Source organism: Nocardia sp. NPDC049737, assembly GCF_040674755.1.
GTDB lineage: Bacteria > Actinomycetota > Actinomycetes > Mycobacteriales > Mycobacteriaceae > Nocardia.
Window position 1 is genome coordinate 93,591 of record NZ_JBFANH010000013.1, and the last position, 115,343, is coordinate 208,933.

The 115,343-nt window shown below is 65.7% G+C and carries 101 protein-coding genes, 1 tRNA gene and 2 pseudogenes (2 of these 104 cut by a window edge); 65 read left to right on the top strand and 39 right to left on the bottom strand.

The annotated features are described in order from the left end of the window. Positions 1-822, bottom strand: the 5' portion of a protein-coding gene (locus tag AB0J47_RS19090) for a citrate synthase 2 (protein WP_364347139.1). The gene continues 327 nt to the left of window position 1, outside the view; 822 of the gene's 1,149 nt are visible here — the first part of the coding sequence; the start codon lies at positions 820-822; its stop codon lies off the left edge, out of view. A gap of 190 nt (positions 823-1,012) precedes the next feature. Between AB0J47_RS19090 and pdxH the strand changes: the two genes are divergently transcribed. The 4 genes from pdxH to AB0J47_RS19110 all read left to right on the top strand — a co-directional run bounded on the left by pdxH (position 1,013) and on the right by AB0J47_RS19110 (position 5,018). Further along, positions 1,013-1,753, top strand: coding sequence for a pyridoxamine 5'-phosphate oxidase (pdxH, locus tag AB0J47_RS19095; protein WP_364347141.1), 741 nt, complete (start codon positions 1,013-1,015; stop codon positions 1,751-1,753). 115 nt (positions 1,754-1,868) lie between these two features. Continuing rightward, complete coding sequence (locus tag AB0J47_RS19100) at positions 1,869-3,152, top strand: MFS transporter (RefSeq protein WP_364347143.1); 1,284 nt, start codon at positions 1,869-1,871, stop codon at positions 3,150-3,152. A gap of 156 nt (positions 3,153-3,308) precedes the next feature. Beyond that, positions 3,309-4,613 (top strand): citrate synthase, encoded by a 1,305-nt coding sequence (locus tag AB0J47_RS19105; RefSeq protein ID WP_364347145.1) that lies wholly within the window; start codon positions 3,309-3,311, stop codon positions 4,611-4,613. 42 nt (positions 4,614-4,655) lie between these two features. Further along, complete coding sequence (locus AB0J47_RS19110; protein ID WP_364347147.1) at positions 4,656-5,018, top strand: FKBP-type peptidyl-prolyl cis-trans isomerase; 363 nt, start codon at positions 4,656-4,658, stop codon at positions 5,016-5,018. Positions 5,019-5,309: 291 nt separating this feature from the next. Here the strand turns inward: AB0J47_RS19110 and AB0J47_RS19115 are convergent, their stop codons facing one another. Further along, a complete protein-coding gene (locus tag AB0J47_RS19115; RefSeq protein WP_364347149.1) occupies positions 5,310-6,140 on the bottom strand; it encodes an LppX_LprAFG lipoprotein in 831 nt (276 codons plus the stop codon). Positions 6,141-6,571: 431 nt separating this feature from the next. Between AB0J47_RS19115 and AB0J47_RS19120 the strand changes: the two genes are divergently transcribed. From AB0J47_RS19120 to AB0J47_RS19145, 6 genes are all read left to right on the top strand, one after another. Further along, complete coding sequence (locus tag AB0J47_RS19120) at positions 6,572-8,044, top strand: cytochrome b5 domain-containing protein (protein WP_364347151.1); 1,473 nt, start codon at positions 6,572-6,574, stop codon at positions 8,042-8,044. Positions 8,045-8,132: 88 nt separating this feature from the next. Next, a complete protein-coding gene (locus AB0J47_RS19125) occupies positions 8,133-9,362 on the top strand; it encodes a 3-oxoacyl-[acyl-carrier-protein] synthase III C-terminal domain-containing protein (RefSeq protein WP_364347370.1) in 1,230 nt (409 codons plus the stop codon). Positions 9,363-9,443: 81 nt separating this feature from the next. After that, positions 9,444-11,279, top strand: a complete 1,836-nt coding sequence (locus AB0J47_RS19130; RefSeq protein ID WP_364347153.1) for an ATP-binding cassette domain-containing protein — start codon at positions 9,444-9,446, stop codon at positions 11,277-11,279. 272 nt (positions 11,280-11,551) lie between these two features. Next, positions 11,552-12,604 carry a hypothetical protein gene (locus AB0J47_RS19135; RefSeq protein WP_364347155.1) on the top strand — a complete coding sequence of 351 codons (1,053 nt, stop codon included), beginning with the start codon at positions 11,552-11,554 and terminating at the stop codon, positions 12,602-12,604. Positions 12,605-12,675: 71 nt separating this feature from the next. Beyond that, positions 12,676-12,954 (top strand): hypothetical protein, encoded by a 279-nt coding sequence (locus tag AB0J47_RS19140; protein ID WP_364347157.1) that lies wholly within the window; start codon positions 12,676-12,678, stop codon positions 12,952-12,954. A 145-nt stretch (positions 12,955-13,099) separates the two neighbouring features. Further along, a complete protein-coding gene (locus AB0J47_RS19145; protein WP_364347159.1) occupies positions 13,100-13,378 on the top strand; it encodes a type II toxin-antitoxin system VapC family toxin in 279 nt (92 codons plus the stop codon). 83 nt (positions 13,379-13,461) lie between these two features. On the opposite strand, the gene AB0J47_RS19150 is transcribed toward AB0J47_RS19145, so the two are convergent. The 4 genes from AB0J47_RS19150 to AB0J47_RS19165 form a co-directional block, all read right to left on the bottom strand. Then, positions 13,462-14,832, bottom strand: coding sequence for a HAMP domain-containing sensor histidine kinase (locus tag AB0J47_RS19150; RefSeq protein WP_364347161.1), 1,371 nt, complete (start codon positions 14,830-14,832; stop codon positions 13,462-13,464). A gap of 7 nt (positions 14,833-14,839) precedes the next feature. Next, positions 14,840-15,556, bottom strand: a complete 717-nt coding sequence (locus tag AB0J47_RS19155; RefSeq protein WP_364347163.1) for a response regulator transcription factor — start codon at positions 15,554-15,556, stop codon at positions 14,840-14,842. Between the two features lie 47 nt (positions 15,557-15,603). Next, a complete protein-coding gene (locus AB0J47_RS19160; RefSeq protein WP_364347165.1) occupies positions 15,604-15,990 on the bottom strand; it encodes a hemophore-related protein in 387 nt (128 codons plus the stop codon). Positions 15,991-16,136: 146 nt separating this feature from the next. Next, positions 16,137-18,224, bottom strand: a complete 2,088-nt coding sequence (locus AB0J47_RS19165; RefSeq protein WP_364347167.1) for an AMP-binding protein — start codon at positions 18,222-18,224, stop codon at positions 16,137-16,139. Positions 18,225-18,543: 319 nt separating this feature from the next. Between AB0J47_RS19165 and AB0J47_RS19170 the strand changes: the two genes are divergently transcribed. The 6 genes from AB0J47_RS19170 to AB0J47_RS19195 all read left to right on the top strand — a co-directional run bounded on the left by AB0J47_RS19170 (position 18,544) and on the right by AB0J47_RS19195 (position 26,602). Beyond that, entirely contained in the window at positions 18,544-22,716 is a 4,173-nt protein-coding gene (locus AB0J47_RS19170; protein ID WP_364347169.1) for an ATP-binding protein, read from the top strand. Beyond that, positions 22,713-23,126, top strand: a complete 414-nt coding sequence (locus tag AB0J47_RS19175) for a roadblock/LC7 domain-containing protein (RefSeq protein WP_011207200.1) — start codon at positions 22,713-22,715, stop codon at positions 23,124-23,126. Before AB0J47_RS19170 ends, AB0J47_RS19175 begins: the two co-directional genes overlap by 4 nt. Positions 23,127-23,133: 7 nt before the next feature. Beyond that, on the top strand, positions 23,134-23,508 hold the full coding sequence (locus AB0J47_RS19180) for a DUF742 domain-containing protein (protein ID WP_040686485.1): 375 nt from the start codon (positions 23,134-23,136) through the stop codon (positions 23,506-23,508). Then, the gene (locus AB0J47_RS19185) at positions 23,489-24,091 is read left to right on the top strand and encodes an ATP/GTP-binding protein (RefSeq protein WP_174414979.1); all 603 of its coding nucleotides are present in this window, start codon (positions 23,489-23,491) and stop codon (positions 24,089-24,091) included. The genes AB0J47_RS19180 and AB0J47_RS19185 overlap by 20 nt, the downstream gene beginning before the upstream one ends. A 50-nt stretch (positions 24,092-24,141) precedes the next feature. After that, entirely contained in the window at positions 24,142-25,656 is a 1,515-nt protein-coding gene (locus AB0J47_RS19190; protein ID WP_364347172.1) for a carboxyl transferase domain-containing protein, read from the top strand. A 91-nt stretch (positions 25,657-25,747) separates the two neighbouring features. Beyond that, positions 25,748-26,602 (top strand): aldo/keto reductase, encoded by an 855-nt coding sequence (locus AB0J47_RS19195; protein ID WP_364347174.1) that lies wholly within the window; start codon positions 25,748-25,750, stop codon positions 26,600-26,602. On the opposite strand, the gene AB0J47_RS19200 is transcribed toward AB0J47_RS19195, so the two are convergent. Then, complete coding sequence (locus AB0J47_RS19200; RefSeq protein ID WP_364347176.1) at positions 26,599-27,726, bottom strand: NAD(P)-binding domain-containing protein; 1,128 nt, start codon at positions 27,724-27,726, stop codon at positions 26,599-26,601. The genes AB0J47_RS19195 and AB0J47_RS19200 overlap by 4 nt on opposite strands. 90 nt (positions 27,727-27,816) lie before the next feature. Between AB0J47_RS19200 and AB0J47_RS19205 the strand changes: the two genes are divergently transcribed. From AB0J47_RS19205 to AB0J47_RS19225, 5 genes are all read left to right on the top strand, one after another. Further along, positions 27,817-28,542 carry an enoyl-CoA hydratase gene (locus AB0J47_RS19205; protein WP_364347178.1) on the top strand — a complete coding sequence of 242 codons (726 nt, stop codon included), beginning with the start codon at positions 27,817-27,819 and terminating at the stop codon, positions 28,540-28,542. After that, on the top strand, positions 28,543-29,685 hold the full coding sequence (locus AB0J47_RS19210) for an MBL fold metallo-hydrolase (protein WP_364347180.1): 1,143 nt from the start codon (positions 28,543-28,545) through the stop codon (positions 29,683-29,685). A 34-nt stretch (positions 29,686-29,719) separates the two neighbouring features. Continuing rightward, positions 29,720-30,019, top strand: a complete 300-nt coding sequence (locus AB0J47_RS19215; RefSeq protein ID WP_364347182.1) for an antitoxin — start codon at positions 29,720-29,722, stop codon at positions 30,017-30,019. A gap of 55 nt (positions 30,020-30,074) precedes the next feature. Next, a complete protein-coding gene (locus AB0J47_RS19220) occupies positions 30,075-32,384 on the top strand; it encodes an ATP-dependent DNA ligase (protein WP_364347184.1) in 2,310 nt (769 codons plus the stop codon). A 91-nt stretch (positions 32,385-32,475) separates the two neighbouring features. After that, entirely contained in the window at positions 32,476-32,655 is a 180-nt protein-coding gene (locus tag AB0J47_RS19225; protein WP_364347186.1) for an antitoxin, read from the top strand. A gap of 80 nt (positions 32,656-32,735) precedes the next feature. On the opposite strand, the gene AB0J47_RS19230 is transcribed toward AB0J47_RS19225, so the two are convergent. After that, positions 32,736-33,383 carry an isochorismatase family cysteine hydrolase gene (locus AB0J47_RS19230; protein WP_364347188.1) on the bottom strand — a complete coding sequence of 216 codons (648 nt, stop codon included), beginning with the start codon at positions 33,381-33,383 and terminating at the stop codon, positions 32,736-32,738. Between the two features lie 278 nt (positions 33,384-33,661). Between AB0J47_RS19230 and AB0J47_RS19235 the strand changes: the two genes are divergently transcribed. After that, positions 33,662-34,903, top strand: a complete 1,242-nt coding sequence (locus AB0J47_RS19235; protein ID WP_364347190.1) for a lipase family protein — start codon at positions 33,662-33,664, stop codon at positions 34,901-34,903. 63 nt (positions 34,904-34,966) lie between these two features. Here AB0J47_RS19235 and AB0J47_RS19240 read toward each other — a convergent pair whose 3' ends face one another. The 5 genes from AB0J47_RS19240 to AB0J47_RS19260 form a co-directional block, all read right to left on the bottom strand. Beyond that, positions 34,967-35,611, bottom strand: a complete 645-nt coding sequence (locus tag AB0J47_RS19240; protein WP_364347192.1) for an ammonium transporter — start codon at positions 35,609-35,611, stop codon at positions 34,967-34,969. A gap of 210 nt (positions 35,612-35,821) precedes the next feature. Continuing rightward, entirely contained in the window at positions 35,822-36,508 is a 687-nt protein-coding gene (locus AB0J47_RS19245; protein WP_364347194.1) for a hypothetical protein, read from the bottom strand. An 18-nt stretch (positions 36,509-36,526) separates the two neighbouring features. Continuing rightward, positions 36,527-37,264: an energy-coupling factor transporter transmembrane protein EcfT gene (locus tag AB0J47_RS19250; protein WP_364347196.1), complete on the bottom strand. Its 738-nt coding sequence runs from the start codon at positions 37,262-37,264 to the stop codon at positions 36,527-36,529. Positions 37,265-37,334: 70 nt separating this feature from the next. Further along, positions 37,335-39,449 carry an ATP-binding cassette domain-containing protein gene (locus AB0J47_RS19255; RefSeq protein WP_364347198.1) on the bottom strand — a complete coding sequence of 705 codons (2,115 nt, stop codon included), beginning with the start codon at positions 39,447-39,449 and terminating at the stop codon, positions 37,335-37,337. A gap of 62 nt (positions 39,450-39,511) precedes the next feature. Then, positions 39,512-40,978, bottom strand: a complete 1,467-nt coding sequence (locus AB0J47_RS19260; RefSeq protein ID WP_364347200.1) for an NAD(P)/FAD-dependent oxidoreductase — start codon at positions 40,976-40,978, stop codon at positions 39,512-39,514. Positions 40,979-41,064: 86 nt separating this feature from the next. Here AB0J47_RS19260 and AB0J47_RS19265 point away from each other — a divergent pair, with 86 nt between their 5' ends. Further along, entirely contained in the window at positions 41,065-42,132 is a 1,068-nt protein-coding gene (locus tag AB0J47_RS19265; RefSeq protein ID WP_364347202.1) for an AraC family transcriptional regulator, read from the top strand. Here AB0J47_RS19265 and AB0J47_RS19270 read toward each other — a convergent pair. Together AB0J47_RS19270 and AB0J47_RS19275 are read right to left on the bottom strand one after the other, a co-directional pair. Beyond that, the gene (locus AB0J47_RS19270; RefSeq protein WP_364347204.1) at positions 42,129-42,908 is read right to left on the bottom strand and encodes a metallophosphoesterase; all 780 of its coding nucleotides are present in this window, start codon (positions 42,906-42,908) and stop codon (positions 42,129-42,131) included. The two genes, AB0J47_RS19265 and AB0J47_RS19270, sit on opposite strands and share 4 nt — an antisense overlap. Positions 42,909-43,069: 161 nt before the next feature. Continuing rightward, positions 43,070-43,504, bottom strand: a complete 435-nt coding sequence (locus tag AB0J47_RS19275; protein WP_364347206.1) for a MarR family transcriptional regulator — start codon at positions 43,502-43,504, stop codon at positions 43,070-43,072. A gap of 84 nt (positions 43,505-43,588) precedes the next feature. Here AB0J47_RS19275 and AB0J47_RS19280 point away from each other — a divergent pair, with 84 nt between their 5' ends. Further along, positions 43,589-44,233, top strand: coding sequence for a TIGR03086 family metal-binding protein (locus AB0J47_RS19280; protein WP_364347208.1), 645 nt, complete (start codon positions 43,589-43,591; stop codon positions 44,231-44,233). A 186-nt stretch (positions 44,234-44,419) separates the two neighbouring features. On the opposite strand, the gene AB0J47_RS19285 is transcribed toward AB0J47_RS19280, so the two are convergent. The 4 genes from AB0J47_RS19285 to AB0J47_RS19300 all read right to left on the bottom strand — a co-directional run bounded on the left by AB0J47_RS19285 (position 44,420) and on the right by AB0J47_RS19300 (position 47,305). Further along, positions 44,420-45,193 (bottom strand): RNA pseudouridine synthase, encoded by a 774-nt coding sequence (locus AB0J47_RS19285; RefSeq protein ID WP_364347210.1) that lies wholly within the window; start codon positions 45,191-45,193, stop codon positions 44,420-44,422. An 86-nt stretch (positions 45,194-45,279) separates the two neighbouring features. After that, the gene (locus AB0J47_RS19290) at positions 45,280-46,287 is read right to left on the bottom strand and encodes an adenylate/guanylate cyclase domain-containing protein (RefSeq protein ID WP_364347212.1); all 1,008 of its coding nucleotides are present in this window, start codon (positions 46,285-46,287) and stop codon (positions 45,280-45,282) included. Positions 46,288-46,293: 6 nt separating this feature from the next. Beyond that, positions 46,294-46,641 carry a galactose oxidase early set domain-containing protein gene (locus AB0J47_RS19295; protein WP_364347214.1) on the bottom strand — a complete coding sequence of 116 codons (348 nt, stop codon included), beginning with the start codon at positions 46,639-46,641 and terminating at the stop codon, positions 46,294-46,296. A gap of 58 nt (positions 46,642-46,699) precedes the next feature. Beyond that, entirely contained in the window at positions 46,700-47,305 is a 606-nt protein-coding gene (locus tag AB0J47_RS19300; RefSeq protein ID WP_364347216.1) for a PadR family transcriptional regulator, read from the bottom strand. Between the two features lie 114 nt (positions 47,306-47,419). Between AB0J47_RS19300 and AB0J47_RS19305 the strand changes: the two genes are divergently transcribed. Then, a complete protein-coding gene (locus AB0J47_RS19305; RefSeq protein ID WP_364347218.1) occupies positions 47,420-47,881 on the top strand; it encodes a hypothetical protein in 462 nt (153 codons plus the stop codon). A 54-nt stretch (positions 47,882-47,935) separates the two neighbouring features. On the opposite strand, the gene AB0J47_RS19310 is transcribed toward AB0J47_RS19305, so the two are convergent. Continuing rightward, positions 47,936-48,424, bottom strand: coding sequence for a hypothetical protein (locus AB0J47_RS19310; RefSeq protein WP_364347220.1), 489 nt, complete (start codon positions 48,422-48,424; stop codon positions 47,936-47,938). 171 nt (positions 48,425-48,595) lie between these two features. On the opposite strand from AB0J47_RS19310, the gene AB0J47_RS19315 reads away from it, so the two are divergent. From AB0J47_RS19315 to AB0J47_RS19345, 7 genes are all read left to right on the top strand, one after another. Next, positions 48,596-48,733, top strand: coding sequence for a hypothetical protein (locus tag AB0J47_RS19315; protein WP_364347222.1), 138 nt, complete (start codon positions 48,596-48,598; stop codon positions 48,731-48,733). Then, on the top strand, positions 48,717-48,944 hold the full coding sequence (locus AB0J47_RS19320; RefSeq protein WP_364347224.1) for a DUF6480 family protein: 228 nt from the start codon (positions 48,717-48,719) through the stop codon (positions 48,942-48,944). Before AB0J47_RS19315 ends, AB0J47_RS19320 begins: the two co-directional genes overlap by 17 nt. A gap of 86 nt (positions 48,945-49,030) precedes the next feature. After that, on the top strand, positions 49,031-50,251 hold the full coding sequence (locus AB0J47_RS19325; RefSeq protein WP_364347226.1) for a cytochrome P450: 1,221 nt from the start codon (positions 49,031-49,033) through the stop codon (positions 50,249-50,251). Then, positions 50,248-50,832 (top strand): helix-turn-helix domain-containing protein, encoded by a 585-nt coding sequence (locus AB0J47_RS19330; protein ID WP_364347228.1) that lies wholly within the window; start codon positions 50,248-50,250, stop codon positions 50,830-50,832. The genes AB0J47_RS19325 and AB0J47_RS19330 overlap by 4 nt, the downstream gene beginning before the upstream one ends. Before the next feature lie 157 nt (positions 50,833-50,989). Beyond that, positions 50,990-51,973: an aldo/keto reductase gene (locus AB0J47_RS19335; protein WP_364347231.1), complete on the top strand. Its 984-nt coding sequence runs from the start codon at positions 50,990-50,992 to the stop codon at positions 51,971-51,973. A 310-nt stretch (positions 51,974-52,283) separates the two neighbouring features. Continuing rightward, a complete protein-coding gene (locus AB0J47_RS19340; RefSeq protein WP_364347233.1) occupies positions 52,284-52,616 on the top strand; it encodes a hypothetical protein in 333 nt (110 codons plus the stop codon). A gap of 92 nt (positions 52,617-52,708) precedes the next feature. Next, on the top strand, positions 52,709-53,227 hold the full coding sequence (locus tag AB0J47_RS19345; protein WP_364347235.1) for a hypothetical protein: 519 nt from the start codon (positions 52,709-52,711) through the stop codon (positions 53,225-53,227). 84 nt (positions 53,228-53,311) lie between these two features. Here the strand turns inward: AB0J47_RS19345 and AB0J47_RS19350 are convergent, their stop codons facing one another. Next, positions 53,312-53,530, bottom strand: a complete 219-nt coding sequence (locus AB0J47_RS19350; protein WP_364347237.1) for a hypothetical protein — start codon at positions 53,528-53,530, stop codon at positions 53,312-53,314. 86 nt (positions 53,531-53,616) lie between these two features. Between AB0J47_RS19350 and AB0J47_RS19355 the strand changes: the two genes are divergently transcribed. The 4 genes from AB0J47_RS19355 to AB0J47_RS19370 all read left to right on the top strand — a co-directional run bounded on the left by AB0J47_RS19355 (position 53,617) and on the right by AB0J47_RS19370 (position 59,885). Further along, the gene (locus tag AB0J47_RS19355; RefSeq protein ID WP_364347239.1) at positions 53,617-53,967 is read left to right on the top strand and encodes a helix-turn-helix domain-containing protein; all 351 of its coding nucleotides are present in this window, start codon (positions 53,617-53,619) and stop codon (positions 53,965-53,967) included. Positions 53,968-54,078: 111 nt separating this feature from the next. After that, complete coding sequence (locus tag AB0J47_RS19360) at positions 54,079-57,171, top strand: BTAD domain-containing putative transcriptional regulator (protein ID WP_364347241.1); 3,093 nt, start codon at positions 54,079-54,081, stop codon at positions 57,169-57,171. Positions 57,172-57,216: 45 nt separating this feature from the next. Then, positions 57,217-58,431 carry an FAD-dependent monooxygenase gene (locus AB0J47_RS19365; RefSeq protein WP_364347243.1) on the top strand — a complete coding sequence of 405 codons (1,215 nt, stop codon included), beginning with the start codon at positions 57,217-57,219 and terminating at the stop codon, positions 58,429-58,431. A 173-nt stretch (positions 58,432-58,604) separates the two neighbouring features. Next, complete coding sequence (locus AB0J47_RS19370; protein WP_364347245.1) at positions 58,605-59,885, top strand: FAD-dependent monooxygenase; 1,281 nt, start codon at positions 58,605-58,607, stop codon at positions 59,883-59,885. A gap of 107 nt (positions 59,886-59,992) precedes the next feature. Here AB0J47_RS19370 and AB0J47_RS19375 read toward each other — a convergent pair whose 3' ends face one another. The 3 genes from AB0J47_RS19375 to AB0J47_RS19385 are packed head-to-tail and all read right to left on the bottom strand — an operon-like array spanning position 59,993 to position 65,066. Beyond that, a complete protein-coding gene (locus AB0J47_RS19375; protein ID WP_364347247.1) occupies positions 59,993-61,597 on the bottom strand; it encodes an MFS transporter in 1,605 nt (534 codons plus the stop codon). A 51-nt stretch (positions 61,598-61,648) separates the two neighbouring features. After that, positions 61,649-64,033, bottom strand: coding sequence for a glycoside hydrolase family 3 C-terminal domain-containing protein (locus tag AB0J47_RS19380; protein WP_364347249.1), 2,385 nt, complete (start codon positions 64,031-64,033; stop codon positions 61,649-61,651). 19 nt (positions 64,034-64,052) lie between these two features. Continuing rightward, on the bottom strand, positions 64,053-65,066 hold the full coding sequence (locus tag AB0J47_RS19385; RefSeq protein WP_364347251.1) for a hypothetical protein: 1,014 nt from the start codon (positions 65,064-65,066) through the stop codon (positions 64,053-64,055). Between the two features lie 333 nt (positions 65,067-65,399). On the opposite strand from AB0J47_RS19385, the gene AB0J47_RS19390 reads away from it, so the two are divergent. After that, on the top strand, positions 65,400-66,644 hold the full coding sequence (locus AB0J47_RS19390) for a helix-turn-helix transcriptional regulator (protein WP_364347253.1): 1,245 nt from the start codon (positions 65,400-65,402) through the stop codon (positions 66,642-66,644). Positions 66,645-66,654: 10 nt separating this feature from the next. Here the strand turns inward: AB0J47_RS19390 and AB0J47_RS19395 are convergent, their stop codons facing one another. Genes AB0J47_RS19395 through AB0J47_RS19410 form a run of 4 tightly spaced genes read right to left on the bottom strand, consistent with a single transcriptional unit; the run spans position 66,655 to position 69,555 of the window. Further along, entirely contained in the window at positions 66,655-67,272 is a 618-nt protein-coding gene (locus AB0J47_RS19395) for a DUF305 domain-containing protein (RefSeq protein WP_364347255.1), read from the bottom strand. Continuing rightward, on the bottom strand, positions 67,269-67,403 hold the full coding sequence (locus AB0J47_RS19400; RefSeq protein WP_364347257.1) for a hypothetical protein: 135 nt from the start codon (positions 67,401-67,403) through the stop codon (positions 67,269-67,271). The genes AB0J47_RS19395 and AB0J47_RS19400 overlap by 4 nt, the downstream gene beginning before the upstream one ends. Continuing rightward, positions 67,400-68,950, bottom strand: a complete 1,551-nt coding sequence (locus AB0J47_RS19405; RefSeq protein WP_364347259.1) for a hypothetical protein — start codon at positions 68,948-68,950, stop codon at positions 67,400-67,402. The genes AB0J47_RS19400 and AB0J47_RS19405 overlap by 4 nt, the downstream gene beginning before the upstream one ends. Beyond that, positions 68,947-69,555 carry a TetR/AcrR family transcriptional regulator gene (locus tag AB0J47_RS19410; protein WP_364347261.1) on the bottom strand — a complete coding sequence of 203 codons (609 nt, stop codon included), beginning with the start codon at positions 69,553-69,555 and terminating at the stop codon, positions 68,947-68,949. The genes AB0J47_RS19405 and AB0J47_RS19410 overlap by 4 nt, the downstream gene beginning before the upstream one ends. Before the next feature lie 127 nt (positions 69,556-69,682). On the opposite strand from AB0J47_RS19410, the gene AB0J47_RS19415 reads away from it, so the two are divergent. Both AB0J47_RS19415 and AB0J47_RS19420 read left to right on the top strand, forming a co-directional pair. Continuing rightward, on the top strand, positions 69,683-70,798 hold the full coding sequence (locus AB0J47_RS19415) for a hypothetical protein (protein WP_364347263.1): 1,116 nt from the start codon (positions 69,683-69,685) through the stop codon (positions 70,796-70,798). After that, the gene (locus AB0J47_RS19420) at positions 70,798-71,823 is read left to right on the top strand and encodes a phosphotransferase family protein (RefSeq protein ID WP_364347265.1); all 1,026 of its coding nucleotides are present in this window, start codon (positions 70,798-70,800) and stop codon (positions 71,821-71,823) included. The genes AB0J47_RS19415 and AB0J47_RS19420 overlap by 1 nt, the downstream gene beginning before the upstream one ends. Positions 71,824-71,838: 15 nt before the next feature. Here AB0J47_RS19420 and AB0J47_RS19425 read toward each other — a convergent pair whose 3' ends face one another. Continuing rightward, positions 71,839-72,957: an NADH:flavin oxidoreductase gene (locus AB0J47_RS19425; protein WP_364347267.1), complete on the bottom strand. Its 1,119-nt coding sequence runs from the start codon at positions 72,955-72,957 to the stop codon at positions 71,839-71,841. 88 nt (positions 72,958-73,045) lie between these two features. On the opposite strand from AB0J47_RS19425, the gene AB0J47_RS19430 reads away from it, so the two are divergent. The 9 genes from AB0J47_RS19430 to AB0J47_RS19470 all read left to right on the top strand — a co-directional run bounded on the left by AB0J47_RS19430 (position 73,046) and on the right by AB0J47_RS19470 (position 80,436). After that, positions 73,046-73,654, top strand: a complete 609-nt coding sequence (locus AB0J47_RS19430) for a TetR/AcrR family transcriptional regulator (RefSeq protein WP_364347269.1) — start codon at positions 73,046-73,048, stop codon at positions 73,652-73,654. Next, positions 73,651-74,664, top strand: a complete 1,014-nt coding sequence (locus AB0J47_RS19435; RefSeq protein ID WP_364347271.1) for a TIGR03617 family F420-dependent LLM class oxidoreductase — start codon at positions 73,651-73,653, stop codon at positions 74,662-74,664. The genes AB0J47_RS19430 and AB0J47_RS19435 overlap by 4 nt, the downstream gene beginning before the upstream one ends. A 76-nt stretch (positions 74,665-74,740) precedes the next feature. After that, entirely contained in the window at positions 74,741-75,553 is an 813-nt protein-coding gene (locus AB0J47_RS19440) for an enoyl-CoA hydratase-related protein (RefSeq protein ID WP_364347273.1), read from the top strand. Between the two features lie 227 nt (positions 75,554-75,780). Further along, positions 75,781-76,422, top strand: coding sequence for a type IV toxin-antitoxin system AbiEi family antitoxin (locus AB0J47_RS19445; protein WP_364347275.1), 642 nt, complete (start codon positions 75,781-75,783; stop codon positions 76,420-76,422). Then, positions 76,419-77,168 (top strand): nucleotidyl transferase AbiEii/AbiGii toxin family protein, encoded by a 750-nt coding sequence (locus AB0J47_RS19450; RefSeq protein ID WP_364347277.1) that lies wholly within the window; start codon positions 76,419-76,421, stop codon positions 77,166-77,168. The genes AB0J47_RS19445 and AB0J47_RS19450 overlap by 4 nt, the downstream gene beginning before the upstream one ends. 530 nt (positions 77,169-77,698) lie before the next feature. After that, positions 77,699-78,016: a DUF222 domain-containing protein gene (locus AB0J47_RS19455; protein WP_364347279.1), complete on the top strand. Its 318-nt coding sequence runs from the start codon at positions 77,699-77,701 to the stop codon at positions 78,014-78,016. A gap of 284 nt (positions 78,017-78,300) precedes the next feature. Next, positions 78,301-78,504: a hypothetical protein gene (locus AB0J47_RS19460; protein ID WP_364347281.1), complete on the top strand. Its 204-nt coding sequence runs from the start codon at positions 78,301-78,303 to the stop codon at positions 78,502-78,504. 211 nt (positions 78,505-78,715) lie between these two features. Then, entirely contained in the window at positions 78,716-79,093 is a 378-nt protein-coding gene (locus tag AB0J47_RS19465) for a DUF4870 domain-containing protein (RefSeq protein ID WP_364347283.1), read from the top strand. A 659-nt stretch (positions 79,094-79,752) separates the two neighbouring features. Continuing rightward, the gene (locus AB0J47_RS19470) at positions 79,753-80,436 is read left to right on the top strand and encodes an EF-hand domain-containing protein (protein WP_364347285.1); all 684 of its coding nucleotides are present in this window, start codon (positions 79,753-79,755) and stop codon (positions 80,434-80,436) included. Between the two features lie 480 nt (positions 80,437-80,916). Here the strand turns inward: AB0J47_RS19470 and AB0J47_RS19475 are convergent, their stop codons facing one another. After that, on the bottom strand, positions 80,917-81,303 hold the full coding sequence (locus tag AB0J47_RS19475; protein ID WP_364347287.1) for a helix-turn-helix domain-containing protein: 387 nt from the start codon (positions 81,301-81,303) through the stop codon (positions 80,917-80,919). A 101-nt stretch (positions 81,304-81,404) separates the two neighbouring features. Here AB0J47_RS19475 and AB0J47_RS19480 point away from each other — a divergent pair, with 101 nt between their 5' ends. Further along, a complete protein-coding gene (locus AB0J47_RS19480) occupies positions 81,405-82,253 on the top strand; it encodes an alpha/beta hydrolase (RefSeq protein WP_364347289.1) in 849 nt (282 codons plus the stop codon). A 773-nt stretch (positions 82,254-83,026) separates the two neighbouring features. Here the strand turns inward: AB0J47_RS19480 and AB0J47_RS19485 are convergent. After that, the gene (locus tag AB0J47_RS19485) at positions 83,027-83,812 is read right to left on the bottom strand and encodes an IS3 family transposase (RefSeq protein WP_364347291.1); all 786 of its coding nucleotides are present in this window, start codon (positions 83,810-83,812) and stop codon (positions 83,027-83,029) included. Positions 83,813-83,955: 143 nt separating this feature from the next. Here AB0J47_RS19485 and AB0J47_RS19490 point away from each other — a divergent pair, with 143 nt between their 5' ends. From AB0J47_RS19490 to AB0J47_RS19520, 7 genes are all read left to right on the top strand, one after another. Next, positions 83,956-85,368: a family 2B encapsulin nanocompartment shell protein gene (locus tag AB0J47_RS19490; RefSeq protein ID WP_327098619.1), complete on the top strand. Its 1,413-nt coding sequence runs from the start codon at positions 83,956-83,958 to the stop codon at positions 85,366-85,368. After that, positions 85,352-86,506 carry a polyprenyl synthetase family protein gene (locus tag AB0J47_RS19495; protein ID WP_327098620.1) on the top strand — a complete coding sequence of 385 codons (1,155 nt, stop codon included), beginning with the start codon at positions 85,352-85,354 and terminating at the stop codon, positions 86,504-86,506. Before AB0J47_RS19490 ends, AB0J47_RS19495 begins: the two co-directional genes overlap by 17 nt. 81 nt (positions 86,507-86,587) lie before the next feature. Further along, entirely contained in the window at positions 86,588-88,966 is a 2,379-nt protein-coding gene (locus AB0J47_RS19500) for an FAD-dependent oxidoreductase (RefSeq protein WP_364347294.1), read from the top strand. Positions 88,967-89,865: 899 nt separating this feature from the next. Then, positions 89,866-90,441 (top strand): hypothetical protein, encoded by a 576-nt coding sequence (locus tag AB0J47_RS19505; RefSeq protein ID WP_364347296.1) that lies wholly within the window; start codon positions 89,866-89,868, stop codon positions 90,439-90,441. A 55-nt stretch (positions 90,442-90,496) separates the two neighbouring features. Beyond that, on the top strand, positions 90,497-91,843 hold the full coding sequence (locus tag AB0J47_RS19510; RefSeq protein ID WP_364347298.1) for a Dyp-type peroxidase: 1,347 nt from the start codon (positions 90,497-90,499) through the stop codon (positions 91,841-91,843). 128 nt (positions 91,844-91,971) lie between these two features. Next, entirely contained in the window at positions 91,972-93,123 is a 1,152-nt protein-coding gene (locus AB0J47_RS19515; protein ID WP_364347300.1) for a DUF4331 family protein, read from the top strand. A gap of 8 nt (positions 93,124-93,131) precedes the next feature. Further along, positions 93,132-94,205: a hypothetical protein gene (locus AB0J47_RS19520; RefSeq protein WP_364347303.1), complete on the top strand. Its 1,074-nt coding sequence runs from the start codon at positions 93,132-93,134 to the stop codon at positions 94,203-94,205. A 795-nt stretch (positions 94,206-95,000) separates the two neighbouring features. Here the strand turns inward: AB0J47_RS19520 and AB0J47_RS19525 are convergent. The 3 genes and pseudogenes from AB0J47_RS19525 to AB0J47_RS19535 all read right to left on the bottom strand — a co-directional run. Next, positions 95,001-95,073: transfer RNA gene (locus AB0J47_RS19525), tRNA-Arg, on the bottom strand. Between the two features lie 414 nt (positions 95,074-95,487). Next, entirely contained in the window at positions 95,488-96,333 is an 846-nt protein-coding gene (locus AB0J47_RS19530; protein WP_364347373.1) for a DUF1542 domain-containing protein, read from the bottom strand. Between the two features lie 105 nt (positions 96,334-96,438). Further along, positions 96,439-97,218 (bottom strand): annotated as a pseudogene (locus AB0J47_RS19535) (acyl-CoA dehydrogenase family protein); the annotation flags it as partial. Between the two features lie 200 nt (positions 97,219-97,418). Between AB0J47_RS19535 and AB0J47_RS19540 the strand changes: the two are divergent. The 4 genes and pseudogenes from AB0J47_RS19540 to AB0J47_RS19555 all read left to right on the top strand — a co-directional run bounded on the left by AB0J47_RS19540 (position 97,419) and on the right by AB0J47_RS19555 (position 101,402). Continuing rightward, positions 97,419-98,144 (top strand): ParA family protein, encoded by a 726-nt coding sequence (locus AB0J47_RS19540; RefSeq protein ID WP_364347306.1) that lies wholly within the window; start codon positions 97,419-97,421, stop codon positions 98,142-98,144. Next, the gene (locus AB0J47_RS19545) at positions 98,144-98,992 is read left to right on the top strand and encodes a hypothetical protein (RefSeq protein WP_364347309.1); all 849 of its coding nucleotides are present in this window, start codon (positions 98,144-98,146) and stop codon (positions 98,990-98,992) included. Before AB0J47_RS19540 ends, AB0J47_RS19545 begins: the two co-directional genes overlap by 1 nt. Positions 98,993-100,558: 1,566 nt before the next feature. After that, positions 100,559-100,888 (top strand): annotated as a pseudogene (locus AB0J47_RS19550) (C40 family peptidase); the annotation flags it as partial. A 118-nt stretch (positions 100,889-101,006) separates the two neighbouring features. Beyond that, a complete protein-coding gene (locus tag AB0J47_RS19555) occupies positions 101,007-101,402 on the top strand; it encodes a metalloregulator ArsR/SmtB family transcription factor (protein WP_364347312.1) in 396 nt (131 codons plus the stop codon). Here the strand turns inward: AB0J47_RS19555 and AB0J47_RS19560 are convergent. Beyond that, positions 101,384-102,088 carry a hypothetical protein gene (locus AB0J47_RS19560; RefSeq protein WP_364347315.1) on the bottom strand — a complete coding sequence of 235 codons (705 nt, stop codon included), beginning with the start codon at positions 102,086-102,088 and terminating at the stop codon, positions 101,384-101,386. The two genes, AB0J47_RS19555 and AB0J47_RS19560, sit on opposite strands and share 19 nt — an antisense overlap. On the opposite strand from AB0J47_RS19560, the gene AB0J47_RS19565 reads away from it, so the two are divergent. Together AB0J47_RS19565 and AB0J47_RS19570 are read left to right on the top strand one after the other, a co-directional pair. Continuing rightward, complete coding sequence (locus tag AB0J47_RS19565) at positions 102,047-102,985, top strand: cation diffusion facilitator family transporter (RefSeq protein WP_364347318.1); 939 nt, start codon at positions 102,047-102,049, stop codon at positions 102,983-102,985. The two genes, AB0J47_RS19560 and AB0J47_RS19565, sit on opposite strands and share 42 nt — an antisense overlap. Before the next feature lie 245 nt (positions 102,986-103,230). Further along, complete coding sequence (locus AB0J47_RS19570; protein ID WP_364347321.1) at positions 103,231-104,868, top strand: long-chain fatty acid--CoA ligase; 1,638 nt, start codon at positions 103,231-103,233, stop codon at positions 104,866-104,868. Positions 104,869-104,883: 15 nt separating this feature from the next. Here the strand turns inward: AB0J47_RS19570 and AB0J47_RS19575 are convergent, their stop codons facing one another. The 4 genes from AB0J47_RS19575 to AB0J47_RS19590 all read right to left on the bottom strand — a co-directional run bounded on the left by AB0J47_RS19575 (position 104,884) and on the right by AB0J47_RS19590 (position 110,306). Then, positions 104,884-105,432 carry an HD domain-containing protein gene (locus AB0J47_RS19575; protein WP_364347324.1) on the bottom strand — a complete coding sequence of 183 codons (549 nt, stop codon included), beginning with the start codon at positions 105,430-105,432 and terminating at the stop codon, positions 104,884-104,886. 108 nt (positions 105,433-105,540) lie between these two features. Further along, a complete protein-coding gene (locus tag AB0J47_RS19580) occupies positions 105,541-108,588 on the bottom strand; it encodes a tetratricopeptide repeat protein (protein ID WP_364347327.1) in 3,048 nt (1,015 codons plus the stop codon). Positions 108,589-108,806: 218 nt separating this feature from the next. Further along, positions 108,807-109,199 carry an SCO5389 family protein gene (locus tag AB0J47_RS19585; RefSeq protein WP_364347330.1) on the bottom strand — a complete coding sequence of 131 codons (393 nt, stop codon included), beginning with the start codon at positions 109,197-109,199 and terminating at the stop codon, positions 108,807-108,809. A 60-nt stretch (positions 109,200-109,259) separates the two neighbouring features. Further along, positions 109,260-110,306, bottom strand: a complete 1,047-nt coding sequence (locus tag AB0J47_RS19590; protein ID WP_364347333.1) for a nitronate monooxygenase — start codon at positions 110,304-110,306, stop codon at positions 109,260-109,262. A gap of 233 nt (positions 110,307-110,539) precedes the next feature. Between AB0J47_RS19590 and AB0J47_RS19595 the strand changes: the two genes are divergently transcribed. The 3 genes from AB0J47_RS19595 to AB0J47_RS19605 form a co-directional block, all read left to right on the top strand. Next, positions 110,540-111,364 (top strand): M23 family metallopeptidase, encoded by an 825-nt coding sequence (locus AB0J47_RS19595; protein WP_364347336.1) that lies wholly within the window; start codon positions 110,540-110,542, stop codon positions 111,362-111,364. Between the two features lie 73 nt (positions 111,365-111,437). Continuing rightward, positions 111,438-112,421, top strand: a complete 984-nt coding sequence (locus tag AB0J47_RS19600) for a LuxR C-terminal-related transcriptional regulator (RefSeq protein WP_364347339.1) — start codon at positions 111,438-111,440, stop codon at positions 112,419-112,421. A 248-nt stretch (positions 112,422-112,669) separates the two neighbouring features. After that, positions 112,670-115,343 carry the 5' portion of an amino acid adenylation domain-containing protein gene (locus AB0J47_RS19605; protein ID WP_364347342.1) on the top strand. The gene runs 4,667 nt beyond the window's last position, so only the first 2,674 of its 7,341 coding nucleotides appear in the window; the start codon lies at positions 112,670-112,672; the stop codon falls past the right edge of the window.

The following is a 115,343-nucleotide window of genomic DNA, read 5'->3' on the forward strand; positions in this document are numbered from 1 at the left end:
GCGCAGCACACGCGCCCGCGGATCCTCGGCCCGGTAGACCCGGTGGCCGAAGCCCATCAGCTTTTCCTTGCGGTCCAGGATGCCCTTGACCAAAGCGCGTGCGTCACCGGACTTTTCGACGGCCTCGATCATCGGCAGCACGCGAGCGGGCGCACCGCCGTGCAGCGGACCCGACATCGCGCCGATCGCACCGGACAGCGCCGCGGCGACATCGGCGCCGGTCGAGGCGATAACCCGGGCGGTAAAGGTGGAGGCGTTCATGCCGTGCTCGGCCGCGGAAACCCAGTAGGCATCGATGGCCTCGGTGTGCCGCGGATCCGGATCGCCCTTCCAGCGGGTCATGAACCGTTCGGTCACCGTGGTGCATTCGTCGATCTTCTGCTGCGGCACGGCGGGCTGGTATATGCCGCGCGCGGACTGCGCGACATAGGACAGCGCCATCACCGAGGCGCGCGCCAGATTCTCCCGCGCGGTCTCGTCGTCGATATCCAGCAGCGGCTGGTAGCCCCAGATCGGGGCGAGCATGGCGAGTCCGGCCTGCACGTCGACGCGCACGTCACCGGTGTGCACCGGCAGCGGGAATGGTTCCGCGGGCGGCAGGCCGCGACCGAATTCACCGTCTACCAGCAGTGCCCACACATCGCCGAAGGTCACCCGCGAGCCGACCAGGTCCTGGATATCGACGCCGCGATAACGCAGCGCGCCGCCGTCCTTATCGGGTTCGGCGATATCGGTGGTGAATGCCACCACGCCTTCCAGGCCGCTGACGAAATCAGGGGGTACGGCGGTTTGCCCGCTGGGCACCGCATGGCTGGTAGTCATTCTGTGACTCTCCTTGCACTTCGGTTCGTTATCCGTAGCGACTGCCTGCAGGTCGCTCGAAAGGACCAGCAGCGACTGGCTCGCAGGTCGCTGGAAAAGGCCTGTTCTCGTCGAGGAGGGTGTGGCTCGCCGAGCACATGCCGATCAACAAAACCTTAGCTCCCTGCTACCGCGGAGTAACGTCTGGCCCATGCGTGACCTGGACAATTCATCTCTCGGTCAGGAAATGGCCGCAAACGATCGGGTGCTTTTCCCGGCGAGCGATTTGGCCGCCATGCGAGTCGACTACGGCGGCATGCCATTCGGCAGCGGTGAGGACACCGATCTGGACGAAACCTGGCTGGCAGGCGGCTGGGAGCCGCTGCTTCGGCACTGGATCGAACAGGCCACCGCGGTCGGCATCGCCGAGCCGAATGCCATGGTGGTCGCGACTGTGGCACTCACCGATATCGGGCCGCGTCCGGTCGCCAGGACGGTGCTGTGTAAAGGCCTCTCGCCGGAAGGTGTGACTTTTTACACGAATTACGACTCGGCCAAGGGCAACCAGCTGGCTGGTGTCCCATTCGCCGCCGCGACCTTCGTCTGGCCCGCACTGGGTCGACAGGTGCACGTGCGCGGGCCGGTCGAGCAGGTTTCCGCCGAGACAACCGCCATTTACTGGCGTTCCCGGCCACGCGATTCGCAGTTGGGCGCCTGGGCCTCGCGCCAGTCCCGGCCGATCGCCTCGCGCGCCGAACTCGATCGCACGCTGGCCGAGACCACGGCCCGCTTCGCCGAGGTGGACGAGATCCCGGTGCCGCCGCACTGGGGCGGCTATCTGATCCGCCCCGACGAGGTGGAGTTCTGGCAGGGCCGCCGGGGTCGGCTGCACAACCGGATCCGGGTACGGGTCAGCGGCGACGTCATGACGGTCGACCGACTACAACCCTAGAAAGCCCACCCGTCACCCGGCCACCACCCGTCATCGAATCGCTCCGCGATGCTGTATCTGTATCGTCAGACCCCAACATTGTTGGGCTGCTGACCGACTCATTACGCTGCGATCGGTGAAACTGCTCGCCGACACCACCCCCCTGCGCTATCCCGAGTTCCGACGGCTGTGGACCAGCAACATCGTCACCGTCGTCGGTTCGCAGTTGGCCGTGGTGGCCGTGCCGCAGCAGATATTCGAGATCACCGGCAGCTCCGGCTATGTCGGTCTGGCCGGACTGTTCGGCCTGGTCCCGCTGATCGTGTTCGGTCTGTGGGGCGGTGCGCTGGCCGATGTGATGGACCGGCGCAAACTCATGCTCATCACCAACTGCGGCACCGGCGTGACCGCAGTCGCCTTCTGGGTGCAGGCCGCGGCCGGACTCGAGAGCGTCTGGATTGTGCTCGGCCTTTTCGCCGTACAGCAGGCGCTGTTCGCGGTGAATCAGCCGACGCGCAGCGCCGCAATTCCGCGGCTGCTGCCCACCGAACATCTGGCCGCCGCCAGTGCGCTAAGCATGACCGTGCAGCAGACCGGCGCCATTGCCGGACCCGTGCTCGCGGGTGTGCTGATCCCCGTTGTCGGCCTGTCGACCCTGTATCTGATCGACGCTATCGCGCTGCTCGCCACCATCTGGGCGGTGTGGCGGCTGCCTGCCATCCCACCGACCGGAACCGCGCGAAAGGCCGGATTCCGCACCGTCCTGGACGGTTTCGCCTATCTGGCGACACAGCGCATCCTGCTGGCCTCCTTCGTGGTCGATGTGATCGCCATGGTCTTCGGCATGCCGCGGGCGCTCTACCCGCAGATCGCGCATGAGACTTTCGGCGATCCGGCAAGCGGCGGCGTCGCGCTCGGTCTGCTGTTCGCCTCGATGTCGGTCGGGGCGGTGCTGGGTGGGGTGTTCTCCGGTTGGATCTCGCATGTGCGCCGCCAGGGGCTTGCGGTGGTGGTTTGCATCGGGCTGTGGGGGCTGGCGATGGTCGGCTTCGGTGTGGCCGTCGGCTGGACCGGGCACGGCCTCGGCGTCGGGCCGGGACTGTGGATCGCATTGGCCTGCTCGGCCTTCGGCGGCGCGGTCGATATGGTTTCGGCCGCGCTGCGCATCGCCATGTTGCAGACGGTCACCACCGACGAGATGCGCGGTCGTCTGCAAGGGGTCTTCATCGTGATCGTCGCGGGCGGTCCGCGCATCGGTGATGTTGCCCACGGTTTTGCCGCAGCGAGCTTGGGTACGGCGGTGGCCGCGGCGGGCGGCGGTGTGCTGGTCGTTATCGGGGTGGTGCTGGCTGCGCTCGTGTTCCCGGCCTTTGTGCGCTATCGCGTGGCCAGATCGCAGTCGGTGACCGTGCCGGGATGAGTCATAAACCTCACCTGAGCAGAAGTTGTTTGTGAGGTCGGCCGGTGGGCACCCTCGTTCTCGGGCCGCGCGAGTAGCGACTAGCGTCTACGTGAGAGCACCGCCGTGCCGACCGCACCCCGATGCCGACGGTCCTAGCCTGAGAGGGATCCTTCCGTGCCCGAAAAAGACCACATCAACGACGCCAAGCCGGTTTTGAGCTACCCCGGCGGCGAATATGCCATGACGATCGCCGAAGCCAAAGAAGGCAATGACGGCGTCGATCTCGGCAAAATGCTGGCCAGCACCGGGTACGTGACCTACGACCCCGGATTCATGAACACCGCGCCGACCAAGTCGGCGATCACCTACATCGACGGCGAAGCGGGCATCCTGCGCTACCGCGGCTACCCGATCGACCAGCTCGCCGAGTCCTCGACCTTCATCGAGGTCAGCTACCTGCTGATCTACGGCGAGCTGCCGACCCAGGCGCAGCTGGACGAGTTCACCGACCGGATCCGCCGCCACACCCTGCTGCACGAGGACCTCAAGCGGTTCTTCGACGGCTTCCCTCGCAACGCGCACCCGATGCCGGTGCTGTCCTCGGCGGTGAACGCGCTTTCGGCGTACTACCAGGACTCGCTGGACCCGAAGGATCCCGAACAGGTCGAGCTGTCGACCATCCGACTACTGGCGAAGCTGCCCACCATCGCGGCCTACTCGTACAAGAAGTCGGTCGGCCAGCCCTTCCTCTACCCGGACAACTCGCTGAGCCTGGTGGAGAACTTCCTGCGGATGACCTTCGGCTTCCCGGCCGAACCCTACGAGGTCGACCCCGAGATCGCCGCCGCCCTCGACATGCTGCTGATCCTGCACGCCGACCACGAGCAGAACTGCTCGACCTCGACCGTGCGCCTGGTCGGCTCCTCCGACGCCAACCTGTTCACCTCCGTCTCCGGCGGCATCAACGCGCTGTGGGGCCCGCTGCACGGTGGCGCCAACCAGGCGGTGCTGGAGATGCTGGACGGCATCAAGGCCGAGGGCGGCAACGTCAAGGAATTCATCCGCAAGGTCAAGAACAAGGAAGACGGCGTGAAGCTCATGGGCTTCGGACACCGCGTCTACCGCAACTACGACCCGCGCGCCTCGATTGCCAAGAAGCATGCCGACGCGATTCTGTCCAAGCTCGGCGGCGACGACGAATTGTTCGATATCGCAAAGTCTCTCGAAGAGGCCGCGCTCACCGACGAGTACTTCATCTCGCGCCAGCTGTACCCGAACGTCGACTTCTACACCGGTGTCATCTACAAGGCCATGGGCTTCCCGACCCGCATGTTCACCGTGCTGTTCGCCATGGGCCGGCTGCCGGGCTGGATCGCGCACTGGCGGGAAATGCACAGTGAGCCTTTGAAGATCGGCCGTCCGCGCCAGATCTACACCGGTTACGGTCACCGTGATTACCACGAGATCGACGGCCGCTAATTTCAACCGAATCCACCATCACCTATCAGAGGGGATAGCCGAATGACCAAGCCGGAGATCGAATTCCAGGCGGGCCCAGCTCCCACCGAGCTGGTTATCAAGGACATCGTCGAGGGCGAGGGCGCCGAGGCAGTGCCCGGCGGCACCGTCGAGGTGCACTATGTCGGCGTGGAATTCGACTCCGGTGAGGAATTCGACTCCTCCTGGAACCGCGGTGAATCCATCAGCTTCCCGCTGCGCGGCCTGATCCAGGGCTGGCAGGATGGCATCCCCGGCATGAAAGTCGGCGGACGCCGGCAACTCACCATCCCGCCGCAGCTCGCCTACGGCCCCGTCGGTTCCGGCCACAAACTCTCCGGCAAGACCCTGGTCTTCGTGATCGACCTGCTCAACGTCGTCAACTGACCTGAATCCTCCACCGCGGCCCGTGCTTCCATCCCGTTGGAAGCACGGGCCGCGGTCATCTCCTAATGCCGTATTCGCGCCGCGCACGATTTAGCGCGCCACGCACGATTTCGTGGGGACAATCGGTGCGTGGCGGCGCAATTCGTGCGCGGCAGTGGGCATTCAGTGCTGGTGTCGCTTTGCGGGACGTGTGCACGGCGCGATGCCTGAGACGCGAAAACCGGTCCGGGAGTGCGGATGACGGCTGCTGCCACCGTCCTGCATCCCGGACCGGTTTGCGGTATGTGTGCCTTACTTCGGCGGTGCGGTGACCTTGACCGGCTTACCCCATGCCGACAGGGTCACCTTGATGGTGCCCGGATCCCGCTTGACGACAGCCTGAACCAGGTTCGGGCCGTTGCCGGGGGAGGCGGCGTTCGACGGCAGGGCCGAAGCCGAACCCGACGGCGGGGCGACATCCGCGATCCACAGGGTGATCGGGAACGTGCCCGCCGGGTCACCGGACTTCGGGACGATGGGATCGATGACCGTGGAGTCGATGGTTCCGGTCAACTTCACGGTGTCGGTGCCGTCGACCTTCTCCCGGCCCTCCACCTTCGGGTTCTTCACCTGGGCGATGAGGTTGGCCAGACCCTTGTCCTTGTCCAGGATTACGCCCGGGTCGTAGATCTGTTCCGCCGGACCGATTTTGGCGTAGGCGGAGGAGCCACCGGTCTGTGCGTACATTTCCTTGTCGACGACCAGGAACTTGGCCTGGATGAAGTCGGCCTCGGGCTTGGTCCGGACCTTCGCCTCGCCGATCGCCTGTCCGGCGCCCTGCGGCTGGTTGGTCACATCGGCCGAGACGCTCTCCACCGGGAGGTTGGTGAGGTTGTCCACCTTCAGATTCAGGTGCACGGCCTGCAAGGTCTGGGTGGTCCGCGCGGACTCCTGCACGATCTGCGCGGCCTCGGGCAGTTGCCCCGAAGGCGGCGCGGAAGAGGTGGTCTTCGAGTCGGAGCTGGAGTCGCAGCCTGTCACCAGTGCAGCGAACATCGACGCCGCGACCACGGCGGGCACGAGTCCCGGTCGGCGAAGTCGGATTCGGTGCGAGGTGTGTGCTCGCGCTGTCAGATCACTCAATGTTCTGCCCCCAGAAGAGTGCGAGGTCGGGTACGACCGGATGGTTTGACGGGGACAGCTGGTGCTGCCGCCCGGTGTAGTGCAGCATTTCGCCCGCCAGATTAGCCTGTCGCGCAGGCTAACTCGACCCGGTTCGCAAAGCGAAGTCCAGGCGAGCCGCGCATGCTGCGGGTGCCGACGTTACCCTTGGTTCGGTCTTCTCGCACAGATCGGGGGGAATCCGACGCGAAAGTTACCGGGTTAAGGGATTGTTTAGTGAGATGTAAGGCGCTGCAAGCACGATGCTGTCACGAAGGCTCAGACGGTGTGGTGACTTCGGGGGGGACATCCGGTTCGCCGGATGAAGCGTCCCCGCGCCTGTCCGCGATACACGCCATAACCACGGGGCCGACAACGGCCACCGAACCGCGGATCAGACACGGAGGAATGCGATGACGAACAGCCAGCCAGAAGCGGAGGAGCGGGACTTCCATAGACCGCCCGGCCCGCCTCCTGGCGGTGGCCCGCAACTGTCGAATGTGTGGGTTTACAACGGAAAAGCCTACGATCTGAGCGAATGGATCTCCAAACATCCCGGCGGCGAGTTCTTCATCGGGCGAACAAAAAATCGCGATATCACTTCCATCATCGGCTCCTATCACCGTGATCCCGAGCGAATCGGGCGAATGCTCGAACGGTATGCGTTGGGGCGCAACGCATTACCTGAGGACATTCATCCGAAGGCCAACGCACCCGACTTTCTGTTCAAAGAGGGTTTCGACAGCTGGCAGGACACTCCGAAGTACCGATTCGACAATAAAGACGATCTGCTGCACCAGGTCAAGGCTCGGCTGAAAGAGCCGGAGTTGGCCGCGCGACTGCAGCGCATGGATACGATCTTCAACCTCGTGGTCGCCGTACTGGCCGTCGCGTACTTCGCGGTGCAGGGTTTGCGCCTGTTCGAGCGCAGCTGGATGCCGCTGCCCGTCTTCGTCATCCTGATGGTGCTGCTGCGCAGCTCACTGGCCGGATTCGGCCACTACGCGATCCATCGCGCGCAAAAGGGTCTGAACAAGATCTATACGAATACCTTCGATTTCAATTACGTCGCACTGGCTTTCGTCACCGCGGACGGACACGCGCTGCTGCACCATCCGCATACCCAGAGTGAAGTCGATATCAAGAAGAACGTCTTCACCATGATGATGCGGGTGCCCCGGTTGTATCGGGTGCCGATTCACACCCTGCACAAATTCGGGCACACGGTGACCGGCATGACCATTCGGCTCCTCGATGTCTGCCGCCTCACCCGCAAAGTCGGCATCAAAGACATGTACGGCACCTGGGGTGGTGCGCTGCCGCACTTCATCGGTTCGTTCGGTGTGCGCGGGCTATTGCTCGGCGAGTTGGTGGCCTTCACCCTGGCGGGCGACTTCTGGGCCTGGGCACTGCAATTCGTGGTGACATTGTGGATCAGTACCTTCCTGGTTGTCGCTAGCCATGATTTCGAAGTCGAGGCCGAGGAACTTCCCGCCTCCGATACCGAGGACTGGGCCGTCAATCAGGTGGAGCAGGCCTACGACCTGAAGGTGATCGGAAATCGTTATATCGACTGCTTTCTCGCGGCCGGCTTGAGTTCGCACCGCGTCCATCACGTCCTGCCGTTCCAGCGTAGTGGTTTCGCGAATATCGCCACCGAGGACGTATTACGCGAGGAGTCAGCGAAATTCGGCGTCGAGTGGCTGCCGGCGAAGAGCTTCTTCACCGATCGGTTCCCGAAACTCTGCCGCACCTACCTGCTGTCGCCCTCACTCGAAGCCGAGGAACGGAATTGGGGCTTCGTCCGCGAGCATTGCTCGCCGGGGGCGCTGAAGACCTGTGCCGTCTACACAGTGCAGGGATTCACCGGAATCGGCACGGTCTGAATCGATTCCGGAGATCGACCGATCGAACCGCTGGGTTGGCGCGGCGCCGATCACTATTTTTCACAAGAACGGGGAGAATTTCGTGTCAATCACTATCGATGAGGGAACGTCGGCGGCTCGTCAGGGGGACGAGCGCGGCCACGGCCTCGTGCAGTACGGGCTGCCGCCCGCGCCGCCGACCACGGTCGGGGTGATCGAGAGCATCGCGACCGGTGCGCCGAGTCAGCTCGTCGACCAAGCCGACGCCGCCGATCGGGTGGCCGAGCTGTTCACCGATCCGCAACAGCGGGCGCGGATTTCGCGGATCTACCAGAAGACGAAGATCGACAGCCGCCGCCTGGTGGTCGATCCGCTCGATCCCGAATTCCTGCAGTTCGGCAGGGAGCGCGGCACGATCCGGGACCGGATGAATCTGTTCTACCGCCACGCGGTTCCGCTGGCCGTCGATGTCGCGGGGCGTGCCCTCGCCGGTATCGAGGACGCGGCGGCGGAGATCGGCTTGCTGGTCTTCGTGACCAGCACCGGTTTCATCGCACCGGGCGTGGACGTCGCGGTGGTCAAGCAGCTGGGGCTGTCGCCGTCGGTCGGACGGGTCGTGGTGAACTTCATGGGCTGTGCGGCCGCGATGAACGGCATTCGAACCGCCGTGGATTATGTTCGGGCGCATCCGGATAAGAAGGCGATGGTCGTTTGCATCGAGCTGAGCTCGGTTAACGCCGTCTTCGACGACAACGTCAACGATGTGATCATCCACAGCCTGTTCGGTGACGGCTGCGGTGCGGTGGTCATCGGCGCCAGTCAGGTCCAGCAGCCGCTGGCGCCGGGCAAAGTGGTGATCCGGGACAGCTTCAGCCAGCTCTTCGACGGTGCCGAGGACGGCATCGTGCTCGGTGTCAATCACAACGGCATCACCTGCGAGCTGTCGGAGAATCTGCCCCAGTACATCTACGCCGGGGTCGATCCCGTGGTCACCGAGGTCTTGGGCCGCAATGGATTGCAGAAATCCGATGTCGATCTGTGGGCCATCCACCCGGGGGGTCCGAAGATCATCGAGGAGTCCGTGCATTCGCTCGGTATCGCGCCGGAGCGGGCGGCGCTGAGCTGGGACGTGCTGGCCAGGTTCGGCAATATGCTGAGCGTGTCGTTGATTTTCGTGCTCGAAAAAGCAGTGTCGCTCGGCGACTGTTTGGGGAGTGGTCGGGCGACGGGCGGGCTGGTTCAGCAGGAGACGGCGAAGCCGATCTCGACCGGTGTGGCGTTCTCCTTCGCCCCGGGGGTCACCCTCGAAGGCATGATCTTCGACATCATTCGCCGATAGTAAGCACCGTTCTCAGCCAAAATCGCCCGTTGAGCCAAATCGCCTGTTGAGCCAAATTGCCCGTTGAGGAGCGCAGCAACCATGCAACTCATCCGATTCCTCATCTCGATCTCCTGGATGCGGATCGCGGCCGTCATCGCCGCGGGTCTCATCTGCGGTGCGGCCAACACCTATTTGGTGACCCTCATCAGGGGTGTGGTGTCGCCGGAACCGCATCCGCACATCAATATCCAGAGCTTCGCCCTCACGGGCCTGGTCATTCTGGTCAGTGGCGTGGTGTCGCAGGTGCTGCTGATTCGCCTTGCCCAAGAGGCGATCTACCGGCTGCGCGCGGATCTGAGTTCCGGGATTGTCTCGGCTCCGCTAGAGCATCTGGAACGGCTCGGCATGCACCGCCTGATGGCGACGCTGACCGAGGATGTGCGTTCGCTCTCGCAGGCGGTGACCGCCATTCCGAGCATCTGCATCGACGTGGCCACCATCGTGGGCTGCTTCGTCTTCCTGCTGGCGGTGTCGGGTCCGCTGTTCGCGGTGACCGTCGCGGGCACGCTGCTCGGAATCGCTTGTGTCGAGCTGATTCTCAGGCGGGTGCGCAATATCTACCGCGAGGCGCGGGAGAACGAGGACGCGCTGTTGCGGTCGTACCAGGCCGTGACGCTGGGCATCAAAGAGTTGAAGCTGCATCGGGGGCGCCGCCGCGATTTCATGCAGCGGCATCTGCTCGGTTCGGCCGCGACGCTGCGTGCACAGAATGTCGATGCCGGCTCCAAATTCTCAGTGGCACAGGGCTTCGGGCAGGCGCTGCAGCTCGGCACCATGGCGCTGATCCTGTTCGTGCTGGTCGCCCCCTTGGATCTGTCGCGTGATGTGATGGTCGGGTATGTCCTGGTGACGACATTCCTGGCGATGCCGATGCAGAACTTCATGCACCGCATCCCGGATCTGCTGCGCGGTGATGTGGCGCTGGCGAAGATACGCGCGATGAATCTGTCGATGGAGACCATGCACGATGAGCAGCGGTTGCCGTTCACGGACCGTCCCACCGTCGATGCGGCGCGGCTGGAGCTGACGAATGTCACCTACGGCTACCGGATGGAGCCACCACCGCCGTTCCCGCCGGGGCCGGGCGGGCCTGGGCCTCGTGGGCCGAGAGGTGGCGCGCATCCGCCCGGCCGGGGTCCACGTCCCGGCGGGCCGCTGCCGGATGTCAACGGGCATCGGTTCGTCGACCACAGCGGACACGACAATCGGCCGATGCCGCTCGGCCCGCCACCGGAGGCGAGCAATGGCGAGGCCGGGTTCCGGCTCGGTCCGCTCGATCTGGTCTTCGAACCCGGCCAGATCACCTTCATCGTCGGCGGTAACGGCAGCGGCAAATCCACGCTGGCCAAGCTGATCACGGGACTGTACGTGCCACAGACGGGCACGCTGTCGCTCAATGGTGAGCCGATCGACCACGAGAATATCGAGTGGTTCCGGCAGAACTCCTCGGCGATCTTCACCGACTTCCACCTGTTCGAGGAATACCTGGGGTTCGATCGGCCCGGACTCGATGGTGAGGTGCGCCGTTATCTCGAGGAGTTGCAGATCGCGCACAAGGTGACGGTGCAGGACGGGCGATTGTCCACCATCGATCTGTCGCAGGGCCAACGCAAACGGCTCGCGCTGTTGACCGCCCTGCTCGAGGACCGGCAGATCTATGTCTTCGACGAGTGGGCCGCCGACCAGGAGCCCAAGTTCCGTGATGTCTTCTATCAGGAAATCCTCACCGAACTCAAACAGCGCGGGAAGACCGTCATCGTGATCACCCACGACGATCGCTACTTCCACCACGCAGACCAGTTGGTCAAACTCGATTTCGGCACGGTGGTCGAGGCGAAGCGGACCGAGGAACCCACCGGCGCCGAGCTCGCCTGATCATCTGCGGTCCTTACCGAACTCTCAGACTTCGGTAAGCGACGATGCCAATTCTGAGCTCTAGGGTCGGCAGGTGTGACTAAGCGTAGCGAAGGAACCAAAGACACAGCGCTGCCGGTCACGGCGGAGCCGAGCGCTAGCGCGGCGGAGTTGTGACTGGAATACGCACCCGGTGCGCACTGCTCGCCGTTGTCGTTGTCATTGCCGGGGCGCTCGGGAGCGCCGTTACCGCTTGCTCGAGATCATCTGGCTCACCCAGCGGTCTCGCGCTGGTGAACGCCGATACCGGGCCTACTGGTGCGCGCATCGCGCAAGGGCTGCAGCAGGACGGCGGCGGTTACGAGTGGACCGTAGGCAAGCCGGGTGAGCTCGACGCGGATGACTACGCTGCGGTGATCACCCTGCCCGCCGATCTGACCCAATCCATGGGCACGCTGGCGAGTGCGCAGCCGAAGCGGGCCAAGGTCACGGTGGATACGCATAAGGGCGCGAACGCGGATGTGGTGAACGGCGCGGTGAATACGGTGACGCACCGAGTCGGCGCGGCCGGTGTCGACGCCGCTTTGGCCGCGGTCGCGCAGGCGCGCACCCAGATGACCTCGGTGCAGCTCACCACTCAACTGCTGAACGCCGGGGTGAGTGCCGCGGCCGCGGGCGCCGACCAGTTCAGCTCGGGTGCGGATCAGCTACTCGGCTTCCTGGCCTACGCCAAAGAAGGTTCGGCACAACTGACTTCGGCGATCGCATTGCTGAACTCGACCGTCTCGGGTGCTGCCGCACAGGCGAATCAACTTGCCTCGGCATTGGATTCGACCGGCGTCACGATCGGACAGGTGCAGCAGACTGCGAATACGGTAAGCGGCGGTCTGGACCAGATCCTGCCGCTGATGCGCGCGCTTCCCTTCGCAGGCGATCCCCAGGTCGCCGATATCATCGCGAAACTCGAAGGATTGCATAATGTTTCGAGCCAGGCCGGTTCGCAGCTGACCGATCTCGGCGGTCTGGTTGGTGCTGCGGTCGATCCGAACACCGATCTCGGCACGCTCCTGCGCACGGTTGTGGACCGATTGACCGGTGCCAGTGCGCAATTAGCCGAAGGTGCGAAACTCGCCGAGGGGCTACCGCAACTGGCCGACCAGGGCGGTGCTCAATTGGTCAGCGCCATAAGCCAACTGACCGGTGGCGTCACCCAACTACAACAGATCGTGACCAACCTCAGCACCCAAACCGATAAGGCCATCGCAGCGCTGCCTCAGCGCAGCAGCACCCAGCAGTCCGCACTGGCGCTTGCGTTGACCGACCCGGTCGAGGTGGTTCGCAACTGATAGAGCCCGCGCACATCCGGCCACCTGGGTGGGGCACAGCGCGGTACGGTGTGGGTACGCCTGCTCCCGAGATGCCGCCTCGGACCGAGGTCAGTGTGCGCCAGTTCGTCAATGAGTCCGGCAGTGTTACCCGTGGTCTGCGGGAGGGAAGTCGATATATGCTCACCATCAACGGCGAGCCGTTGGCCGAAGTAACGCCCATCAGGCGCCGACGCTTCGTGCCCACCAGTCAGGCCCAGGAGATGTTCGCGAAGGCTCCGATACTCGACTACGACGAACTCCGACGCGACTTGGATGCTGTGGTCGGCGACGAACTGTCCGACGATCCGCTCGAAAAAAAGGGTCTGTGAGCCGCAATGCGAGGGGCGTACTCGACACCGGCATAATCGCGGCTCTCTCCCTTTTCGACCGGCCGATTTGCCGATCGAGTCCGCAATCACGGCAGTCACGCTGGGAGAGTTGTCGCGAGGGCCGTATGCAACCGATGATCCGGTCATGCGTGCGCGTCGGATCGCGGTACTGCGACACGTGGAAGCGACATTCGGCGAGGCGTTGCCCTACGACAGCGAAACCGCCCGAACTTTCGGCTTGATCTGCGCCGCGGTCTACGCGATAGGCCGGCAACCGCGACGGCGCACGGCCGACCTGATGATCGCCGCCACAGCCGCACGCAACAGTTTGCCGCTGTATACGACGAATCCGAAGGACTTCACCGGTCTGGAGGAACTTGTAACGATCATTGCGGTTACCCGTCCCGACGGTGCGACCGGCTGACCGACGGCTCCGCGGCCGTTGAGAGGCAACTGCTGCCCCTGGCCGAAGAGCGTGGAACCGCAAGCCGCAAGCGCTCTTTCGGGTCAGGTGGTGGTTCGGCGTTCCGGAAGGTCCAGTACCAAGCGCACACCGCCGAGCGGACTGTCGTCGAAATAGGCTCGGCCGCCGTGTAATTGGGCCTGTTGGGCGACCAGGGCGAGGCCTAGTCCGGAGCCGCCTTTGCTGGCTTGGCTGCCGCGGAAGAAGCGTTCGAAGACGTCGGTGCGTTCTTCGACGGGGATTCCTCGGCCGTTGTCGTCGACGGTTATCAGTATGTGACCGTTGGGGATTCGACGGGCCGAGACGACGGCTTCGGTGGCGCGGCCGTGTTTGACGGAGTTGGTCAAAGCGTTGTCGACCGCTAGGCGCAGCCCGGCGGGCAGGCCGCGGGTGATCAATTCGGCGTCGGTATCGATGCGGACGGTGACGCCCGGAAAGTGGCGCATGGCGTCGTGGGCGGCCTGATCGCAGAGGTCGCCGACGTCGGTGTCGACGTGATCGCGCTCGTGCGTGAGGTCGCCCGAGGCGAGACGTTCCAGTGCGGCCAAGGTGGTTTCGACGCGGCCCTGGCTGCGTTGCAGGTCAGCGAGGATTTCGGCGCGTTGGGGCTCGTCCAGGTCCAGGGTGCGCAGCACCTCGAGGTCGGTGCGCATGGCGGTGAGCGGGGTGCGCAGTTCGTGGGCTGAGACGGCCGCGAAATCGCGTGCGGTCTCCAGTGCGGCGGCGGTTTCGGTCTGTGCTTGATCAACCCGTTGCAGCAGGGTGTTCACTGCTTCGGCGAGTTTTTCCGCCTCCCGGACTCCGGAACCGTCGACCGGTGGCTGTGGATTGTCCGGATCGCGGTAGCCGCTGCGTGTGCCGACCTGTCGGGTGAGATCGACGATCGGGCGCACTGCGCGGCCTGCGAGCAGCCAGCCGAGTCCGGCGGCGGTGGCGATCGCCAGTCCGGCTCCCGCGAGCACCCAGCGCTGTTGCTCGGCGGTTGTGCGTGCCGCCGCTGTGGACGGAATACCAAGGGAAACAACGCGTCCCGCAGGTTGGTTCGCGGTGGTGGTGAGTACACGGAACGGGGTGCCGTTCACGGTTACGGTATGCGATCCGATCGGCTGTTCGGGCAGGCGAATGGGTGTGCTGGCCACGATCGTGTTGTTGTCGCGGACCGTCACCGCCATGTCGTAGTTCGGACCGACCAGTCCGAGCACGCCGACGGCCAAGACCGAGTCGATGAGCACCAATCGCGACGCGATGGTCAATTGCTGGTCGGTCTGGGCCAGGTTATTGCGCTCGATGGCCCGGGATGAGATCACGCCGATGATCGTGACGATGATGATTGCGCCGACCGCGGCCGCACCTGCCACCCGGGTGCGCAGGGAGAACGTGCGCCGCCGTCGTTTCCCGGGGAGCTGCGACGTCATTGCCAACTCACTTGGGCGCTCGCAGCACGAATCCGACGCCGCGGACCGTGTGCAGCAGCCGTGGCGTGCCTTCGACCTCCAGCTTGCGCCGCAGGTATCCGACGAAGACATCGACCACATTGGTGTCGGCGGCGAAGTCATAGCCCCACACCAATTCCAGTAACCGCTCCCGGCTCAGCACCACGCCCGCATTGTGGGCCAGGGTGGACAGCAGCTCGAATTCGCGCTTGGTGAGCTCGATTTCGCGGCCGTTGAGCAATGCGCGGTATCCGGCGACGTCGACCTCGAGCGGACCGACCGCGATCGCGCCCGGTGTGGCGGGGGCCGGAACGTCCGAGCGGCGGCGCAGCAGCGCCTTGATCCGCGCCACCAGCTCGGCGAGCACGAACGGCTTGGTCAGATAGTCGTCGGCGCCGGACTCCAACCCGGAGATTCGGTCGTCGACGGAGGCGCGGGCGCTGAGCACACAGATCGGGACTTCATTGCCCAAGGCCCGAAGTGCCGTCACCACGCCCGCGCCGTCGAGCACCGGCATATTCATATCGAGTACCACTGCGTCGGGCGCCTGCTCGGTCACGCTGCGCAGTGCCTCGGCGCCGTCGCGAGCGACCCGCACCTGGAAGCCGGACAGGCGCAGCCCGCGCTCGACCGATGCGAGCACGTCCTCGTCATCGTCGACGACAAGGACGGTCGGCTTCGCGCTCCGCTCGGTCACATCACTCATTGTGCAGGCACGTATCGCTCGAGTCGGTCAGCAAGCCGGGTGTGCCATCAGTAGCTGTGGCAGGTTTCGGCCACGGTGCGGATGGTCTCGGCCAGGCTGGCGGAACGTGGGTCGTTTTCGGCGTCCTGCGCTGCGCCCGGGTTCTCGTTGATGGTGGCCTGGAGTTCCGCGCGACGCTGTTCGACCGGCTGGTCGAACTTGCGCTGCAGTTCGGCCTTCTGGGTCGGGTTCGCGTCGAGCATGGCCGCCAGCTGCGGGGCCTTGGCGTGCAGCGCCGCGTCGACCTGGGCGAAGGAGCAGTCGGAGTTCAGCAGCGGCCCGGCCAGTGTCATCGGATCCGCGGCCGCGATGGCCGGGGAGAGCAACACGGCCACACTGGCCATGCCACCCGCGGCGAGAGCGGCGACGGCCGGGCGACTGCGGTAGAGCTTCATGGTGCGTGCCTCCAGAATTTCGAGGGGTGTTGCTTCGAGGGGTGCTGTGGATACAGCGCCCTAGACGCTATTGCCCCGCACTGGCACATGTGTGAACTATCCCTGAGGATTCCCTAAGGGGTGAAACGAAATGCGATCGCAAAGTATCAGGGCACGATCGGATCGCCGTTGGGCGCAACGACTTCCGGACCGGGCCCCTGCGGTCGGCTGGCCCGGATCTGTACCTCCAGCGCGGCGAGCACCGAGGGATCTTCGATGGTGGACGGTACGTCGTAGGTATCGCCCGCGGTGATCTGCCGGATCGTCTTGCGCAGGATCTTGCCCGATCTGGTTTTGGGCAGTGCGGTGACGACGACGGCGTCGTGCAGTGTGGCGATCGCGCCGATCTGCTCGCGCACCCGGGCGATCAGTTCGTCGCGCAGGCGTTCCGGATCGATCTCGACGCCGGACTTGAGCACTACATAAGCGATCGGCCGTTGGCCCTTGAGTTCGTCGGGAAGGCCGATCACCGCGCATTCGGCCACGGCTTCGTGTCCGGCGATCGCGGCCTCGATGCTGCCCGCCGACAACCGGTGCCCGGCCATATTGATCACATCGTCGCTGCGGCCGAGCACGTAGAGGTACCCGTCGTCATCGAAATATCCGGAGTCACCCGTGAGGTAGTGGCCGGGAAACGCCGACATGTAGGAGCGTTGGAAACGATCTTCGTCGCGCCATAGCCCGGTTAGCGTGCCCGGCGGTAGTGGCAGGCCGATGACGATATTGCCCTCGGTGCCCGGTGCGACCGGATTGCCCTCGGCATCGAGGACCCGCAGCCGGTAGCCGGGCACCGGCACCGACGCCGAACCCGCCTTGATCGGAAGTTCTTGCAGGCCGAGCAGATTCGCGCAGATCGGCCAGCCGGTCTCGGTCTGCCACCAGTGGTCGACCACCGGGCAGTCGGGCCGATCGGCCAGCAGCGTTTCGCTGGCCCATTCGTAGGTGGCCGGATCCAGGCGCTCACCGGCGCAGAACAGTGCGCGCAGCGAGGACAGGTCGTAGCGGTGGGCGAGTGCGGCATCCGGATCAGCCTTGCGGATGGCGCGCAGCGCGGTCGGCGCGGTGAACAGCACACGCACGTTGTGTTCGGCGACCACGCGCCAGAACGCGCCCGCATCCGGCGTCCCGACCGGTTTGCCTTCGTAGAGCAGGGTTGTCGCGCCGACGAGCAGCGGCGCGTAGACGATGTACGAATGCCCGACGACCCAGCCGACATCCGAGGCGGCCCACATCACCTGGCCCGGCCCGACGTTGTAGATATTGCGCATGGACCAGGCCAGAGCGACCGCATGTCCGCCGTTGTCGCGAACCACGCCCTTGGGCTTTCCAGTGGTGCCGGAGGTGTAGAGGATGTAGAGCGGATCAGTCGCGGCGACCGGAACCGGATCGGCGGGTTGGGCATCGCGGACGGCGTCTTCCCAATCCAGCCATTGCACTGCGACGGTTTGTGTGGAACTCGGTAGTGATTCGGTGGCGGGCTGCGGCGTGGAGAAGTGGATAGTCGGAAATTCCGGCCGCTGCTTGACGATCACGTGACGCGGCGCGCTCGTCTCGGCGAGGTCCAGGGCCTGCAACACGATCGGCGGGTAGTCGATCGTCCGGCCCGGCTCCAAGCCGCCCGAGGCAGTGATTATCAACACAGGTTCGGCATCGTCGATGCGGGCGGCGAGTTCGGGTGCGGCGAAGCCGCCGAAGACCACCGAATGCACCGCGCCGATGCGGGCGCAGGCCAGCATCGCGATCACCGCCTCCGGGATCATCGGCAGGTAGATGACCACTCGGTCACCCGTGTCGACCCCCAAACGCACCATCGCACCGGCGAACTCGGCAACCTTCGCGAGTAGTTCGGCGTAGGTGAAAACACCTCTGGCGCCGGTCATAGCGGAGTCGTATATTAGGGCGGGCTGATCGGCTCGGCCCGCCTCCTCCGAAGTGTCGCCGTGCACATGCCGGTCGAGGGCGTTGAAGGAGGTATTGAGGCGAGCGTCCGGAAACCACCTGGCCATCGAGCGAGTCGTGGTGTCGACGATGTGGGTCGGCGGGGTCACCCAATCGATCGTCTCGGCCGCCTCGGCCCAGAACTCAGCGGGATCGACCAAGCTGGTCTGATAGACCGGCCGGTAGGCGCGGTTCTCACGCCCGCCCGTCGCCCGACCACCGCCCCCCGCGGAATCACTGCGCGATGCTGTACCCAAACTTGTGACTCCCTAGCCTCGCTTCGATGCCCGCCTCGATAGATCAGCACGATTGTGGCAGACTTCACGCGACGCCCGGGTGGGTGCCGCGACCTTTGGTTTTGCCGATTACCGGCAGGTCAAAGCCCGTAGCTACACTCAACGTCACCCAAGCTGTTATTGATCCGTTAGAATCTGATGTCACTTATTTGGGCCGTCGTAGACGCAATTTCTCGGCCAGCCGCAGTTCCTCGGCCAGCTCTGCCTGTCGAGCCAGCATGCGATTGTCTAGGTTCGCTGATGGCACGTGGTTGGGGCCAGTTTGGAAAGTGAGTGGGAGATGCGTGACGCCGCAAGGTCCGGCAGCAAACGCTGGGCGCTCGGCAACTGGGACCTGCGCTGGAAGGTTACGGCGGTCCTGGCCGTTCCGCTGGCAGTCGCGGTTGGCCTCGGCGTGTCCAGGATTACCACCGAGTTCGCCGACGCGAACCGACTGGACGCTGCCGCGAAGAACATCGAGACGATCCCTGCCGTCACCGCGCTGAGCGCGCAGACGGCGACGACCGCCGCTTCGCAGATGATTTCGATCATGCCGAACGTGTCGATCGTGTCGGACAAGAACCTGGCCGACCTCGACAAGGTCATCGCCGATGCCGAACAGTCGGGCGGCAAGCTCGACGGTGTCGCCGGTGCGCGCGCGTCGCTGGACAGCATGATCACCCAGGCCAAGGCCGTTCGTGCCCAGGGCAAGAACGTCACGACGCAGACACCGGCCGAAGTCATCGGGCTGATCGACCAGGTCCGCAACGACAGTGTGCACATCGTCGAGACGACGGTCGGCCAGGTCAGCGACCAGGCCATCGAACAGTCGAAGCTGCGGCTGGTCGACTCGCTGAACACCCGTGCCGCACTGGTCGGTGAGGTTGCCGCATTCCCCGAGGTGCTGCGCGGTTCGGCGGCGGGCGTGCAGAACGCGATCACCGCGGCCAATACCGAGCGGGCGATGCTCAACGTGCTCGCCCACCGCTTTTCCGACGGCGACACCTCGATCGCCGATCTGCGGGCCGGTATCGATAACCGGATCTCGCTGCTGACCAGCCCGGAGGCGCAGTCCGGCAAGATCCCGGTCGGTGATCTGAAGAACTCGCTCACCGGCAGCCTGGACGTCTACGAGCGCGTGGTCAACAAGTCCACCAAGGACATCGACTCGGCGATGAGCTCGCTGGTGTCCAACGCCAATACCGGGGCGTGGACCTACACCGCGGTCGTCATCGCGACCATTCTCGCCGCGCTGTTGCTCGCGGTATTCGTCGCGCGCTCGATGATCGTGCCGCTGCACCGGCTGCGTCTGGCCGCGCTGCGCGTGGCCGAGAGCGATCTGCCGCACGAGGTCGCCCAGCTGCGTAACGGCGCGTCCCCTGAGGATGTGCCGCTGGAGCCGATGCCGATCCGCAGCCACGAGGAAATCGGTCAGCTGGCCCGCGCCGTCGACGATATCCACGGCCAGGCGCTGCGTTTGGCCAGTGACCAGGCGCAGATGCGTGCTCAGGTCAACGACATGTTCGAAACCCTGGCCCGGCGCTCCAAGTCGCTCGTCGACCATCAGCTCAGTTTGATCGAGGCGATGGAGTACGACGAGAAGGATCCGCGCCTGCTGGAAAACCTGTTCCGGCTGGACCATCTCGCGGCTCGTATGCGCCGTAACGGTGACAACTTGCTGATCCTCGCCGGTACCCGGCAGCGGCGCAGCAAGTCCGCGCCGGTCGAGATCGCGGACGTGCTGCGTGCGGCGATCTCCGAGGTCGAGGACTACGAGCGCGTGAAGCTCGGTGCGACACCGCGTGGTTCGCTGGTCGAGCCCGCCGCCTCGGATATGGCGCACCTGTTCGCCGAGCTATTGGACAACGCGCTACGCGCGTCGCCGCCGGAGACCGACGTGAAGTTCACCTTCGCGCAGGGACACGACCAGGGCATGCTCATCGAGGTCGCGGACCGCGGCATCGGTATGCCGCCCAGTGAAATGGCCGATATCAACCGGCGGCTCGAGCAGACCGCCGAGCCGGGGCCGGATACCGCGCGGCACATGGGTCTTTTCGTGGTCGGCCGATTGGCCGAGCGACACGGACTCACCGTGCGTCTGCGCCCGACCTTCGACACCGCGCGGGATCCCGGCGTCACGGTCACCGTGCACGTTCCGATGAGTCTGATCGTGCTCGGCCAAGGCCAGACCACCGCGATGCCGCAGGCGACACCGCAGGTCGCCGCGGCCAGTCCGCAGCGACCGTCCGCCGCGGCGTCGATGCAGACGCGCGCGATCACCAGGACGCCGGGTGGCAATGTCGTTGTCACCGTCGATCCCGGTGTGAGCGGGCCGATTCCGATCAGCAGTCCGGCACCGGCCGCGAGCAGTGGTCCGATTCCGACGGCGGGCGGGCTGCCGCAGCGTTCGCCCGGCTCCACCATGTCCTCGGGAGCCTCGGGGCTGCGTCAGGACCAGGCACCATCGAATCCGGCCCTGCGCCCATCGGGCGGACAGGCGCCGAGCGCTCCGCAGCGTGGCAAGCTCGCCGCGGCGAATCTGCCAAGGCGCAGTGTCACGCCGGGCGGTCCGCCGCCGAACCGGCCGGGCGCCGAGCCGACGGTTTCCGGTGGTGGTCTGCCACCGCGGAATCTGAACTCCGGTGGGCTGCCGCAGCGTCAGCCGGGCACGAATGGTGTGCCGCAGCCCGAGGGCGGTCAGCCCAGTGGCGGACTGCCGCAGCGTCAGCCGGGTACTAGTGGGGCGCCGCAGCGTGCTTCGGGGCTGAATGGTCTGCCGCAGCGCGAACCGGGTGCCGGTGGTGTGCCGCAGCGCGATACCGGTTCGAGCCTGCCGCAGCGTGCTGCCTCGGGTGGGTTGCCGCAGCGTGAGGCTGGTTCGAGCGGTCTGCCGCAGCGGGATTCGGCTGCCGGCGGACTCCCGCAGCGGGATTCGGCCGCCGGCGGATTGCCGCAGCGAGAGCCGGGTGCGACCGGTCTGCCGCAGCGCCAGTCGCCCGCGAGTGGCTTGCCGCAGCGGGAAACGTCGAATGGTTTGCCGCAGCGTGAGAGCGCCAGTGGTCTGCCACAGCGTGATGCTCTGGGTGGCCTGCCGCAGCGGGAAGCCCCCGGGGGTCTGCCGCAGCGTGAGAGCACAGGCGGTTTGCCGCAGCGGGATACCACGGGTGGTCTGCCGCAGCGTGAGGGCACTGGTGGTCTGCCGAAGCGCGATCCGTTGCGTGATCCGTTGAGCAGTTTGCCGCAGCGGGATACCACGGGTGGTCTGCCGCAGCATGAGAGCTCTGGTGGTCTGCCGCAACGCGAAAGCTCTGGTGGGTTGCCGCAGCGTGAGGGCACTGGTGGTCTGCCGAAGCGCGATCCGTTGCGTGATCCGTTGAGCAGTTTGCCGCAGCGTGAGAGCTCTGGCGGTTTGCCGCAACGCGAAAGCACTGGTGGCTTGCCGCAGCGGGAGAGCGCCGGCGGTCGGCCGCAACGCGAGTCGGCATCGAATGGCCTGCCGCAGCGGGAGTCCGGTCTGACCGGTATCCCGCCGCGGGACACCGGTTCGGGTTTGCCGCAGCGGGATTCCGCTTCCGGTGGTCTGCCGCAGCGTGATGCTCTGGGTGGTTTGCCGCAGCGTGAGAGCACGGGTGGTCTGCCGCAGCGGGAGAGCACCGGTGGTTTGCCGCAGCGTGATGCTCTGGGTGGTCTACCGCAGCGTGAGTCCGGTGCCAACGGCCTGCCGCAGCGTCAGTCGCCCGGGAACGGTTTGCCGCAGCGTGAGACCCCGAACGGCCTGCCGCAGCGTCAGTCGGGTGCGCATACGGCGAGCGGGCTACCCCAGCGTGATGGTCTGCTGCCGTCCCGCGATAGTCTCCCGCAGCGGGAGACGGGTCCGACCGGTCTGCCCCAGCGCGATCCGGGAGCGACGGTACTGCCGCGCAAGGAAGTTCCGCCGGGTGTCGGTCTGCCGCGACGCGATCGCGGTGCGGCCCAGCCCGCGGCCAGCGGCGAGACCCCCGCGGTTTCCGAGGGCGGGGCGACGACCACACCGCGCGATCCGGGACGGCACAGCTTCAAGCCCGATCCGGAGAAGGCGGCATCGTTCTTCCAGACCAGGTTGCAGCCCGCGGTCGACTCCGATTCGGTCATGGGCGGGACACCGATCTTCGCCGAAATGATGTCGGCGTGGCTCTCGGATCCGAACTCGGACCGGTCCCAGGTGGCGGCCTCCTTCGAATCACCGGGCGACGAAGGCTGGCAGGCGGCTCGCCGCGCCAGCGAGGCCCAGGCCGAAACAAAGACGGCCGCCGGGTTGCCCCAACGCAATCCGGGCGGGAGGCTGGTCCCCGGCGGTGTCACCGGCAACGCCGATCGCACGCCACGTCGCGATCCAGAAACGATCAGGTCCAGCTTGAGTCGTCACCAGCAGGGCGTCCGGGATGGCCGCGCAATGAAGGCAATGAACCTAACCGGAGATAAAGGAGACCGATGAACCCCGATCTAGGTGGTACGAATCGTCAGCTGGATTGGCTGGTTTCGAACTTCGCCAACGAGGTTCCTGGCGTAGCTCATGCCGTCCTGGTCTCGGCTGACGGCCTACTCATGGCGGCGAGCGCGCAGCTGCCGGTGGACCGTGCCGAACAGCTCTCGGCTGTCACCGCCGGACTGGCCAGCCTCTCGGTAGGCGTCTCGAATCTATTCGAAGGCGGCACCGTGCTGCAGTCGGTAGTCGAGATGGAGCACGGCTACCTGCTACTCATGGCAGTCGGCGACGGCTCGTATCTCGCGGTGCTGACCAATACTTCCTGCGATATCGGCCAGGTGGGCTACGAAATGGCTCTGTTGGTCGAGCGTGTTGGCCAGACGGTGCAGGCCACGCCACGCGTCACGATGGGTTCCTGATGGTGGGATGGACATAGACGATCACCGCATGGGGAGCGCCGAGCCGAGTCTCGTTCGCCCATACTCCTTGACTGCGGGCCGTACCAGGCCCGCGGTCGAGTTGGCGTTGGAGGCACTTGTCGCATCGCATCCGGTCGCCCTGGAGCGGCAGTTCGAACTGACCAACATCGAGACGTCCATCGTGGAGTTGTGCAGAGAATCGCCGTCCGTTGCTGAAGTAGCGGCGCGTTTGGGTATCCCCATCGGGGTGGCCCGCGTGCTCGTGGCCGACCTCATCGAGGCCGGGCATGTGCGAGTTTCGGCGACTTTGAAAGACGATTCCAGCGACGATGAACGTCGCGAGCTGATCGAAAGGGTTCTCAGTGGACTCCGGCGTATTTGATTCGACGGCACAGGTCGATACCCGCACCAGTAAACCGACTTCGGCGAAGATCGTGGTCGCTGGCGGCTTCGGTGTCGGTAAGACCACGTTGGTGGGTGCCGTCTCGGAGATTGTTCCGCTGCGCACCGAGGCATTGGTGACCAATGCCAGTACCGGAATCGACAATCTGACCGGTATTCCGATGAAGTCGACCACCACGGTGGCGATGGACTTCGGCCGGATCAGCCTCGCCGACGATCTGGTGCTTTACCTGTTCGGGACGCCGGGCCAGTACCGCTTCTGGTTCATGTGGGACGACCTGATCCGCGGCGCCATCGGCGCCGTGGTGCTGGTCGACACCCGCAGGCTCGAGGACAGCTTCGCGGCCGTCGACTACTTCGAAGCGCGCAATCTACCGTTCCTGGTTGCGCTCAACGAATTCGACGACGCGCCGCGGTATCCGATCGAGGACATTCGGCAGGCCCTCGCGGTGCCTGCGGATGTGCCGATCCTGTCCATCGATGCCCGCCGTCGCGAGCCGGCCAAGCAGGCGTTGGTCTCGCTCACCGAGTACGCCCTACGCAAAGTCATGCAGGGCTACTGAGCGTTCGCGCTTGACGCGTCGGCACCGAATCGAGTGGCTAAGCTCGCTCGGTGAGGATTTCGGCGCGGGAGTTGCTCGGGCAACTGCTCGACTCGGACTCGTACATCAGCTGGGACCGGCCACCGGTGACGGTGGCCGCGTCCCCGCGATACCGTGCGGATCTGCACAAGGCCGAGCTGGCGGCCGGTACAGATGAGGCGGTGCTGACCGGCGAAGGTCTGCTGCGTGGTCGACGCGTGGCCGTAATCGCCTGCGAGTTCGGATTTCTGGCGGGTTCGATCGGGGTGGCGGCGGCCGAGCGCATCGTCTCGGCGGTCGAGCGCGCCACCGAACTCGGCCTGCCCCTGGTCGCGTCGCCGACCTCCGGCGGTACCAGAATGCAGGAGGGCACAGTCGCTTTCGTGCAGATGGTGAAGATCGCGGGTGCGGTCGCGGCGCACAAGGCGGCCGGGCATCCGTATCTGGTCTATCTGCGCAATCCCACGATGGGCGGCGTCTTCGCGTCCTGGGGTTCGCTGGGGCACATCACCTTCGCCGAACCCGGTGCACTCATCGGCTTTCTCGGCCCGCGCGTCTATAAAGCGTTGTACGGCAGGGATTTTCCGGAGGGCGTGCAGGTCGCGGAGAATCTGTACCGCAACGGTGTAATCGACGGTGTGCTGCCGGTTTCGGTGTTCCGCCGCATCGCGCATCGTGCGTTGAGTGTGCTCAGTGGCGTGCCGGATTCTGTTGCGGCGGAACCTGCTTGGGCCGTGCCCGTGCGTGGTACCGGGAAAGCGAGCCCGGATGTTCCGGCTTGGGAATCGGTCCAGATCTCGCGCCGCCCAGGTCGACCCGGCATTCGTGACCTGTTACGCCATGTGAAGCAACGGGTTCCGCTCAGCGGCACCGGTCAGGGTGAATCCGATCGCACAATAGTGCACGCACTGGCCCGCTTTCGTGGACAGCCGTGCATTGTATTCGGCCACGACCGCTCGGGTCAGGATGGCGAACAGACCATGGGCCCCGCCGCATTGCGCGAGGCCCGGCGCAGTATGGCGCTGGCCCAGGAATTGCGGCTGCCGCTGGTGCTGGTGATCGACACGGTTGGCGCGGCTCTGTCGAAGGAAGCCGAGGAGCGTGGGCTCGCCCCTGAAATCGCCCGCTGCATAGCCGATCTGGTGACCCTGGATACCCCGACCGTCTCGGTCCTGCTCGGTCAGGGCACCGGCGGCGGCGCATTGGCACTGCTGCCCGCCGACCGGGTCCTGGCCGCCACCCACGGCTGGCTCGCGCCGCTGCCGCCCGAAGGGGCGAGCGCCATCGTCTACCGCGATACCGACCATGCCCCCCAGCTGGCCGCCGCACAGGGCATCCGCGCCACCGACCTGCTCGCCGACGGTGTCGTCGACCGCATCGTCCCGGAATTTCCCGACGCCGCCGACGAACCGGTCGACTTCGCCCGCCGCATGGTCGCCGCCATCGCCGAAGAGCTCACCGCGCTGCGCGCCCGCCCGCACGAGGAAATTCGTGCCTCCCGCCGCACCCGCTATCGCCGCCTCGGCCAGCCTGACAACCTCCGGTAACCAGCGCGAACGAGTCCCGTTCGGAAAACCGGTGGTCAACACACCAGGGGTCCTCGTTGACGACGCGGCGCGGCACTTCTACGGTCGGAATGTGACCTTCAGAAGCGAGACCAGCGCCATTCCCTCGATCGTGCTGAACGACGGGCACGTGATCCCGCAGCTCGGCTTCGGGGTGTTCCAAGTACCGCCGCAGGACGTCCAGCCGGTCGTCACCGCCGCGCTGGAGGCGGGCTATCGCAGCATCGATACCGCCGCTATCTACGGCAATGAGGAGGGCACCGGCCGTGCCATCCGCGAATCCGGCCTGCCGCGTGACGAGGTCTACGTCACCACCAAGCTGTGGAATTCCGATCAGGGGTACGACGCCACGCTGCGCGCCTTCGACGCCAGTATGGCTCGGCTCGGCCTGGACTATCTCGATCTCTTTCTCATCCACTGGCCGGTGGCGCAGGCCGATCGTTTCGTCGAGACCTTCAAGGCCTTCCAGACACTGAAGGCGCAGGGCCGGGTGCGTTCGATCGGTGTGTCGAATTTCACCGTCGCCGATCTGGAGCGGATCATCGGTGAGACCGGCGAGATCCCGGCCGTCAACCAGGTCGAACTGCATCCACGGCTGGCGCAGCGCGAGCTACGCGCATTCCATGATGCGAATGCCATTGCCACCGAGGCGTGGAGTCCGCTGGGGCAGGGCACGCTGCTCGACGATCACACCATCGTCGCCATCGCCGATGAGGTCGACCGCACTCCGGCCCAGGTGATTATCCGCTGGCATCTTCAGCAGGGCATTGTCGTCATACCGAAGTCGGTCACTCCGTCGCGCATTGCCGGCAACTTCGACGTCTTCGGTTTCGAACTCACCGGCGACCAGATGAACGCCATCAACGCACTCGACAAGGGCGCCCGCATAGGCCCCGATCCGACCACTTTCACCGCAGGGCTCGCCTAACGAAGGCCGAGATAGGCCGTCAGTTCCTGGGCGGCGGCGCGCCCGGCTCGGTTCGCGCCGATGGTGCTGGCGGATGGTCCGTAGCCGATCAGGTGGATGCGCGGATCGACGGCGACCTGGGTGGCGAGCCGACCGGTCATGGTGATGCCGCCGCCTGGGCCGCGCAGGCGTAGCGGGGCCAAATGGTCCAGGGCACTGCGGAATCCGGTTGCCCAGAGGATCACGTCGGCGTGCTGGAACCAGCCGTCGGCCCAGCGCACCCCATCCGGTTCGATGCTCGCGAACATCGGATGCCGCTGCAGCGCGCCGCGAGCCTGAGCGGCGCGCAATCGATCGTCGAGCCGCAAACCGGTGACCGAAACCACAGAACCCGGCGGTAGGCCGCGGCGCACACGGTCCTCCACGATGGCGACGGCGGCCCGGCCGTCCTCGTCGGCGAATGATGTGTCTCGGAATACCGGTTCGCGTCGAGTCACCCAGGTCGTGGTGGTGACCTGGGAGATCTCATCGAGCAACTGAACCGCCGACACTCCGCCGCCGACCACCACGACATGTTTGTCCACGAACTCATCGGCTATGCGGTAGTCGTGTGTGTGCAATTGGCGTCCGGCGAAGGTCTCCGCGCCCGGATAGTGCGGAATGAAGGGACGCTCCCAGGTGCCGGTGCCATTGATCAGGCCGCGCACCCGGATCGTGCCCGCGGTATCGGTCTCGACATTCAGTATCGTGCCTCGCCCCGCCGTGAGGTCCGCCCCTGCGGCACAGGGGGTTCCGTCGGAATCGCGGTCGCAGACAACGGTCACCGAGACCGGTCTGCGCACCCGCAGATCGAATCGCTTCTCGTACAACTCGTAATAGCGCGGCACCGCGGTGGCCGCTGGCACGGCGTCGGAATCGGGTGGCAGTGTCTCGGCGAACGGCATGCCCGGGAGGTCGTGTACCCGGTTGACGGTGGTGAGGGTGAGCGATGTCCACCGGAACTGCCAGGCCCCACCGGGTCCCGGTGCGTGATCGACGATCAGGAAATCCCGTTCCGGGCGCAGGCCGAGGCGCTGCAGGTGGTAACCGGCCGACAGCCCGGCCTGACCAGCACCGATCACCAGGATGGAGAAGTCTGTCGGCACAAACCGAGATCGTATCGGCTTGGTCGGTATGTTCGACCACCTGTGGCAGAGTTGATGTAACCAGTCGAACCGGTCAGTTGGGGAGGATGCATGCTCGACGTTAGCCGCGATGGCGATGTCGTCACCATCGAACTACAGCGCGAGCAGCGGCGTAACGCGCTGAACATCGAACTTGTCACGCGGCTGCGCGAAGCGGTGTTGACCGCGGCCGAGGACGCCAGGGTGATTGTGCTCACCGGTCGGGGCACCCTCTTCAGCGCGGGCGCGGATCTGTCCGGGGTCTACGTGGAGGAATTCCTGGCGGCCCTGCCCGACATGCTGCACACCATCGAATCCGTACCGGTCCCGGTGATCGCGGCGATCAATGGCGGTGCACTCGGCGCGGGCGTGCAGATCGCGCTGGCCTCGGATCTGCGGGTCATGGAACCCGATTCCTATATCGCCATTCCGGCCGCCAAGCTCGGTATCACCGTCGACCGCTGGACCGTGCGGCGGTTGGTATCGCTGATCGGCGGCGGCCCGGCACGGACCGTGCTGCTGGGCGCGGAACCGGTATCGGCCGCCGACGCCTACTCCTTCGGCTTCGCCAACCGGCTCGGCACCCTGGCCGATGCGCAGGCGTGGGCCAAATCGATCGCCCAACTGGCACCGCTCTCGCTGCGGCATATGAAGTTGGAGTTCAACGATGACGGCACCCGGGATCCGGAGAACACGCAGCAGCGTGCGGCGCTGGAGGCGGCGTGGACCAGTCAGGACGCCCAGGAGGGGCGGCTGGCCAGGGCAGAGAAGCGCGCGGCGAAATTCGTGGGACGATAAATGAATCCGAAGAAGATAGTCGGTATTGCCGCCGGTGCTCTCGGCCTCGCCTGGGTGGCACGCGCGGTCTGGGACATCCCCTCGGCGATCGGCGCCTCCATCAACGCCATTGCGCCATACGCCACCGGCGCGGTGAGCTATCGCAATCGTCAGTTCCACAACACCGAGCCGAGCACCCAGTTCGTCTCGGGCGCCGCTCCGTCCCTGTTGTTTTCGGTGCTGACTCGGCGTAATGCCGGTCGTCCACGCACCGCGGTTCCGCTGGCGACGCCCGACGTACCGACCGATGCCGCCGATCTCGCGGTCACCTGGTACGGGCACGCATCGGCGCTCATCGAGGTGGACGGGTATCGGATTCTCACCGATCCGGTTTGGAGCGAACGGGTTTCGCCGTCGGCGCTGGTCGGGCCGGCGCGGCTGCATCCGGTGCCGACGCCGCTATCGGAGCTGCCGCAGGTGGACGCGGTGCTGATCTCGCACGATCACTACGACCATCTGGACAAGGCGACGGTGCGTCAGCTGGTGGTCGGACAGGCCGCGCCCTTCCTGGTGCCGATCGGCATCGGCGCACATCTGCGGCACTGGGGTGTGCCCGAACATCGGATCGTCGAATTGGATTGGGGCGGTTCGGTTTCCCTTGCCTCGCTGGGGCGCGAGCGCGATGGCACCGATCTGGTGCTCACCTGTACCGAGGCGCGCCACTTCTCCGGCCGCGGCCTGGTGCGCAACACCACACTGTGGGCGTCCTGGTCCATCATCGGCCCGACGCGGCGGGTCTACTTCGGCGGTGATACCGGATACACCAAGGCTTTCGCCGAAGCCGGTGCCGCGCTCGGACCGTTCGATCTGACGCTGCTGCCGATCGGGGCCTATGACGAGGCCTGGCCGGATGTGCATATGAACCCGGAGGAGGCGGTGCGGGCACATGCCGACCTCGGCGTCGGCGATCCGGGACACGGACTGCTGGTGCCCATTCACTGGGCGACCTTCAATCTGGCCTTCCACGGGTGGTCGGAGCCGGTGCGCCGGATGGTCGAGGCGGCGCGGTCGGCCGGTACCGCGGTGGCGGTGCCGATGCCCGGCCAGCGCATCGATCCCAATGACCTGCCGAGCCGGGATTCCTGGTGGGAGGATATTGGGTGAATACCTAGGTTCGTCGACAGGAAGGAATGCAGGTATGAGTGTCGTGGACACCCTGAAAGGCCTGGTCGGCAAGGGTAAGGAAACGGCGGCCAAGAACGCCGACAAAATCAACGAAGCGGTCGACAAGGCCGGCGGGTTCATCGACGAGAAAACCGGCCACAAATACTCCGACAAGATCGGCAAGGTGCAGGAGGCCGCCAAGAAGGCGGTCCCGACGGACCACTCCGCATCGGAACCGCCCGCGCCCGCACCGAAGCCGCCCGTGCCAGAGGAGCCGCCTGTGCCGCCCGCTCCCAAGCCCGCCCCCGAGCCGGGAGAGCCGGGGCAGCCGTAGGCCTGATATGTGGCGGGGACCGGTATCTGTCGGTCCCCGCCCCTAAGCTTCATTTATGGTGACCCGCCGGGAATTCGGTGGCAGCCCGGGCCGGCCGGGCATCGAGGTTGAGCTGAGCAACCTCGACAAGGTGCTGTATCCGGCAACAGGAACCACCAAGGGCGAGGTCATCGCCTACTACTCGGCCATCGCGCCCGCGATGCTGCCACACATCGCCGGGCGGCCGGTCACCCGGAAGCGTTGGCCCAACGGGGTCGACGAATCATCCTTTTTCGAAAAGAATCTCCCCGAACACGCGCCGTCGTGGCTCGAGCGCCATGCCATCGAACATTCCGATCGCAAGGTTGCCTACCCGGTCATCGATTCCGAGGCCGGACTGGCCTGGATCGGACAGCAGGCGGCGCTGGAAGTCCATGTGCCGCAATGGCGTTTCGACGGTGACAAGGTCGGCTACGCCACCCGGTTGGTATTCGATTTGGATCCCGGGCCGGGCGCGGGACTCGCGGAATGCGCGCGGGTCGCGCTCGCGGTGCGCGAGATGGTCGAGGGCATCGGGCTGCACGCCTTTCCGGTTACCAGTGGTAGCAAGGGAATTCACATCTATGTGCCGCTGGAACGGGAGTTGAGTCCGGGTGGTGCGTCCACCGTGGCCAAACAGGTGGCGACGAATCTGGAAAAGCTGCACCCGGATCTGGTGACCGCGACGATGGCGAAATCGGCGCGCGGCGGGAAGGTCTTCCTGGACTGGAGTCAGAACAATCCGGCCAAGACCACCATCGCACCGTATTCGCTGCGCGGCCGCACCGAACCGAATGCGGCCGCACCGCGCACCTGGGCCGAGTTGGAGAACCGGAAGAAGCTGCGACACTTGCGCTTCGACGAGGTGCTGGCCCGCTGGCGCGATGATGGCGATCTGCTCGCCGAGTTGGATCCGCCCAGCTCGGACAGCGATGCGCTGACGAAATACCGCTCGATGCGCGATGCTTCGGCGACCCCGGAACCGGTGCCCTCCGAAAAACCAGCGCCGGGAACGAATAATCGGTTCGTCGTCCAGGAACATCATGCGCGGCGGCTGCATTGGGACGTGCGGCTCGAACGCGACGGTGTGTTGGTGTCGTGGGCCGTGCCGAAGGGGCCGCCGACCTCATCGGATCAGAACCGGCTCGCCGTGCACACCGAGGACCATCCGTTGGAGTACTTGAACTTCCACGGTGCCATCCCGAAGGGACAGTACGGCGCGGGGGAGATGACCATCTGGGATTCCGGTACCTATGACACCGAGAAGTGGCGCGCGGACGAGGTCATCGTCACCTTCTACGGCAAGCGACTGCGCGGCCGCTACGCGATGATCCGAACCAATGGCACCCAGTGGCTGATGCATCTCATGCGCGAGCAGAATCCGGCCGAGGAGGGCACCGACCGGGTCTCCAGTGGTCCGGTCGGCCCCGAGGCCGCGTTCATCGTGCCGAGACCGGCTGGGCCCGCGCCCTTTCCGCGTGGCCTGCGGCCGATGCTGGCCACGCACGGTGAGGTCGCCGATCTCGATGATGTCGAGTGGTGCTTCGAAACCAAATGGGACGGCTTCCGGCTGATCGCCGAAATAGATTCCGGAACACTGACGTTGCGCAGCCGGGCGGGCAATGTGGTGACCGAACGCTATCCCTGCATGGCCGTGCTGGCCGAGGAGTTGGCCGGACACAATGTGGTGCTCGACGGTGAGGCCGTGGTGTTCGACGATCACGGCATCGCCAATGTCGGTCTGTTGCAGGCCGATGCGGCCCGTGCGGTCTTCGTCGCCTTCGATGTGCTGTATTTGGACGGGACTTCCCTTATCCGCAAACGGTATTCGGATCGGCGTCGGGTATTGGAAGCGATCGCGGGCAACGCACCGTCACTGCGGGTGCCGCCGCGACTGGACGGCTCCGGCGCCGAAGCGCTGCGCTACAGCCAGGAGCAGGGCCTGGAGGGTGTAGTCGCCAAGCGCAAGGATTCGGTGTATCTGCCCGGTAAGCGCGGGCATTCGTGGGTTAAGCACCGCAACTGGCGCACCCAGCGGGTGCTGATCGGCGGCTGGCGACGCAGTGACGCCCGCAACTTCAAATCGCTGCTGGTCGGCATTCCGCACGAGGGCAGGTTGTATTACGTGGGGCGGGTCGGCACCGGGTTCAGCGAGTCGGTGATGCGGGATCTGGCCGAAAAGCTGGGCAAGTTGGAGCGCAAGACCACCCCGTTCGACAACGATCTCACCGCCGAGGAGCGCGAGGACGCGGTGTGGGTCACCCCGAAACTGAGCGGAACCGTGCGCTTCATGAACTGGACCGAGACCGGCCGCCTCTGGCATCCGGCCTGGCTCGGCGAGATGTGACGGCGGTCGCTGATGGTTTGCCGGGTCATCGGGGAGTTCGCTGGGTATCGTTTGTTCGCGGTTGTGTCGGCTCGAAAACGAGGAGTGCACGGTGGATTTCAAGAACCTGGCGAATAAGGCGCTGGACCTGGCCCAGCAGAATGCGGACAAGGTGGATACCGCCATCGATAAGGTGGGCGATCTCGTCGACAAGCAGACCGACGGCAAGTTCGCCGGCCAGGTCGACGCCGCGCAGGATGCCGCCAAGAAGGCCATCCACAAGGACGGCTGAGTCGCCCGACCCTTTCGAGCGACCTGCAAGCAGTCGCTACGGCGTGGCGGACCGGGCGTACCGATCCGCCATTTCCGCGGTCAGCTCTGTTCGCGGGCGAGCAGCGCAATGATGGTCGCGCTATCGGTGACCATCGCGTGCCCCTGGAATTCGAAATCGTCGTAGGCGCGCGCCATTGCCTCCTTATCGCGGCCGCCGACGGCATCGCTGATGATCACCGGCACGAAGCCGAGATCGGTCGAATGGGTGACAGTCGGCGCGATGCCGATCTCCAGTGCGACACCTGTGATCGCGTATGCGCCGATGCCGAGATCGCGCAGCACCGCGGCCAAGGGCGTGCCCTCGAATGCCGACATGGAGGTCTTGTCGAAGATCACTTCATCGGCTGTCGGCCGCAGCTCCGGCACCAGTTCGAAGGCCGGGGTGTCACGCTGCAGAATGAATTTCACGTCATCGACATCGTCGACCTGCTGCCAGCTCATCGCCATGCGCAGCGCGAAGGCACCACTCAGGCGGCGCGGCAGGAAGAAATGCCGCAGGAAAATGACCGGATAACCGCCGCGCCGTGCCGCTTCGACCACCCGCGCCACCCGCTCGATGATCTGCGGACCGTCCGGTAATTGGGACAGCACACCGACCTGCATGTCGTAGACGATCACCGCCATGCGGTGCGGCGCACACACATCGGCGAGATCTTCGGGAATGTCCAGTCCGTTGCCATGCCGCATGGTCAGCTCACTCCTGTTCGGTACCGGTCACCTTCGGGGTACCGACGGTGATTCCGTTGCGCGATAGCCACTTTCGAAGCGTGCTTCAGGCCCGCCTCGTCCCAACTGTAACCATGTCGGAAATCGGACATGCAGGGCGTCGCCGATGTCCGCCCGTGACCGTTGCTAGGGCCTCTGAGCAGGCAGTACGGTGGTGGTATTCGAGTCCGGGCGAAGTCGGCGCCGACGCATCCCAGGCGCATTATGCGTCGCGCCGCGTCGGAACGCTGGAGGCCGCGATGAAAATTTTGTCTGCGTCATTCGTCGGCGCTGACCGGAAATCCGGTGCGATATCGATCCTTATCGTCCTAGCGGTCGTGGCGTTCGCATTCGTGCCCGTTGCCCGAGCTTTGCCGCCGCCGGATCAGGACCCGTTCTACGCGGCACCGGTCGATCTGGCTTCGCAGCCCGACGGTGCTGTCCTGCGGACTCGCTCGATCGCGTTGTACGGTCTACCGCTTCCGGTTTCGGCCTGGCAGGTGCAATACCGGACCAACGACACGAACGGCTCGCCGACCGCGGGGATGGCGACCGTGCTGGTGCCGAACTGGCCGTGGTTCGGTCCGGGGCAGCGGCCGCTGCTGTCGTATCAGATCGCTGAAGACAGCCTCGACACTCGGTGCGCGCCGTCGTACGCGCTGCGAGGCGGCTGGGATCTCGGCGGCGTGAATACCTATATCGACACACCGTTCATCGCCGAGGCGCTGCGTCGCGGCTGGGCGGTGGTGGCAAGCGATTACGAGGGGCCGGACTCGCGATTCCTGGACGGCGTCAACTCCGGCCGTGCGGTGCTCGACGGCATCCGCGCCGCTCGGGCGCTCGCACCGGATGGCGTCGGTCCGGGGAGTCCCATTGGGGCGTGGGGCTATTCGGGCGGTGCCTTCGCGACGCTGTGGGCGGCGCAGATACAACCGGAGTACGCGCCCGATATCCAATTCGCCGGAATCACCTCGGGTGGTGTGCCCACCGATTGGACGGCGATGGCCCATGGTGTCGATGGCACCGCGCAAGCGGGGCTGGCAATGCTCGTCTTGATCGCGATCGCGAAGGACGAGCCGAATTCCGGTGTGCCGGACCTGCTCAACGAACGCGGTCGGATCGCCCTTGTCGAGGATGCCTCGGCTTGTGGTCCGGATCTCCTCTTCAAGTACTTCAATGCGCATGTGGACGATTTCGCGGCGGTGTCGGACGTGTTGTCCCATCCGGTATTGCGGGCGGCGACCGACCGGCAGGAGCTCGGCGGCAGTGCACCGGTCATGCCGATGTACCTGTACCACAGCACAACTGACGATGTGATCCCGGTCGCGGGCTTTACCGATCTGGTCGGGCGATACTGCGCACAGGGTGCCGATCTCACCTCGGTGCATTCGGTGCTGCCCGGACACGATGTGGCCGCCATCGGTGAGACGGCCGGTGCGATGGGCTTCCTCGCCGATCGCTTCGCGGGTGTCCCAGTAGCGCCCGGCTGTCACGGGCGATAAACGAAAGATGCGGCGCGCTACGAGGATTCGCCGCGCGCCGCGTTCGCAGTGCTGTGCGTGGTCTTACTTGACCGGAGCGTCCTGCCATTTGGTGGTGCCGGGCGGGGCGGACAGGGTGCTGAGCAGATCGATGCCCGCGATGATCAGTGCCGGCCCACCGACCACGAGGGTACCGATAATGCCGCCGATGCCCGCGCCCGCGATGACGCTGGCGATGACGGTCGGTCCGCCGATGATGCCGGTGAGCCCGACCAGGGCGCCGATAACCGTGCCGAGGAAGCCGCCGATGGCGGCGGCAATGCTGAACTGGGACAGGAAGCTATCCTGCGCGCGCAGATTCTCTCGCGGCGACGCGACCGGCGTGGCCGCCTGCCGCGCCGTCGTGTAGTCCTTGACCGCGGTCAACTCCAGCACCCGGCCCGCGTCGCGAATCTCGTGCGGCATGGCGAACTCCAGACCGTCCTGCCGGAACACCAGTGGCAGCGTGACCACCGTATTGCCCGCGATGTCCTTGACATCCACGGTGTTCGCCGACATCTGGAAGGATCCGTTGGTCAGCGTGGTGACGATCTTGTCGCCAACCAGTTTTGCCTCGTATCCGATATCCGGTACGGGCGCGGCATCCGGCTGTGCATAGGAAGTGCCCGAGCCGACCGCGACAGCGGCGACGATCGGCACGGCTGCCGCAGTGATCTTGCGGAGAATCATTCCGGGGTCCAATCTTCATCAGGTTTTGCAAGCCGTAGCAACGCTCCGCACACGAAAAATCCTCCCCCCGACGCTGTGCAGAGTCACGATGTGATCTAGAGAACACACTCCGAGGACACCGTACCGCGTAAAAAAGGTTTAGAGGAATGCTTTTCGGGGTATCCGGTATTACTCACATGATGAGTCTTGTTATAGCTCTTCGCTATTCGGTCAGGACCCCGGCTGCTGCAAGACATTGATCGCGCGGGCGATCACCAGGATCACCAGCACCAGCGAGATCGCCGATTGCAGCATCATCGTCGCCTTCGCCCACCGCGACATCGGCATCACATCGGTCGGACTGAACGCCGTCGCATTGGTGAACGCCAGATACAGATAGTCCAGGAACTGTGGCTCCCAGTCGAGTCCGGCCAGGTCCGGGCTCTGCATCTGCACGAACAGGAAGTCCGGCAATGGCTTTCGCGCATGCGCGCGTGCCGCGGGTCCGCCGCGATCGAACTCCCAATACCAGAGGCCGAATACCACCACATTGGTCAACCACACCGCACCGCCCGAGACGAGCAGTCGCATGGGATCGGTGAGTGTCCCATCGATCAGTTGGAACACCAGTCGACCCGCCGACACCGCCGTGGCCAGACTCAGCAACCCGGTCAGCAGCAGGCCGCCGCTGCGCAACCAGCGCTCTTCCCGGTTGAGCCGGAACGGATTCGCCACCACCAGCACGCCGAGCAACAGGACCTCGAGCACGGGCAGGACCAGCCAGGCGGGCTGCTGCCGGAGCTCCTTCGGCGCCACCTGCAACACCACGATCACCAGCACGGCGAGCGTCGCGGCCAACCGCGACTCACCCTCCGTCCTGCGTTGCCAGGCAGGCACATCCTCGTCTTGGTCCGGCACAGAGGCCAGTATCGCCGATCAGGTCAGCAGATCGAGGACGACCGCGCCGAGGCAGACCGTGATAACAATGGTCAGCGCGATCACGTCATTGCGGCCAGGGGCGCTCGGGCGGGCAGTCAGCTGGCCGGTGCCGCCACGTGCGGTAATGGCCTCGCCCAGTTCGGTTGCCCGGCGGCTGGATACCGCCATGGCGGCGGTGAGGATATCGACGAGCGGATTGTCGGCGGCGCGATTGAGCAGGCCGTCCTTCGGGCGAAGTCGCCGCGCCGCCCGCAGCACCCGGATCTCGTCCATCAGCAGTGGCAGTCCGCGCAGTGTCAGCGCGATGACCACGGCCCATTCGTCCACGGGCACGTGGAATCTGCGTAGCGGGGAGCCGAGTTTGGCCAGCGCGGGTGCGATATCCCCCATCGGGGTGGTCCAGGCGATCAGGAACGAGGATGCCAGCAGGATCAGGCCGAAGACGGTGACATTGATGTAGCGCAGTAAGGATTCGCTGCCCACCGGCACATTGAGCAGGGCGCCGATACCGAGTATTGCCCAGAACCACCATGGCAGGCGAGGAAGTGTGCTCAGTGGCAGTCGGGCCACCACCCCGATCGCGATCAGGAATACGACCATCAAGCCGAGTACCGGCCAGGACGGCAGGAACATCAGCACTACACTGATCAGGAACGCGCCGATGATCTTGGTTCCGGCCCAGAGGCTGTGCACCGGACTGGAAACCGGCACTTCGCGGAACAGCACCGTGCTCATGACTGCGCCTCGCTGGCGCTCGGCTCCGTCATGACCACGTATGTGGCTGTGTCTATTGTTCGCTCGCTCATTATCGACCTCCGTCCCCGAGCCGCCAGGCTGGATCGCCCGGGCGGGTTCCCGGCATCGTCGAGTGGGTATCCGGCTGGTGCGCGGGCACATTCGCGGTATCGCGGATCGGATCGGTCTCCAGAATGCGTCCGGCCTCGAGATGTACAGTCCGATCGCAGACCGTGGCCATATCGTGCACGTCATGTGAGATGACGATCAAGGTGAGGCCGGAATCGCGCAGGCGGGCAAGCAGTTCCACGATCTCCGCGCGGCCCTGAGGGTCCAATCCGGCCAGCGGTTCGTCCAGCACGACCACCGGCGAATGGCTGGCCACAATGGCTGCGAGCACCACGCGTTTGGCTTGGCCGCCGCTGAGTTCCTCGATTGAGCGTGCGGCGAGTGCGCGATCCAAACCCACCGCATCCAGTGCGCGTCCGACCGCACCGGATCCGGCGGCCCGTCCGCCCCAGTCCGCGATTTCGTCGCCGACCGTCTGCTTCTGCAACTGCAGCCGGGAGTGCTGGAACGCCAATTCCACCCGGCCGATCTGTTTTGCGATCGGCTTATCGCTCAATTCGCAACGGCCGGAACTGGGTTCGATCAATCCCGCCATGATCCAGGCCAGCGTCGATTTGCCGGATCCATTGCCGCCCACTACGAGTAGTGCCTCGCCGCGCCGAACCGTCAGATCGACACCGTGCAAAGCCGGTGCGGCCCACGGTGTTCCGTGGTTGTAGGTGTGGCGCACCTCGCTCAGTCGCAGGATGGTTTCACCCATCGGCCGACGCCGGATCTCGCCGACCGGCTGCGGCCAGGCGGGCAGCCGCTCGACGGTCCGGCCACCTGCCAGGTGCACCACCCGATCGGCGGCGGCCGCATCGGCCTCATGGTGGGTGACCAGCACCACCGCCATCGGATGGCGTTTAGGCAGTTCGGCCAGGAGTGCGACGAGATCGTGGCGACCGTCCGGATCGATCATCGAGGTGGCCTCGTCGGCAATGAGCAGCGCGGGGCGGCGGGCCAATGCCGCGGCCACCGCGAGTCGCTGCTGCTGACCGCCGGACAGGGTCGCAGTCTCGCGATCGCCCATACCGTCCAGGCCGACCTCGCGCAGCAGGGCGGCGATATCGACCGCGGTGGCGAGTTCGGTGGACAGACCCCACACCACATCGTCGGCGACGAGCACACCGAGCGTTTGACTCTCCGGCCGCTGCAGCACCAGTGCGGTGCCACCCAGGTGACCGAGGCCCGCCGCGCCAGGGCGGTCAACGCCACCGGTGGTCGGCGGTTGTCCCGCGAGCAGCCGGGTCAGTGTCGATTTGCCGGACCCGTTGTGGCCGACAATGGCCACGAATTCGCCGATGTCGACGGTGAAATCGATCCCGGACAGTGCGTCCACCGGCGCTCCCGGATAGCGGAAACCGACCTCGCGTAGTCGCACCGGCAACGGCGCGATCGGCCGGTCGTCAGGCGGTGCGTCGAGCCGGTCGTGACTCGGCAGCCATGCCAGCCGATCGAGTACCGAGCCGAGGACGAACCAGGAGAACACCGCCGTCACGATGATGCCCGCCAGCACGCCACCACCGATCAGGACCCACCACCAGCGGATCGCGGCGTCGGCGGCGTCGGAGACCCCGCGTCCGAGCGGTTCCAGCTGGGGTTGCTGTGCTGCCGTCCGCTCCAGGCCTTCCGCGGTGCTGCGGATGGTGTCGAACAGCAGATTCCGGGAGCGGGACAACACGAGCAGCGATCCGATGGCGAAGGCTGCGAAGCCGAGACCGGCGAGTGTCGATAATCCGAGCACCGCGGGCAGGCCGCCACGTCGCCGTTTGACCGTGCCGATAATCCCCGCGATGGTGGCTGAGCTGAGAATGCCGAATGCGGGCACGAGGCCCGCCGCGACAAAGCAGACCAGCACGGCCGAGCCGGTCGCGGTGATCAGGACGCGCAGCCGATAGCGATGCGCGATCATGGCCAGCGGCACCGCGGCGACCAACTGCAGCGCCGCGGCTATCGGAATCAACGCGCCGACGGTGACCAGGGCGACGGAGGCACCCCCGAGCACCGCCCCCACCGCCAATTCGATCGGGCGCAGTGGTCCGCGCTCGGTGGGGCGGACGGGCAGATCACTCACGGGTCAAGTCTGCCAGCATCCTGTGGACAGTTCGTGTGGTCTTTCTGTGGAGAGAGTGAGCGTCAGGCGACCCGGGTCAGCTCGTAATCGGCGGCCTTCAGCTTGCGCACGCGACGGCGATAGGCGAGCTGCGGGCCCGGCCAATTATTGGTGATCCGGCCCGAAGCGGTTCGATACCAGCTGGAGCAGAAGTTCCACGGTGTGCGCGCGAGGCGCTGCTGAACCGCGGTATTGAATTGCGCCTCCGCCTCGGGACGCACCTCGAGCACATGGCCGGGACGTTCGGCGAGCAGTTGGACGGCCTGGCGGATATAGCGGGCCTGCGATTCGATCATGTAGATGATCGAGCCGACGCCGAGATTGGTATTCGGTCCGTAGACCAGGAACAGATTCGGGAAGTCGGGCACGGTAATGCCGCAGTAGGCGTGCGCGCCGTCCTGCCAGGCATCGGAGAGTTTGCGGCCCGCGCGGCCGTAAATATTCATGGGCCAGAGGAATTCGGTGCCCCTGAAGCCGGTGCCGTAGATGATCACCTCTACCTCGTGCACCGTGCCGTCGGCGGTGCGCACGCCGTTCGGCACGATTTCGGTGATGGCGGTGGTCTCGACCTGCACGTTCTGCTCGAGCAGAGCTGGGTAGTAGTTGTTGGAGAACAGTCCGCGCTTACAGCCGATCGGATAGTCGGGGGTGAGTTTGGCGCGCAGTTCCGGATCCGGGACCTGTTCTTCCAGATGTTTCGACGCGATTTTCGCGACCAATCGTACGATCCACGGGAATTCGACAAGGCCGAGCGCGATGAATTCGGCGATGGCCCACCAACCGAAGCGTTCGACGAGCAGGGCGCCGGGCAGCCGGGCGAAAAGTTTGTGCTGGACCGGGGTGTAGTTGGTATCGAATTTGGGCAGCACCCAGGCCGCTGTGCGCTGGAACAGGGTGAGGTGTTCGACCTGCGGCTGGATCTCCGGAATGTACTGGATGGCGCTGGCGCCGGTGCCGATGCAGGCGACGCGTTTACCGGCCAGGCCGACGCCGTGATCCCATTCGGCGGAGTGGAAGGCCTGACCGGTGAAGGTGCCGATGCCGGGAATGTTCGGCAGGGCGGGCCGGGACAGTTGGCCGACCGCTGAGATGAGCACGTCGGCGGTTCGGGCCGTGCCGTCCTTGGTCCGTACGGTCCAGCGGCCGGAACTGTCGTCGAATTCGGCGTCGGTCACCTCGGCGCCGAAATGGATCGCCTCCAGCAGGCGGTGCCGTTGGGCGACCTCGCGCAGGTAGTCGTGGATCGCGGCCTGTCCGGAATACCGCTGCGGCCAGTCCGGCTTGGGCTCGTAGGAGAACGAGTACAGCGGCGACGGCACATCACAAGCCGCGCCGGGGTAGGTGTTCTCCCGCCATACCCCGCCGATGTCCGTGCCGCGCTCCAGGATGGTGATATCATCGAAACCGTTGCGCCGCAATTCGATTGCCATCCCGATGCCGCCGAAACCGGCGCCGATGATGATGACCGAGGGCCGCTCACCAGCTGTCATATGTGGCACTCCTCACAGCACTGTAGATGAGTTCCACTCTAAGACTGCCTGTCGTACGGGTCGGCGGATCGAGATTTTCGGCCATAATGTCCGCTGTGGAGCGGGTACAGGATCCGGGCATCCGCGACTGGAACTTTCCGCGCGGCATCGCCAGCGTGGCACTTATGGTCGGCTATGCCGGTGAGCAGGGCGTGCCCGTCGCGCGCATGCTCGCCGGAACCGGGCTGACCGAGGCCATGCTGCACGATCCTGACGCGCAGATCGATGCGCGAATCGAACTCGCCGTCATCCGCAATCTCGTCCGCGAACTCGCCGATACGCCCGCGCTCGGTGTCGAGATCGGTCGCCGGTATCGAATCACCACCTTCGGTATTTTCGGCTTCGCGTGCGTCAGCAGTCCGACGCTCGGTGAGGCCATCTCGTTCGCGCTGCGCTATCTGGAACTGAGCTTCACCTTCTGCCTGCCCGTCGCGGAATGGGGGGAGGGCGAGTTCATCGCCTGGGTGCACGACGAATCGATTCCGGCCGATGTGCGCCAGTTCCTGGTCGAACGCGATGTGACTGCCATGCATCAGGTCATGAGCGATCTGATCGGCAAACAGCTGCCGCTCACCAGGGCCGAATTCCGTTTTCCGGAGCCGACATACGTCGATCGGATCATGGAGGTCACCCAGGTGCGACCGCGTTTCGGGCGGGCGCACAATCTTTTCACCATCGATCCGGCCATGCTGGAACAGCCACTGCCGCAGGCGAATGAGCACACCTGGGCGATGTGCCTAGCGCAATGCCGGGGCTTGGTGGACCGCCGCCGCGCCCGCACGGGTATCGCGGCCGAGGTGCGCGAACTTCTGGTGCCCGGTGGTGCGGACGGGTTCGCGGCTCCGCGCGGGATCGATTCCGTCGCACGCGATCTCAATATGAGCACCCGCACCTTGCGTCGCCACCTCGATGCCGCCGGTACCAGCTATCGCGCACTGCTGGACGAGGTGCGCCGCGCGCTCGCCGAGGAAATGCTCACCGCCACACCGCTTTCGGTGAGTGACGTGGCCATCCGGCTCGGCTATGCCGAATCCTCCACCTTCATCTACGCCTTCAAGCGCTGGACCGGAGCGACACCGGCCGCCTACCGCCGCGAACGCGCGGTGCGGCGCTAATTCGGCTGCACGCTGATCCAACCGTTCATTGCGATATTGCGGAAATGCGTTGTGATGCGGTGATTTTCGTCGATGACGTGCAGTGCGACGGCGGGATCCGGCGCATAGTCCATGACGCGGTGCGGGAGTTCGAGTTCCCACTCCCCGCCGAGTACGGAGGCGGTGCTCGGCGCGATCAGCAGCGGGCGGCCCGCGAAGGTGGTCACGGCGGCGGAATGCGCATGTCCGGTGACCACGCCGACAATGCGTTCGTCGGCGGCGACCACCTCCGCCAATTTCTCGGGCTCGGCCAGCGAGATCTCATCGATGACCGGACTGAACAGATGTGCGGGTGGATGATGCAGCGCAAGAAGTATGGGCGCGGCTGCGGGCGCGGCGACGAGTACGCCGCGCAGCCAGTCGTAGGTTTCTTCGCTGAGTCGGCCACCGGATTCGCCGGGGACGCTCGAATCCAGCAGGGCCACGGTCAGATTGCCGACTCGATGGGCGTGGTTGATCGGTGCGGTCGATGCGGGTTCGCCGAGGAGGATCGCGCGGAAGGCGGCTCGGTCGTCGTGATTGCCGGGCAGGGCGTAGACCGGGATATCGGCGTCGAGTGCGACACGCGCCTCGGCGTACTGCTCGGCTTTACCCGAATCGGTTATATCGCCGGTCACCAAGATGGCATCGGGCCTGCGTCGCAGCTCGGCGAGATAGGCCATGACCCGCTCGGCGCGTTCGGCATTGCGGGTGCCGAGATCGAAATGGGTATCGCTGACCTGAGCCACCAGGATCATCGGCGTTCGCTTTCTCTGGGGGATCGCTACATTGCGTCAGAGGGTGTCGGCATCGCGTGCTGGCACGTTTACAGGCTAGATGACCTGCGGGTTCCGCGTCGCCATGAGGCTGACCACCGGTAGAAGGCCGCGGGGTCGGAAGTGCTCGCGCGCACACCGGGTCAGCTCGACGGGTCGACGACCGATGCCCACAGCGTCTGCAGTGACCGCAGGAACGACTTGCGATCGGCGGCGGGCAGCTGGGAAAGCAGTTGGTTCTCCTGCTCCTGGATATCGCGTTGTGCCTGGTCGCGGGTGGTCCGACCGGCGGCGGTGAGCGAAATCAGGCGTGCGCGCCGGTCGGCTGGATCGGCATCGCGGTGGATGAGGCCGCGCTGCTGGAGCTCATCGAGTGTGCCGATGATGCGCGTCTTGTCCGCGCGGATCTTCTTGGCCAGCGCGGCCTGGGTGTAGACGGGTTCGTCGCCGAGTCCGAGTAGGACCACGTAGCCCCACATGGTCAGGCCGTGTCGCTCGAGTACGGGCAGTTCCGCCGCGGCGAGGGCGCGGCCGAGCGGCGCGATCATCGCGGCGAGGTCAGGGCGCTTTTCCGGCATGGGTAGAAAATACCGCTTGGCTTATGATAATCATGAGCTTATGATAAGCATGCGCTTATTATTGGATGTATCGAGAGGACAGCGATGACCACCGATTCCGACACCGCCGCCGAACTGCAGACCCTCAAGTCGCTGGGGACACAGGTCGATCTGCTCGCCCTCAATGCGCAAGCCGTGCGCACCAGCATCGAAGTTGTTTCCCAGCTGACCGCCGCTGATCTGGCCAAGCCGACGCCATGCGCCGGGTGGACGCTGCACGGATTGCTGGCGCACATGATCACCCAGCACTATGGCTTCGCGGCCGCCTCCCGCGGCGAGGGTGACCTGTCGCTGTGGCGGCTGCGCCCGCTGGGCGCGGACCCGGTCGCGGACTACCGTGCCGCCGCCGAACATGTACTGGCATCTTTCGCCGAGGACGGCGTGCTCGACCGAACCTTCCCGTTACCGGAGTTCACCCGTGCCTTCGAATTCTCCGGAGCCGAGGCAGTCAGCTTCCACTTCATCGACTACGTCGTGCACTCCTGGGACGTCGCCCGAACCCTCGGCCGCACAGTGCATTTCGACGACGACCTGCTCGCGGTCGCACTATCGGTAGCCGAAGTCGTCCCCGGCGGCGCGGCTCGGCTGGCACCCGGTGCGGCCTTCGGGCCGGTCATCAACTGGTCGAGTGACTCCGCGCTCGACGAGATCGTCGCCATGCTTGGGCGCTCCCCGAGTTGGCCGGAATAGCCGCCGCCCGTCGACCGAGCTGACGCGTGAGGAGCCGACGCCTCGGGCGCATTCGCGCCGGTGATTGTTGCGCGCGGAGGTCGCGGTTCGGCTGCTGCGGTACATCGGCTCTGGTCATCGCCGGGCGCGATTCAGGGTGGCGCGCATGGGAATTGCCCGGCATTCCGTGTGTGGTGTTGGGCGGGGCTATTCGATTGGGGGGAGCAAGGATTCGGCGGCGCGTTGGAGGAGGGCGGCGGGGTCGGGGATGGGATGGAAGGGGTGCCAGAAGTCGGAGGATGGGGTTGCTTGGAGGGTGAGGGTTGGGGGTGTGCGCCAGGGGGCGGTTAGGGCGAGTTGCCAGGAGTGGAGGTAGGTGCGGTCGTATCGGGCGGATTTGTCGAATAGGGGGTCGCCGAGGATGGGGTGTCCGATCCAGGCCAGGTGCACGCGGATCTGGTGACGGCGGCCGGTGACCGGGCGGACTGCGAGGAGGGTGTGGGTATCGGTGCGCAGGACCGTTGTGAACCGGGTTGTCGACGGGTAGTTCTTAGTGGCCAATAGATCCGCCTCATCGACGAACCAGCGTCCCGCCTGCTCGCGAATGGATTCGCGGGGTGCGGCGATCCGCACGCGGTTCTTGCGGCCGACACTGAGCGGCAGTTCGATGACGCCGCGATCGGGCAGGCCGGTCGATTCGACGATCGCCAGATACGCCTTCTCGGCCGTCTGCTTATTGAACTGCCTGGTCAGCTGCCCGTGCGCGCCGAGTTCCTTGGCCAGCAGCACGAGTCCGGAGGTCACCTTGTCGATGCGGTGCACCGGATACAGAGTTTCCCCGGCAGCGGCCGCCGCCTCGACGATATCGCTGTCGTGCCGCTCCCCGGTCACCGAAATCCCGGCGGGCTTGTTCAACGCCAACACCGCCGCGTCCTCCTCGATGACGCACCTCTCCCGCAACTCGGCCCACTCGAACTCCACCGGACGAGCTTAGGTCGTGCGTTGCCGGTGCTTGTGGTTGCGGCGCAGGGTATGGCGGACGCAGGTGGTGAGCTCAGGTCGTGGGGCTATCTGTACTTGCCGTTGCGGCGCAGGGTGTGGGGCCGCAGGCGGTTGAATCCGCGGACGCGCACGCTGCGCAGATTGCGGATATCGAACTCCGGATTCCCGTCCAGGGCGGCGGCGGCCTCGTCATCGACGAGAACGGTGCCGGGTCGGGCGACGCCGGTGAGCCGGGAGGCGATATTGACCACCGAACCGTACAGATCGCCGAAGCGCTGCAGCACCGGCCCATATGCCACGGCGACCCGCAGCTCCGGCGTGCCGCCGACCATCATCGTGCTCTCCTGGATGGCCAGCGCGATCCGGGCCGCATCGGCCGGATCCTCGGCCGCGAACATGACCTCGTCGCCGACATTCTTGATCACCCAACCGCCGTTCTCGGTGATCGCGGCGGTGGTGGTGGATTCGAATGCCTCCAGCAGCATGGACAGTTCGTCCGGATGCAGATGCCTGGTGAGCCGGGTGTAACCGACCATATCGGCGAAGCCGACCGCCAACTCGCGCACCGCCTCGCCCGCCGTGGTGCCCGGGTCGAGGGATCGGGCCAGGGCGGCGGCGAGGTGGCGGCGCCATGCGTAGGTATTGAGCTGTTCGAGCGTGGAGATGGCCGCCTCGGTCGCGGCGCGCGCGGTTTCGGCCAGATCGGTGCCGGGCGCGGCCTCTGCCATCCGAGTGCTGATTTCGGCCAGCACCACGTCGACCTGCCATTCGGCCAGGCGCGCCATACCCTGGCCGAGGGTGCGCGCGGTCGCGGCCTGTTGCCGTGAGTCCGCCGAGGCGAGCACATTGAGCGCGCGGAAATTGCGCACCGCGGCGATATCGGCATCGGCGTAGTCGACGGCGGCATCGTCGAGACCGGCCGGGAAGCCGAGTGCCATCCACAGCCGCTTGGTCAGGTCGGTGGTCGCCCCGGATTGTTCGGCGACCTCGGTCCGGTTGTAGTGGCGCGGTCCGTCGAGCAGATACGACTCCACGACCGACTCGACCAGCTCGGATATCTCGGTGGGAACCATGATCGCCTACATTACGGGCCGAGCTAGCGCCCATGGCGGCAACGGGGCAGGTGACAGTCGGCGCCACCATCGTGGCGGTCCGGGACTGTGATCGATCACAATCGGCTCAGCTGCGGCCACTGTCCCTGTCGGCGGCACACCTTGATCGTTCACGACCAACACCGGGTACCCGCCCAGCGGCGCGAGTGTCGGATTCGACGGCAGGGTGATGGTTATCGAATCCGGTGCGGTGCTGGTGAATTCGAGATCGATCGCGCGTTGCTCGTTATCGGCGGAGTGAGTGCACGCACCGGGGCGGACGAGATTCACCTCGCGCAGGGCGGGGCCGTTGTCGCGGTAACGGTCGCGCCACATCCTGGCATGATCCATCGGCGGCGCCGGTTGGTATTCCGGTGTCGGGTCGCGATGTGAACTACGGCTGCTGGTGCGGCAGTAGGGATTCCTTCGACCAAGTGAGGGTGCCCGCCGCTAAATCCGCGATAACGGCGTCGAGCCAACGCAATTCGGCCTCGGTGACCGCGCGTTGGTACTCGTCCTCCAGCATGACCACCCTGGGCAGTTGCATCGCGGCGGCCTGTTTCGCATCCGCGTCCATCTCGGCGAGCTCGGCGCGCACAGACTTTGCGCGCCGCTGCAGTTCGGTGCGCGCGCCTTCGGGTCCGAGCAGCATCAGGAACGACAGCGCCGCAGGGAATTCCGGATACTCGTTGCGCGGGTCGCCGATCATCTCGGCCAGCCAATTCGCGCAGGCCGCGCGGCCCGCGTCGGTGATTTCGTAGACGGTGCGCTCCGGATATTGCTGATCGCGGCCGGTTTCGCGGACCGTGACCAGTCCGGCCTCCTGCAGCCTGCCGATCGTCTTGTAGAGCGCCGCGCGTTGGGTGACATTGACGACCTTGTCCTTGCCCCACTCCTTGATCCGTCGCTGGATCGCATAGGGGTGCATCGGTTCCAGATGCAGGATGCCGAGCAGCGCCATCGCCAGGGGAGAGCGCTTGAACTGCGTCGATGCCGTCATACCGCTCATTCTAATGGTGTTTCGGCAACTAGGTTCATACAAACTAGTTGCAAAGATACTAGTTTGTATGCCACTATTGCTTCACCAGCGGAAGCCGCCCGAAAGGATCGAAAAATGACCGCCAAGACCGCCACCCACGTCCACGTCGACCACGAGACCGCCAAGCGCCTCGGCAACTGGACCGACGCCGACACCTTCGACATCACCGCCCGCTACGGCAGCGTGGTGATCGACCTGCGCTCGCCGCGGATCACCGGCGACGGCGAGATCGTCGTGCACGCCGATCTCGACCACGCCATGGTGAAACTGCTCGTCCCGGACGACGCCGTCATCGACCAGACCGACCTGCACTGGACCGGCCGCGGCCGGGTGAAGGATTTCGCGCGGCCCCAGAACGCGGCGGGTCGCGTCATCCGGCTCACCGGCACCAGCAACCGCAGCGAATTCCGGGTGCACCGTGCGGGTATCGCCGTGCTGTCGGCAATGTTCTCGCGGGAGTTCTTCGAGGATGTGCGCCGGGCGCATCGCGAAGGGGCGCACCCGACCGTTGCCGATCCGGCCAACGCGCCGCGTTGATGTCGGAACCGGAGTGCCCCGACCATATCTCTTGTGGTTGGGGCGCTTGGTATTTCAGCCTCCGCCGAGCCCGATCGTCAGATATTTCACGAAGAACTCGTTGTTGAGCGCATAGCGCGAGCGTCGCAGCCGGATCAGGGCGATGGCGTCATCGACCGAATGCCCCAGGTCGAGCAGCGTCTGCGCGACCACCAAACCCGAGCGGTTGTATCCGTACTGGCAGCGCACCATGACGCTGCGGTCGGCACGAACCGCGGCGGCGGCGATCCTGGCCAACGCGCGCGCCGCCGCCCGCTGCTCGGCGTGCAGTACCGCATCCGGAATGGCGAGGTGATGGTGTTCGACATCGGGTCCCGGCCCGTGCCCCTCGGCCTGGTACAGGCTGATCACCACATCGAATTCGGCCCCGACGATCGCGGGCACCCGCACGCCCTCGGCATTCCCGTAATGATGCCCACCCATCCACAGTTGCGGCACGATCTCGTTCCACGGCGCATCCGCATCCGGTGTCTGCACCCTGGGCGGCCGGTCCATCTGCACCATCGTCGCCTCCCCGCGTCTTCTTCTACGGTACCGCCGACCTATGCCACGGCAACGGCTACAGAAAACGCGTGGATGCGGCCCCTCGCCGTTCGGGGCAACCCGCTCGGGGGTCTGGCAATCTTCGAGTGAACGATGACCTTTAAGCGGTGCGAGTCCGGGTATGCGCCGAATATGGAACTTCTATTGGTACTCGTCGTGATACCGGTGATCGTCGCCATCGTGGTATTGCGGCGTAAACGTGCCGGGAAGCCGACGGACCCGGAAATGATCACCGGCAACGAAGGGCATCGCCATGTCGATGGATCCTGATCCCCGACGCACTCCCGATCTCGAGGCGGGTGGCGGCGTCAGCCCCGGCTCGACCCCGCCCGAGACGGCGCAGACCTCCGGCCTGTCCGCACCCGAACCGCGGACCAGTTGGCACTTCCCGCCGACCGGAGTCGGCTTCATCGCCATGGCCGCGGTACTGGCGATCCTGTTCATCGTGGTGGCGGTGTTGCTGGTGATAACGCTGGTCTGAACGCGTGGGCGTGCCGCGGACTACCGCTGCTCCTGTTGGTAGAACGCGTTCTAGACAGAATTGTCATTTTGTCTTACGCTCGGGTCATGACGACAGAGTTGTCTCATCGACCGAGTTTCGAGTTGAGATCCGCAGCGACTTGGCGCGACCCGTGGCAGATGTATGCCGGACTGCGCGCCCACGACCCCGTGCATCACGTTGTGCCCCAGGATGATCCGGCGAGCGACTATTACGTCCTGTCCCGCTATTCCGATGTGTATGCGGCGGCGCGGGATGTCGCGACCTTCTCCTCGGCGGGCGGTCTGACCGTCGACTACCGCGACCTCGGCGAGATCGGGTTGCCCGAACCGCGGCCGTTCGTCTTCACTGATCCGCCGGATCACACCACCTTCCGCAAACAGGTCATGAAGGGCTTCACGCCGCGGCAGGTGCGCTCGGTCGAACCGCAGGTGCGCGCGTTCGTCGTCGAGCGGTTGGAGCGGCTGCGGGCGGCGGGCGAGGGCGATATCGTCGTCGAACTATTCAAGCCGCTGCCGAGCATGGTGGTCGCACATTATCTCGGTGTGCCGGAACCGGATCGGCCGAAATTCGATGAGTGGACCGATCACATCATGACCGCCTCCGCGGGCGGCAGTCCCCTCGATGCCCAAGATGCCATCGGCGAATTGATGCAGTACTTCACCCAGTTGATCGAACGCCGGCGCGCCGAACCCGCCGACGATACGATCTCGCATCTGGTGGCTGCCGGGCTCGGCGCAGACGGCGACTATGCGGGCATCATCTCGATTCTCGGCTTCGCCTTCACCATGATCACCGGCGGAAACGACACCACCACAGGCAATCTCGGCGGCGCCGTGCAATTGCTGACCGAGCGGCCGGATCAGCGTCGGCTGCTGATCGAGAATCCGGCACTCATCCCGGATGCGGTCGAGGAGTTTTTGCGGCTCACCTCGCCGGTGCAGGGTTTGGCACGAACCATGACGCGCGACATCGAGATTCACGACACCACCATTCCGGCAGGACGTCGCGTGCTGTTGCTGTATGCCTCGGCCAATCGAGACGAACTCGAATTCGGTTCCAATGCAGGCGAACTCGATGTGCTGCGGCGGCCCAAGCAGATCCTGACCTTCAGTCACGGCAACCATCACTGTCTCGGCGCGGCGGCTGCGCGCATGGTCGCATACGTCGCGCTGGAGGAATTGCTCTCGCGCTGCCCGGATTTCGTCGTCGATATCGACCGCGTGCGTTACGCGCCCGGCAGTTATGTGCGCTGGCCGGATCGTGTGCCGTTCCGGGTATCCCGATGACGGCGGCCTCGGGCGGGCCGGGAGATTGGTTGCGCCCCAAGCGCGCCGATATCGCGGCAGAGCAGATTCTAGATGCCGCTGCGCGGCTGTTCGTCGAGCGCGGTGTCACCAATACCGGTATGGGCGATGTCGCGAAGGCGGCGGGCTGCTCGCGCGCCACCCTGTATCGCTATTTCCCGAACCGTCAAGCGCTGCGAATCGCCTTCGTGCACCGCGAAGCTCGTCGGGTCGGCGCCGCGGTCGCCGAGCAGGCTCGCGAGATCGCCGATCCGGGGGAGCGCATTGTCGCGGTCATGCTCGCATCGCTGCGCGAGGTCCGCGCCGACCCGACGCTGATCGCGTGGTTCACCGCGGGTGATGCGGGCATAGCCAATGAAATCGGTCAATCCTCCGAGGTCATCGAGGCCATTGCCGCCGGGCTGCTGCCACCGACGGCCGATCCGGATCGCTTCCGACTGGCCCGCTGGTTGGCTCGTGTCATCATGTCGCTGCTCACCGCGCCCGGTCGCGACGAGACGGATGAGCGGGTCATGCTGGAGCACTTCGTCGCACCGGTCGTCGTCGGCGCATTCGCGAACTGACATCCGCCGGATAGGCGGTGAGCAGACCGGCTCGCGCTCATTGAGGCCCGCGCCGAGGTGATCGCCGAACTCGCCAGACCTCCCGGCACTTGACTTGGAGCGCACTCCAAGTCGTAGCGTCGATGACGAAATCGTCGACCAAGGAGGAGAGTCCCGCATGATTCCGACCAGGAAGCTCGGTCAGTTGACCGTTGGTGCACAGGGTCTGGGCTGCATGGGTATGAGCCAGGCCTACGGCGTGCGCGATAACGACGACGAATCCATTGCCACCATCCATCGTGCGCTGGATCTGGGCGTGACGCTGCTGGACACCGCGAATGTCTACGGCCCGGAGACCAACGAGCGACTGGTCGGCAAGGCTATCGCCGACCGCCGCGACCGGGTGGTGCTCGCGACCAAATTCGGCATCGTATGGGGCGAGGACGGAAGCATGGGAGCCCGTGGCGACGCCGCATATGTCAAGCAGAGCTGCGACGCCTCGCTGGCCCGGCTCGGTGTCGACCACATCGACCTCTACTATCAGCACCGCGTCGATCCGAATGTCCCGGTCGAGGAAACCTGGGGCGCGCTGTCCGAGCTGGTGCAGGCGGGCAAGGTGCGCTACCTCGGCATTTCGGAGGCTTCGGCGCCGACCATCCGCCGCGCGCACGCGGTCCATCCGGTGACCGCGCTGCAGAGCGAATGGTCGCTGTGGACAAGGGATATCGAGGCCGAAGTGCTGCCGACCTGCCGTGAGCTCGGCATCGGCATCGTGCCCTTCTCGCCGCTCGGCCGCGGCTTCTTGACCGGGGCCATCACCTCCACCGCCGATCTGCCCGCCGACGATATGCGCCGTCGCTTACCGCGATTCGCCGAGGACAACCTGGACAACAACCTCGCCATCGTCGCGGCGCTGCGCGAGCTTGCCGCCGAAAAGGGCATTACCGCAGGACAATTGGCGCTCGCTTGGGTGCAGAGCCGCGGCGACGATGTGGTTCCCATTCCGGGCACCAAGCGTCGCACCTATCTCGAAGAGAATGTGGCCGCCGCCGAGATCGTCCTGACCGCAGACGATCTCGCGCGCATCGATGCCGCCGCCCCCGCCACCGCATTCTCCGGCGCGCGCTATCCGGAACATCTCGCCAAGGTTGCCGGTCGCTGACGCGGTCGGTTCACGCCTCGCACACTGTCCGCACATCTCGCAAAACGACTCACCGCATGAAACGCCGTGCCTCGAACACGAAGGTCTGCGAGGGCGTTTCGACCGAACGACTTTCCATGTCGAGGACATACATACCTGTTGTATTCGGTGTGGGAAATTGCTACGGTTGCGTTTTATTTGCGTTGACAGTGTGCGGTGGCTGGGCGCCAATGACGGTAGCTGCTCCCGACCTATATGGATCGAGCACTAGAAGATCTGCTACACGATCGAGTATTAGAAGATCTGATACACGACGGAACGAGGCAAGTCGATGAGGCCGACGCCGACCGCGATCGGATTTCTTCGTCAGGACGTGTCGGGCGATGCCAGGGACTGGGACATGGCCCAGATCCGTAAGTTGGCAACGCGATACGGATACGACCTTGCCGAGATCGTGCGGCTAGCGGACGCGGGTACGGAAATTCTCGCGGCATTGCGCGAGGTCATCCGCCGGACGGATGCGGAAGCGGTGATTATGCCGAATCTTGCGCATTTGGACGATCGACCGGAAGAACTTGTGCGGGCGTGCGACGTGATCACTGTCAACCCGGCGAATACCTATGCCCGACGTGCATTTCCCGAGGAAAGGGTGTGGTCTGATTAGACTGCGCTGAACGCGCCGTCTACGATCTTCGCGTTTGCTTGTCGTCAGCTGCTCCATCAGATCAAGTTCGATCAAAAGGAGAGGTATTCGTCATGGCAATTTCCCGGAAGATCGCGACAGCGTCGGTCGCTGTCGCCGCACTCGCCGCCGCATTCGTCGGAACTCAGCAAGCCGCGGCCGATCCGATTTCGGGTGGCTGCTCCGGCGGCCGATTCAGTTACAGCACAAGCCCGCTCGGGATGACGGTCGCGCCCGCCACGGCCACCTGGGACGGCAACCTCACCGGCTGCACGGGTACGCCTGCGTCCGGAGCAACCGTGAGTGGCACCTTCGATGGACGCGGTAGCTGCGCCGATGTCGACGGTCAGATCGACGGCAAGGTCTACTGGGCCAATGGTGCGGTCAGCCGGATCAGCGGGCCGTGGCATGTGGGGGGTGGTGTCGGCAGTTCGATGTCCAACACCGTGATCATTACCGATGGCCCCGGTGCGGGCGGGCGCCTGGTGGTCGAACAGGGGCCGATCGGCAATGTTCTGGCCATGGCGGGGTCGTGTATCGCGGGCGAGGCCCGCGGTGCCGACGTGCCGATCCTCGCGGCGCGTTTCAGCTGAACCGATGAATAAAACGGGTACCGGGCAGTGCGCCCGGTACCCGTTATTTTCAGATAATTGCCAGCGGCTGGTGCACCGGCAAATTCAGAAGCAGTAGGGGAACTTGCAGGTCGACGGGTCGTTCGGACCGAAGATAAGCGCGATCAGCCCATTGATGACGGTGTCCGCAACGCCCGATCCGGTGTTGATCGCCACCTCCTGTGCGGTGGCCGGCTGCTCGACGGCGGTCACCTCGGCCGACGCCGTCGCGGGTGTGCTGATCAGAACACCGGCGGTAACCGCCAGCAGAACCTTCCGGATCATATTGCTACCTTTCGCTTTCGGCTCATTACATCCTGCAGCCTAGCCAGGACGTCGAGGGCAGCAGTCCCCGCCAGCGGTGGGTACGAATGCTGGTCCTGACATGGCACGTCGACCGCTCGAGCCGCGAAATCTATATCCCGGCAATACATTCGCACCTACGTCGAGGATCCGGGCCTCACCGGCACCACCATCGCCCATGCCCTCGGCTGGTCCCGCGCCGAATCCAGCTCGCCCTCCAGAACTCCGGCACCACGCCCCGCGAACTCATCAAAGAAAAACGCCTCCGCCTGGCCTATCTACGGCGGCGGAATCCGGCATACCGGCGCTGGAGCATTTCCGCCATCGCCCCGGGACTCGGCTTCGACTCGGCCAGCGCCTTCAGCACAGCCTTCCGCCAACGCTTCAACGCCAGGCCCCGCGACATCCGTCAAGGCTGAGCGGGGAACCTTTGCCCTGTTCGTTGTGCGCGGGGGCGCAGGTGTGAACGCTTGCGGCGGTGGCCGACTCGCCGGGTGCAGCGGCCGGTCGGTCGATGCATACTGGCGGCCGTGCAGTTCGGGATCCTGGGGCAGGTGGAGGTGCGGGGAACCGATGGGACTCCGGTCGCGGTGGGCGGGCCGCAAGTGCGGTCGCTGCTGGCGGTTCTGGTGTCGGAGGCCGGGCGGGTGGTGTCTCGGGATCGGTTGATCGACGACCTCTATGGACAGCAGCCGCCGGGCGATGCCGGGCATGCGCTGCAGTCCCAGGTGTCGCGGTTGCGGCGCGCGCTGCGCGCCGCGGGTGCCGATGGTCTCGTGGAGTCCTCGGCGGCGGGCTACCGGCTCGCGGTCGATCCGGAGATGGTGGATATGCATCGGTTCCTTCGGCTCGCCGAGGAGGGGCGAACCGCGTTGCGCGACCGGGATTCCCTTGCCGCTGTCGCGTTGCTCGACCAGGCCGCCGGTGTGTGGCGTGGCGCGGCGCTGGCCGACGTGCGCGACGCGCCGTTCGCCACCGCGGTGGTCGCCCGCCTCACCGAGGCATGGCTGGCGGCCCAGGAGGATCGTGCGGAAGCCGCGCTGGCGCTGGGTGATCACCGGGCGGTAGTCGCTACGCTGCCAGAACTCGTTGCCGCACAGCCGCTTCGGGAGCGTGCCAGGGCGCTGCTGATGCGCGGGCTCTACGCCGGCGGGCGGCAGGCGGAAGCGCTGGAGCTGTTCGAGCACGGGCGGCAACTGCTCGCCGACGAACTGGGCGCCGACCCCTGCGCCGAGCTGACGCAGGCGCACTTGACGATCCTGCGTGCGGACACCGTCGTCGCTACCACGATGCGCCGCCTACCCGCCCAGCTCACCAGTTTCGTCGGCCGAGACGACGAGCTGGCGCAGGTCGCGTCGTTGCTTGCCCGGGCCCGCCTGGTAACGCTCACTGGTCCCGGCGGTACCGGTAAGACCCGGTTGGCGATGGAAGCCGGCGCTCGGGTTCGGGGCGAGGTTTGTTTCGTGGATTTGTCGCCGTTGGTGGACGGCGCACAGGTGGCGCCGGAGATTGCGGTGACGCTCGGTGGCCGCGCGAGCGGCGATCACGAGGATGCCGAAGCTCGGGTGCGTGCCATGCTCGCCGACCGGTCGCAGTTGATCATTCTCGACAACTGTGAGCATCTGGTGCTCGATGCAGCCTGGCTCGTGCACCGGCTGTTGCGTGACTGTCCGGGCTTGCGGGTGCTGGCGACGAGCCGGGAAGCCTTGCGTATCACCGGCGAGACCGTGCTCGCGATCGGGCAGCTGCCGGTCGCGGCTGCCGAGGCGGCACTGGCCGACCAACTCGGCTGCACCGCGGTCCGCCTGTTCGCCGATCGTGCCGCTGCCGCGCGGCCGGGATTCACCGTCGACGCGGGCACGATCGCGGCGGTGCGGCGCATCTGCGAGCGGCTGGACGGGCTGCCGTTGGCACTGGAACTCGCTGCCGCCCGGCTGCGCACTCTCGACGTCGGCGAGATCGACGCGCGGCTCGCCGATCGGTTCCGGCTGTTGGCGCGCGGGGATCGCACCGCCGAACCACGCCACCGAACCCTGCAGGCGGTGGTGGAATGGAGCTGGGACCTGCTCGAACCGTCCGAACGCCTGCTGGCGCGACGCTTCGCCGTCTTCGCGGGCGGGGCCACCGCCGCCATGGTCGCATCCGTTTGCGAGCTCGATGACGCCGACGAACTGTTGGACGGCCTGGCCGACAAATCGCTGGTGGAAGTGCACAACGGCCGTTACCGGATGCTGGAGACCATCCGGGCCTACGGCTTGGCACGGTTGACCGAGGCCGGCGAGCGCGAACGGTTGCAACGTGCCCTCGCCGGTTTCTCGACCGAGCTGGCCGAGCGGGCTGATCCGCTGCTGCGCGGCCGGGAGCAGCTCGGCTGGCTGGCGCGGCTGACGGCCGAGCACGACAACATGCAGGCGGCACTGCGCTGGGCGGTGAGCATGGATCCCGCACTGGCACAGCGGTTCATCGCCGCCCATGCGTGGCAATGGTGGCTGCGCGGTTACTGGGGGGAGGCCGTCGAACTGGCCGCCAAACTGCTGCCCGCACTCGACCCGGCGGCGGACGTCGAGGAATACGCCTTCTGCGTGGCGGTCGCCGCGCGTGCCAGAACCGGGTCGCCGGTGCCGGTCACCCGGGCTGCCGCGGCCCTTTCCACCATAGAAAGACCCTTGCGGCGACCACATCTGGTGTTCCTGCTGGCAACTGTCGGCGGGCTGCTGGACCTGCCGTCGCAGCGGCAACATGTGCTGTTCGGTCCTGATCGCTGGTCGCAGTCCTTCGTGCGGCTCGGTACCGGACTGCGACATCTCATGTCCGGTGCGCCACTGCTCGCCGAGCCCGAATTACGCTGTGCCCTAGAGGATTTCCGCGCTACCGGCGACCGGTGGGCAATCGCGACCACGCTCGACAAACTCGCCGCGGTCGCCGACTGGCGTGGCGAACGCGAGGCCGCCCTGGACCTCATCGACGAGGCCGTTGTCCTGCAGACCGAGCTGGGCGCCGGCGATGACGCCGCTGACCTGCTCAACCGGCGCGGTGACATCCTCGCCCGCGGGTCCGCCGCGTGTCGTGATGATGCGGGTGCCGCTTACCGCCGCGCCGCGGAACTGGCCCGCGCAACAGGCGCAATGGACATGTACGCGAACGCACTACGCGGGCTCGGCGATCTCGCCCGGGTGGCGGGTGACCTGTCCGTCGCCCGGGAGTACTACGACACCGCCATCACTGTGTCCGGCAACGACACGTTCGGCGCGGCCGAGGCCCGGGCCCGCAGCCTCATCGGATCGGGCTGGATCTGGCTCGCGGAGGCGAATATCGAGCGTGCGCGGGCGGCGCACCGCGAGGCGTTCGAACTGGCGCGCGACCGATCGCGGCCGGTGGCCGCGGCAGCGGTGGAGGGCATGGCCGGGATCGCGGTGGCACTCGGTGCGACGGTGCGGGGCGCGCTGTTGCTCGGTGCTGCCGACGCGCTGCGCGGCATGCCCGGGGCGTGTGACGGTGCGGTGGCCGACACCGCCGCAAGATGCCGAGCCGAACTCGGTGAACCGGAGGTCCGTGCGGCCCTCGAGCGTGGCGCCCGATATTCGGCCGAGGAGGTCACCGAGTTGCTCGGTGAGTGGTGGTGAGCCGATGGTGAGGGCACGGTGATCGCGGTGTCCGACGCTGTGTGCATGACAACAAGGCAGCAGTTCACCAGCAAGACCGTCCTCATCTCCGGCGCCAGCGTCGCCGGGCCGGCGCTCGCCTACTGGCTGGCCCGCTACGGGTTCACCGTCACCGTCGTCGAACAGGCGCCGACTCTGCGCGAGGGCGGCTACAAGGTCGACATCCGTGGTGTGGCAATGGAAGTCGTCGACCGGATGGGGCTGATGCCGCAAGTCCGCGCAGCGTCTACGGCGATGCGGGGCGGCGCCTGGGTCGACGATGCGGGCAAGAAGCTGGCAACGCTCGGACCCGAACTCATCGGCCTGCGCTCACCCGGCGACGACGAGATCTTGCGCGGCGATCTCGCCCACATCCTGTTCGACGCCACCAAGGGCGAGGTCGAGTACCTGTTCGGCGACTCGATCACCGGCCTGGTGCAGCAGGCCGATGGTGTAACGGTGCGGTTCCGCAACTCCCCGCCACGTGTATTCGACCTGGTGATCGGGGCCGACGGCATGCACTCGGCGGTGCGCAGGCTGGCATTCGGGCCGACCGAGCAATTCGCCCGGCATACCGGCATGGCCGCCTGTGTGATCTCGGTGCCCAACCACCTGAACCTCGACCACTGGGAACTGGTGCATCCCACACCCGGGCGCGTGGTGCAGGTGTACAGCACCCAGCGGACAACGGCCAAGGCCCAGTTCATCTTCCAGGCGCCGGCACAACTACCGGACAGACGCGACCGCGCCGCCCAGCAACAGCTGGTGACCGACGCGTTCGCCGATGCCGGTTGGGAGACACCGAGTCTGGTGCGCGCAATGCCGGAATCCCCGGACTTCTACTTCGATTCGGTCAGCCAGATCGATCTCGATCGGTGGTCCGACGGCCGCGTCGCGGTCGTCGGTGACGCCGCCTACTGTCCGTCACCGCTGTCCGGGCAGGGCACGAGCATGGCGCTGGTCGGCGCGTATGTCCTTGCGGGCGAACTGAAAGCAGCCGCGGGAGACCACCTCGTCGCGTTCGATCGCTACCAGCGCGCCATGCAGGATTACGTCACCGAGAACCTGACGCTGGGCTGGAACAATGCCACCCAGATGGTGGCGGCCGACCGGCGTGCGATCCGGACCCAGACCACCATGTTGCGCATGCTGCGGCACATGCCGTGGAAGGGCCTGGCCCTGCGGCCGATCATCAAGCCGCTGGAGCGCGCGGCCAACGCCATCCGGCTAGCGGATTACTGACCCCGTCGTCCCCTGCGCTGTTCCCGACTGCGGGACCGTATCTCCAACTGGTGCGTGAGGAGTACCACCGATGAATTTTGTGTGGATCCGTCGTCGATATCTCTGAATACACCGACAGCGGTGGGCCTGTGCTGGGACCGTTCCAGCGCGGGAAGAAACTTATGGAGGCAACGATGAGCGTCGACAACCCTGCGCACGAGCAAACGGTCTGGACAGGTGAGCAAGGCGCAGTGAACAGCCCCAGGGTGTTGGTGGCGGGGGCGAGCATCGCGGGGCCCGCGCTGGCCCACTGGCTGCATCGGCGGGGGGCCGAGGTGACCGTGGTGGAGCGGGCACCCGAGCTGCGTCCCGGTGGGCAGGCGGTGGACGCGCGCGGGGTGACCAAGGAGGTCATCCGGCGAATGGGGCTCGACGCGGCGGTGCGCGCGGCCCGCACCGAGACCGCCGGCGCGTACACCGTGGACGCGGATGGGAAAGTGCTGGAGACCTATCGCGCGGACGACGACGGCGGCGACGGGTTCATCTCAGAGATCGAGATCCTGCGCGGGGACCTGTCCCAGGTGCTCTACGACGACACCCGCGACGGTGTCGAGTACATCTTCGGCGACCGGATCGCCGAACTCACCCAGGACGCGGACGGGGTCGATGTGGCCTTCGAGGGCGGTGACCGGCGGCGTTTCGATCTGGTGGTCGGGGCGGACGGGCTGCACTCGGCGCTGCGCGCGATGGTCTTCGGGCCGCGTGAGCGGTTCGTCCGCCATCTCGGGCACGTGCTGGCCTTCTACAGTGTGCCCAACGAGTTCGGGCTGGACCGCTGGCTGATCGACTACCAGGAGTCCGGGCGCTCCGCCGGGCTGCGGCCGATCCAGGACGCCACCCGGGCGATGGCCATGTTCTCCTTCCCCTCGGCCGACCTCGACGTCGACTACCGCGACGTCGCGGCCCAGAAGCGCCTGCTGCGCGAGCGGATGGCCGGCATGGGCTGGTTGACCCCGGGCATCCTCGCGCACCTGGACGACACCCCGGACTTCTACCTCGACCAGGTCGCCCAGGTGGTGATGGACCGCTGGTCGAGCGGACGGGTGGTGCTGCTCGGGGACGCGGCGTTCAGCTCGTCACCGATGTCTGGGCAGGGCACCGGGCTGGCCATGGTCGGCGCCTACCTGCTGGCCGGAGAGCTGGCCGCCGCCGGGTGGAACCCGGAAGCCGGGTTCGCCGGCTACGAGCGGCGGATGCGCTCGTTCGTCGAGGCCAACCAGGAGATCGGCCGGTTGAACGCGCGCAGCCGCGACGTCCCCGGGCCGGACGCCGAGCCGAACATCGATTTCGACAGCGAATGGTTCACCGAACTGGTCGGGCGTGCGATCAACGGCGTCGAGCTGCCCGACTACGCAGGGGCGCCGGACTCCGGAGCCCTGGCTGGACCGCCGATCACCTCGTCGGCCAAGCCGTAGGTGTCACATATCGTGTCGAGAGGGACGACGCTTCGGTAGGCCACCGCTACGTCTTGTCGCCGCTCGTTGCGTGGTGGAGCCGGCCGTGACCGACCGGCACCACGATGTCAGTGGGCGATGCCGCCGGTGGCCGGGGTACGGCCGTGCTTCATTACCAGCGCGAGCGAGAGGGCGAGCACCGAAGCGGCCGCGCAGACCCAGAAACCCAACTGATAACCGTGATCACCGAACAGGTCCGGCAGCGGGGTGGCCGGTTGGGCTTGCCCGCCGACGCTCACCAGGGCGCTCATGCCGTTGTTGTGCAGGAATGCGGTAACGATGGCCAGGCCGATCGCGACTCCCATGGATTGCATGACACCGAGCATGCCGAGACTGATGCCCTGTTGTTCCTGTGGAACCGCATCGACCAGCAGGATTGGCATGCAGGCGTAATACATCCCGAATCCGATGCTGAAGATCGAGTTCACGATCAGGAAGTTGGTGGTGGTCAGCGGCAGCACCGCGAAGGCGAGCCCTGCACCGGCGAAGATGAACAGGGCGGCAACCAGCGGCAGTCGGGCGCCGACGCGCTTGGCCAGCAGACCTGCCACCGCGCCGAAGATCATGGTGATCACCGAGCCGAGCAGCGCGATCCGGAAGGCGAACTCGAGCAGGGTGTACCCACTGCCGTAGGTGTACCCGGGATCGAGGCTGACCTGCACGGCCTCGGGCGGCAGCACCCGACCCGTCATCTCCTGGATCTTGGCCAACGTGCCCTGCTGGACGCCGGTGACGACGGTCGGCTCGGGTGGGGTCTGGGCCATGTAGGCAATGGCGTAGGAGACGATGCCGATTTGCAGGGACGCGAAGAGCGCACCGGCAAGCACCAACGCGACGCGCGGATGGAACAGCAGTTTCATGTCCATGACCGGTGTCGAGACGCGTTTTTCGACAACGACGAACAGTACGAGCAGCGCGATGCCCGCGATCAGCCAGGCCAGCGTGGTCGGCCTCGCCCAACCCCAGTCATGACCCTTGTCGACGTAGATCAGGGTGAGCGCGGCGCCACCGGACAGCAGCGCGGCGCCGACGACGTCGATCCGCTCGGACACCCGCAGCTCGGATTCGGGCACGATCAGCCACACCATCGGCAGCAGCACCAAGCTGAACGAAGCGAGTACCCAGAAGATCGCACGCCAGCTGTAGTTGTCGACCAGGTAGCCGCCCAGGATCGGGCCCGCGATGGAGGCGACACCGAAACCGGTGGCCGTGAAACCGAGTGCGAGGGGCACCATGTCGCGCGGCATCAGGTCTCGGATGAGGCCGTAGGCGATCACCGCGGTCGCGATGGCGGTGGCCTGCAGGCAGCGACCGAACAGGAAGACGGCCCAGTTCGAGGTGGTCGCGTCGAGCACGCAGCCGATGACGAACAGCACACCGCAGATGAGGAACATCCGCTTCTTGCCCCACACGTCACTCATCTTGCCGATCAATGGAGACGCGGCCGCGCCGACCAACCCGAACACGATGATGGCCCAGTTGATGTTGGCCCCGACGCCGGGGAAGCTCGGCGCGATCTTCTGTAGTGCCGCCGCAACGATCGTGTACTGCATCGGGGCGATTTCGGAGAACAGGACGATCACCGTCAGAACCGTGAAAATCCTTGTGCGCGAGGCACCGTCGAGCCGACCGGTGTCATCGTCGTTGTCGAGTTGAGAGGTACTGGTGGACATGGCCACGCTCCGTTGTTCGGGAACTGCGTTCGAGATGGTCGATCAGAAGGGTCAGTAGATATAGGCGGTGTGGGGGAGATCGGCGACCGAGGTGCCTACCTGGACGGTGAACTCGCCGGGCTCGGTCTCCCAGCCGGCTGGTCCCCAATGCTGGAAGGCGCGCTCGGGCAAGGGGATCGCTACGGTCCGGGATTCGCCTGACGCCAGGGTGACGGCGGTGAAGCCGGCCAGCCAGCGGACCGGTCGATCCACGGCACTGTCCGGGCGTGAGAGGTAGACCTGGACGACCTGTTTGCCTTCGCGATCTCCGGTGTTGGTCACCGTGATCGAGACGGTGCGCCCTTCGACGACCAGATCGTCGGTCGACCAGGTCGTGTAGCCGAGGCCGTGGCCGAAGGGGTAGGCGGGTTCGGTCCCTGCCCGCAGCCACGCGCGGTAACCGATGTGGATGCCTTCGGTGTAGTCGAGGACGCCATCGACGGGTGTGGTGTTCAGGACCGGGACGTCGGCCATGGTCTTCGGCCAGGTGGTCGGCAGCCGGCCGCCGGGTTCGGCCGTGCCGGTGAGCACGTCGGCCAGCGCCGCGCCGAACTCCTGGCCCGGGAACCAGGCCAGCATCACCGCGGCGACCTCGTCGCGCCACGGCATCTCCACCGGCGCACCGGAATTCACCACCACGACGGTGCGCGGGTTCACCGCCGCGACGGCGGCGACCAGGTCGTCCTGACGGCCGGGCAGCCGCACGGAGGTGCGGTCGACGCCCTCGCTCTCGATCTGCTCGGTCGTGCCGACCACGACCACGGCCACCTCGGCCGCGCGCGCCAGTTCGATCGCGGCCGCGAACTCCTCGTCGTCAGCGCGCTGAGGCCGCCGGATACCGAGGGTCGCGCCGAGAATGATGCCGAGGCCGGGCATCGCCTCCTCGATGCTGGTCACGAGCCGTACTTCGACCTCGTCGCCGACGGCGAGGGTTCGGGTCACGTGACGTTGGGGCGGGTTGAGCAGCGCCGCGGCCGGATCGCCGGAATCCAGCGGCACCTTCTCGTCCAGTACGGTCTCGCCGTCGATGTCGAGCCGGATGTGGCCGACGCCGCCGAAACCGATCTGCCAGTCACCGGCCATGTCGGCCCGCAGGCGGGTGCGCATCTCGACCATGTTCGATCGTGCGGCCAGCGGTTCGCCGAGCAGCACGAGGCGGCTGGTGGTGCGGTGCTGGGTGCCGAGCACGGCGTCGTCTTTCAGGTACCGCGCGGATAGGCCCGGTTCGCCGGTCGCGGGATCGGTCATGATCGCCACAGGGGCCGGAATCAGGTCCTCGGATAGGTGGACGCCCGCGGTGTGGGTCAGCGGCAGCCGGCCGGTCAGGCCCTGCACCGGGGTGGTGGTGTGGCCGGGGATCACGGTCGCGCTGCCACCGCCGAGAAAGCGGGGTTCGCCCGCCGACGGGCCCAGCAGGGCGACCGCCGTGTCCGGTGCCAGGGGCAGGAGGCCGTCGTTGCGCACCAGAACCATCGCTTGCGCGGCGACCCGGCGGACCAGATCCTGTGCTTGCTCGTCACTGAAAACCGGTGTGGGCTGCGGGGTTCCGTCCAGGGCACCGACGCGCTGGGCGAAGCGCAGGATGCGGCGCACCTTGTCGTCGATGGCATACTCGGCGATCTCGCCCGCGCGCACGGCGGCGGCCAGCGGTTCACCCCACAGGTGCGGCGGCCCGGGCATGCACAGGTCGGTGCCCTGCGCCGCGCTCTCGGTGGTGCGGACTGCGGTCCAGTCCGAGACCACCACGCCGTCGAATCCCCATGTGCCTTTGAGTGGTTCGTCGAGCAGGGGGTTCTCGGTCATGGTGGTGCCGTTGACGGAGTTGTAGGCGTCCATGATCATCCACGCCCCCGCCTCGACGGTGCGCTCGAACGGGTAGAGGTACAGCTCACGCAGTGCCCGGTCGTCGACGCGGACGTCGACGGTGAAGCGATCGGTCTCGGAATCGTTGGCCACGTAGTGCTTCGGGCACGCACTGACCCCGTGCGCCTGCACGGCCCGCACGTAGGCATGGGCCATCTCGGCGGTGAGTAGCGGGTCTTCGGAGAAGCACTCGAAATGCCTGCCGCCCAGCGGGGAACGGTGCAGGTTCATCGTCGGGCCGAGGACCGCGTAGACGTCTTTGCGGCGGGCCTCGGCGGCGATGAGGGCACCGATCTCGGTGAGCAGCGCCGGATTCCAGGTCGCGGCGATCGCGGTGCCCGAGGGCAGGCTCACCGACGGATCGCGCTCGTCCCAATTCTCGCCACGCACACCGGAGGGTCCGTCCGAGACCGGCATCTCGGCGAGGCCGATCGAGGAGTCACCGGCCATCCGGAACAGGCTCGCGCCGGAGATCAGTCGCAGCTTGCCGTCCAGATCCAGCTTGGCGAGTAGTTTCTCGATGTCGTCTTCCATGAAAAATGCAGCCTTTCGGTCAGCGGGTGATGGTGCTGGCTTGATCGGACCAGTGGGGGTTGTGCAGGAGCTCGCCGGTGTTGGCGAGGAACGCGCCGCGGGCCGCGGAATCGCCGCGCAATCGGTCCATGAACCAGGCGGTCAGGTAGCCGAGGTAGCGGTAGACGCCCTCGGTGCAGCTGAAGTTGGTGCAGTCCGGCTGGCCCTGGACGTCGTTGTGCTGGGCGCCGACCACCGCCGCGCGGGCCTTGGGTAGTCCAGGGGGCAGCGCGTCGTAGTACGCCTGCATCGACTGTGCCCCGATCAACTCCGGCGGGGCCGGCTGAGTCACGGGCGAGATGCCGTCGGCCGAACCGTTCACCAGCAGCACCGAACCCGAGCTCACCGCGGTGGGGTCGATACAGGCGCTCTGGCCCTCGACGGACGGCAGCGACGCGCAGACCGCCGACAACGGCATCTCGAGAGTCACCGCGGTGCTGACGGCGCCGCCACCGCGCGCGAGCGCGTTGATCGCGCCGAGACCACCCTGCGAATGCCCCGTCGCCCCGGCCCGGCCGGTGTCGATCTTGCCCCTGAAGATGCTGTTCGGGTCGCTGTTCTGGCGGGCCAGATACTGCACCGCGTCGAGCATCTGAATGCCGGTGCCGGTGTCGGTCCGGTCGGCGGCGATGACCACGAATCCCCACGACGCGAGGTGCGAGAGCAGATACGCGTATTCGCGAGGGTGGGCCATGGTGCCGTTGCCCCAGGTGATGACCGGATGGACGACGCCGCCCGCCCCGAGATCGGCCGGATACCAGATGTCGTAGCTGTCGCCGGTCGACGTGCAGCAGTCGACACCGGTCCGCTCGGCCACCGCCCAGGGGCCCGGCGCGTAATAGGTGGCTTCGACCTGGCCGGAGGGCTGGAAGGACGGTGTCGCCGCCCCCGGTGTCACCCCGGTCGCCGCGGCGACGAGCAGCGCGAGGAAGGTCAGCGCAACACGGGCGCCGTTGCGCGGGCGCCGATCGGACAAGACGAAGTTGTTGCTCACGATGTCGGACGATAGGGAGACAAATGGCTGCGCAAGGCGGGCAGCGCGGTCTTGCAGACTCTTTGCAGACACCCGCGCAGCAAATACCGGCGACGTATTCTCGAAGCGATGAACGAGTCGGCCCGCACCGCCGCGGACCTCGCATGAGCGCCCGCAGTGAGCGAGCAGTAGGCACAGCCGAGCGCAGTGAGCGAGCAGTAGGTACAGCCGAGTCCTCGCTCGTGGCGGAGCCGAGCGCTAGCGAGGTGGAGTCATGAGCGAGCGCAGCGAGCGAACAGTAGGTACAGCCGAGTCCTCGCTCGTGGCGGAGCCGAGCGCTAGCGAGGTGGAGCCATGAGCGAGGTCGGCTCGGCGCTGCGTGTCGCACGAACGGCTGCGGGGATCAGCCTGCAAGGCATGGCCGCGCGCACGAACTATTCCAAGCCGTACCTGGGCCAGCTCGAGACCGGCGCCCGCGCGGTGCGTGCCGAGCACGTAGCCGCCTACGAGTCGGCGCTGGGTATGCCGCTGGCTCACCTGCGCGTCCGGCTGACCGTCGAATCGGTCAGCGAGCTCGACGATCTGCCCAGCCAACTGTCGTCGCTGCTGTTGCCGCCCGTCGCGCACACGCGCGCTCGGCACCCCAGCTTCGCTGTGACCGAGTTGGCGGCCGCCGAGCAGCTCGCGGCCTGGGCGCGTAGCAGGCAATGGGGCGACGGGCAGACGCCGCGCCGCGCCGTCACGGCATGGCTGGCCGCGAATCTGTCTCGATTGCAGCAGCTTTCGGACTCGAACAGGTATGGACGCGCCCTGCGGGTCGGCGCGGAGCTGGCCGATATCGCCGCCGCCATGAGCTGGGACGTGGAGGACATCACCGCCGCGCGCCGGTACTCGGTCGTCGCCGCGCGGCTGGCCCACGCCGCGGGGGACTCGCTGCTGACCGCGGCGATCCTCACCGAGTCGACCTGGCAGCTCCTCGACAGCGGCAGGCCGGTGGAGGGACTGGAGATAGCTCAGCTCGCCCAGTATCTGGCGCGTCGCACGGCGACGCCGCTGCTGCGGGTCGCCCTCGCCGAGTTGGAGGCGTACGCGCACGGCATTCTCGGCGAGCAGGCCGCGTTCCAGCGCGCGATCGTCGTAGCCGCGGAATGCCGTTGCGAAGCCGCCGAGACCGCGGCCGGTGATCGCGCCGCCGACCGCAGCCTCACCGCGGCCACGATCGGGATGCTCCTCGGACCACGCCGGGACTGGCCGGGGCCGGGGCAGCAGTGGCGGCTACTCGGCAAAAGTTACCGTCAGCTCATCGCCACCCGACCCGACCTGGCACGGATCGCCTTCGGCGATGTTCACCCTCCGGTGGCACAGGGATTCGTGACACCGGCGATGGCCGCGATCTCCTCCGCCCGCCTGCAGTTGATGCTCGGCGAGCCCGAACACGCGGCCGAGCAGGTCGGTCCGGTGTTGTCGCTGGACGGCCGCCCCACCGGCCGCACGGTCGCCCGGCTGTCGGACTTCTGGCACGAGTCGGTCGAATTCGCCACGGTCCCGGCAGTCGGCGAGGTGCGCACCACTATCCGCGAGCTGGTCGCGCCCGCCTGAGTTCACGTACTCAGCCGGCCGCTGTCGCGCCGTGCTGGGTGATCAGCAGGCCGATGATCCCGGACTCCTGGCTCTGCGTGCTGATCATGTCGCGGGCCGCCTGTTCGACCGGGCCGCCGGTCGCCAACTGGTCGAACGTCTGGGCCATGGCGACTCCGCCCTGGTGGTGGCGATACATCAGGCGTAGAAACAGCGTTTCGGCCTCGGCGCCGTGTGCCCGAGTGAGGGCGTCGAGGTCGGCGCGGGTAGCCATGCCGGGCATGGTCGCCGGCGCGGCGCTGTGGTGACCGGAGGGCATCCACGACATCGGGTGCGGGTTGGTCGGGGTCGCCCCGGCCAACCGGAGCCAGCCGAGCATCATGCCGATCTCCAGGCGCTGGGCATCGGCGATCTGGTCGGCCAGCCGCCGTACGGTGGGGTCGATATCGGGGGCGAGGCGCTCGACCAGGATCAGCGCCTGCTGATGGTGGCCGGTCATGTCTTGTACGAAGCCGATCTCGGTGGACGTCAATATTGGTGCGGCAGTGGCGGTCTCGGGGACCACAAGCAGGCGTACGGCCGCGCCGAGCACCAGCAGGAGCAGGATCGACGCGGCGCCCGCAGCGCCGAGCAGCACTCCTCGGCTCATGCCCGCGCCTCGCTGACGCTCGGCTCCGCCATGCGCACGGCGCGCCGGCACATGATTCGCGCCCACCCGTCGCCCGGCCAGCGCCCCTCATCGAATCGCTCCGCGATGCTGTACTCAACTAGTTCGCTCATGAGCCAACCGTCGAGTGCTGGTCGGCGGGTGGGGTGTACACCTCGGGGGACAACTCCAAGGTGAGCAGCCCGTTGTCGGCACAGGCGGCCCAGAGCTGATTGCCGCGCCACTCGGGAGCGGAGAAGCACCAGTCGGTGGAGAGGTCGCCGAAGGTCACGTCGCCGGTGCGCGAGCTCTGTGCCTGCTCGGGATCGAAGGCGCCCGACTCGACGGCCTGCATCACCGAGGGCGCGCTGAGCAGCGGAACTCCGATGATCGAGGCGAGCGCGTGCGGGGAGTTCCACAGCTCGCTGTTCTGACCGGTACGCGCGGGCGGGTTGTAGTAGGCGATCTCGCGCACATGGAACGGGTCGCGCACGTCGAACACCCGGATGCCGGAGGAGATCCAGCCACATGCGAGCGCGGTGGGGTTCACCGGGCGGTCGGCGGAGCAGTAGTGGGCGTCGTAGGCGAACAGTGAGCCGCCCATGCTGGATGCCATCGCACTGTCGCGGTGCTGTGGCAGGTTGATCTCCAGCTTGATCGTGTTCACCACGCGCGGATGTGTGTCGTCGGAGATATCGATGAGTTTGACGCCGCCGGATCCGGCCTCGTCGGCGCTGAACAGGTAGGACACCCCGTGATAGGTGACGGGGACGTTCTGCTGGGTCGCCCAGCCGTCGGTCCAGGTCAGCTGGGCAAGGATCGGCACTTGCGGATCGGGATCGCGCCGCTGCACCGCGGAGGTGTCCAAAATGGTCAGCCCGCCCATGTTGTTGGCGAGATACAGGCGGTTGCCGTCGGCGCGCAGGCCCATACCGTGCATGGACTGGCCCGGCATGCCCTGCCAGATCACGCGGGGGTCGGACGGATCGGTCAGGTCGATAGCGCTGACGATCCCAGGGATGACGCCCGAGGCCCAATAGGTGCGGCCATCGGGAGAGAATCCGCCTTCGTGTGCCGTGATCGGGACCGGCAGGGTCAGATCGGTGCCGGGGCCCGGGTTCAGCAGGCGCGGGTGTGCGCAGTCGGAGATGTCGTAGACCGAGATCAGCCCGGCCCCGGTGAATGCGGGAACTCCCGTGCCCACCAGCAACTTTCGCGCGGTGTTGACCTTGAGGCTTTCCCAGGTTCCCGCCAGCATGGCCGGTTCGGTGAGCGTGGCGGTGAGCACCGGGTTCGCTGGATCGGCGACGTCGACCACCTGCACGCCCTGCGCCGGACCGAGCAGATTGCCGGGGAAGAAGCTGCCCAGATAGACGCAGTGCTCGAACTGAGTCGAGGTGATCCCGGCGCCGCGGCCCGCATAGCCGCCGATGCGGCTGATGTTGCACCGGTAACCATGTGTGCTGCTGCGGCTGTCGCGTTCGCCGGCGGGTACGTCGCCTTGCAGACCGGGTTCGGGTAGCGCGTCGCCCGCGCAGGTGGCGCGGGCGACGGCGGTCTCGGCGATGTCGCGGTTTTCCAGCACGACCCCCACGGAGTCGGGCTGTGCGATGCCGCTGGCGGCGGGCACCAGCAGCACGGCCGCCGCCACGGCGAGCAGGCGGCGATAGCAAGTTCTCATGTCGTACTTTCGTGGTGGACGGCCAGGGTGACCAGTGCCGCGGCGGTCTGGCGGCAGAATTGTTCGCCGTCCTCGTCGCCGCGGGTGAGGGCGCGCAGCAGCGTTGCGCCGCGCAGGAATTCGAAGATCAGGTCGGGATCGCAGCCGGGGGAGACCTGACCGGAGTCGATCGCCGCGTCGATGGTGGCGCGCAGCGCGACCCGGGCGAGGCCCTCGCCGCGTTCGCGCAGCCTGCGGTAACTCTGCTCGTCGTCGTGGTAGGCCGAGAGCAGGCCGGGGATGCCCGACCGGGCCGCGGGATGGGTGGCGGCGGCGAAGAACAGGCGGGTCCACGCGAGCAGATCCGCGCCGATATCGCCCGTCGGCTGCGGGACGATGCCGGTGTCGAGGGCGAAGATCGCGTCCTCGACGAGGTGGATCTTGTTCGGCCACCGACGGTAGATCGAGGTGGCGACGACACCGGCCCGCCGCGCGACCCCCTGGATGGTGGTGGCCTGAAAACCTTGCTCCACCAGCAGTTCCTGGGTGGCGCGTAGCACCTGATCATCCAGTTGCGGGTCCCGAGGGCGGCCCGGTCCCGGTCGGGCCTCGTGGCGTTCACTCACCGATAACTCCTCCTTCGACGTCGGCCGAGCGTAGCCGAGATCGGGATGTTTTCAAAAACGCTTCATAGTGTATTCAAATTAGCTAACTTGAAACGTGTTCTACCCCCCACTCTCGAAGGAAACGCCCATGCTGACTCCCCAGGACGAACTGCTCTGCCATCAATTGCCGACGACGTTCGACCATGTCGTCCAGAGCGATTTGCGCTGGACAGAGCGGATCGTGCTCTACGGCTTCGAAACCACCGGCCGGGTGAGCGTGATGACCGGCATGGCCCGCTACCCCAACCGCAATGTCATGGACGCCTACGCGATGGTCACTGTCGACGGCAAGGCGCACGTGGCTCGCCTGTCGCGGGAGATCGGCGGCAACTACGACGACCTGGGCGCCTGGCAGGTCGGCGCCTACCGCTACGAGATCACCGAGCCGCTGCGCGGGGTACGGGCCACCCTGGGTGACAACGACCACGGTGTCCGTCTCGAACTGAACTTCACCGGACAGTTCCCCGCCTACGAGCAGGAACCCGCCTTCTTCCGCACCCACGGCCGGGTCCGCGAGGATGCGCGGCGCTACTACCAGAACGGCGAGATCTCCGGCTGGCTCGAGGTCGACGGCGAACGCATCGACATCGATCCGAGCACCTGGTGGTTCGGTCGCGACCACTCGTGGGGTACCAGGCACGGCGGCGGTGGTGGCAGCCTCTCCGAGGGCGGCGGCCTGCAGCCCTCGGAGATCCCCGAGGGCGTCCTGTACTTCATGGGCATCTTCCAGTTCGACGACGAGCTGGTGCATTTCGCGCAGCGCGAGACCGCCGACGGGCAGCGCTGGCATTTCGAGGGCTCCATCCAGCAGCCCATCGAGGCGGCGGCGCCGACCGTGCCGATCGTCAGTGTCACCCACGACCTCGAGTTCCGTGACGACTTCCGGATCGTGTCCGCGGGCGCCTTCACCGCGAACGCCGCCGACGGCACCACCCGTTCGTTCACCGTCACCCCGATCTCGGACTTCTGGCCCGGGCTGGCAGGCTACGACATGTATCGCGGCTACGCCTCCGGAGTCTGGAAAGGCCCGTTCTACAGTGACGGATTCACCGTCGATCTGAACGACACCGACGAACTGCGGCAGGTCAGCATGCTCACCGAGACCTTCTGCAAGGTCGAGAGCAATGACGGCAAGGCCGGCTACGGCCTGGTGGAGATGGTGTTCATGGGCCGCAACGCCCGCTACGGGTACGAGGGGTACTGATGACCGCACGTCCCACGGCAGACGACCTGCCGTTCGCTGTGGCACCGGTGCTGCGCACCCAGTTTCCCGGCGCCGATTCGGCCGAGGTGCGGAATTGGACGGCCAGTCCGCGCGGCTTGGCCACCGAAACCTTCCTGTTCGATCTCGCCGCCGACGACGCCACGGTATCGCTGGTCCTGCGCAGGCCCCCGGAGGTGGCGCTGTTTCCCGACTACGACCTGCTGCGGCAGGTGCTGGTCATGCGACGGCTCGCCGATACCCCCATCGCCGTTCCCGCCGTCCGCTGGCTCGACCGTGAGGAAACCGCGCTCGGCAGTCCGTATTTCGTGATGGACCGCATCGAGGGCAGCGCGCCCGGCGATCTGCCGTCCTATCACTGCGCCGGGCTGTACTTCGACGCCGAGCCGGAAGAGCGGGCCCGGATGTGGTGGGGGTGTGTCGACACTATCGCCGAGATCCATCAACTCGACTGGCGTGCGCTGAATCTGGACTTCCTGGCGTTCCCCCAGTTCGGCGCAGCCCCGCTCGAACAGCTCATCGGCTACATCGAGTCCGCGCTGGCGTGGGCGTCGGACACCCAGCCGCCCGCCCTGCGCCGCGCGACCGAATGGTTGCGGGCCAACCTCTACGAGCCCGAGCACGTCACCCTCTGCTGGGGCGACGCCCGAATGTCGAACATCCTCTACGACAGCGAATTCCGGGTCACCGGTGTCCTCGACTGGGAGATCGCCTACATCGGCGACCACGAGGCCGACCTCGCCTGGATGCTGTTCCTGGATTGGGCGTGCTCGGAATACCAGGACACCGAACGACTTCCGGGAACACCCACCCGGGAGGAAACGATCGCTCGCTACGAGCAACGTAGCGGGATGACGGTGCGCAACCTGCGCTACAACGAGATACTGGCGGCCGTCCTGCTCAGTATCCCGCTGCTGCGGATGGCGCACCGGCTACAGCTACCGCCGGAGATCGATGTGACCGCGTTCTGCGCCGCACGGATCGAGCAGCTGCTCCGCGACCCGTAGGCCGTGGATCGTGGATCAGAACAGCACGCCCGCGTGCCGCTCACGGTCGAACGCGGGGAGCGGGCCGCCGGAGCGGAGGGTATTGGCCAGGGCCGGGTCGGCCAGATGGAGGCGACCGATCGCGACCAGATCGAACTCCTCGTCCGACAACCGCCGGTACACCTCGTCGAGCGATGCGGGTTCAGGAATGCCGTTCTCGCGCAACGACTTACTCAGACCGATGCTGCCGACGGCCATGCTTGGCGCCCCGGTCAGCTTCTTGGCCCAACCGGCCAGGGTCAGGTCGCTGCCGTCGAAGGCGGGCTGGTCGAAACGGTGGGTGCTGGCGTCGAGAACGTCGACGCCCGCCTCGACCAGGGCGGTGAGGATCACGGCCAGCTCGTCCGGGGTGCGGGCGATGCGGGCGGTGTAGTCCTGCTGCTTGTGCTGGGAGAACCGGTAGAAGATCGGGAGGTCGGGGCCGATCGCGCGGCGGACCGCGCGCACCACTTCGACCGGAAAGTTCGTTCGTCGGCGCAGGTCGCCGCCCCAGTGGTCGGTGCGCTGGTTGGTGGCGTCCCAGAGGAACGCGTCGAGGAGGTAGCCGTGGCCCGCGTGCAGGGCGATGCCGTCGAAGCCGACGTCGACGGCATTGCGCGCCGAGCGTACGTAGGCGGCGATGACGTCCTCGATGTCGCGCTCGGTCATCGCGGCGGTCGGGGTAGTAGCCCAGGTCAGGTACCGCTGCGGGTATCCGGTGCGGCCGACCTGGCCCCACAGCCCGGACGGGCGCAGCGGGGTCGGTGTCGGGTCCACCGCACTCATCGCACCCCACAGCGGGCCGACGTGCCAGAGCTGTGGCACGATCCGGCCGCCCGCCTCGTGCACACTGTCGACCACGTGGCGCCATCCGGCCAGCGCCGATTCACCGTGCAGCCGAGGCACTTTCACACAGTCGACCGCCGTCGGGTGATCGATCCCGATGCCCTCGGTGATGACCAGCCCGGTGCCGCCGTCGGCTCGCCTGCGGTAGTAGGCGGCGACGTCGGCGCCGGGTACTCCGGCCGGCGAGTGCCGCCGGGTCATGGGGGACATGACGATGCGGTTGGGCAGCGTCAGCGATCTGACGCGCAGCGGCGAGAACAGGGGGTCCACGGCGACACCCTGCCAGTGTCGGGGCTTTCGGGCAATCGGCCGGGCCCACCCGAACAGCGATAATAACGTTACAGGTTACTATGTAATTATGGCCTCAGAGACCTCAGAGACCTCGCCGCGCCCCGGTCGGCCGCGTGATGCCGACAAAGACCTCGCCGTGCTCATCGCGGCACGGCAGTTGCTGGCCGAAGTGGGGTACCCGCAGACCACGATCGTGGCGATCGCCAAGCGTGCCGGCGTGAACTCGCCTGCGATCTATCGGCGCTGGCCGACTCGGCAGGCGCTGCTGGAGGAGGCCATTCACGGTCCGGGCGGGCACGCGCCGCCCGAGCCGACCGGGAACCTGCGGGCCGACCTGGCGACCTGGGTGCGGATCTTCCTCGCTCGCGCGGACAGTCCCGCCGCGCGAGCCGGAGTGCCGGGCCTGCTGGCCGATTCGCAGACGGAGGAGGCGCGGCGGCGGCTGCTGGCGATCGGGGCCCCGGTGCGCAAGGCGTTCGCCGAGCTGCTCGGCGGCGCGGTCGACGACGGCCGGATCGCGCCCGGCGCCGATGCCGAACTCGTCTTCGAGATACTCGCGGGGACAACGACATTCCACGCGCTCTCGCGTGGCAGCGAGGAGGCCGAGCTGTTCGTGTCGAGGATGGCCGACGCGCTGTACGCGCTGGTGGCCGCGGGTAGGACGGCGGAACAATGAAGATCGATCTCCAGCTGAACGGTCGTCCCGACGAAGCCGTCTCGCGGGCAAACGAATTGATCGCGTGCGGCGCCGACGGCCTGTTCACCTTCGAAGGGCCCCACGATGTCTTCCTGCCGCTGACCCTGGCGGCGACCGGTGCCGAACCCGTCGACCTGATGACCAACGTCGCCATCGCTCTCCCGCGCAGCCCCGTGCACTTGGCGCATGCGGCCTACGATCTGCATCTGCTCAGTCGCGGCCGGTTCCGGCTGGGCCTGGGTTCGCAGACCCGCGCGCACATCGACAAGCGGTACGGCGGCCAGTGGTCGCAGCCGGCGGCACGGATGCGGGAAGCGGTGCTGGCGGTCAAGGCCATCCTCGGCTGCTGGCAGCACGGCACGCCGTTGCGCTTCGAGGGCGAATTCACCCGGCATACCTTGATGCCGCCCACCTTCGACCCAGGCCCCAATCCGTATGGCGTGCCGGAGATCTGCCTCGGCGCGCTCGGCCCGATCATGACCAGAACCGCGGCCGAGGTGGCCGACGGGCTGCTGGTCATGCCGTTCAACAGTGTCCGGCATTTCGCCGAGCGCACCCAGCCTGCCATCGCCGAGGGCCTGGCGCGCGCCGGTCGCGATGCTGCGGAGCTGGCGATCTATCCGCAGGTGATCGTCGCGATGGGCCGGACCGCCGGCGAACTCGAGGCCGCCGCCGCCGGCGTCCGCCGGCTGCTCGCCTTCTACGGATCGACACCCGCCTACCGTCCGGTCCTCGATGTCGAGGGCTGGGGTGAGCTCCAGCCCGAACTGAACACGCTGTCCAAGCGCGGCCAGGTCACCGCGATGACCGAACTGATCGATCACCGGATGCTGGAGACACTCGCCGTCTACGGCACGCCCGAAGAATGCGCCGCCGGGATCATGGCGCGCTTCGGTGCCGTCGCCGACCGGATCTGTTGCTATTTCCCGGGTTACGCCGTCGCCGACGCACACATCAGGGACCTGGTCGCGCAATTGCAGGCCGCATGAGCGAGCGCAGCGAGCGAACATCAACACAGCCGACAAGGTCGGTCATGCCGGAGCCGAGCGTCAGCGAGGCGCAGGCATGAGCGACGTGCGAATCGACATCGCCGACGGCGTCGCGGTGGTGACATTGGACCGGCCCGAGCGCCGCAATGCCTTCACCGCCGCGATGGGGCGCGCGCTCGGCCGGGCGTACCGCGATCTGAATGCCGACGACGATGTCCGGGTCATCGTGCTGACCGGCGCCGCCCCGGCCTTCTGCGCCGGAGCGGATCTGGGCGGCGGTGCGACGACGTTCGAAAAGCCCGACAGCGCGGCATTTTCCGCGTCACCGGTCGACCCGCCCGCCTTCGCCCTCCGAAAACCGGTGATCGCCGCGGTGAACGGGCACGCGATCGGCATCGGGCTGACCCTGGCGATGCAGGCCGACATCCGCCTGGTCGCCGACGCCGCCCGCTACGCCATTCCCCAGGTGCGCCTCGGCGTCGTGCCCGACGCGATGGCGCACTGGACCGTGGCCAAGGTCGCGGGATTGTCGGTCGCGGCCGACATCCTGTTGTCGGGACGGACTTTCGACGGCCCGGAAGCAGTGCGACTCGGCCTCGCCACCCGCTGCCTACCCGCCGCCGACGTGCTGCCCGCCGCTCTCGCGATGGCCGCCGACATGGCCGCAAATGTCGCACCGATGTCCGCGGCTTTGAGCAAACGACTGCTGTGGGACACCGCGATCCACGGCTACGACCCCACCCGCGTCGCCGAGCTCGAAACCGAACTGCACCTGCGGGTCATGGGCACCCCCGACGCCGCGGAAGGAATGCGCGCCCGGCTCGGCCGCCGCAAACCGGCGTGGTCTGCCCGGCTGTCGAGCGAGTGGGAGGACTTACCACAGTTCTGACCGTCCGAAGGTTGTGCCGGCAGGGCACACAAAACATGGGCAACCGGAGAACGCCTGGTCGTCGTGGAGGTGTATCCGGTCTGAGCGCTGCCGATCGCGCAGTGTCCGTTGGCAACCACGGGGCCGCCGACAAATCCGGGCGGTGGACGAGGTAGTGGCCATTCTGCGGTAGTATGCATTTCGTTGGGTAATAGCCAACAATATGCATAGTTCCGGAGGTGGTGCTGGTGGCCGAGCGTCGCAGTACACCGCTGCCCAGTAAGCTCTGGCGGGCACCGCTTCGAACTGTGCGGCCCCAGGACTTGGCCGACATCTACGCCCAACCGCGGCCCGAGATCGCGCGGCTCGTCGATCGAGGAGTGCTGCACCGCATCGCTCACGGCTACTACATCATCGTCCCACCGGACTACATCGGCCGGCCCTGGCTGCCCGGTCTCGAGGCGGCGGCCGCGGGTATCGCGTCATCGATTTACGGGGCGGATCAGATCGTCGTCATGGGCATCAGCGCGGCCCGCCTGCTGGGAGCCATACCTCGTGCATTGGCGACTGCGGTTGTCGCGGTTCCGAGTCAGCATCGGCCGATCGCACTGACCGACCGTTCGGCACAGGTTCGGTTCGTCCGCCGAGATACCGACGCTCTCGACGCCGAGCGTATCGAAACTTCACTGGGTCCAGCGCTGGTCACAACTCCGGAACAGACGGTGCTCGATCTTGCCCGACGCCCGGAGCTGGGCAATGCCGAGGCCGAGGTTCGTTCGGCGATCGAGACGCTCTACCGCCGGTGTGATTCGGCGAGACTCACACAGCTCGCTACGGATCAGCGTCTGGGTGTGGCGCTTCGACGTGCGGAAAGTTGGGGCGGAGTATGAGCATCGACGAACGTGACAGTGTCGCAATTCAATTCGGAGTTTCTTCGGAGCAGGTCGAGCGCGACTATCTGATCTCCCATCTGCTGGCGGCAGTCAGCCGAGGATTCGGTGACCGGTTGCATTTCATCGGCGGAACTGCTCTTGCCCGTACGCATCTGGTGAGTGGCAGGCTCAGTGAAGACATCGATCTGGTTGCGTTGGACAACCGAACGGTACTGGCAGCCGAACTCGACGCAGCTTTGCCGCGATCCGTCGCGCGGAGCTACGGTCGGCTGGAATGGGCGCCGTCGCTGAGCGATGTCTCGGACGCGGGGCTGGCCAACCTTCGCTCCGCGTCCGGTGTGTCCGTCAAGATCCAGTTGCTGTCGGCACGCGGGCGAACGGTGTGGCCTGCCGAACTCCGCGGTCTAGAGCAGCGTTACAGCGACGTGCCGCCGGCCGAGCTGTTCGTTCCCACTTTGTCGGCCTTTGCTGCAGGGAAGACGGTGACATGGCACGACCGGCGCGCATCACGCGACCTCTGGGACCTTTGGGCACTGAGCCGCATCGGCGCGATCGACAGTGCTGCGGGAGCGTTGTACAGGAGATACGGTCCGACAAACCGGTTCCCCAGTCCGCAATTGTTCGATCATGCACCGGGCGAAGACGACTGGAACACCCAATTGGCCGGGCAGACCCGGCTGGTGATTACGGCTGAGACTGCGCTGGCCACGGTTCGAGACGCCTGGGCGCGAGTTGTGGAATGACCGGTGCGTTCGACCAGCATCGGGAATAAGACTCGTGCGTCGGGGAGAGGGATCCACAGCCTGCAGTCACGGGACAAGGCGGGTTCGAACGCCTGACGGTCTGTCGCTCCGATCGCCATGGCGGCACTGGCCGACGGAGGAGGGCCCTCCCTCATGGATTGACGATGTCGGGAGCACTGTAACCCCCGACTTGGACGGGACCACGAACGATCCGCCGAGACTGTTTGATCCGAGGCGGCAGGGCCTGACAGTGCCCGGTGGCGTGCCGCAATGTGTCTGTGTCTCGTATCAGCTGGTTTGCTGGGAAGGACACGCTCGAACACTCGGTAATGCCGCGACCCGCGCGTTCGGGAACGTCCGCATCTGCCGCTGGGCGCGCGGTTGGCGAATGTCCGCTTCTGCCGAATGCCGTGCGAATGCGCCGCGCCGCCAGGCCGCCAGCAGCGCACCGACAGTGACGCCAGGGTCGGGCATAATCCAGCAAGCCGAAATGTCGAACGTATGTTCGACAATGGAGTAGACTGGTTCAGGTGAACATACATTCGATCGCGGCGGCGCCCGATGCTCCAGCACCGGGATGGTCGGAACTGGCCGATGTCGATTTGCTGCGCACCCTCGTTGAAACCGAACGCCGTCGGAGGCGACTGGATGCTGCCATGCGCGCGGCCGTCGCCGAAGCCGAGCGTCGTAGCCTCGCCGCAGACACAGGCTATCGGGACACCGTGGACCTATTGACTGATCTGCTGCGTATCAGTGCCCACGAAGCGCGCCAGCGAATCGAATACGCGGCTCCGCAGGCCCGCTCGCGTTCCAGAAAGGTATGGAGGGTGCTGGCGGCAGCAAGCTGAGGCCGAGCCCGCTGCCTCGACCTCTGTTCGGAGGGCCGCGAGGACCGACTGCACGTCTACCGTGTAAGCGCCAGCGCGGGCCGCGTCCACTTGTGGCTCGTTTCCGAAAGGCGCTGTATCACCGGAGGCGGGCGGTTCGAAGCGGCCATGCGGCAGGACTGAAAGATCAACGGGCCGAGTTCATCTCGACCGGACGAACGCACTGATCTGCCGAATTCCGGATGTGTTCTGTCATGCTCGCGTGAATGGCCTCACGCGGATGGCCATGTCGGTGAGGATGCTTGATGATCGTCGAAACCATCCCTATGTGGACCGACCAGCAAATGCCGCATGGTTGTAGACATCTGTGCGCGCTCATGTCGGCAACCGCGCTGATCGAACCGGTCGGAGCGGTGCAGGCGACCTGCAAGTGGCTGTATCGATCCGAGGCCGACCGAACGCACCGCGCCATGACGATGACCGTGCAGCGACCCTTGCTCGAAGACTGACTCGGCTACTCTGCGGATCTTTCGGTGCTCGATTGTGTAATGAGCCATCACCCAGGCGTTTCGAGGTCGCCGGCAGTCGTCTCGTCGAGAGAACCACGTCCGGGATCCCGGTCGCCGGCTGGCCTGCGACCTGTGGGCTCGGGCTGAAACCTGGGATCGGTAGGTGGCGCGCGCGGCATCTACTTGCCCCATGACATCTTCTCAATCTCCCATGAACCAACCGCAGTCCGCCGGTTTGGACAAAAAGACCAGCGCGATCCTGTCGTACGCACTGGGGTGGCTCACCGGAATCATCTTTCTGTTCGTGGGAAAGAACGATCCCGATGTGAAATTCCATGCCTCGCAATCGATCGTCTTCTTCGGGGCGGTCTCGGTGGTCAATATTGTTCTGAGCATCGTCGGCTCGCTCCTCGGAGTCCTGGGGATCATCTTCAGCCTCGCCGGACTCGCAGTCGCGGTCTTCGCGGTCGTCGTCTGGATCATGGCCATGGTCCAGGCGAACAACACCGGCGGTGTCCGCGCGCAGCTTCCCATCGTCGGAAAATTCACTGCCCCCTATGCCGATCGGTTGGCCAACTCGGTCAAGTAGCGGCATATTCGAAGTCCCCAGCTGGATTTCGTCATCGAGGATGCTGTCGGCACCCCTGCCTGCGGGCCAGATGCGACAGTACGAAGATCAACGGCCCGAGGCTATCTCGGGCCGTTGGCGTCCGCGTGGAACGTCCGAGAATGCCGAATTGAGTGTGTTCAGCCAGCCGGTGACGACGCGTTTGGATCCGGCGAGTATGGCCGCAAGCTCACGACTGATGTTGGGTATCTACCGCTATATCCACTTACAGTTGCTACCTCGGCCGGACGCCGCTTCCCAGCGCCCCACAACACAAACCACTACTGAGACACGGCCTAGGCACGTCATGGACTACAACGCACGCAAGCAGGAGACCGTACGTGCGATTTATGACCGGCTCTTCCGCGCGGCGGGAATACTATAGGCACCCAGGCAACAACGGCACTCGGCACACCCTCATGCGGCTGCGTGGGCGTTCCAGCGAGTCGCTGTGCAGCCGGGCGGCGATCGCGCGTCTGACTCAATGTTCATCTATAGACCGCGGTCCTACCGGCGTGTTCACCGGTCGGCCGGTTGCACACCCACTGCCTATGCGACCACGTGGTGCTACCCGATGCGAAGACCGGCCGGCGAGTCGTCACTGTCGACGGCGGCAAGCCTTTGGAATAACGGCGTTGTGGTTGAGAGCCGGGAATCGGGATTCGTGGCGTGGCGCGGTCGGGATCAGCGGAGAATTCCGCTGGTGGCCGACCGGTCACGGTGCCGACGGTGTCGCGATCGGATTCGAGTGGATGGGGCAGGCCATGGAGATCAGTGAGTTCTTGACGCGCAAGCTGGAGCGGCGGTTCGAGACGTTCGACTTCGACGGAGACGGCCGGATCGAGCGCAGCGATTTCGACAGTTCGGCGCGCGCGGTAGCCGCGGAGTTCGGCCACGAGCCGGATTCGCCTGCCGCGCAACAGTTGCTGCAACTGAGCCTGCAGTTGTGGGGGCGCCTGGCATCGGCGGGCGATGTAGACATCGACGGATCGGTCGATCTATCCGAGTACAAGCAGGCTTTCGCGGAGGGTCTGCTGGTGACCGAGGAATCATTCGAACAGGGCTATCGGCCGTTCCTCGCAGCGATCATGGCGATCGCCGACTTCGACGGCGACGGCAAACTGAGCGCCGAGGAGCACGTCCGCTGGACGGGGGCGCTCATGCACCTGCCTGCCGACGATGCCCGCGAAATCCACCGCAGGCTCGACACCGACGGCGACGGCTTAGTCACCACTGACGATCTGCTACAAGCCATCCACGACTATTACTTCGACGAGAATCCGGAAGGTGTCGGCAGCTGGCTGCTCGGCAAACTACCCGGCTGACGCCAATTGTCGCCAATCGCGGCCGGCCTCCATATCGTTGACCAGACTCGCACACTGAGGACGTGTCTGGCTCTCGGATCCGTTCTGCGGCAGACACACAGCGACCAGCCTGCACAGTCCTTGCTGGTGACGTTCCTGTCGCAGGACAGGTAGTACCGGCTCGGACTCGACTACCGTGACAACGATTGGCTCTGCCCGCGAACTGTGGTGTCAGTTGTTCGCGAATCCTGGTGGCGTGTCGCCACTTACACCCACTTCGACGATGTTCACGAATGACGACGGCAGGGGTGGGGTCAGACCCAGCCGAGCATCCACTCCTTCTGTCGAACGCGCGGTAAGGCCGATTAGCGGATCATTCGCCTAATCGACCCGAGCGACGGCCGCTAGGTGCGCCGTCTCGTCTTCGACCCGCTGACGGCCACGTAACGCCGCCACACACCGTGGGAATCTTCGTGGCTATCGCCGGGATCGACCTGAGGGTCATGCGTGGTCCTCAGGTTTTGGGGCGGCGTCGATCTCGGCCATGTGCTCCTCCGCCCACGCCCGCAGCGCGGCCAGCGGATTTTCCAGGGAGAGCCCGAGATCGGTAAGGCGATAGTGAACGCGCGGGGGAACGGTGGGTTCGACGCGGCGGGCGACCAACCCGTCGCGGGACAGGCTTTGCAGAGTCACCGACAGCATCTTCTGCGATACGCCGGGCATCCGACGCTGCAGTTCGGCGAAGCGCACCTCGCCGGGCGCGGCCTCGGCGAGCAGTTTCACCACCATGGACACCCATTTGGTGCCGAGCCGATCCAGAAGCCGACGGGTCGGGCAGTCCGGAGCGAACAGATCCCCGCGCTGGCCTGTGCTGGTTCGGGTAGCCACCTGGAGCTCACCACCTGTATCGAAAGTGCCGTCTTGGCAGGCTACCTCAGGTTACCTACGGTCAGCTAGTAACTATCAGTAACCGGCTAGCGGAGGATCGAATGTCTCACGAACTGCCAGATCTCACAGTGCGGATGGTGGCAACCAACGGGATCAAAGCGAACGTGGCGATCGCCGGCACCGGACCGGCAGTCCTGCTGCTGCACGGCTTTCCACACACCTGGCAGCTATGGCGCGAGGTGATGGGCCCACTCGTCCGACGACACCGGGTGATCGCGCCGGACCTGCGCGGCCTCGGCGCCAGCACACGAGCACAGGACGGCTACGACGCGGGCACACTTGCCACCGACGCCGAGGGGCTGCTCGACGCCCTGGGTGAAACCAGCGCCTCCGTCGTCGCGATCGATGCCGGTGCTCCGCCGGCATTCCTACTGGCGATGCGGCGGCCCGAACGAGTCAACCGGCTGGTACTCATGGAATCGCTGCTGGGCACGCTGCCCGGTGCCGAAACCTTTCTAGCCGGTGGGCCGCCCTGGTGGTTCGGTTTTCACGCGGTGCCGGGTCTTGCCGAAAAAGTCCTTGCCGGAAACGAATCCGATTACCTCGACTGGTTTCTGACGACCGGAACCCAGGGTCGCGGCATCCCCGCACAAACCCGCGATGCCTTCGTCGCCGCCTACACCGGCACTGATTCCCTGCGGTGCGCTTTCTCCTATTATCGGGCGATGCCCACCAGCGCTGAGCAGATCCGGCGGGCTGTCGACACCGCCCGGCTCACCGTGCCGACGATGGCCATCGGATCCCACCCGGTCGGAACCACACTCGAAAACCAACTCCGTCCGGTCGCCGACACCTTGACCGGGCACTTGATCGAGGACTGTGGTCACATCATCCCCCTCGACCGCCCGGCGACGCTGGTGCCGCTACTCGTCGACTTTCTCGATTCCTGAAGGGCCAGAACCTGATCCGGCCGTAAGCGAAGTCCCGATATTACGTCCCTACAGCAACGCACGATAGTGCCGCTGAGCGGGTGATCGGTGGCGGTCGAGAGCGCAGGGGGTGTAGAAGCGTGCGCGACTCAATATTGTTGTTTTGCAACAAGTTCAGTGAAGCGGGGCATCGTTGATCGAAAGGGGGCGGGGTGTGACGCGCTCGTGTCGGTCGGCCCGGTTGTCCGGCGCGGACGGTCGCATTTGCTCGGTGTGGGTTCCCATGTTCGATGTGCCCTACAAGAACCGCGTCTGACCTGGCATTTCTCAATGCGGCTATTCCGGTATTGTCCGGAAAATCCTGTTGACCTGCGGAAACGCTGTCGCAGGTTTGTGCCCTCGGCAGGGCACGCAAAACATGGGCAACCGGAAAACGCCTGGTCATCGTGGGTGTTTATCCGATTTGACGTTCGGACGGATATGCCGTGTTGCAACTCCTGGACGCTATCCGGAGTTGCTGAACCCGCAGATCGCTGGAACGGTGATAGCGCTTGAGAAGAATCCTCAGACTTGCTCGCCGAAATTCCCCAGGCGGAGCAGGGTTTGAGGTTATCAGGTTGGGCGGTGTAGCGGGACGATTATGTTGTCTGTAGGGATGCTGGGCCGGGCTGCTTCTAGGGTGGTGAGTAGCGCGACAATGGTGATCGCTTCGCCGCAGTGGGGGCAGTGAACCGCCCTGGGTTTGGTAGCGATGCTGATGTTCCCCGGGTTTCGTGGAGTCGGAATACTGGACTTTAGGCCACGGGTTGGATGGATGACTGCATCATCTCGTACTCGATCGGGGATCGCATTCCGAGGGCCGAATGACGGCGTCGACGGTTGTGGAAGATCTCCAGGTATTCGAAGATCGCGTTGGCCAGCTCGATTCTGGTTCTCCATCGTTGCCGGTTCAGTAGCTCGATTTGCATTCTGCCCCAAAAGGATTCGATGACGGCGTTGTCGTAGCAGTCGCCGATCGAGCCCATCGACGGGACCAGCCCCGACTGGCGGGCCCTGTCGGTGAAGGCCCAGGGCGTGAATTGCACCCCGTGGTCGGAATGAATGATCGTCCCGGCCCGCGGTGAACGGTTGGCGATGGCCATTCCCAGCGCGTTGGTCACCAGCGCGGCGGTCTGGGTCGAGTCGATCGACCAGCCGACGACCCGGCGGGAGAACGTGTCGAGCACGACCGCGCAGTACACCTTGCCTTCCCGGGTGTGATGCTCGGTAATGTCGGTGACCCACAACTGATTTGGCCGCGATCGCGTGAACGACCGGCTGACCAGATCGCCAGGCAACAGTCGCCGCCGCCTCTCGGTCCGCCCGGTCGCCACCAGCACCTCATCGACCGGATCCGGACCCACAACCCTCGTCAGCACACCCAGACCGATCCGATCAGTCAGCCGACCGGCCGCCTCCAACTCCGCCACGAACCGGCGCCATAGTCCGAAACCAACTGCTGCACAGCCGATCTCATATGCGGACCGAATCAGCACCAGTCCACGGCGTTGACCTGAGCAAACCTCCAAAGTTAACGGCATTGCTACCAAACCCAGGGCGGTTCACCGACACCGAATGGGATCGGCTCGAATCGCCTGCAACACACTGGCGATCTTGCTGAGATCAGGTCATTGTGACACCGTCTGTCCCGTCTATATCTGTCTATTGTGAATGGTGGTGAGTCGTGCCAGAGTTCAACGGGCACAACGGCGCCGGGCAGCTCAGTCTGAGCACAGCGGCCGCGCGCAAGCTGTCGTCGACGACCAAGTCCGTACCGCAGATGCAGGGCATCACCCCGCGCTGGCTGCTTGACCAGTTGCCTTGGGTGGAGGCCAGGGGTGGTGCGTACCGGGTCAACCGGCGGCTGAACTACACGCTGGGCGACGGGCGACTGAACTTCCACGCCACCGGCAATGCGGTACAGGTCATTCCGGCCGAGCTGACCGAACTCCCATGGCTGCGGAATTTCGCCGATACCGACGCGTTGCAAGCCCTTGCCGACAGATTCACCCAACATGAATACGAACCGGGGGAAGTGTTGGTAGCGGCAGGCACTCAAGCCGACCAGCTCCATCTGCTCGTACACGGACGGCTCACCAAACTCAGCGAAGGCGAGTTCGGGGAAGAGTCGATCCTGGAAATCATCGCCGACGGTGACTATTTCGGCAACGAAGCATTGATCGGCCCCGAGAGTGCCTGGAATTACTCGATCAAGGCCACCACAGCCTGCACGGTGATGTCACTGCCAAAGTCGGCCTTCCAGGAGCTGCTCGAACAGTCCGAGGCACTGCGCGACCAGCTGGAGCGCTATCAAGCGACCAGAGGAAAATCGCAGAACGCTCATGGCGAGGCCGGTGTGGACGTCATGTCCGGTCATCGCGGTGAGGTTCCCATCGCAGGCACATTCGTCGACTATGAACTCGAGCCACGCGAATACGAGCTGAACATCGCGCAGACCATCCTTCGAGTGCACACCCGGGTCTCCGACCTCTACAACGAACCGATCGACCAGCTCGAGCAGCAACTGCGACTGACCATCGAAGCGGTGCGGGAGCGTCAGGAGTACGAGCTGGTCAACAACAAGGAATTCGGCCTGCTGCACAATGCGGACTTCAGCCAACGGATCTACACCCGTAGCGGCCCGCCCACTCCGCACGACATGGATCAGTTGCTTAACACCGTCTGGAAGAACCCCAGTTTCATTCTCGCCCATCCGGATGCCATTGCCGCCTTCCGCGACGAGTGCACCCGACAGGGTGTTTCCCCGGAAACCATCCACGTCCCCGGCGGTCGACTGTCCGCATGGCGCGGTGTGCCCATCTATCCCTGCTGGAAAATCCCGATCAGCGATCGGCGCACCACGTCGATCATGGTGGTGCGCACCGGCGAAGCGGAACGGGGCGTCATCGGTCTGCGCAAGACCGGCCTGGTCGACGAGTACGAGCCCGGCCTGAGCGTGCGGTTCATGAGCATCGACGAGAAGGCGATCGTCAACTACCTGATCACCTGCTACTACTCGGTGGCCGTGCTGGTGCCGGACGCCCTGGGCGTGCTGGAGAACGTTCAGCTCGGGAGCGCCCATGGCCCCCACCGCTGATGCGGACCCCTTCGCGCGCGCCCGTGAGCTGATCACCCCCGGCCTACAGGCAGCGGTGGACCAGATGAACCCAGCGACGCGCCAGGTCATCGGCTACCACTTCGGCTGGTGGGACGAACAGGGCCGTCCCCAGGCAGAAGGTGCGGGCAAGGCGGTGCGGCCCACTTTGGCGATGCTCGCGGCGCGGGCCGTCGGCGGCACCGCCGAACGCGCGACCAACGCGGCCATCGCGGTCGAGCTGGCGCACAACTCCTCATTGCTGCATGACGACGTCATAGACTCCGACCGCACCCGGCGCCACCGCCCCACCGCGTGGACGGTCTACGGCATACCTGCAGCCATCCTCGCCGGTGACGCCCTGGTAACACTGGCTACTGAGGCTCTCATCGCCGACAGGCCGCCGCTGGCCACCGAGGGGGTGCCTCGACTCAATGCGGCACTGCTGCGGGTGGTTGACGGCCAAGTCGCCGACATGGCGTTCGAAGGCCGGTCTGACGTGCGGCTCGACGAGTGCATCGAGATGGCCGGCAACAAGACCAGCTCATTGTTCGCCGCCGCGTGCGAGCTTGGCGCGATTGCCGCCGGAGCCACGCCACAACGAGTCCGGCAGCTACGCCAGTTCGGCGAGCACCTCGGCCTCGCATTCCAACTCGTCGACGATCTCCTCGGCATCTGGGGCGATCCGGCCACCACCGGCAAGCCCGTACTGTCCGACCTACGTACCCGCAAGAAGTCACTGCCAGTGGTGGCCGCCCTGGTCACTGGCAACAGCGCCGCCAGGCGGTTGGCCCAGCTGTACTATCGCGCCGATCCGCTGGACGATGCCGATCTGCGGACCTGCGCCGAGCTCATCGAGCAGGCTGGGGGACACTCTTGGGCACGTGCGGAAGCGCAGCGCCAACGCGATGCGGCTCTGAAGTGTCTACGGGCGGCGAATCCGGAGTCGAAAGCCGCAGCGGAACTAATGTCCATCGCGCAACGGCTCAGCGCTGTGCCCAACACGACTGGGCCCAACACGACGGCACTGGATATCACCGACATCACTGGGGCGATCCCCGTGCGCCCCAACGGTTTCGGCACCGCCACCGCGCGGCAAGCTGTTGGCAGGCGCGCGACGGTGACTACCTCTGCTCTGTAGTTCGGCGTGGGTTTCGTTGATCGGGCCGATATCCGCTCACGCGCGACCCCCATCGCGCTCGACGATATGGAAGGAATACAGATGGCTCCGAGTGTTGCGGTCATCGGCTCCGGTGTGTCCGGTATGACTGCGGCCTACTTGCTGCGCAACAAGTTCGAGGTCACCGTGTTCGAGGCAGACTCCCGCCTGGGCGGTCACGTCGACACCCGGCATCCCGAACCCGGCTGGCCTGCGGAGATGGCGTTCGCGATTGCCAGCACCATCCACTACCCGAACTTCACCCGGCTAGTGAAGGACCTCGGAGTGGCGACTAAGCCAGTGGACGTGTCCACGGAGGTGTCGTGCTCCGACTGTGGATTCGCCCACCGCAGCGACGATCCCATGGAGCTGGCCAGCCTCCCGTGCCGCCCACCTGGCGTCAGCGAACACGTCTGGCACCGATGCGTCGAGGACTCCAAGCGATTCGTGTCGCACCTGCGAGAGGCCATTCACGCCGAGCCGGACACCACCCTCGAGCAGTTTCTGCTCAAGGAAGAGTTTTCCACTTACTTCGCTGAGCACTTCGTCTACCCCCGGTTGCGGGTATGGCTCCTGACGGACCTCAGGTACACCCCCATCGGGTATCTGACCAACGTGCTGGACCGCTACGGGCTCCTCGGCGGTGCCGAGGCATTCCGATCCTGGTACGTGCTGTCCGAAGGTAGTGCGGCCTACATCAAGCGCATCGCCGCTACCGTGACCTCGATCAAAACCTCGACACCGGTACGCGCGGTCAGCCGTACCGGCGACGGAGTCGCCATCCGGGACGCCGCCGGGAACATCCACCACTTCGACAAGGCCGTGCTGGCCTTGCACGCCCCGCAGGCGCTCGCCTTGCTCACCGAACCCACCGCCGAGCAACGGTCCGTACTCAACGCGTTCGACTACACGCCGCTCGAGGCGGTGCTGCACACGGACGAGAGCATGCTGCCCACCGGATCAGGCAGCGCCGGTGTCGCGATCCAACTGTCCTGTACTAACCCACATCTGCCGCCGCTCACTGCCCACGCAAACATGAATCGAATGCGCGGTGAGACATCGTCCACGACGTACTGGGTGACCTACGACCCCTTCACTCCGGTGAATCCGGCCAGTGTGCTGGCCCGTGAGGTCTTCCGCCACCCGACCATGACCCTGCGGTCCGCCGCGGCCCAACGCCGCCTGCCCGCGCTGTCCGATCACGTCCTCGCCTTCGCGGGCTCTTACCATGGCGACGGCTTCCACGAATCCGGCTGCGCCTCGGGGGTCGCGGCGGCGGAGGCACTCACCGGCAAGGATGCCGAGACCCTGTTCACGGAAGCAGCGTTCAAGGAAGCAGCATCCCCGAGCGTGCACACCGCGAATCGAACCCCGGACCGGTCCCGGCCCAAGCCACGGGGCCGCGCGGTACGCCTCCCGTCGACAGGCCGCCCTCCGATCAGGCACCTTCGACCGCCCGGCCTTGACGTCCTTCACTTCTCCGGGCGCCGCGCCCTTGCCGCCGTCCCCGACGCCGGCCACCGCGCGATGGTCGCCAGCGTCCTGGCCTCCGGCCTGGTCGACGAAATGATCGCCCGCACTGCGGACTTCGACCCGCCCATCAACCTCGCGCAGGTCCGCGCCAACGTCAACACGCTCACCACCGAGTTCGAGGCCTTTGGCGTCACCGTTCCCGCTGCCACCACCAGGGACCTCACGCAGATGCGCGCCCTGCTGGTGCCCGTCGCCGACGACGCGCTCGCCCTTGCCCTCGACCGCCTCTGGGTATTCACCCTCAACGTCGACGATGTGTGCTGCCACGATCCCGTGGAAGCCGAAGCCATCATGCGGGACGGCATGCTGGCTGGGCAGTCCGCATCATCGTCGTACACCGGATACATCCAGCACATGTTCACCGAAGTCGCGCGGTTCTGTGATCCGACATTCCTAGCCGTCTACAAGACCTTCTTCTACAACGCGATTACCGGCGTCCTCATGGAGGCAGAGTTCACGCCGGAAGCGTCCGACGAGATCGACAGTGACTTCGTCCGCACTTTCAACGGCTACGGCCAGTTCTGGTTCACCTCACTTCAGTTCATCGACCCCTGCTTGAGCGCCCACCGCAATCGGGCATTCTGGTCGGCGGCGCTGAGCTCCGGTGAGGCGTTTCTCAGCGACATGAATGACGTCCTGTCCTTCTACAAGGAGGCGGTGCATGGTGAGGACTTCCTCGTCAGCAGGATCTATCGCCGCTCGGTACAGGAGAACATTCCTTACCTCGCCGCCTACCGCAGGAGCCTCGACGGCGGCCGGGCCGCCTACCGCCGAATCCTGGATCTCGCCACTGACGAGCAACGCCCGCACCTAGACCGCTTCTTGACCGGCTACGTGTACTGGCACTTCCACTGCCGTCGCTGCCGCTGGCAGGACATCTACCCTGGCCTGCCCCCGATCGACATCTAATATGTCGGCGGTGTGGAAGGAGAACGCATTGCCACCGCCCAGGCGAAGGCGCTTGCCGCACTGTTGAAATGGCAAGCGGACCATTGCGACGTCGACCGGTGCTGAATTTAGCGCGCTGACGACTTGGTTCCTGGTCTCGTGCTGCTAGAGGTTTGTACCAGGGTAGCCGTTTGACCTGTGCGTCTTCAGTGTGCGCGAAATCGCGTATGAACGACGAATAGTGCCTTTGAGGGATCGTACCTGCGACGCCAAAAGTCGCCTTAGCCTGCGGAAACACTGCCGCAGGTAAGTGCTCTCGGCAGGACACGCAAAACATGGGCAACTGAAAAACGCCTGGTCATCGTGGGTACCTACCCGGTCTGACGATTGCGGTGCGCCCGCACGGATCGGTTCCCCGTTCCCAACTTCGTCGTGCCCAGGGCAGGGCGTGTCGAACGTTCGCGGGAGAGTTGACCGGCGGGGCGGTCGGCGGCGGGGTTCTGGGCACGTGGCTGTCACGTTCGTATCAAAAACTCCATTTGCTTGTGATCTTTTTGCAGAGCTATAACAATTGTCTCTCCAATCGGGGGCACATACGTCAATGTTCCGTCTCGTTCGTTGGCATCACGGAGTCCGGCCCGACTTGTGCAGAAATGTTGCAGGAAGCGGGAATCCGTGAGAGTTGCGAAGTTTGTCTTCACGTCGGGGAAACGTCGTGGGCGACGGATCGATGTGGAAGACTCGATCGTGGCGGGCGGCTCCACACAGGCGGAGACCCTCGTGGGTGACGAGAGGCCTTGTTCTCGTTGCCGGCTATCAGGATCTGGTACTTCGAAATCCCTTTGCTGGTCTGGTTCATGAACCGGACGGGCGAGGAGTGAGTCACACGTCAGAAGTGACCGACTACGAAGGAGATAGCCATGGCGAGTACGCAACAGGCAACGCCGGCCAGGCGGCCACGAAAGGGCAAGAAGAGCGGGCCGGTGACCGAGTATTGCGCCTTGTGGCATATAAAGCCCGGACATGCCGAGCAGGTGATCAATGAGATTGCGGCGGGCCTTTCGAGCCGGGGGGATGTACGGGACATGTATAAGAAGATCGGCGTTCACGACGCCAGGTATGTGGTTCTCGACAACGGTACGCGGCTTCTCATCACGATTAGCTTCGACTTGGATTTCGACCCCTACTTCGATGACGCCATCGCATCCCTGGTTGGCGGCGACAAGAGCCAGATCAAGTTCGGCTGGATGAATCACCTTGTGGAGGCACCCGAAGGCGGCTACGACTCCATGTCGTGGGAGGAGTTCAAGAATTGGCTGGTCGAGACTCAGACGGAAGCCGATATCTTCGCCAATACCAACGACGCGACCGTGCAAGAGATCGACAAGGCGCTGCGTGTGCAGCAGGCGTTCCAACAGGTGCTCGACCACCCCGATGCCGCGCAGGCGCTCCAGCACCCGGCGTTGAAGCCGCTGCTGGAGGAAGCGGCGGGCTGAACCCGCACGGCGCAACGGTTGGCGGAGGCCACCGGTTATGGAGACGAACGTATCCATGGCAACAGTAGAAGAAGAGCCTGTCGTGCTCGAATTGGATGATATCCAGAACGGGGCCATACATCCGCGGCCCTCGCCGTATGTCGGCGCCTATATTGTGCTGCGCATCGACGACCGGCGCGCCGGTCGCGAGCTGTTACGCAGGCTGATTCCGGCGATCGCCGACGCCACCAGTCCGATGGATCCAAGCCACCAGGCTTGGGTCAGTGCCGGACTCACCTTCCGGGGCCTCGAGGCGCTGGGTGTTGCGCAGGACTCGCTCGACAGCTTCCCCCTGGCGTTCCAGCAGGGCATGGCCGCGCGCGCGGCAGAGCTGGGGGATGTCGGTGACAGCGCCCCCGAAAACTGGGAGAAGCCGTTTGGGACCCCGGATGTCCATGTCGGGCTCAGCGCGCTCTCGCCCGACGCGGCGCGGCTCGAGCCCGTACTCGCCCGTGCCCGGACGGCGTTTGAGGGACTCTCCGGGGTCACCGCTCTATGGAGCCTGGATTGTCACGTGCTGCCCACGGAGAAAGAAGCCTTCGGGTTCCGGGATGGCATCAGTCATCCAGCAATTGAAGGCAGCGGTATTCCGGGATCGAACCCCCGAGAGAAGCCCCTTAAGGCGGGCGAGTTTTTGCTGGGCTATGAGAATGAGCGGCATGAGCTGTCTCCGATGCCGCGGCCCGAGGTCCTGGGTAAGAACGGCACCTACGTCGCTTTTCGCAAGCTGCACCAACGCGTTGCGGCGTTTCGCCAGTATCTGAAGGCGAACTCCTCGAGCCCGGAAGAGGAAGACTTTCTCGCGGCGAAGATGATGGGGCGCTGGCAGAGCGGCGCGCCATTGGCGCTATGTCCCATGCACGATGACCCTCAGTTAGGTGCCGACCCGAAACGCAACAACGATTTTCTTTTCAAGGAAGACGATCCGCAGGGCTTGAAAACCCCTCCCGGCTCGCACATTCGACGTCTGAATCCGCGCGACTCGGACATCAGCGGCTTCGCGCGTTTTCATCGCATGATCCGGCGCGGCACCAGTTACGGCCCGATGCTTGCGCCCGGGGGCATCGAGGACGATGGCGCCGAACGAGGGTTGGCGTTCGTCTTTGTCGGCGCGAACTTGGAGCGGCAATTCGAGTTCGTCCAGTCGGAGTGGGTGAACAAGGGGCAGTTCTTTCATGGCCCCGTCGGCGATAAGGACCCGATCGCGGGCGCGAACAGCGGAAGCGATCACTTCACCATCCCCCAACAGCCGATTCGCCGGCGGCTACAGGGTTTGCCGGCTTTCGTCGTCACACGGGGAGGCGAGTATTTCTTCGTGCCCGGCCTGCGCGCCCTGCACTGGTTGGCCGATCTCGAGACCTGACGAGGAGAACGCAGCGATCTGACGCGCCCTGGCCCGCCCGCACTTCCCGACGGGATGGTCGGCACCTGCGCTGGATGAAATCGCGCTCCACCAGAGTCTTTTCGATGGTCTACAGGAGTTGGTGAGAAATGTCTGACCATAATTCCGGGCCTCGGGCCTTAGCAGATCCCGTTGTGGACATCACCGACGTCTACGCCTTCCCCAGTCCGGAACAGCCCGGCTGTCTAGTCCTGGTGCTCAACGTGTTTCCGAACGCAGAACCAGCCGCGCTGTTCTCCGATGCGGTCGACTACCGATTCCGGCTGCGGCCGGTCACGATCCCGGGCGGAACCGCTCCCGCGTTTGTTGTCGGCGAGAAGGAATACACCTTCAGCTTCCGTTTCGCGGGCCCGGTCGAGCACCAGGCCGGCTCGCCGCTCGCGCAGGAAGGCACCTGCACCGCCTCGACCGGCCAGACCGCGTCCTTCCTGGTGAACGACGAACAGGGTGGAAAGGCTCACGGCCTGCGCGCCTTTGCCGGACGGCGGATGGATCCATTTTTCTTCGACGGCGTCCGGGCGGCGCAAACCATCATGACCCGACAGCTGGCGTTTGTCAGCGTCGGCGACAGCAGGCAGTACCGCCAAAACGTCCTCAGCATCGTCGTCGAGCTCGACATCGCCACGACTTTCGGGGCGGACGCCGGACCGCTGTTTGCCGTCGTTGGCGAAACGATGATTCCCGGGCCGATCACGGTCCGTCTGGAGCGCTTCGGCCGCCCCCTGATGAAGAGCGTCGTCCTCGGCGCAAAGGACTTCGATACCGTCAACCGGGATCTGGATATTCGCGATCTGTATAACCAGGAGGACCCATATAACCTGGGGCCGACATACCTTGCTGCGTATCGGGCGCGGATGAACGCGAATCTCGGCTTCTGGGATGGCCTCGACCACAAGACCGACTGGCCGCCGGACGCGCACGGCACCCACCCTCTGACCGAGCTGCTGTTGGCCGATTTCATGGTGATCGATGTGTCGAAACCGTATGCCGAGGATAGCTACTTCGAGATCGAGCGGGCGTTACTGAAGGGCGCCAGCCATCAGAGCTGTGGTGGCCGAAGCCTCAATGACGATGTCGGAGACACCATTGTGACGACGCTGGTCAATGCCGGCAACGGCGCCCGGATCAGCGACGGTGTCGACCAACAGGCAGTTCGGGCCTCTCGCACCTTCCCATATCTCGTTCCCCCGGAACTGAACCCTCCGGCCAAGATCGAGCTTTCCCTTGACAAGTCCGGGTGAGGACGGTGATGACGAGACGCAGCGACCCGGCAGCCACCGGCGGGATGATCGATGGCGAGTTACCAACGACGGCAGGTGTTCTCGCGCTGGCGAATCTGCAAGCGCAGATCGACGGCCAGCAGCGGATGGCCCTCGGGGGAGGGCTCGATGTTGGTGGTCGAGCCGAGCTCATTGAACTAGTGGCGCTGCGGGGGCACATCCTCGGTTGCATCGCAGACTACGAATGGGCGCAAGCGCGGGCCGAACAGCTCGCGCGCGATCGCCCCGCCGACGACGTAGCCCTCATCGCTCGCGCCCGGGCGCGGGCGACATTCCATCGCTTCACCGATGCGCTGGGTGACCTCGATGAAGCCCGGCGGCTCGGAGCAGATGCCGCCGTGGTGGATGCCGAACACGCCGCGATCCTGCAGGCGGTCGGACGCTACGGCGAAGCCCTCACATTCATGCGGGAGGCTGTGAAACGCCGAGCCGATTTCGCCTCTGTCGCGGCGCTGGCTTCGCTCTGCGCTGAGAGCGGGGATGTGGCCACCGCTGAGTATCTATTCGACGAGAGTCGGGATCACTACCGTGGGGTCTCGCCGATTCCGCTGGCGCAGCTCTACTTTCGGCGCGCCCAAATGTGGCTCGCGCAGGGGAATCTCCCACACGGGCACAGTTGGCTCAGTGCCGCGCATCGCCGCCTTCCGGCCTACGCCCCCGCGCAAGGCCATCTGGCCGAAGTCGAGGCGGCCCTCGGCGAGACCGACTCCGCGATCGCCCGGCTGCACCCGCTGACGATCTCCTCCGACGACCCTGACTACCCGGCACAACTCGCCCGCATACTGAGCGAGGTCGGCCGCGTAGAAGAGGCTCGTGAATGGTGTGCCCGGGCGGCAGCCCGCTACGACGAACTGGTCGCGCGACATCCCGAGGCCTTCGCCGACCACGCAGCGGAGTTCTGGCTCAACGCAGGTGCCGACCCCCATCGGGCACTACAACTCGCGAAGAGGAACCTCGAGGTCCGCCAGACACTACGGGCCCATGAGCTCCTCTCTCGCGCCACGCGTGCAGTTGACGGTGCTCGGACCGGAGACAGGAGATAGGCGTAGCGGACGTCATCGTTATCGGTGCCGAACCGGCCAGTATGTTCGCCACACAAGCAACGGTGCGCCCTCATTGGGGCATCATCTCTTCTGCAGACCGAACAGTTAGGGTTGTTGCCGTCCGGTTCCTGTGGGTACATGGCCTCGTTCGCGTACCGCATTCCACGCCAACCTATTTCACGCTCACCGCAGCGGCTATCGGGCACCTCGCCGGACGCGACCCCCGGTCGAATAGACCGGCGCTGACCGCAGGCGTCATCGTCGGGCGGATCGGCTCTCGTCTGCGCGCATGCCCGAGTTGGAGTGTGATCTGATCGAGAACCTTGCGCGTGGCTGCGAGCAACGAGGTCGATCCCGTCGACTCGGTGATATCCGAGTCGGACGTGCCGGTGAGCCGGGTCTCGATGGGCGACCGGGGCGGAGGTGACGACCATGCATCAGCCGGATCGGACGGTAGTCCGGTCGGGATACCTGTCCAACGGGTGTCGACATGGTGTGTGACGGGTTGACGGCGTCCTTCGAGGTTCGATGCGTCGGTGGTGCGGAAGGAGAGCGCATCGCTGCCGCGCAGGCGAAGGCGCTTGCCGCGCTGTTGAAATGGCAGGCGGGTTGCTCCGAAGTCGGCCGGTCCTGAATTCCGGCGAGTTGCCGGCCCGGTTGCCCATGTTTTGTGTTTCCTGGGGGGCTCGCACCAAGGCAACCGTTTGACCTGCACCTTTCGGTTTTGTTGGCTATCCGGAAGCGATGCACAGATCAGGAAAACCTGTTGACCTGCGGAAACGCGTCGCAGGTTTGTGCCCTCGGCAGGATTCGAACCTGCGACACCCGCTTTAGGAGAGCGGTGCTCTATCCCCTGAGCTACGAGGGCTGAACTGGTGGCGCCGGGGCACCGGTTTGGGACGACCGGGAGTCTACCGGTTCGGGGGCGGGTGGGCCGCATCGATTTGGTCGGGGGTGTGATGCGGGCGAGATCGGCTGCCGGGTAGTGGGTGGACATAGGCCTAGTTGCCAATACGGGAAACTGGGCGGGACGACGCAACTGTCTCAGACAATGAAGCGGCAAAAGTGCGCTCGGAACTATCCCCAGCCGCAACAACGTGTGGTCGAGATCTGGTCGCTCCCGTCGCATCGCCCGTGCGCAGGCGGTCACCTCCACCCGCATCGGCCGCGCTCAGGCGGTCAACTCCACTCGTATCGGCCGCGCTCAGGCAGTCAACTCCACTCATAACGGCCGTGCTCAGGTGGCTAACTCCACCCGTATCGGCCGTGCTCAGCCAGGCCGTCAGAACCCGCCGTTGAAGCCGCCTCCATCAAACCCGCCGCCGTCGAAACCCCCACCATCGAACCCGCCACCGGAGTCGTACCCGCCACCGGAGTCGTACCCGCCACCGGAGTCGTACCCGCCCTGATCGCCGGAGTACCCGCCCTGATCACCCGAGTCATGCCCTTGATCGCCACCCGCCGCGTCGAGCGCATCCTGATACCCCTCGCCGTAACCACTTTCGAACCCCTGCACGTCATACCCCACCCCGGACATCCCGGAGAACAGCGATGAGAACAGTAGGGCGGACCCCAAACCCCAAGCGCCGCCGATCAATGCGGGTCGCCACCATGGCTCGGAGTACCAGCCCGCGGGCACCGGCCGCCCGGCGACGCGGCCGCCCGGATGGTAGTTCGGCGTCTCCGCGGAGGGATTCGGCGAAGCGGCGACCTCGCGGCCCTCGTATTCGACGACGCGCTTCTCGGTGACCCGCCCTGCGGTGTCCTGACCGTCCAGCGCCGGAATCACCGGGCCCGGATCCAGCAACATCGCAGTACGCGCCGCGCGGATGTAGTACATGCCCTCGACCGCGGTCTGCTTCGCCAACCGCGCCTGGGCCGGCGTGTGCGCCTGCTCGATCTGCGAGCCGGCCGCGATATGCCGCTCCGAGGCGTCGGCGAGTGCCTGCTTCGCTGCCTCGTCGCTGCTGTTGAGGTTGTAGACCTGACCCCCGAGCCGCTCGATCATCTGCCTGGCGTCGGCGGCCGCATCATCGAACTCGCGTACCGCACGCTGTTTGGTCTGCTGCGTCTGATAGATGACGTAGGCCGCCGCGAGCAGGATCACAACGCCGATCAGTACCCACAGCATCGCTCGCGCCCTTTCGTCATCGGTCCAGGTCGCCCCGAGTTTACTGGGGGATTGCTGAGACTCGGCTGAGCTTCGGCGGGCGGTGTCCCGCCGTGTCCATTGTCCGGCGAGCCGGCGGGCGATGACCAGACGTTGGATCTGATTGGTTGCCCTCGAAGATCAGCATCACCTTGGCCTCGCGCATAGCGCTCCGCCGGGAAGTCCTGCGTGTAGCCGTAGCCGCCGAACACCTGCACGGCATCTGTGGTGACATTCATCGCGGCATCGGTGGCGATTAGTTTGGCGACACTTGCCTGACGCGAGTGGGGGAGTCCGGCATCGCCGCGCCGCGCGGTAGGTCGCGCGCGCCGAATCCACGGCCGCGGCCATATCGGCGAGTACGAAACCGGGGCTCTGATGGTCGATGATGTGGCGGCCGAAATCGAGGGTGCGCTGCGCGAGTCCCGTCGCGATCGCCGCAATGCCGAGGCGACCCGAGTCCAGAGCGCTGAATGCGATCGAAAGCCCTTGTCCCTCAACATCTATCAGTCTTTCCGCAGGTAAAAAGGCATTGTCGTAGGCGGCGGTGGTCGGAATTCCACGCAGCCCATCTTCTCTTCGGACTTACCGGAACTCAGACCTTCGGTGTCGCTGGGCGCCAGGAAACAGGAGATGCCGCGCGAACCCTCGCCGGTCCTGGCGAAGTTCGCCGCCACCGAACTCCTCCGGATACGGCAGGCTCAGCAATCCCGCCGCGCCGAGTGCGGGGAAGACGCCGTCCGGAAAGGTTCCGGTCCTCTCGGATTCGACCACGCGTGGCTCGAGCACCTTGTCGGCGATATCGCGGGTGAGCTCGATCAGGCTGCGAGCCTCGGGCGTCGGCGGCATCCGGTCAACAGGCATATCACCTGCCTACCCGGTCGGTGCGAGGGCGCGACAGTGTGGCGAAGGTGTGTCCAATTGGACACACCTTCGCCGCCCAAATCGGGCCCAACGCACGCGCGCGCGTAAATGGCGTGTCCGCAATCAGCGGTAATTCATCTTCGCTATGCGAAACTTGGCCCCGCCACACTTCTGCACTCCTCACCCTGGGAGGACTGTCCATGAAGAATTCTGTTGCGCCACTGGAGCTACCCGAGCCGTTGGTCATAACGCTCGGAAATCTCAAAGGCGGCGTCGGCAAGACGACATCAGCGTTTTTCTTGGCCGCATATTTCGCACAGGTCCACGAATTGCGTGTGCTCGTCATCGACGCCGACCCGCTCAGTCAGACCGGATATTCCTGGTACCGGCGCCTGCTCAAGGGCGGGATCGAGGTGCCGTTCAAGTTGATCGCCTTCCCGTCGCGACATGTCGACGATTGCATTACCGACAATGCCGGGAAATTCGACGTGATCATCATCGATGCCGGTGGTGAGTCGGCCGAGATATTCAAGGCGGCGATACCGCAGAGCGATGAGCTGATTCTGTTGACCAGTGTCAGCCCATCGGAGGTCAAGCGGGTGCCGAGTACGTATAAGGCCGCCGAGGAGGCCGCGGCCGATAGCGGCCGCGAGATCCGGGTGCGGGTACTGATGACCAAGGTGCCGGTGACGATTAAGAACGGCGTGAACGTCTCGACCGAATACCGCACGCAGCGCAGAAATCTGGAGGATGCGGGCTATGACGTATTCGGATCCTATTTGAGCGCGTGGAAGTGGTATCGGGAGGCGGCCGACGGGGAGGTCGGTGACGGCGCCGAGAATCCGATCGTGGATCTCGGCGAATATCGGCAGGTCGGCGAGGAGTTGGTGAGGCCGTACCGGGTCGCGGTGGAGGTGCCCGCCTGATGCCTCCGCAGCGTAGGAAGGGTTCCATCGGTAAGGGCTCGATCGGCGGCGCGAATCCGCTGGCCGATAGCGCCGAGCACACGCCCCCGGTATCCCCGCTGCGGGATGCCGAGTGGCGAACGGTCCCGCTGAGCGCGGCGTCGCTGGAGGTAATCGCGCCGCCGGCCGAGGCGAATGTATTGACGATGCCGCTGCCCGCGCCGAACGAAACCGCGCCGGACGAACCGCTCGACGAGCGCGAGCAGGCCCAGTTGACGGCTTGCGAATCCTCGATCGATGGCCTGCGCGTTGCCTTCTGGTCGGCCGGACGCGCGCTGCAAATAGTGCGCGACGGTCGGCTCTACCGGGATCGGCACGCGAGCTTCGACGAGTATGTGGAGCAGCGCTGGGATATGCAGCGGTCATACGCGCACAAGCTGATTCGGGCCTGGCCGCTCGCCGCCAAATTGCATCCTGTTGCGCCCGCTATCAATGAGGGGCAGGTTCGGGAACTGCTACCAGTGGCCGCGCAGCACGGCGAAGACGCGGCGGTAACCGTGTACACCACGATTGCCGGTGCCGATGATGTGAAGGTCACTGCGGGCAAGCTTCGCGAGGCCGTCGCGCTGCTGCCCGAGCGGTTCGACAAGGATGAGGTGGTCGAATTGCTACAGGCGTGGCTGCGCGGGGATTTGCGCCACCGGTCGAATGAGCGGGCCGTCGATCTGTTCGCGGCGGTGGAATCGCGGTTCGCCGCGCTGACGCGACGAGTTGTCAAGGGCTCGAACAATGATCCGGCGGCGGCGCGCGAATTCGCCGCGAAACTGCGCACTCTCGCCGAACAGATCGAGGAGCAGATCATCGCCTGAGTCGTTTTGGAGTGCCGAATGCCCCGTCGCGGAAGCGGTTCCCCGGCGGGGCATTTCGTTTTAGTTACACTTTTGTTATCGTTAATGCGCGTGTCGTGTCGTCTAATTGGTGATTATTGCGCGAAATATGGCGATCGGATCCGCTGGACTACAGATCACCGTGATGGTTTTCGAATTCATTCGAGGTCTTGGTGAAGTCCCACACGCCAATGCAGTTCGGCGTCGCACGGCGAGCCAGGAACTTCGATACGAGCATCGGAGGACCGGATCATGGCATCAACTACGGAGGGTCGATATTCTCGGTTCCTGCGGCGCGCGCTCCCATGGGCCGTCGGCGCGGGAGTCATCGCGGGCGCGGCAATCGTCGCGACTCTGCTCGCAGGAGGTCAAGCGTCAGCGAAACCGCTGACAGTTCCAGGTATCGGGGCATTCGAAGTCCCGGAACAGTTTTCGATTCCCGACATCGCGGTTCCGACGGATGGGCAATCGTTGCCCGCTCCGATTCCCGCGGTAGCGGATTCCGTCGCGTCTTCGGAAATCGCGCCCGCTGAAGTTCCGGGGAAGGAGCTTTCGGCGCCACTCGCGGATCCCGCGCAACTCGATGTGCCGCTCGGGGTTCCGAGTAATGAACTTTCTATTCCACCAATGATTCCGGGCGCGACGTTCTCGACGCCCCTGGCGATTTTGAATATCGAGCGTTCTGCACTTCCATTGTTTTCCGCTATTGAGGTTTCTCCTTCGAGTGGCGCGCCTGTCGCGATAAAGGGCAAGGAGCTCGCTGCGCCGCTTCCGGGTTCCGAACTTGCGGTGCCGTTGCGGGCTTTGGGTATCGAGCGGGCGATGCTTCCGCTGGTTCCTGCGGTTGAGAACTCTATTGCTCCTTCGGAGGCCGCATCTGTTGCGGTGCGGGGCAAGGAGCTCGCTGCGCCGCTTTCGGGTCTTGAACTTGCGGTGCCGTTGCGGGCTTTGGGTATCGAGCGGGCGATGCTTCCGCTGGTTCCTGCGGTTGAGAACTCTATTGCTCCTTCGGGGGCCGCATCTGTTGCGGTGCCGGGCAAGGAGCTTTCTGAGCCGCTGACAGTTTCAGGTCCTGAGTTCGCGGTGCCGCTGCGGGCCCTGGGTGTCGAGTGGTCGGCGCTCCCAGTGATCCCCGCGGTCGAGAATCTCATCGGTGTCTCCGGGGTCGCGCCCGTCGAGATCCGCGGGCAGGAACTTTCGATCCCGCTGGCGCTTCCGGGTGCGGAAATCTCGATACCCATCGGGGTGCTCGGGTTGGAGCGGCCGGCTCCGCTCGCGATACCCGGTGCGGAACGGGACGGGCCGCATGCGGCTCCAGGAGTGAAACGCTCACTGCCTTTCGTTATTCCGTGGGGCGAACGTTCCGCCCCGCCGGTGCCCACCGAGGTGCCCGGCGCTGAGCTTCCGGCGACGATTCCGGGAACCGGGATTACGGTCCCCGCAGACATGTTCCGCAGCGAACTCGCATTCCTCAGCGGTGTTCTCGGCATCAAGCCACCTCCCACGACAACCGCGCCCGCGGTGTCGCCGGAACGCACGCACGGCGCGATCGCCGTCGAGGCAGCACGCGGCAAGGTCGGCACCGACTACAGCATGGGCGCGACGGGGCCGGATGCCTTCGACTGCTCCGGGTTGGTGCAGTGGTCGTACCGGCAGGCCGGGGTGAAGGTGCCGCGCACCAGCTATGAGCAGCTTTCCTCGGGCACCCCGGTTTCCCGGGACGAGTTGGAGCCCGGTGATGTGGTGTCCTTCTACGACGGCAGCCACTCGGCCCTCTATGCCGGTGACGGCAAGGTTATCCACGCATCCACCTATGGGACCGGTGTGATCATGTCGCCGATGTCCTCGATGCCCTACGCGGGTGCCCGTCGGTACTGACGCTGAACCAATGAGCTGAGGTTGACCGGTCTGTCGGCGGCCGAGCAGAGGGTGTCGCCGTCGGGCCGATCCGAAGGGGCCGGTTCCATCGAAGGCAGCATAGTTCTATTATCTGCGTATGAATGCAGATAGTGAGCCGCTGCGACCATCGATCGCGGAGGACCAGGTCCGTCTTGTCGTCGAGGTCTTCCGCATGCTGGCCGATTCGACCCGCGTACAGATCCTGTGGGCGTTGGTCGACCGGGAACTCTCGGTCAACGATCTGGCCGATCACATCGGCAAACCCGGCCCCTCGGTATCGCAACACCTGGCCAAGCTGCGCATGGCTCGGCTGGTTCGGACCCGCCGTGCCGGAACCACCATCTTCTACAGCCTGGAGAACGAACACGTCCGCCAGTTGGTCGTGGATGCGGTGTACAACGCCGAACACGCGGGCCCCGGCGTACCCGCGCATCACCGCGGCGCTGGTTCCGTACGCGAACTGCCTGCTCGCGATCAGGCGGTGGCGGAATGAGTCACGAACGCAATCCCGAACGCTGGCAAAGCATTTCGCGCCGTTACCACCACGGGCAAGCGCAGGGCGCGGACGGCGACCACGGGAATGTGCACGGTACCGGTGATGACCACGACCATGCGCAGGGTGCGGACCGTGGACACACGCAGGACGCGGACCGCGACCACGGGAATGCGCAGGGTGCGGGCGGTGATCGCGGACAGCCGCAGAGTGTGGACCGTGGGCACGCGCGGGGTGCGGACAGTGATCACGGGGATGCGCACGGTATCGGTGATGACCGAGGGCGTGCGCAGGGTTCGGGCGATGATCGCGGGAATGTGGAGAGTGTGGACCGTGGGCGCGGGCACGGTGCGGGCGGTGATCACGGGAATGTGCACGGTATCGGTGATGACCAGCGGGGTGCGCAGGCTGCGTACGGTGACCGCGGGCGTGCGCAGGGTGCGGGCGATGATCGCGGGCGCGTGCAGAGTGTGGACCGTGGGCGCGGGCACGGTGCGGGCGGTGATCACGGGAATGCGCGCGGTACCGGTGATGACCACGACCATGCCGACGGTGCGGACCGCGACCACGGGAATGCGCAGGGTGCGGGCCATGGTCATGACCACACCCACGGGGCGCATCGTGACCACGACCATCCGGGTGGATTGCGGGGTGCGCTGCGCGAGATCTTCGTGCCGCACAGTCACGATGCCGCCGACAGTGTCGACGATGCGTTGGAGTCCAGTGCTGTCGGAATTCGGGCGGTGAAGATCAGCCTGGCGGTGCTCGGGCTGACCGCGGTGCTGCAGGTGTTGATCGTGGTGGTTTCCGGTTCGGTTGCGTTGGCGGCGGACACTATTCACAACTTCTCCGATGCGCTGACTGCCGTGCCGCTGTGGATCGCGTTCGCGCTCGGTCGGCGGGCGGCGACGCGGCGGTATACCTATGGGTTCGGGCGGGCCGAGGATCTGGCCGGGTTGTTCGTGGTCGGGATGATCACGTTGTCCGCGATCATCGCCGGGTACGAGGCGGTGCGCAGGCTGATCGAGCCGGTGCAGATCCAGCATCTGAGTTGGGTTGCGGCGGCGGGGCTCATCGGGTTTGTCGGCAACGAGACCGTTGCGCTGTATCGGATCAGAGTGGGGCGTCGGATCGGCTCGGCGGCGCTGGTGGCCGATGGATTGCATGCGCGGACAGATGGATTCACCTCTTTGGCGGTGTTGGTCGGTGCGGGCGGTGTCGCGCTCGGCTTTCCGCTCGCCGATCCGCTTGTCGGACTATTGATTACGGTCGCGATCCTGGCGGTATTGCGCACAGCCGCGCGAGATGTGTTCCGCCGCTTGATGGATGGCGTCGAGCCCGCCCTGGTGAGTACCGCGGAGCGGGCGTTGGTCGCCGAACCCGGTGTGCTCGGCGTGCGCAGCCTTCGGATGCGCTGGATCGGCCACCGCCTGCACGCGGATGTCGAACTGGATGTCGCTCCGACCATCACCTTGGCCGACGCCCACCGCCTGGCGCACGGTGCCGAGCACACCCTCACCCATGCCGTGCCCAAACTCGACACCGTCCTCGTTCACGCCTACCCCGCTCACTCCGCGGTCTGACAGGCCGTCGAGCGTAAGTCGGATGGCGGCTCTCAGTGAATCCGCCGTGCTTGAACCCAAACCCCTGGGGACCGCCTTTCGACTCGCCTCGCGAGATCGCGGCCGGGTGGACAAACTGAGGGCACCTGCCTGCTGATGTATCGGCGATGGGGGCCGCTGGGGCGTCCTACTCTTGGGTAGCATCCCCGGTGTGATGTGGCTCATGGTCGGCAGGCCGCCGTAGCCACCGAAGAAAAGGAGTACCGATGTTGAGCACCATGCAGGACGAGCCGTTGTCGCTGGCGACGTTGCTGCGCTACGCATCGACGTTCATGGGCGATTCCACCGTCTCGACCTGGACCGGCACCGGCGTACGCACCATGACCTACCGCGAGCTCGGAACCGAATCGGCTCGCCTGGCAAATGCGTTGCGCGGCTTGGGGATTGGTGACGGCGATCGGGTCGGCACCTTCATGTGGAACAACAACGAGCATATGGTCGCCTATATCGCGGTACCCGCGATGGGCGCGGTGCTGCACGCGCTCAATATCCGGCTCTTCCCGGAGCAACTCGTCTTCGTTGCCAATCACGCCGAGGATCAGGTGGTGATCGTCGACGGCACGCTGGTGCCGATGTTCGCCCAGTACCTGCCCAATCTGAAGACCGTCCGCCACGTCATCGTGGCCAATGGCGATGCCGCCGCGCTGCAGGCCCCCGAGGGCGTCCAGGTGCACTCCTACACCGAATTGCTGGCCGCGCAGCCGGATACCTTCGACTACCCGGTGATCGATGAGCGATCCGCCGCCGCAATGTGCTACACCTCCGGCACCACCGGCGACCCCAAGGGTGTGGTGTATTCGCACCGCTCCAACTGGTTGCACGCCATGCAGGTGTGCCAGCCGACCAGCATGGGCTTCTCCAACCGCGACTATGTGCTCGCCATCGTCCCACTGTTCCATGCCAATGCCTGGGGTCTGCCCTATGCGGCGCTGATGTCGGGTGCGAATGTCCTCATGCCCGACCGCTTCCTGCAGCCCGGTCCGCTGCTGGAGCTGACGGCTGTCGAGAAGCCGACCTTCGCCGCCGCGGTTCCGACCATCTGGGGCGGCGTACTCGCCGGACTGGCCGCCAAGCCGCAGGACATCTCGCATCTGCGTTCGGTGGTCGTCGGCGGTTCGGCGGTGCCGCCGTCGATGATGCGCGCCTTCGAGGAAAAGCATGGCGTTCGCATCCTGCACGCCTGGGGAATGACCGAGACCTCCCCCCTCGGCAGTGTCGCGCATCCGCCCGCCGGGGTGACCGGCGAGGACGAATGGGAGTACCGCTTCACCCAGGGCCGTTTCCCGGCGAGCGTGCAGGCCCGCTTGGTCGGCGATGACGGCCGCGTGGTCCCCAATGACGGTGAGTCGCTGGGCGAGTTGGAAGTTCGCGGTCCCTGGATTACCGGGTCGTACTACTCGCCGGATGGCGCGGTGATCGATCCCGATAAGTTCGACAATGGCTGGCTGCGCACCGGCGATGTCGGCAAGATCAGCCCGGACGGCTATCTCACCCTGGTCGATCGCTCGAAGGATGTCATCAAGTCCGGCGGCGAATGGATCTCCTCGGTCGATCTGGAGAACGCGGTCATGGGGCACCCGGCCGTCGCCGAGGCCGCGGTTATCGGTGTGCCGGACGAGAAGTGGGACGAGCGCCCGCTCGTCGCGATCGTGCTCGCCGAGGGGGCCGAGACCAAACCGGAGGAACTGCGCGACTTCCTCGCCGACAAATTCGCCAAATGGCAACTGCCGGAACGGTGGACCTTCATTGCTGAGGTCCCCAAGACCAGCGTCGGCAAATTCGACAAGAAGCGCCTGCGCGCCCAGTACGCCGACGGTGACCTGACCGTCACCACACTGTCCTAGAACGCCGAACCCGCGTCACCACTTCAGCATCGGCAGTGGTGACGTGGGGTGCGTCCGGATTCGTTCAGCGGCCAGTCGGACCAACCGGCGGTGGAAGCCCTTGTCGGGGTACCGCTTCGCCAGTTCGCGGTAGGCGGAGCGAGGTATCCCGAAGCGGCCGAGCAGGCCGTATTCGACGTCGATCGCATCGGCTCGGCGGAAGATCTCGATCGGGTCGGTGGCTGGACCCGCGGATCGAATTTTGTGGTGCTCGTCGATCATCGCGACGACCAGATCGGCCAAGTCGGGGCGGTCGATCTGGTCGAGCCATTGCAGTGCCAGGTCGGCGGAGGGAGCCAGGTAGTCGAAGGTGCCCGCGGTCCAGATCCCCAGATCGTGAAACGCCGCGGCAGTACGGAACTCCTCGCGAGTGCTCGGCAAGCTGCCCGCGCCACTGTCCAACAGATCGCATAGCTCCAGCACCCGCAGCACATGGTTGGTGTACGCACCGCGATCGGAGCCGAGTTGCGGCAGCCAGGGATGCAGCCGCCGATCGATCTCGTCGCGAAGATCGTTGCCGCTCATGCCAGTTCACACTACGCGTGATATCAGGTACGACGCTCTCCCGCTTCGACGGCAGCAGCTGCGAGTCCGGGGGCGGTCCGTCGGTCGAATGATCGCCGAGGTGCTCCCTTAGGGGTGGTCGGATCCGAGGACGTCGAGTCGACCAGGGTGCTGTTGCGGTTCAACGGTTGACACGGCGTCGCCGTCGTCGTGTCGGCTGCGCCAGTAGGCCGCATTGCGGCGGGTTCGATGGGAGTCAGGGTGCGCCGGGCCTAGGACGCGCAATCGGTCGATCAAAAGCTGTTCGTATTCGGCGGCAGCTGTAGTGAAGTTGCCCTGCTCGCCGCGCCAATGGGCGAGGTTGCTCCGTGTGATGAGGGTCAGTGGGTGGTCCGGTCCGAGGGCGCGAATATTATCGTCCAGCAGTTGTTCGAGTTCGACCACGGCGCTGGTGGCATTTGCCTTCCGGCCCCGCCAATAAGACATGTTGTTGCGCGTGGTCAAGGTGTCCGGGTGGTCGGATCCCAGGATGCGTTGGCGATCCGACAGTAGCTGCTCGTATTCGATGATGGCCGAATCTATGTCGCCGTTCTCGCCGAGCCACTGAGCAAGAGTGTTGCGTGTTCGGAGCGTGTTGGGGTGATCAGGCCCAAGGACGCGAGATCGGTCCGTCAAAATCTGCTTATATTCAGTGATAGCCGTTATCAGGTCGCCGTTTTCGCCGCGTCGGTTCGCGAGATTGTGTGCGGTCTGTAGTGTGTCGGGATGCTCGGGCCCGAGCACGCGCTGTCGGTCGGCAAGGACATGTTCGTATTCGACGATGGCCCCATTCAGGTCGCCGTTCTCGCCGCGCCAATGAGCGAGGTTGTTGCGGGTTCGAAGGGTGTCGGGATGGTCCGGCCCCAGGATGTGGAGTCGAGCGGGAAGGATCCGTTCGTAATCGGTGATAGCTCCGGCAACGTCGCCGATCTCCCCGCGCCACCACGCGAGGTTGTGCGCGGTCTGCAGGGTGTCCGGGTGGTCGACTCCGAGCACCCGCCGACGGTCGGCGAGGAGTTGCTCGAGTTCGCTGATGGCGGTGGCGGTATCACCGTGGTCGCCATGCCAGTGGGCCAGGCTTTCGCGGGCTGACAACGTCTCGGGAGCGTCTGGACCCATGACACGCCGCAGGTCGGCCTCGAGCTGCTCGAATTCGGCAATCGCCGTGGATACGTCTCCGCTCTCGCCGCGCCACCACGCGAGGTGTCCTCGGGCGGCGAGGGTGTCGGCCCGGTCGGGTCCGACCACATCGATGAAGGTCGGAATCCATGAAGCCCACTGGTCTCGATTATCAGCAGCGCGTGTTGAATTCAGGGCGGTGAGATAGCTGACCGCCCCGGCCGAATTGCCGAACGAAAGGTAGTGTCTCACCGCCGATCCGCGCGCGTAGTCGGCTACCTGCTCGTCGGTACTGGTCTCGATCGCGGCTGCGATGCTGCGATGCGGCTCTTCCAGGTCGATGCCGAGTTCGTTCAGCGCTGCCGTCAGTGGTGGAATCAATGCACTGTGAGCGATGCCCAACGCTTCTTGCGGCGTGCCTGAACGACCCCGAATCACCAGTGCGCCGAGGCGCACAGCGATGTCTCGGATCTGTGTGTGGCTCAGGGCAATACCTTGGGACGCCAATGCGGACCGGAGTAGTTCCAGGGGCAAAGCCGGTCCCTCTCCGGATGCGACCAGTATGGCGAGTGTCGTCGCATGGATTCCCGAATCGATGGCTGCGCAGTTGAGTCGTTCCCGGACGAGCGCGTCGAGGTCCACGGTTTCAAGTATGTTCGAGTCGGAAGTACTCTGGTCGATTTCGGTAAGCAATCGCGCCAGGAGCCATCCACCCGCTAGATCTTGCGCGTCGAGTTCGTGCACTAGTCGATTGAACGCTGCGGCCCATCCGGTCGACTGATCTCCGTCCCAATTGATCTTGACGGCCGCCGCGATGTCGTGTGCTGCTGGGGGCTTCAAGTTGATGCGCCGCATGTGGCCGAGCTCCGGTGCATCCTCGAGGCCAGTACCACTGCGGATACCGGCGATCACTCGCACGTGGGCCAGGTCGCTGCGGCGAGTGAGCATAGACACCGCGGCCACGAGGAGTTCGCGGCTGCCGGCCGCTGGCTGATCCAGCCCGTCGACTATGAGAGTGATCCGGCGGCCTGGTTTTGTGAGCCGAGCCAGTGGCTCGCGGACCGTGCGGTCGAAGAGGCCGAGTTCGACGTCGCCTCGACTGATGAGATCCCGCTCCACCGCATCTATTGCGGCATCGTAATCGGATAGGCGGTGACGTAGTTGGGCCGAGAGTTCGGTGGCGAACGATTCGATGGTCGCCGTGACATCCAGGAAGACGGCAGCGGTGATGTATCGCGACGACAAGTCTTCCAAATTGTCGGCCAAGCTGGGACGCACCAAAAGCGCCATAAGTGTGGACTTTCCGCAGCCGGCCGGGCCGACGACTGCCCGAAGTCGACCACTGGTTTCGACCACGGCCGAGAGTTGTTCGCGGAGGCCGTCGGTCAGCACGAGGCCTCTGGTGAGTTGATCGACGGATCCGGCAATGGGGCGTCCGGTGACGGCGTCGTCGCGGCGAGCGGCGTTGGGTACCAACCAGAGACCCGGATCGCCGAATGTGGCAGCGTCTCCTGCTGAGAACGACAGATGCCGAGGCTGTTGACGGGTGCATGCGGCGGCGATGGGGCCGGTGAGGTCGGCGGGCAACAAGTATTCGCCACTCGCTGCCAGGCCGCTGGAGAAGGTCGAGACCATGGTGCGCGTGAAGCAGCCGGAATAGGCGGGGCCGTCGCCAGATGCCACCAACAGTTCCACCCGGCCTGACGAGTGGGCGAGCACGTCGACCCAGCGGCGGGCGGACCCGATGACGCCTTGCTCGGTTTCGCAGGCGTCGATTACGACGATCAGGCCGTCGGGTGAGAATCTATTGAGCTTCTCCCGAATACCCTGAGCCAGATGAAACGCGATGCTGGAATCAGGTGTCGACGGTGAATCGAGGGCGAGCAGGTAAAAGTCGTCCGTGCCAAGGGCAGTGCCGTGACCGACAAAGCTGATCAGGAGAGTCGCTTGCTGATCCGACGCGGCGGCGAAGGCCTGGTTGAGTGCGCCGATGAACTCTGCAATGGTGGGACTTAGCATGGGACCGTCGTGGTCTATGGCTGACCGCCAGCCGGCCCCGCTCAAAGCCGAATACAGTTCGCCCGCCAGTTCTCCGGGAAAACCCAAACTTGGAAGTGCCGCGCACTCCGACCCCACCACGAGCGCCAGCTTTCCTCCCATGCACGGAAGTATCGGACAGGGCTCGAGCCGAAACAAGAGCCGGGCTGCGCGCGAACCCGGCTCCTGTTAGACAGCGCTCAGCAGGACCGGAATTCCGGGCTCTGATTGAGCAGTTGGGCGCGAGTCCCGATGAAGGTGGAGTAGGTTTCGCCGCCGACGGCGGCGATTGGGAAGGCCGCTACGCGGTGGCAGTTCTGGAAGGCGAGCTTCACCTTGAAATGGCGTTCCAGGCCGCCGCGGATGGCATCGGAGGCCATGGCGCGCAGGAGTTGTCCGCGGGCCGCCTCGTCGGGTGGTGGAACGACATTGTCGGCGAATTCGGCTGTGCCGGAACGCAGCTCACGTGCCACCCGGCTGACGACTTCCCAGGCGTAGGGGAGGGAGACCCGCACGACCTCGACGAAGTCGGCGTCGTCGACCTCGCCGCGTTCGGCGCGTTCGAGTAGGGCGGTTGGAACATCGAGGGACATAGCGCTCTCCTGACCTGGATGGCTGTTGCGATGCCCCTCGATTCTAAACGGAAACTGTTGTCAACAAGACTGGATTCGTCCCGAAAGTGCTGTGGTCAGCGCGGTTTTCGCATCTGCGGCCAAGGTGCGGACCAGTTCACCAGCCGGTAGCTCGGGTGCCAGCGTGTAGGTCTGGCCAGCCCACATGTTCACATCGTCCGGATTGCTCGCTGTTCGTGCGGCGGCCCGCAATGGCGCTGTGGCGTAATGGATTTCCGGATATGCGACCGGTGCCGTCGCGGAATGTTCGTCCATGAACCGATTGCGCAGCCCACGCGCCCGGCGACCGGTGAAGGCGCGGGTCAGCATGGTGGGAGTGTCGGCGCCGAGCGCCGCGCGGTGCACGGGATTGGTGCCCGCCTCCGGCGAGCGCAGGAAGACGGTGCCTAGCTGCACGCCCGCCGCACCGGCCGCGAGCGCCGCCGCGATCCCGGCACCGGTGGTGATGCCGCCGGTGGCCACGATCGGCAGGTCGACGGTCGCGCGCAGAATCTGCAGCAGCGCGAGCAAGGTGAGCGGATCGGTGGCGTCATCGGCGACGCGATCGATGAAGGTGGCGCGATGCCCGCCCGCCTCCGCGCCCTGGGCGACCAGCACATCGGCCCCCGCCGCGACCGCGATGCGGCCCTCGGCGGCCGAGGTGACCGTCACCCACACTTCCGAACCGACCTCGTGCAACCGCGCGACCTCGTCGGCGCTCGGGCAGCCGAAGGTGAAGGTGACCACCGCGACCGGCGCCTTGATGAGCAGCTCCAGCTTGGCGTCCCAATCGTCGGTGTCGTACTTCGGCGTGCCGACCTCGTGGGTGTGGCCCAATTCGGCGAGGTAATCGGCGAAATCCGCGGGCGTGGTGGCGGAGCCCGGGGTGAAGAGGTTCACGCCGAACGGCGCGGTGGTCAGTTCTCGGGTGGCCGCGAGTCGCGCCGCGGTATCGGTCGCGGTCAGGTATCCGGCGGCCAGCAGGCCGAGCCCGCCCGCCGCGGAGACCGCCGCCGTCAACTCCGGCGTTGATGGCCCGCCCGCCATCGGCGCAAGCACGATCGGAACGCTCAACTCGTTGAGGATCACCGGTCCATTGTGGCGTATCGGTCACGGCATCGTGATACCGGCCCAGGCGTCTGACCAGGCCCTAAACGGCGACTTTTGCCGAGAAGGTTGCGAAATGGTCACGGCGGGGTAGAGTTCCCGTCACAACGGATGCCGAAACGTTACAAACTTTCCGAAGCCGTTGAGCAACTGTAGGTCGAGCGCTAGGACCAGCTTTGTCGCAGCATCGGGTAGGCCCCAGTTCCATAACCGTCATGAGCCTCATCGGCGACGGCGTTGCGGGTCGGCCGACGCGGCATCGCGCCGGGCCGTCGACCAGCGACAGGGTGAAGGTCGCGGCCGGTGTCGCCGTCGCAGCCGGCGCCCTCATCGGCACCGCAGCCCAGGTCGCGCCTGCAATTGCCGCCCCACTCCTGCCGGGTGCGCACGACGGGGACGAGGAAGCCGCCGCGCCCATCACGTTCAAGGGCACGGCCGAGTTACCCGTCGAAGAGGTCAAGGCCGCTGCCCCGGTCGCTGAAGCCGCGCAGGCCCTCGCCACTCCGGTGGCCGCGCCGATCGCGGACCCCGTCCCCACTCCGTTCGGCATCAGCAATCTGCCGCCGGAGATCGCGGGCCCGCTCGCCCAGGTCGAACAGGTCCTCAAGGGCGCGCAGCAGCAGTTCACCCCGGCACCCGCGGTGCGTCCGGTGGCCGGTGAGATCAGCTCCGGATTCGGTTCCCGCTGGGGCGAATTCCACTACGGCCTCGACTTCGCCGATCAGCTCGGCGCGCCGATCCACTCTGTGAGCAGCGGCACCGTCATCGAGGCGGGCCCGGCTTCCGGCTTCGGCCTGTGGGTGCGGGTCCAGCAGGACGACGGCACCATCGCGGTCTACGGCCACGTCAATGAGATGTTCGTGCATGCCGGGCAGCGGGTGAATGCGGGCGATGTCATCGCCACCGTCGGCAACCGCGGCAATTCGACCGGACCGCATCTGCACCTGGAGATCTGGGATCAGGGCGGCAACAAGGTCGACCCGATGCCGTACTTGGCGGCCAAGGGTGTGCCGCTGCAGTGGGGCCCGTCGGCGCACTGATTTTCTTGTCCGGCTTGATATTCCGACGATCACAACGGCCCCGTGGGGACCGTACGGTCGTTAGGCTCGCTTTGTGACTGCGCTGGGCGATATCTTCGAGCCTGGATCACCGCATGGGCGAACCTACGCCGTGCTGGTGCATCATCCGCGATCCAGCCTGGGCGAGGTCGCCGAATATCTGGGCGTCTCGAAGGAGACCGCCGCCGCATCGCTGGAGGTATTGACCGACCTGCAGGCCGCGGTCGGTCAACTCTCCGCCGACGGCGAGGCCATCTGGGACGCGCACGCCCCCGAATCGCTATCGGAGGCCGAGGCGCGGCGCAGGCAGCACGAGATCAACCAGATGCACGCCGCGGCTGCGCGACTGAGCGAGACGTTCCGCTCGGTGCGCCGCTCACCGCGCACCAATGGCGCGATCGTGCCGGTTTTCGAACGCCTGGAAATGCTCGCGGATTTCGAGGAGGTCCAGACCTCGGCCCGCCACACGGTCAAGGTGATCGAACGCGGTCCCTATCTCAGCGATCCGGAACGCGAGCGACAACTGTTCCTGCTCAAGCGCTCTCGGATCGGTGACGGCATCCGCTACCAGACGCTATATCAGGATACTATTTACCAGGATGCCGAAAGGTTGCGGCACGCGCTGTCCACCAATGCCAGTGGGGCACAGGCGCGCACCCTGCCCGAGCCGCCGTTCAAGCTGATCATCAGCGATGACGAGCGGGCGAGCCTGGTGTTGCACGCGGATGAGCGCCGCCCGGATCCGATGGGTTTGCGCATTACCGGATCGCCCGGATTGCGGTTGCTGGTGAAGACTTTCGATGTGCTGTGGTCGCTGGCGGCGCCGATTTCGGTGAATCCGGCCGCCGACGAACTCGACGAGCGGGATAAAGCGATTCTGACCCTGATGGGCCTGGGTGCGACCGATGACACCATCGCGCGCCGACTCGGCATGTCCCGTCGAACCGTGGTCCGGCGCACCGCGCGGCTGCTGGAGCGGCTCGGTGCGAGCACCCGGTTCCAAGCGGGCGTGCAGGCGACCAGGCGCGGATGGCTGTAGCACTGGCAAGTGAACGCTCGAGTGGACAACATGGGACGAATGCTGAACGATCAATGTCCCGGGAAGTTTGAGGGCTTGTGTCACAACGGATTCGGAGCTAGCGCCATGCACTTCGTGTTCGCGGACAGTTAGCTCTCATCGCTACGGTTACCCGATTGCATTGCGCAGGAAGCGAATGCGGCGGCGGAATTCCGCGTGCGGCAGATCGCCTCTGGCGTATGTTAGATGTGAAAGGTTAATGGTTGAGAATGGATAGAGCGAGTCGATCTGTTCGGACCAACCGTCGGCGCCGTGCCAGCGCCCCACTCTTCGGACAGCTGCTCACCGCGGCCGTCGAATCCGCCGCCGATGCGGTGGCGGTTCGCTTCAACCCGACCGGCGATCCGGCCGACCAGCGTGAGTTGACCTATCGCGAATTCGACGAGGCGTCTTCGCGGCTGGCCTGGGAACTGATTGCGCGGGGCATCGGACCCGGTGACATTGTCGCTACCGCGCTGGCCCGCTCGGTCGAGTCCGTGCTCGCGGTATGGGCGATCGCGAAGACGGGCGCGGCCTATGTCCCGGTCGATCCGGCCTATCCCCCGGAGCGAATCGCGCACATGGTCGCGGACTCCGGCGCTGCGCTCGGTCTGACCACTGCGGCGCATCGCGCGGCGCTGGGCACATCAGTTGATTGGGTCGAGCTCGATGATCCCGTTGTGGCCGAGCGGGTTGCCGCACAGCCGCAGCGGCCGGTTTCCTATGCCGATCGGGTGCGGCGTTTGGACGAGCGGCATCCGGCCTATGTCATCTACACCTCCGGTTCCACCGGGCGACCGAAGGGCGTCGTGGTGACGCACGCCGGGTTGGCCGGGTTGGCCGCGATCGGTCAGCGGTATGCGCTGAACGACGATTCGCGGGTGACGCATCTGAGTTCGCCGAGCTTCGACTTCTCGCTGATGGAGCTACTTTTCACGTTCTCGGCGGGTGCGACGCTGGTGATCGCGCCGCCGACGGTATTCGGCGGTGCCGAACTCGCGGATCTGCTGCGCCGGGAACGGGTCACCCATCTGCTGATCACTCCGGGTGCGCTGGGATCGGTCGATCCGGCCGGACTGGACGAACTGCGGGTCGTGGTCACCGGTGGCGACAAGCTCGGCGCCGAACTCGTCGAGCGCTGGGCGCGGGACGGGCGGGCCGTTTTCAATGCCTATGGCCCGACCGAGGTCACTGTCATGGTCACGACCGGTCAGATGGAACCCGGCACACCGGTCACGCTCGGCGGCACCGTCGCCGGGGTCGGGGCCTTTGTGCTCGATTCGCGCTTGCGGCCGGTGCCATCGGGAGTCGTCGGCGAGCTGTATCTGGGCGGACCCGCGCTCGCACAGGGCTATCTCGGACGTCCCGAGCTGACCGCGCAACGGTTCGTGGCCAGTCCGTTCGGCGCGGAAGCCGGTGCGCCGGGTGCGCGACTGTACCGGACCGGAGATCTGGTGCGGCGCAATGAAACCGGTGTGCTCGAGTACCTGGGCCGGTCCGATTTCCAGGTGAAGATTCGCGGTCTGCGCATCGAACTCGGGGAGATCGATAACGCGCTCACCACGCATCCGGATGTGGATTTCGCGGCCACGCTCGGCAAGACATTGCCTTCTGGGACGACCGCGCTCGTCTCTTATGTGCTGCCCCGCACCGATGCCATCGTGGATACCGCCGAGCTCGTGGCCACGCTGGAGCGAAAGCTGCCGAAGTACATGGTGCCCACGGCCATTGTGGTACTCGACGAACTACCGCTTACGCCGGTGGGCAAGCTGGACCGCGCCGCGCTGCCCGATCCGGTTTTCGAGGCGCGGGAGTTCCGTGCGCCGTCCACACGAGAAGAGCAGGTCGTTGCCGAGGTGTACGCGGAGCTATTGCGTGCCGACGGTGTGGAAGTCGGTGTTGATAACAACTTCTTCGAAGTCGGTGTTGATAACAACTTCTTCGAAGTCGGTGCTGATGACGACTTCTTCGAACTCGGCGGCAACTCGCTGCTGGCCGCGCGGGCCGCCGCGCGTATCGGTACCGCGCTGGGCACCCGGGTGCCGGTGCAGTTGGTATTCGAGGCACCCGGAGTCGCCGAACTCGCGCAGCGCGTGACAGTACTTGCGGCGGCCGGACATACTTTGCGCGCGCAACCGCGCCCGGATCGGATTCCGCTCTCCTACGCACAGCAGCGCATGTGGTTCCTGAACCGCTTCGATCCGACCAGCGGTGTCAACAACATTCCGCTGGCGGTGCGCTTGTCCGGGGTGCTCGATGTCGAGGCGCTGCGTGCGGCGGCGCGCGATCTGGTGGCGCGGCACGAGGTACTGCGTACGGTGTATCCGGAGATCGATGGCGCGGGGATGCAGGTCGTCTTGCCGATCGATGATGCTCGCGCGGTGCCGGAGCTCGAGGTGGTGTCCGCGAGCGCGGCCGAGTTGCCCGAGCTGGTCATCAGCGCCGCCGTCGCGGGTTTCGATGTCGCCGTCGCGCCGCCGATCCGGCTGCGCGTGGTAAAGCTGGGTGAGACCGAGCAGGTGCTGGTGTGCGTGGTGCACCACATCGCGGCCGACGGTTTCTCCATGGGGCCGCTGGCGCGGGATCTGATGTCCGCCTATTCGACTCGGGTGCGCGGTGCCGGGCCGCAGTGGCAGCAGCTCGACGTGCAGTACGCCGATTATGCGATCTGGCAGCGTGCGATGCTCGGCGCGGAGGACGACGCGGAATCGCTGCTGGCGCAGCAGATCGCCTTCTGGCGCACCGAATTGGCCGGACTGCCCGAGCAATTGGCGCTACCCACCGATCGGCCGCGTCCGGCGGTGCTGTCCAGTAGCGGCGCCGTCTTCGCCTTCGAGATCGACGCCGAGGTGCATACCGCGCTCGAACGGATTGCCCGCGAGCATCATTCGACGCTATTCATGG

Excerpts from the sequence above, each read along its gene's own strand:
- pdxH (WP_364347141.1), top strand. The coding sequence starts at position 1,013 with ATGCGTGACCTGGACAATTCATCTCTCGGTCAGGAAATGGCCGCAAAC.
- AB0J47_RS19110 (WP_364347147.1), top strand. The coding sequence starts at position 4,656 with ATGACCAAGCCGGAGATCGAATTCCAGGCGGGCCCAGCTCCCACCGAG.
- AB0J47_RS19120 (WP_364347151.1), top strand. The coding sequence starts at position 6,572 with ATGACGAACAGCCAGCCAGAAGCGGAGGAGCGGGACTTCCATAGACCG.
- AB0J47_RS19130 (WP_364347153.1), top strand. The coding sequence starts at position 9,444 with ATGCAACTCATCCGATTCCTCATCTCGATCTCCTGGATGCGGATCGCG.
- AB0J47_RS19140 (WP_364347157.1), top strand. The coding sequence starts at position 12,676 with ATGCCGCCTCGGACCGAGGTCAGTGTGCGCCAGTTCGTCAATGAGTCC.
- AB0J47_RS19145 (WP_364347159.1), top strand. The coding sequence starts at position 13,100 with ATGCGTGCGCGTCGGATCGCGGTACTGCGACACGTGGAAGCGACATTC.
- AB0J47_RS19150 (WP_364347161.1), bottom strand. The coding sequence starts at position 14,832 with ATGACGTCGCAGCTCCCCGGGAAACGACGGCGGCGCACGTTCTCCCTG.
- AB0J47_RS19155 (WP_364347163.1), bottom strand. The coding sequence starts at position 15,556 with ATGAGTGATGTGACCGAGCGGAGCGCGAAGCCGACCGTCCTTGTCGTC.
- AB0J47_RS19160 (WP_364347165.1), bottom strand. The coding sequence starts at position 15,990 with ATGAAGCTCTACCGCAGTCGCCCGGCCGTCGCCGCTCTCGCCGCGGGT.
- AB0J47_RS19170 (WP_364347169.1), top strand. The coding sequence starts at position 18,544 with ATGCGTGACGCCGCAAGGTCCGGCAGCAAACGCTGGGCGCTCGGCAAC.
- AB0J47_RS19175 (WP_011207200.1), top strand. The coding sequence starts at position 22,713 with ATGAACCCCGATCTAGGTGGTACGAATCGTCAGCTGGATTGGCTGGTT.
- AB0J47_RS19180 (WP_040686485.1), top strand. The coding sequence starts at position 23,134 with ATGGACATAGACGATCACCGCATGGGGAGCGCCGAGCCGAGTCTCGTT.
- AB0J47_RS19205 (WP_364347178.1), top strand. The coding sequence starts at position 27,817 with ATGCTCGACGTTAGCCGCGATGGCGATGTCGTCACCATCGAACTACAG.
- AB0J47_RS19210 (WP_364347180.1), top strand. The coding sequence starts at position 28,543 with ATGAATCCGAAGAAGATAGTCGGTATTGCCGCCGGTGCTCTCGGCCTC.
- AB0J47_RS19215 (WP_364347182.1), top strand. The coding sequence starts at position 29,720 with ATGAGTGTCGTGGACACCCTGAAAGGCCTGGTCGGCAAGGGTAAGGAA.
- AB0J47_RS19220 (WP_364347184.1), top strand. The coding sequence starts at position 30,075 with ATGGTGACCCGCCGGGAATTCGGTGGCAGCCCGGGCCGGCCGGGCATC.
- AB0J47_RS19230 (WP_364347188.1), bottom strand. The coding sequence starts at position 33,383 with ATGCGGCATGGCAACGGACTGGACATTCCCGAAGATCTCGCCGATGTG.
- AB0J47_RS19235 (WP_364347190.1), top strand. The coding sequence starts at position 33,662 with ATGAAAATTTTGTCTGCGTCATTCGTCGGCGCTGACCGGAAATCCGGT.
- AB0J47_RS19240 (WP_364347192.1), bottom strand. The coding sequence starts at position 35,611 with ATGATTCTCCGCAAGATCACTGCGGCAGCCGTGCCGATCGTCGCCGCT.
- AB0J47_RS19250 (WP_364347196.1), bottom strand. The coding sequence starts at position 37,264 with ATGAGCACGGTGCTGTTCCGCGAAGTGCCGGTTTCCAGTCCGGTGCAC.
- AB0J47_RS19260 (WP_364347200.1), bottom strand. The coding sequence starts at position 40,978 with ATGACAGCTGGTGAGCGGCCCTCGGTCATCATCATCGGCGCCGGTTTC.
- AB0J47_RS19265 (WP_364347202.1), top strand. The coding sequence starts at position 41,065 with ATGTCCGCTGTGGAGCGGGTACAGGATCCGGGCATCCGCGACTGGAAC.
- AB0J47_RS19270 (WP_364347204.1), bottom strand. The coding sequence starts at position 42,908 with ATGATCCTGGTGGCTCAGGTCAGCGATACCCATTTCGATCTCGGCACC.
- AB0J47_RS19275 (WP_364347206.1), bottom strand. The coding sequence starts at position 43,504 with ATGCCGGAAAAGCGCCCTGACCTCGCCGCGATGATCGCGCCGCTCGGC.
- AB0J47_RS19280 (WP_364347208.1), top strand. The coding sequence starts at position 43,589 with ATGACCACCGATTCCGACACCGCCGCCGAACTGCAGACCCTCAAGTCG.
- AB0J47_RS19290 (WP_364347212.1), bottom strand. The coding sequence starts at position 46,287 with ATGGTTCCCACCGAGATATCCGAGCTGGTCGAGTCGGTCGTGGAGTCG.
- AB0J47_RS19295 (WP_364347214.1), bottom strand. The coding sequence starts at position 46,641 with ATGTGGCGCGACCGTTACCGCGACAACGGCCCCGCCCTGCGCGAGGTG.
- AB0J47_RS19300 (WP_364347216.1), bottom strand. The coding sequence starts at position 47,305 with ATGACGGCATCGACGCAGTTCAAGCGCTCTCCCCTGGCGATGGCGCTG.
- AB0J47_RS19305 (WP_364347218.1), top strand. The coding sequence starts at position 47,420 with ATGACCGCCAAGACCGCCACCCACGTCCACGTCGACCACGAGACCGCC.
- AB0J47_RS19310 (WP_364347220.1), bottom strand. The coding sequence starts at position 48,424 with ATGGTGCAGATGGACCGGCCGCCCAGGGTGCAGACACCGGATGCGGAT.
- AB0J47_RS19315 (WP_364347222.1), top strand. The coding sequence starts at position 48,596 with ATGGAACTTCTATTGGTACTCGTCGTGATACCGGTGATCGTCGCCATC.
- AB0J47_RS19320 (WP_364347224.1), top strand. The coding sequence starts at position 48,717 with ATGTCGATGGATCCTGATCCCCGACGCACTCCCGATCTCGAGGCGGGT.
- AB0J47_RS19325 (WP_364347226.1), top strand. The coding sequence starts at position 49,031 with ATGACGACAGAGTTGTCTCATCGACCGAGTTTCGAGTTGAGATCCGCA.
- AB0J47_RS19330 (WP_364347228.1), top strand. The coding sequence starts at position 50,248 with ATGACGGCGGCCTCGGGCGGGCCGGGAGATTGGTTGCGCCCCAAGCGC.
- AB0J47_RS19335 (WP_364347231.1), top strand. The coding sequence starts at position 50,990 with ATGATTCCGACCAGGAAGCTCGGTCAGTTGACCGTTGGTGCACAGGGT.
- AB0J47_RS19340 (WP_364347233.1), top strand. The coding sequence starts at position 52,284 with ATGAGGCCGACGCCGACCGCGATCGGATTTCTTCGTCAGGACGTGTCG.
- AB0J47_RS19345 (WP_364347235.1), top strand. The coding sequence starts at position 52,709 with ATGGCAATTTCCCGGAAGATCGCGACAGCGTCGGTCGCTGTCGCCGCA.
- AB0J47_RS19350 (WP_364347237.1), bottom strand. The coding sequence starts at position 53,530 with ATGATCCGGAAGGTTCTGCTGGCGGTTACCGCCGGTGTTCTGATCAGC.
- AB0J47_RS19355 (WP_364347239.1), top strand. The coding sequence starts at position 53,617 with ATGCTGGTCCTGACATGGCACGTCGACCGCTCGAGCCGCGAAATCTAT.
- AB0J47_RS19365 (WP_364347243.1), top strand. The coding sequence starts at position 57,217 with ATGACAACAAGGCAGCAGTTCACCAGCAAGACCGTCCTCATCTCCGGC.
- AB0J47_RS19370 (WP_364347245.1), top strand. The coding sequence starts at position 58,605 with ATGAGCGTCGACAACCCTGCGCACGAGCAAACGGTCTGGACAGGTGAG.
- AB0J47_RS19375 (WP_364347247.1), bottom strand. The coding sequence starts at position 61,597 with ATGTCCACCAGTACCTCTCAACTCGACAACGACGATGACACCGGTCGG.
- AB0J47_RS19380 (WP_364347249.1), bottom strand. The coding sequence starts at position 64,033 with ATGGAAGACGACATCGAGAAACTACTCGCCAAGCTGGATCTGGACGGC.
- AB0J47_RS19390 (WP_364347253.1), top strand. The coding sequence starts at position 65,400 with ATGAGCGAGGTCGGCTCGGCGCTGCGTGTCGCACGAACGGCTGCGGGG.
- AB0J47_RS19395 (WP_364347255.1), bottom strand. The coding sequence starts at position 67,272 with ATGAGCCGAGGAGTGCTGCTCGGCGCTGCGGGCGCCGCGTCGATCCTG.
- AB0J47_RS19400 (WP_364347257.1), bottom strand. The coding sequence starts at position 67,403 with ATGAGCGAACTAGTTGAGTACAGCATCGCGGAGCGATTCGATGAGGGG.
- AB0J47_RS19405 (WP_364347259.1), bottom strand. The coding sequence starts at position 68,950 with ATGAGAACTTGCTATCGCCGCCTGCTCGCCGTGGCGGCGGCCGTGCTG.
- AB0J47_RS19415 (WP_364347263.1), top strand. The coding sequence starts at position 69,683 with ATGCTGACTCCCCAGGACGAACTGCTCTGCCATCAATTGCCGACGACG.
- AB0J47_RS19420 (WP_364347265.1), top strand. The coding sequence starts at position 70,798 with ATGACCGCACGTCCCACGGCAGACGACCTGCCGTTCGCTGTGGCACCG.
- AB0J47_RS19430 (WP_364347269.1), top strand. The coding sequence starts at position 73,046 with ATGGCCTCAGAGACCTCAGAGACCTCGCCGCGCCCCGGTCGGCCGCGT.
- AB0J47_RS19435 (WP_364347271.1), top strand. The coding sequence starts at position 73,651 with ATGAAGATCGATCTCCAGCTGAACGGTCGTCCCGACGAAGCCGTCTCG.
- AB0J47_RS19440 (WP_364347273.1), top strand. The coding sequence starts at position 74,741 with ATGAGCGACGTGCGAATCGACATCGCCGACGGCGTCGCGGTGGTGACA.
- AB0J47_RS19450 (WP_364347277.1), top strand. The coding sequence starts at position 76,419 with ATGAGCATCGACGAACGTGACAGTGTCGCAATTCAATTCGGAGTTTCT.
- AB0J47_RS19460 (WP_364347281.1), top strand. The coding sequence starts at position 78,301 with ATGATCGTCGAAACCATCCCTATGTGGACCGACCAGCAAATGCCGCAT.
- AB0J47_RS19465 (WP_364347283.1), top strand. The coding sequence starts at position 78,716 with ATGAACCAACCGCAGTCCGCCGGTTTGGACAAAAAGACCAGCGCGATC.
- AB0J47_RS19480 (WP_364347289.1), top strand. The coding sequence starts at position 81,405 with ATGTCTCACGAACTGCCAGATCTCACAGTGCGGATGGTGGCAACCAAC.
- AB0J47_RS19485 (WP_364347291.1), bottom strand. The coding sequence starts at position 83,812 with ATGCCGTTAACTTTGGAGGTTTGCTCAGGTCAACGCCGTGGACTGGTG.
- AB0J47_RS19495 (WP_327098620.1), top strand. The coding sequence starts at position 85,352 with ATGGCCCCCACCGCTGATGCGGACCCCTTCGCGCGCGCCCGTGAGCTG.
- AB0J47_RS19500 (WP_364347294.1), top strand. The coding sequence starts at position 86,588 with ATGGCTCCGAGTGTTGCGGTCATCGGCTCCGGTGTGTCCGGTATGACT.
- AB0J47_RS19505 (WP_364347296.1), top strand. The coding sequence starts at position 89,866 with ATGGCGAGTACGCAACAGGCAACGCCGGCCAGGCGGCCACGAAAGGGC.
- AB0J47_RS19510 (WP_364347298.1), top strand. The coding sequence starts at position 90,497 with ATGGCAACAGTAGAAGAAGAGCCTGTCGTGCTCGAATTGGATGATATC.
- AB0J47_RS19515 (WP_364347300.1), top strand. The coding sequence starts at position 91,972 with ATGTCTGACCATAATTCCGGGCCTCGGGCCTTAGCAGATCCCGTTGTG.
- AB0J47_RS19520 (WP_364347303.1), top strand. The coding sequence starts at position 93,132 with ATGACGAGACGCAGCGACCCGGCAGCCACCGGCGGGATGATCGATGGC.
- AB0J47_RS19540 (WP_364347306.1), top strand. The coding sequence starts at position 97,419 with ATGAAGAATTCTGTTGCGCCACTGGAGCTACCCGAGCCGTTGGTCATA.
- AB0J47_RS19545 (WP_364347309.1), top strand. The coding sequence starts at position 98,144 with ATGCCTCCGCAGCGTAGGAAGGGTTCCATCGGTAAGGGCTCGATCGGC.
- AB0J47_RS19555 (WP_364347312.1), top strand. The coding sequence starts at position 101,007 with ATGAATGCAGATAGTGAGCCGCTGCGACCATCGATCGCGGAGGACCAG.
- AB0J47_RS19570 (WP_364347321.1), top strand. The coding sequence starts at position 103,231 with ATGTTGAGCACCATGCAGGACGAGCCGTTGTCGCTGGCGACGTTGCTG.
- AB0J47_RS19575 (WP_364347324.1), bottom strand. The coding sequence starts at position 105,432 with ATGAGCGGCAACGATCTTCGCGACGAGATCGATCGGCGGCTGCATCCC.
- AB0J47_RS19580 (WP_364347327.1), bottom strand. The coding sequence starts at position 108,588 with ATGCTAAGTCCCACCATTGCAGAGTTCATCGGCGCACTCAACCAGGCC.
- AB0J47_RS19585 (WP_364347330.1), bottom strand. The coding sequence starts at position 109,199 with ATGTCCCTCGATGTTCCAACCGCCCTACTCGAACGCGCCGAACGCGGC.
- AB0J47_RS19595 (WP_364347336.1), top strand. The coding sequence starts at position 110,540 with ATGAGCCTCATCGGCGACGGCGTTGCGGGTCGGCCGACGCGGCATCGC.